The sequence below is a fragment of the Prescottella soli genome (genome assembly GCF_040024445.1).
GTDB lineage: Bacteria > Actinomycetota > Actinomycetes > Mycobacteriales > Mycobacteriaceae > Prescottella > Prescottella soli.
The window spans coordinates 3715058-3830400 of the sequence record NZ_CP157276.1 but is presented as its reverse complement, the minus strand read 5'-3'; the positions used below and the strand labels follow the sequence as shown (position 1 = coordinate 3830400).

General features: G+C 67.7%; 98 protein-coding genes, 1 tRNA gene and 2 pseudogenes (2 of these 101 running past the window's edge). 55 read left to right on the top strand and 46 right to left on the bottom strand.

Annotation, left to right across the window (positions count from 1 at the left end):
- Positions 1 to 9798, bottom strand: partial view of an amino acid adenylation domain-containing protein gene (locus ABI214_RS17790; RefSeq protein WP_431357153.1) — the 5' portion only. The gene continues 8922 nt to the left of window position 1, outside the view; 9798 of the gene's 18720 nt are visible here — the first part of the coding sequence; its start codon is at positions 9796 to 9798; its stop codon lies off the left edge, out of view.
- Between the two features lie 138 nt (positions 9799 to 9936).
- Between ABI214_RS17790 and ABI214_RS17785 the strand changes: the two genes are divergently transcribed.
- Entirely contained in the window at positions 9937 to 11775 is a 1839-nt protein-coding gene (locus ABI214_RS17785; protein ID WP_408587279.1) for a DUF4012 domain-containing protein, read from the top strand.
- 347 nt (positions 11776 to 12122) lie between these two features.
- Here ABI214_RS17785 and ABI214_RS17780 read toward each other — a convergent pair whose 3' ends face one another.
- From ABI214_RS17780 to dcd, 10 genes are all read right to left on the bottom strand, one after another.
- Positions 12123 to 12938, bottom strand: coding sequence for a polysaccharide pyruvyl transferase family protein (locus tag ABI214_RS17780; RefSeq protein WP_348603834.1), 816 nt, complete (start codon positions 12936 to 12938; stop codon positions 12123 to 12125).
- Between the two features lie 39 nt (positions 12939 to 12977).
- Complete coding sequence (locus tag ABI214_RS17775) at positions 12978 to 14153, bottom strand: O-antigen ligase family protein (RefSeq protein WP_348603833.1); 1176 nt, start codon at positions 14151 to 14153, stop codon at positions 12978 to 12980.
- Positions 14154 to 14352: 199 nt separating this feature from the next.
- On the bottom strand, positions 14353 to 15579 hold the full coding sequence (locus ABI214_RS17770; protein ID WP_348603832.1) for a glycosyltransferase: 1227 nt from the start codon (positions 15577 to 15579) through the stop codon (positions 14353 to 14355).
- Entirely contained in the window at positions 15576 to 16616 is a 1041-nt protein-coding gene (locus ABI214_RS17765; protein WP_348603831.1) for a polysaccharide pyruvyl transferase family protein, read from the bottom strand. Before ABI214_RS17765 ends, ABI214_RS17770 begins: the two co-directional genes overlap by 4 nt.
- Positions 16617 to 16665: 49 nt before the next feature.
- Positions 16666 to 18156 carry a lipopolysaccharide biosynthesis protein gene (locus ABI214_RS17760; RefSeq protein ID WP_348603830.1) on the bottom strand — a complete coding sequence of 497 codons (1491 nt, stop codon included), beginning with the start codon at positions 18154 to 18156 and terminating at the stop codon, positions 16666 to 16668.
- Positions 18157 to 18158: 2 nt separating this feature from the next.
- A complete protein-coding gene (locus tag ABI214_RS17755) occupies positions 18159 to 19217 on the bottom strand; it encodes a glycosyltransferase (RefSeq protein ID WP_348603829.1) in 1059 nt (352 codons plus the stop codon).
- Positions 19207 to 20220, bottom strand: a complete 1014-nt coding sequence (locus ABI214_RS17750; RefSeq protein ID WP_348603828.1) for a glycosyltransferase — start codon at positions 20218 to 20220, stop codon at positions 19207 to 19209. Before ABI214_RS17750 ends, ABI214_RS17755 begins: the two co-directional genes overlap by 11 nt.
- A gap of 43 nt (positions 20221 to 20263) precedes the next feature.
- Complete coding sequence (locus ABI214_RS17745; RefSeq protein WP_348603827.1) at positions 20264 to 21589, bottom strand: UDP-glucose dehydrogenase family protein; 1326 nt, start codon at positions 21587 to 21589, stop codon at positions 20264 to 20266.
- A gap of 108 nt (positions 21590 to 21697) precedes the next feature.
- A complete protein-coding gene (locus tag ABI214_RS17740; protein WP_348603826.1) occupies positions 21698 to 23248 on the bottom strand; it encodes a sugar transferase in 1551 nt (516 codons plus the stop codon).
- Positions 23249 to 23978: 730 nt separating this feature from the next.
- On the bottom strand, positions 23979 to 24566 hold the full coding sequence (gene dcd / locus ABI214_RS17735; protein ID WP_348603825.1) for a dCTP deaminase: 588 nt from the start codon (positions 24564 to 24566) through the stop codon (positions 23979 to 23981).
- Between the two features lie 139 nt (positions 24567 to 24705).
- On the opposite strand from dcd, the gene ABI214_RS17730 reads away from it, so the two are divergent.
- From ABI214_RS17730 to ABI214_RS17710, 6 genes and pseudogenes are all read left to right on the top strand, one after another.
- Positions 24706 to 24776 (top strand) — tRNA-Gly (locus ABI214_RS17730).
- Positions 24777 to 25109: 333 nt separating this feature from the next.
- The gene (locus ABI214_RS17725; RefSeq protein ID WP_348603824.1) at positions 25110 to 25592 is read left to right on the top strand and encodes a GNAT family N-acetyltransferase; all 483 of its coding nucleotides are present in this window, start codon (positions 25110 to 25112) and stop codon (positions 25590 to 25592) included.
- 70 nt (positions 25593 to 25662) lie between these two features.
- Positions 25663 to 25935: a hypothetical protein gene (locus ABI214_RS17720; RefSeq protein ID WP_348603823.1), complete on the top strand. Its 273-nt coding sequence runs from the start codon at positions 25663 to 25665 to the stop codon at positions 25933 to 25935.
- A gap of 366 nt (positions 25936 to 26301) precedes the next feature.
- A pseudogene (locus ABI214_RS25525) lies at positions 26302 to 26688 on the top strand (transposase); the annotation flags it as partial.
- Positions 26689 to 26757: 69 nt separating this feature from the next.
- Positions 26758 to 27993: an L-2-hydroxyglutarate oxidase gene (gene lhgO / locus ABI214_RS17715; protein ID WP_348611727.1), complete on the top strand. Its 1236-nt coding sequence runs from the start codon at positions 26758 to 26760 to the stop codon at positions 27991 to 27993.
- A gap of 519 nt (positions 27994 to 28512) precedes the next feature.
- Positions 28513 to 28965, top strand: a complete 453-nt coding sequence (locus tag ABI214_RS17710) for a hypothetical protein (RefSeq protein ID WP_348603822.1) — start codon at positions 28513 to 28515, stop codon at positions 28963 to 28965.
- A 1391-nt stretch (positions 28966 to 30356) separates the two neighbouring features.
- Here the strand turns inward: ABI214_RS17710 and imm45 are convergent.
- Together imm45 and ABI214_RS17705 are read right to left on the bottom strand one after the other, a co-directional pair.
- Complete coding sequence (gene imm45 / locus ABI214_RS25520; protein ID WP_431357164.1) at positions 30357 to 30614, bottom strand: Imm45 family immunity protein; 258 nt, start codon at positions 30612 to 30614, stop codon at positions 30357 to 30359.
- Positions 30615 to 30622: 8 nt separating this feature from the next.
- A complete protein-coding gene (locus tag ABI214_RS17705; protein WP_348603821.1) occupies positions 30623 to 30994 on the bottom strand; it encodes a DUF4259 domain-containing protein in 372 nt (123 codons plus the stop codon).
- Between the two features lie 1281 nt (positions 30995 to 32275).
- Between ABI214_RS17705 and ABI214_RS17700 the strand changes: the two genes are divergently transcribed.
- The gene (locus ABI214_RS17700) at positions 32276 to 33316 is read left to right on the top strand and encodes a serine hydrolase domain-containing protein (protein ID WP_348603820.1); all 1041 of its coding nucleotides are present in this window, start codon (positions 32276 to 32278) and stop codon (positions 33314 to 33316) included.
- Between the two features lie 368 nt (positions 33317 to 33684).
- On the opposite strand, the gene ABI214_RS17695 is transcribed toward ABI214_RS17700, so the two are convergent.
- On the bottom strand, positions 33685 to 34545 hold the full coding sequence (locus ABI214_RS17695; protein WP_348603819.1) for a haloalkane dehalogenase: 861 nt from the start codon (positions 34543 to 34545) through the stop codon (positions 33685 to 33687).
- 170 nt (positions 34546 to 34715) lie between these two features.
- Between ABI214_RS17695 and ABI214_RS17690 the strand changes: the two genes are divergently transcribed.
- From ABI214_RS17690 to ABI214_RS17680, 3 genes are all read left to right on the top strand, one after another.
- Positions 34716 to 35342 (top strand): TetR/AcrR family transcriptional regulator, encoded by a 627-nt coding sequence (locus ABI214_RS17690; protein WP_348603818.1) that lies wholly within the window; start codon positions 34716 to 34718, stop codon positions 35340 to 35342.
- Positions 35343 to 35707: 365 nt separating this feature from the next.
- A complete protein-coding gene (locus tag ABI214_RS17685; protein ID WP_348603817.1) occupies positions 35708 to 35959 on the top strand; it encodes a hypothetical protein in 252 nt (83 codons plus the stop codon).
- The gene (locus ABI214_RS17680; RefSeq protein ID WP_348603816.1) at positions 35956 to 36798 is read left to right on the top strand and encodes an alpha/beta fold hydrolase; all 843 of its coding nucleotides are present in this window, start codon (positions 35956 to 35958) and stop codon (positions 36796 to 36798) included. Before ABI214_RS17685 ends, ABI214_RS17680 begins: the two co-directional genes overlap by 4 nt.
- 213 nt (positions 36799 to 37011) lie before the next feature.
- Here ABI214_RS17680 and ABI214_RS17675 read toward each other — a convergent pair whose 3' ends face one another.
- Together ABI214_RS17675 and ABI214_RS17670 are read right to left on the bottom strand one after the other, a co-directional pair.
- On the bottom strand, positions 37012 to 37398 hold the full coding sequence (locus ABI214_RS17675) for an HsmA family protein (RefSeq protein WP_348603815.1): 387 nt from the start codon (positions 37396 to 37398) through the stop codon (positions 37012 to 37014).
- A 237-nt stretch (positions 37399 to 37635) separates the two neighbouring features.
- The gene (locus tag ABI214_RS17670) at positions 37636 to 38484 is read right to left on the bottom strand and encodes an EamA family transporter (protein WP_431357152.1); all 849 of its coding nucleotides are present in this window, start codon (positions 38482 to 38484) and stop codon (positions 37636 to 37638) included.
- Positions 38485 to 38611: 127 nt separating this feature from the next.
- On the opposite strand from ABI214_RS17670, the gene ABI214_RS17665 reads away from it, so the two are divergent.
- Complete coding sequence (locus ABI214_RS17665; RefSeq protein WP_348603814.1) at positions 38612 to 39496, top strand: LysR family transcriptional regulator; 885 nt, start codon at positions 38612 to 38614, stop codon at positions 39494 to 39496.
- A 99-nt stretch (positions 39497 to 39595) separates the two neighbouring features.
- Here ABI214_RS17665 and ABI214_RS17660 read toward each other — a convergent pair whose 3' ends face one another.
- Positions 39596 to 40042 carry a MarR family winged helix-turn-helix transcriptional regulator gene (locus ABI214_RS17660; RefSeq protein ID WP_348603813.1) on the bottom strand — a complete coding sequence of 149 codons (447 nt, stop codon included), beginning with the start codon at positions 40040 to 40042 and terminating at the stop codon, positions 39596 to 39598.
- 155 nt (positions 40043 to 40197) lie between these two features.
- On the opposite strand from ABI214_RS17660, the gene ABI214_RS17655 reads away from it, so the two are divergent.
- The 6 genes from ABI214_RS17655 (at position 40198) to ABI214_RS17630 (ending at position 46478) form a co-directional block, all read left to right on the top strand.
- Positions 40198 to 41223 carry a substrate-binding domain-containing protein gene (locus ABI214_RS17655; RefSeq protein WP_348611721.1) on the top strand — a complete coding sequence of 342 codons (1026 nt, stop codon included), beginning with the start codon at positions 40198 to 40200 and terminating at the stop codon, positions 41221 to 41223.
- An 82-nt stretch (positions 41224 to 41305) separates the two neighbouring features.
- Complete coding sequence (locus ABI214_RS17650) at positions 41306 to 41941, top strand: AmiS/UreI family transporter (protein ID WP_348603812.1); 636 nt, start codon at positions 41306 to 41308, stop codon at positions 41939 to 41941.
- 39 nt (positions 41942 to 41980) lie between these two features.
- Positions 41981 to 43018: an aliphatic amidase gene (locus ABI214_RS17645; RefSeq protein WP_348603811.1), complete on the top strand. Its 1038-nt coding sequence runs from the start codon at positions 41981 to 41983 to the stop codon at positions 43016 to 43018.
- Positions 43019 to 43032: 14 nt separating this feature from the next.
- Positions 43033 to 44085: an AAA family ATPase gene (locus ABI214_RS17640; RefSeq protein WP_348603810.1), complete on the top strand. Its 1053-nt coding sequence runs from the start codon at positions 43033 to 43035 to the stop codon at positions 44083 to 44085.
- Positions 44086 to 44512: 427 nt separating this feature from the next.
- Entirely contained in the window at positions 44513 to 45349 is an 837-nt protein-coding gene (locus ABI214_RS17635) for a glycoside hydrolase family 16 protein (protein WP_348603809.1), read from the top strand.
- Between the two features lie 322 nt (positions 45350 to 45671).
- On the top strand, positions 45672 to 46478 hold the full coding sequence (locus ABI214_RS17630; protein WP_348603808.1) for a CPBP family intramembrane glutamic endopeptidase: 807 nt from the start codon (positions 45672 to 45674) through the stop codon (positions 46476 to 46478).
- 88 nt (positions 46479 to 46566) lie between these two features.
- On the opposite strand, the gene ABI214_RS17625 is transcribed toward ABI214_RS17630, so the two are convergent.
- The 5 genes from ABI214_RS17625 to ABI214_RS17605 all read right to left on the bottom strand — a co-directional run bounded on the left by ABI214_RS17625 (position 46567) and on the right by ABI214_RS17605 (position 51053).
- A complete protein-coding gene (locus ABI214_RS17625) occupies positions 46567 to 48198 on the bottom strand; it encodes an ABC-F family ATP-binding cassette domain-containing protein (protein ID WP_348603807.1) in 1632 nt (543 codons plus the stop codon).
- 457 nt (positions 48199 to 48655) lie between these two features.
- Entirely contained in the window at positions 48656 to 49027 is a 372-nt protein-coding gene (locus tag ABI214_RS17620) for a DUF4259 domain-containing protein (RefSeq protein ID WP_348603806.1), read from the bottom strand.
- Positions 49028 to 49120: 93 nt separating this feature from the next.
- Positions 49121 to 49864 (bottom strand): SDR family oxidoreductase, encoded by a 744-nt coding sequence (locus tag ABI214_RS17615; protein ID WP_348603805.1) that lies wholly within the window; start codon positions 49862 to 49864, stop codon positions 49121 to 49123.
- 321 nt (positions 49865 to 50185) lie between these two features.
- The gene (locus ABI214_RS17610; protein ID WP_348603804.1) at positions 50186 to 50572 is read right to left on the bottom strand and encodes a hypothetical protein; all 387 of its coding nucleotides are present in this window, start codon (positions 50570 to 50572) and stop codon (positions 50186 to 50188) included.
- Between the two features lie 94 nt (positions 50573 to 50666).
- Positions 50667 to 51053: a hypothetical protein gene (locus ABI214_RS17605; RefSeq protein ID WP_348603803.1), complete on the bottom strand. Its 387-nt coding sequence runs from the start codon at positions 51051 to 51053 to the stop codon at positions 50667 to 50669.
- Positions 51054 to 51469: 416 nt separating this feature from the next.
- On the opposite strand from ABI214_RS17605, the gene ABI214_RS17600 reads away from it, so the two are divergent.
- Positions 51470 to 51994, top strand: a complete 525-nt coding sequence (locus ABI214_RS17600) for a DUF302 domain-containing protein (protein ID WP_348603802.1) — start codon at positions 51470 to 51472, stop codon at positions 51992 to 51994.
- A 10-nt stretch (positions 51995 to 52004) separates the two neighbouring features.
- On the opposite strand, the gene ABI214_RS17595 is transcribed toward ABI214_RS17600, so the two are convergent.
- Together ABI214_RS17595 and ABI214_RS17590 are read right to left on the bottom strand one after the other, a co-directional pair.
- Positions 52005 to 52625, bottom strand: coding sequence for a DUF1772 domain-containing protein (locus ABI214_RS17595; RefSeq protein ID WP_348603801.1), 621 nt, complete (start codon positions 52623 to 52625; stop codon positions 52005 to 52007).
- A 5-nt stretch (positions 52626 to 52630) separates the two neighbouring features.
- Positions 52631 to 53470 carry an NmrA family transcriptional regulator gene (locus ABI214_RS17590; RefSeq protein WP_348603800.1) on the bottom strand — a complete coding sequence of 280 codons (840 nt, stop codon included), beginning with the start codon at positions 53468 to 53470 and terminating at the stop codon, positions 52631 to 52633.
- 119 nt (positions 53471 to 53589) lie between these two features.
- On the opposite strand from ABI214_RS17590, the gene ABI214_RS17585 reads away from it, so the two are divergent.
- Entirely contained in the window at positions 53590 to 54501 is a 912-nt protein-coding gene (locus tag ABI214_RS17585) for a LysR family transcriptional regulator (protein ID WP_348603799.1), read from the top strand.
- A gap of 41 nt (positions 54502 to 54542) precedes the next feature.
- Here the strand turns inward: ABI214_RS17585 and ABI214_RS17580 are convergent, their stop codons facing one another.
- Positions 54543 to 54821: a hypothetical protein gene (locus ABI214_RS17580; RefSeq protein WP_348603798.1), complete on the bottom strand. Its 279-nt coding sequence runs from the start codon at positions 54819 to 54821 to the stop codon at positions 54543 to 54545.
- 213 nt (positions 54822 to 55034) lie between these two features.
- On the opposite strand from ABI214_RS17580, the gene ABI214_RS17575 reads away from it, so the two are divergent.
- A complete protein-coding gene (locus tag ABI214_RS17575) occupies positions 55035 to 57365 on the top strand; it encodes an arylsulfatase (RefSeq protein ID WP_348603797.1) in 2331 nt (776 codons plus the stop codon).
- A 63-nt stretch (positions 57366 to 57428) separates the two neighbouring features.
- Complete coding sequence (locus tag ABI214_RS17570) at positions 57429 to 57878, top strand: hypothetical protein (RefSeq protein ID WP_348603796.1); 450 nt, start codon at positions 57429 to 57431, stop codon at positions 57876 to 57878.
- Positions 57879 to 57938: 60 nt separating this feature from the next.
- On the opposite strand, the gene ABI214_RS17565 is transcribed toward ABI214_RS17570, so the two are convergent.
- From ABI214_RS17565 to ABI214_RS17555, 3 genes are all read right to left on the bottom strand, one after another.
- Positions 57939 to 59525 carry a flotillin family protein gene (locus ABI214_RS17565; RefSeq protein WP_348603795.1) on the bottom strand — a complete coding sequence of 529 codons (1587 nt, stop codon included), beginning with the start codon at positions 59523 to 59525 and terminating at the stop codon, positions 57939 to 57941.
- A 9-nt stretch (positions 59526 to 59534) separates the two neighbouring features.
- A complete protein-coding gene (locus tag ABI214_RS17560; protein WP_348603794.1) occupies positions 59535 to 60056 on the bottom strand; it encodes a hypothetical protein in 522 nt (173 codons plus the stop codon).
- 142 nt (positions 60057 to 60198) lie between these two features.
- Positions 60199 to 60597, bottom strand: a complete 399-nt coding sequence (locus tag ABI214_RS17555) for a DUF1801 domain-containing protein (protein WP_348603793.1) — start codon at positions 60595 to 60597, stop codon at positions 60199 to 60201.
- 194 nt (positions 60598 to 60791) lie between these two features.
- Here ABI214_RS17555 and ABI214_RS17550 point away from each other — a divergent pair, with 194 nt between their 5' ends.
- Positions 60792 to 61208, top strand: a complete 417-nt coding sequence (locus ABI214_RS17550; protein WP_348603792.1) for a DoxX family protein — start codon at positions 60792 to 60794, stop codon at positions 61206 to 61208.
- A 28-nt stretch (positions 61209 to 61236) separates the two neighbouring features.
- Here ABI214_RS17550 and ABI214_RS17545 read toward each other — a convergent pair whose 3' ends face one another.
- Entirely contained in the window at positions 61237 to 62493 is a 1257-nt protein-coding gene (locus ABI214_RS17545) for a S1 family peptidase (protein ID WP_348603791.1), read from the bottom strand.
- A gap of 333 nt (positions 62494 to 62826) precedes the next feature.
- Here ABI214_RS17545 and ABI214_RS17540 point away from each other — a divergent pair, with 333 nt between their 5' ends.
- The 3 genes from ABI214_RS17540 (at position 62827) to ABI214_RS17530 (ending at position 65195) form a co-directional block, all read left to right on the top strand.
- A complete protein-coding gene (locus ABI214_RS17540) occupies positions 62827 to 63132 on the top strand; it encodes a hypothetical protein (RefSeq protein WP_348603790.1) in 306 nt (101 codons plus the stop codon).
- A gap of 57 nt (positions 63133 to 63189) precedes the next feature.
- Positions 63190 to 63357 (top strand): hypothetical protein, encoded by a 168-nt coding sequence (locus ABI214_RS17535; RefSeq protein WP_348603789.1) that lies wholly within the window; start codon positions 63190 to 63192, stop codon positions 63355 to 63357.
- A gap of 431 nt (positions 63358 to 63788) precedes the next feature.
- Positions 63789 to 65195: a WS/DGAT/MGAT family O-acyltransferase gene (locus ABI214_RS17530; RefSeq protein ID WP_348603788.1), complete on the top strand. Its 1407-nt coding sequence runs from the start codon at positions 63789 to 63791 to the stop codon at positions 65193 to 65195.
- A 16-nt stretch (positions 65196 to 65211) separates the two neighbouring features.
- Here the strand turns inward: ABI214_RS17530 and ABI214_RS17525 are convergent, their stop codons facing one another.
- Both ABI214_RS17525 and ABI214_RS17520 read right to left on the bottom strand, forming a co-directional pair.
- The gene (locus ABI214_RS17525; RefSeq protein WP_348603787.1) at positions 65212 to 65436 is read right to left on the bottom strand and encodes a hypothetical protein; all 225 of its coding nucleotides are present in this window, start codon (positions 65434 to 65436) and stop codon (positions 65212 to 65214) included.
- 35 nt (positions 65437 to 65471) lie between these two features.
- The gene (locus ABI214_RS17520; RefSeq protein WP_348603786.1) at positions 65472 to 66227 is read right to left on the bottom strand and encodes an HNH endonuclease family protein; all 756 of its coding nucleotides are present in this window, start codon (positions 66225 to 66227) and stop codon (positions 65472 to 65474) included.
- Positions 66228 to 66403: 176 nt separating this feature from the next.
- Between ABI214_RS17520 and ABI214_RS17515 the strand changes: the two genes are divergently transcribed.
- Positions 66404 to 67348, top strand: coding sequence for an aldo/keto reductase (locus tag ABI214_RS17515; protein ID WP_348603785.1), 945 nt, complete (start codon positions 66404 to 66406; stop codon positions 67346 to 67348).
- 54 nt (positions 67349 to 67402) lie between these two features.
- Here ABI214_RS17515 and ABI214_RS17510 read toward each other — a convergent pair whose 3' ends face one another.
- A complete protein-coding gene (locus tag ABI214_RS17510) occupies positions 67403 to 68419 on the bottom strand; it encodes a beta-ketoacyl-ACP synthase III (RefSeq protein ID WP_348603783.1) in 1017 nt (338 codons plus the stop codon).
- A gap of 347 nt (positions 68420 to 68766) precedes the next feature.
- Here ABI214_RS17510 and ABI214_RS17505 point away from each other — a divergent pair, with 347 nt between their 5' ends.
- From ABI214_RS17505 to ABI214_RS17485, 5 genes are all read left to right on the top strand, one after another.
- Positions 68767 to 69897 (top strand): DUF4185 domain-containing protein, encoded by a 1131-nt coding sequence (locus ABI214_RS17505; RefSeq protein ID WP_348603782.1) that lies wholly within the window; start codon positions 68767 to 68769, stop codon positions 69895 to 69897.
- 47 nt (positions 69898 to 69944) lie between these two features.
- Positions 69945 to 71393 (top strand): hypothetical protein, encoded by a 1449-nt coding sequence (locus tag ABI214_RS17500; RefSeq protein WP_348603781.1) that lies wholly within the window; start codon positions 69945 to 69947, stop codon positions 71391 to 71393.
- Positions 71394 to 71449: 56 nt separating this feature from the next.
- Positions 71450 to 71884: a nuclear transport factor 2 family protein gene (locus ABI214_RS17495; protein WP_348603780.1), complete on the top strand. Its 435-nt coding sequence runs from the start codon at positions 71450 to 71452 to the stop codon at positions 71882 to 71884.
- A gap of 88 nt (positions 71885 to 71972) precedes the next feature.
- The gene (locus ABI214_RS17490; protein WP_348603779.1) at positions 71973 to 72590 is read left to right on the top strand and encodes a class I SAM-dependent methyltransferase; all 618 of its coding nucleotides are present in this window, start codon (positions 71973 to 71975) and stop codon (positions 72588 to 72590) included.
- A gap of 104 nt (positions 72591 to 72694) precedes the next feature.
- Complete coding sequence (locus tag ABI214_RS17485) at positions 72695 to 74530, top strand: acyl-CoA dehydrogenase (RefSeq protein ID WP_348603778.1); 1836 nt, start codon at positions 72695 to 72697, stop codon at positions 74528 to 74530.
- Positions 74531 to 74607: 77 nt separating this feature from the next.
- Here ABI214_RS17485 and ABI214_RS17480 read toward each other — a convergent pair whose 3' ends face one another.
- Positions 74608 to 76044, bottom strand: a complete 1437-nt coding sequence (locus tag ABI214_RS17480) for a PLP-dependent aminotransferase family protein (protein ID WP_348603777.1) — start codon at positions 76042 to 76044, stop codon at positions 74608 to 74610.
- Positions 76045 to 76124: 80 nt separating this feature from the next.
- Here ABI214_RS17480 and ABI214_RS17475 point away from each other — a divergent pair, with 80 nt between their 5' ends.
- The 3 genes from ABI214_RS17475 to ABI214_RS17465 all read left to right on the top strand — a co-directional run bounded on the left by ABI214_RS17475 (position 76125) and on the right by ABI214_RS17465 (position 79457).
- Positions 76125 to 76754: a pyridoxamine 5'-phosphate oxidase family protein gene (locus ABI214_RS17475; RefSeq protein WP_348603776.1), complete on the top strand. Its 630-nt coding sequence runs from the start codon at positions 76125 to 76127 to the stop codon at positions 76752 to 76754.
- A 115-nt stretch (positions 76755 to 76869) separates the two neighbouring features.
- Positions 76870 to 77562: a hypothetical protein gene (locus ABI214_RS17470; protein ID WP_348603775.1), complete on the top strand. Its 693-nt coding sequence runs from the start codon at positions 76870 to 76872 to the stop codon at positions 77560 to 77562.
- Positions 77563 to 77564: 2 nt separating this feature from the next.
- On the top strand, positions 77565 to 79457 hold the full coding sequence (locus ABI214_RS17465) for a YhgE/Pip domain-containing protein (RefSeq protein ID WP_348603774.1): 1893 nt from the start codon (positions 77565 to 77567) through the stop codon (positions 79455 to 79457).
- Between the two features lie 5 nt (positions 79458 to 79462).
- Here the strand turns inward: ABI214_RS17465 and ABI214_RS17460 are convergent, their stop codons facing one another.
- Both ABI214_RS17460 and ABI214_RS17455 read right to left on the bottom strand, forming a co-directional pair.
- A complete protein-coding gene (locus ABI214_RS17460) occupies positions 79463 to 81481 on the bottom strand; it encodes a VanW family protein (protein WP_348603773.1) in 2019 nt (672 codons plus the stop codon).
- A gap of 278 nt (positions 81482 to 81759) precedes the next feature.
- Entirely contained in the window at positions 81760 to 83097 is a 1338-nt protein-coding gene (locus ABI214_RS17455; protein ID WP_348603772.1) for an acetyl-CoA C-acetyltransferase, read from the bottom strand.
- Positions 83098 to 83267: 170 nt separating this feature from the next.
- Here ABI214_RS17455 and ABI214_RS17450 point away from each other — a divergent pair, with 170 nt between their 5' ends.
- Both ABI214_RS17450 and ABI214_RS17445 read left to right on the top strand, forming a co-directional pair.
- Positions 83268 to 84614 carry a 3-oxoacyl-ACP reductase gene (locus ABI214_RS17450; RefSeq protein WP_348603771.1) on the top strand — a complete coding sequence of 449 codons (1347 nt, stop codon included), beginning with the start codon at positions 83268 to 83270 and terminating at the stop codon, positions 84612 to 84614.
- Positions 84614 to 85486 carry a MaoC/PaaZ C-terminal domain-containing protein gene (locus ABI214_RS17445; RefSeq protein ID WP_348603770.1) on the top strand — a complete coding sequence of 291 codons (873 nt, stop codon included), beginning with the start codon at positions 84614 to 84616 and terminating at the stop codon, positions 85484 to 85486. Before ABI214_RS17450 ends, ABI214_RS17445 begins: the two co-directional genes overlap by 1 nt.
- 46 nt (positions 85487 to 85532) lie before the next feature.
- Here ABI214_RS17445 and ABI214_RS17440 read toward each other — a convergent pair whose 3' ends face one another.
- Both ABI214_RS17440 and ABI214_RS17435 read right to left on the bottom strand, forming a co-directional pair.
- The gene (locus tag ABI214_RS17440) at positions 85533 to 85859 is read right to left on the bottom strand and encodes a MerR family transcriptional regulator (RefSeq protein ID WP_348603769.1); all 327 of its coding nucleotides are present in this window, start codon (positions 85857 to 85859) and stop codon (positions 85533 to 85535) included.
- Between the two features lie 179 nt (positions 85860 to 86038).
- Complete coding sequence (locus ABI214_RS17435; RefSeq protein ID WP_348603768.1) at positions 86039 to 86413, bottom strand: hypothetical protein; 375 nt, start codon at positions 86411 to 86413, stop codon at positions 86039 to 86041.
- A gap of 414 nt (positions 86414 to 86827) precedes the next feature.
- Here ABI214_RS17435 and ABI214_RS17430 point away from each other — a divergent pair, with 414 nt between their 5' ends.
- Positions 86828 to 86971, top strand: coding sequence for a hypothetical protein (locus ABI214_RS17430; protein ID WP_348603767.1), 144 nt, complete (start codon positions 86828 to 86830; stop codon positions 86969 to 86971).
- A gap of 71 nt (positions 86972 to 87042) precedes the next feature.
- Complete coding sequence (locus ABI214_RS17425; protein WP_280759786.1) at positions 87043 to 87342, top strand: WhiB family transcriptional regulator; 300 nt, start codon at positions 87043 to 87045, stop codon at positions 87340 to 87342.
- A gap of 65 nt (positions 87343 to 87407) precedes the next feature.
- On the opposite strand, the gene ABI214_RS17420 is transcribed toward ABI214_RS17425, so the two are convergent.
- Together ABI214_RS17420 and ABI214_RS17415 are read right to left on the bottom strand one after the other, a co-directional pair.
- Entirely contained in the window at positions 87408 to 88004 is a 597-nt protein-coding gene (locus tag ABI214_RS17420) for a TetR/AcrR family transcriptional regulator (RefSeq protein ID WP_348603766.1), read from the bottom strand.
- 86 nt (positions 88005 to 88090) lie between these two features.
- Positions 88091 to 89272 carry a glycoside hydrolase family 3 N-terminal domain-containing protein gene (locus tag ABI214_RS17415; protein WP_348603765.1) on the bottom strand — a complete coding sequence of 394 codons (1182 nt, stop codon included), beginning with the start codon at positions 89270 to 89272 and terminating at the stop codon, positions 88091 to 88093.
- 130 nt (positions 89273 to 89402) lie between these two features.
- On the opposite strand from ABI214_RS17415, the gene ABI214_RS17410 reads away from it, so the two are divergent.
- From ABI214_RS17410 to ABI214_RS17395, 4 genes are all read left to right on the top strand, one after another.
- The gene (locus ABI214_RS17410) at positions 89403 to 89870 is read left to right on the top strand and encodes a universal stress protein (protein WP_280759783.1); all 468 of its coding nucleotides are present in this window, start codon (positions 89403 to 89405) and stop codon (positions 89868 to 89870) included.
- Between the two features lie 55 nt (positions 89871 to 89925).
- Positions 89926 to 91065: an isochorismate synthase gene (locus ABI214_RS17405; protein WP_348603764.1), complete on the top strand. Its 1140-nt coding sequence runs from the start codon at positions 89926 to 89928 to the stop codon at positions 91063 to 91065.
- A 41-nt stretch (positions 91066 to 91106) separates the two neighbouring features.
- On the top strand, positions 91107 to 91280 hold the full coding sequence (locus tag ABI214_RS17400; protein ID WP_348603763.1) for a DUF2613 domain-containing protein: 174 nt from the start codon (positions 91107 to 91109) through the stop codon (positions 91278 to 91280).
- Between the two features lie 88 nt (positions 91281 to 91368).
- Entirely contained in the window at positions 91369 to 95628 is a 4260-nt protein-coding gene (locus tag ABI214_RS17395; RefSeq protein WP_348611718.1) for an alpha-(1->3)-arabinofuranosyltransferase, read from the top strand.
- 20 nt (positions 95629 to 95648) lie between these two features.
- Here the strand turns inward: ABI214_RS17395 and ABI214_RS17390 are convergent.
- Positions 95649 to 96698, bottom strand: a pseudogene (locus tag ABI214_RS17390) (acyltransferase family protein); the annotation flags it as partial.
- 204 nt (positions 96699 to 96902) lie between these two features.
- Between ABI214_RS17390 and ABI214_RS17385 the strand changes: the two are divergent.
- Together ABI214_RS17385 and ABI214_RS17380 are read left to right on the top strand one after the other, a co-directional pair.
- A complete protein-coding gene (locus tag ABI214_RS17385; RefSeq protein WP_348603762.1) occupies positions 96903 to 98045 on the top strand; it encodes a DUF3068 domain-containing protein in 1143 nt (380 codons plus the stop codon).
- 109 nt (positions 98046 to 98154) lie between these two features.
- Positions 98155 to 98637: a hypothetical protein gene (locus tag ABI214_RS17380; protein ID WP_348603761.1), complete on the top strand. Its 483-nt coding sequence runs from the start codon at positions 98155 to 98157 to the stop codon at positions 98635 to 98637.
- On the opposite strand, the gene ABI214_RS17375 is transcribed toward ABI214_RS17380, so the two are convergent.
- The gene (locus ABI214_RS17375; protein ID WP_348603760.1) at positions 98634 to 99842 is read right to left on the bottom strand and encodes a polysaccharide biosynthesis protein; all 1209 of its coding nucleotides are present in this window, start codon (positions 99840 to 99842) and stop codon (positions 98634 to 98636) included. The genes ABI214_RS17380 and ABI214_RS17375 overlap by 4 nt on opposite strands.
- A gap of 32 nt (positions 99843 to 99874) precedes the next feature.
- Here ABI214_RS17375 and ABI214_RS17370 point away from each other — a divergent pair, with 32 nt between their 5' ends.
- On the top strand, positions 99875 to 101641 hold the full coding sequence (locus ABI214_RS17370; RefSeq protein WP_348603759.1) for a hypothetical protein: 1767 nt from the start codon (positions 99875 to 99877) through the stop codon (positions 101639 to 101641).
- Here the strand turns inward: ABI214_RS17370 and ABI214_RS17365 are convergent.
- Entirely contained in the window at positions 101558 to 102796 is a 1239-nt protein-coding gene (locus ABI214_RS17365) for a glycosyltransferase family 4 protein (RefSeq protein ID WP_348603758.1), read from the bottom strand. The genes ABI214_RS17370 and ABI214_RS17365 overlap by 84 nt on opposite strands.
- A gap of 161 nt (positions 102797 to 102957) precedes the next feature.
- Between ABI214_RS17365 and ABI214_RS17360 the strand changes: the two genes are divergently transcribed.
- Positions 102958 to 103713: a class I SAM-dependent methyltransferase gene (locus ABI214_RS17360; RefSeq protein ID WP_348611715.1), complete on the top strand. Its 756-nt coding sequence runs from the start codon at positions 102958 to 102960 to the stop codon at positions 103711 to 103713.
- Positions 103714 to 103731: 18 nt separating this feature from the next.
- On the opposite strand, the gene ABI214_RS17355 is transcribed toward ABI214_RS17360, so the two are convergent.
- Positions 103732 to 104490: an SDR family oxidoreductase gene (locus tag ABI214_RS17355; protein ID WP_348603757.1), complete on the bottom strand. Its 759-nt coding sequence runs from the start codon at positions 104488 to 104490 to the stop codon at positions 103732 to 103734.
- 149 nt (positions 104491 to 104639) lie between these two features.
- Here ABI214_RS17355 and ABI214_RS17350 point away from each other — a divergent pair, with 149 nt between their 5' ends.
- Both ABI214_RS17350 and ABI214_RS17345 read left to right on the top strand, forming a co-directional pair.
- Positions 104640 to 105566, top strand: a complete 927-nt coding sequence (locus ABI214_RS17350; protein WP_348603756.1) for an ROK family protein — start codon at positions 104640 to 104642, stop codon at positions 105564 to 105566.
- A 48-nt stretch (positions 105567 to 105614) separates the two neighbouring features.
- Positions 105615 to 107063, top strand: coding sequence for an aldehyde dehydrogenase (locus tag ABI214_RS17345; RefSeq protein WP_348603755.1), 1449 nt, complete (start codon positions 105615 to 105617; stop codon positions 107061 to 107063).
- A gap of 90 nt (positions 107064 to 107153) precedes the next feature.
- Here the strand turns inward: ABI214_RS17345 and ABI214_RS17340 are convergent, their stop codons facing one another.
- Positions 107154 to 108716: a helix-turn-helix transcriptional regulator gene (locus ABI214_RS17340; RefSeq protein WP_348603754.1), complete on the bottom strand. Its 1563-nt coding sequence runs from the start codon at positions 108714 to 108716 to the stop codon at positions 107154 to 107156.
- 136 nt (positions 108717 to 108852) lie between these two features.
- On the opposite strand from ABI214_RS17340, the gene ABI214_RS17335 reads away from it, so the two are divergent.
- From ABI214_RS17335 to ABI214_RS17315, 5 genes are all read left to right on the top strand, one after another.
- Positions 108853 to 109803, top strand: coding sequence for a cation diffusion facilitator family transporter (locus ABI214_RS17335; protein WP_348603753.1), 951 nt, complete (start codon positions 108853 to 108855; stop codon positions 109801 to 109803).
- 82 nt (positions 109804 to 109885) lie between these two features.
- On the top strand, positions 109886 to 111868 hold the full coding sequence (locus ABI214_RS17330) for an APC family permease (protein ID WP_408587284.1): 1983 nt from the start codon (positions 109886 to 109888) through the stop codon (positions 111866 to 111868).
- Between the two features lie 53 nt (positions 111869 to 111921).
- Complete coding sequence (locus tag ABI214_RS17325) at positions 111922 to 112419, top strand: MarR family winged helix-turn-helix transcriptional regulator (RefSeq protein WP_348603752.1); 498 nt, start codon at positions 111922 to 111924, stop codon at positions 112417 to 112419.
- 129 nt (positions 112420 to 112548) lie between these two features.
- Positions 112549 to 112878 carry a GNAT family N-acetyltransferase gene (locus ABI214_RS17320; RefSeq protein ID WP_348603751.1) on the top strand — a complete coding sequence of 110 codons (330 nt, stop codon included), beginning with the start codon at positions 112549 to 112551 and terminating at the stop codon, positions 112876 to 112878.
- On the top strand, positions 112875 to 113339 hold the full coding sequence (locus tag ABI214_RS17315) for a carboxymuconolactone decarboxylase family protein (protein WP_348603750.1): 465 nt from the start codon (positions 112875 to 112877) through the stop codon (positions 113337 to 113339). The genes ABI214_RS17320 and ABI214_RS17315 overlap by 4 nt, the downstream gene beginning before the upstream one ends.
- Positions 113340 to 113418: 79 nt before the next feature.
- Here the strand turns inward: ABI214_RS17315 and ABI214_RS17310 are convergent, their stop codons facing one another.
- Together ABI214_RS17310 and ABI214_RS17305 are read right to left on the bottom strand one after the other, a co-directional pair.
- A complete protein-coding gene (locus ABI214_RS17310) occupies positions 113419 to 114036 on the bottom strand; it encodes a hypothetical protein (protein WP_348603749.1) in 618 nt (205 codons plus the stop codon).
- Positions 114037 to 114165: 129 nt separating this feature from the next.
- Positions 114166 to 115020: an SDR family oxidoreductase gene (locus ABI214_RS17305; protein WP_348603748.1), complete on the bottom strand. Its 855-nt coding sequence runs from the start codon at positions 115018 to 115020 to the stop codon at positions 114166 to 114168.
- Between the two features lie 161 nt (positions 115021 to 115181).
- On the opposite strand from ABI214_RS17305, the gene ABI214_RS17300 reads away from it, so the two are divergent.
- Positions 115182 to 115343, top strand: the 5' portion of a protein-coding gene (locus tag ABI214_RS17300; protein ID WP_348603747.1) for a TetR/AcrR family transcriptional regulator. It continues 417 nt past the right edge of the window; only the first 162 of its 579 coding nucleotides appear in the window; the start codon lies at positions 115182 to 115184; the stop codon falls past the right edge of the window.

Below are 115343 nucleotides of genomic sequence, written 5' to 3'. Positions count from 1 at the left end.
CGCCTCGCGCCAGTGCACCAGGTCGCCGTCGGCCGTTTCGGCGCGCCAGCGCGCGTAGTCGATGTACTCGATCGCCGGGGGTGGCAGTTCTGCCGGCTCGGCGGATACCCGACAACCGTAGGCGTGCAGGAGATCTCGGAGCAGCGGCGTCAGCGACCACTCGTCGACCGCGATGTGGTGGACGACCAAGGCGAGGTGATGGCGGTCCGTCGCGGTCCGGTACAGGCGGGTCCGGATCGGAGGCTCCGAGTCCAGGCGCAACGGCACCGCCGCCAGCTGGCGGACGAACTCGTCGACCGCGTCCTCGGGTACGTCGACGATCTCCAGATCGAGCTCCGGGGTGTCGATGACGACCTGCGTCGGATCGTCACCCGGGTACACCGTCCGCAGCACTCGGTGCCGGGCCACCACGTCGTGCAGGGCGGCGTGGAGAGCTGTCACGTCCAAGGCCCCGTCGAACCTCAGGGCGAAGGCGAGATTCATTGCGGTCGAGTCGGGATCGAGCCGCTGCAGGAACCACAACCGGCGCTGGGCCGGGGAGAGCGGCCCCCGCGCGCTCGCCGGGATCGATGCGGTGGGCCCGGCGATCGGCGCCGGCGCCCCGGCGCGCTGTTCCAGGAGGCGTGCGAGTTCGTTCACGGACGGGTTCTCGAACACGTCGCGCACGTCGATCGGAACTCCGCTGACCGCGCGCAGCCGGCCGGCGAGCTGAGTGGCGAGCAGCGAGTTGCCGCCGATGTCGAAGAAGTCGTCGTCGGCTCCGACGCGATCGGTCGCGAGCAGATCCCGGCAGACGGCGACCACGAGGTCCTCGAGCGGATTCCGCGGCGACGTGGTCGAGACACCCTGTACCCGCATGGGTTCCGTGAGGGCTGCGACGTCGAGCTTTCCGTTGGGGGTCATCGGGAGCTCGGGTACGGGCACGACGGCCGTCGGCACCATGTAGTCCGGCAGCAATCGGCGCAGCGCCCGGATGACGGCACGTTCATCGACGTCCCCACGGGAGGTGACGAACGCGGTCAGGCCACCGTCGCGGACCAGGACGGCGGCATCGGTGACGGGTGCGATTCGACGCAAGGCGCCGCGTATCTCACCCGGCTCGACCCGATGTCCCCGGATCTGCAACTGTGCATCGGCCCGTCCGCGATACTCGAGACGGCCGTCATTGCGGATCCTCGCGAAATCACCGGTGCGGTAGCGAATCGTTCCGTCCGCCGCCGCGACGAACCGGGCGGCAGTGAGCCCGGGACGGTGCAGGTAACCACGCGCGACCTGCGCCCCGCCGAGGTAGATCTCACCGATCGCTCCCTGCGGGACCGGACGCAGATACTCGTCCAGCAGTTCGATCCCGATGCCCGGGAGTACGGCACCGATCACGCTGTGCTCGGGCGCATCCGGCCCCACGTCAGTCCACGTCGCGTGGACGGTCGACTCGGTGATGCCGAACATGTTGACAGCACGGACCTTCGGGTTCAGCTCGAGCCAGTCGCGGATCGGCTCCACGGCCAGCGGCTCACCACCGAAGATCAGCAGTCGCACCGACAAGTCGTCCGGGTCACCCGGAACCGCCGCCAGTTGAGTGAACGCCGTCGGGGTCTGGTTCACGACCGTGACCCCTTCACCAACCAGCAACTCCCGCAGCTCGTGCGGGCTGCGTGCGACCATCGGGTCGACGATCACCACACGACCGCCGGTAGCGAGTGGACCCCACACTTCCCAGACCGAGAAGTCGAACGCCGGCGAGTGGAACATCGTCCACACGTCGTCCGGGCCGAAGGCGAAGCCCGCGCTGGTGTTGGTCAGCAACGCGAGAGCCGCCGCATGCGGCACCGCAACGCCCTTGGGGGTTCCGGTCGAGCCGCTCGTGAAGATCACGTAGGCGACCTGATCCGATCGAATCGGCGCGTCGACGACGCCGACACGATCGCTGTCCCGGCAGGTACCGATCGATTCGATGCGCAGCGTGGGGAACTCGGTACCGACCGCTCCCTCGGTGAGCACGAGGCAGGGTCGAGACTCCGTCAGAATCTCGGCCAGTCGCTGGTGTGGTTGGGTGACGTCGAGCGGCAGATAGGCGGCGCCCATCCGGACCGCCGCCACCATGGCCGCAATCAGGTCCACCGATCGTGGCAACGCAAGTGCCACCAGATCCCCGCACCCGACACCGGCGTCCGTCATCGCCACCGCCAGAGCCCGCGATCGATCGTCGAGTTCGCGGTAGGTCACGCGGCGCGCGCCCCAGACGAGCGCCGTCGCCTCGGGGCACTCACGGGCGCGCTGAACGAACAGTTCCCCGAGCGAGGTCGCCGCCGTCGTGATCGCGCCTGCGCGGGCGTCGAGGACGCTCGCCGGCTCGAGATCGATCGCGCCGAGAATCGCATTCGGATCGTCGGCCACGACCTCGAGGATCCGCAGCAGCCACGACGCCCACCGAGTGACCGTCGAACGGTCGAACAGTCCGCGCGAGTATGTGAGCATGCCGTCGAGTCCGGCCGTCTCGCCCATCTCGGGCTCACGTTCTCGGAACGTCACCTCGAGGTCGAACCGGGACCGGCCGCTGTGCAGTTCGCGGGTCCGCGCTTCCAGGCCCGGGAGCGTGAACGTCGTGGGCACGAAGTTCTCGTAGGCGAGCATGACCTGGAACAGCGGATGATGCGCTCCGGAGCGCTCGGGCACGAGATTCGCGACGACCTCGTCGAACGGCAGCTCGGCGTGTGCGAAGGCGTGGATGTCGTTGTGTCGCACCCGGGCGAGCAGATCGACGAAGGACCGCCGGGGGTCGACATCGCAGCGCAATGCGACCGTCCCGACGAACATCCCGGCGAGTTCGTCGAGTGCCGGCTCGGTGCGGCCGGACACCGGCGTGCCGATCGTCACGTCGGATGACCCGGAGAGTTTGTGGAGCAACACCACGAGTGCGGCGTGCAGCACCATGAAGGTCGTCGCGTCGTACTCGCGCGCCACCTTGTCCAGTGCGGAGTGCAGCTCGACGGGGATCGCGAACTCGGTGGTGCCCGATGTGTCGTCGGCACCGCGGCGGCTTCGATCGGCCGGCAACGCAACCCGGGCCGGCGCGGGATCGAGCACGGACCGCCAGTAGGCGAGGTCGCTGTAGGCGCGGCTGCCGGGGACGGCCGGATCCCCGAGAGCGGCACGATGCCAGCGCGCGTAGTCGACGAACTGGACGTCGAGCGGAGTCCAAATCGGAGCCGCACCAGCGCGGCGGGCACGGTAGGCCTCCACGAAATCCCGGGTGAGGGGCACCGTCGACAGCCCGTCCAGGGCGATGTGGTGCGCGACCACGGCCAGCGTGTGCAGGTCCGGTCCCGATCGGTGGAGCGCGAGCCGGATCGGCGCCTCGTGTGCGAGATCGAACCCCACCGTCGCAAGCGCCGCGAGCGCCGCCTCCAGCCGGCCCGCATCGTCGCAGTCGACGATCGGCACCTCGGGTGGCGTCGACCGCACCACCTGCACCGGCGCCTCACCGTCCTCGACGAAGACGGTCCGGAGGATGGCGTGCCGTTCGGCCACGTCTTGCAGCGCCGCGACGCAGGCAGCGACATCCAAAGATCCCCGAAGTTCCACCGCGAACGCGATGTTGTCTCCGGCGGATCGATCGACACAGTTCAGCAGCCACATCCGCTGTTGCGCCGGCGAGAGTGGCACCGGGTCGTCGGACGCCACCGCGATGAGCGCCGGTCGACAGTCACGGTCACGCCCGTCGATCGCGCGTGCGAGCGCGTCCACCGTCGAATGCTCGAACACGTCCCGGACGTCGACTCGGGTACCGAGCGCGCTCTGGATGCGCGACACCAGTTTCGTTGCCAGCAGCGAGTTTCCGCCGAGCGCGAAGAAGTCCGAGTCGCGCCCGATCGTGTCCAGCGAGAGCACGTCCGCGACGAGTCGCCCCACGATCTCTTCGATGTGGGTACGGAAAGCGGCACCCGTGACCGGGCCACCGCTCCAATTGGGCAAGGCCGATCGGTCGATCTTGCCGCCGACAGTCAGTGGGAGGTGGTCGAGCGCGTGGACCACGGCCGGAACCATGTGGCGCGGCAACCGTTCCGCCACATACCCTCGCAGGAAATCGGTTTCGAATCGGTCCGGTCCGTACACGTACGCGACCAATACGTCGTCCTGGACGGCAGCGATCGCGGTGTGCACCGCCGGGTGAGAGGCGAGCGCACCCTCGATCTCCCCCAATTCCACACGGATCCCACGGATCTGCACCTGGTTGTCTGCACGCCCGACGAACTCGTACTGCCCGTCGGGCCGGCGCCGCACGAGATCACCGGTCCGGTACATCCGCCCCGGACCGAGGATCGACGCGACGAAGCGCGCTGCCGTCAGCCCCGGCGCACCGAGGTATCCCCGGGCCAGGCCGGGACCCGCGAGATACAGCTCGCCGACCGTCCCCTCCGGAACCGGGCGGAGGCCGCCGTCCAGCACAACCGCCGACATGCCGTCCACGAGTCTGCCGATCGGCACGGTCCGATCCGCCGAGACCGGTTCGCTGATCATCGCCACGACCGACGCCTCGGTGGGCCCATAGAGATTCAACAGCGTTCGTCCCGCCGCCCACCGTGCGGCGATCTCGGTGGACCAGGCCTCACCGCCGAGACCGACCACACGCAGATCGTCCAGATCGTCCGGCGCAAACTGGGCGGGAATCGCCGGCGTCGAGAACCAGTGCGTGATCCGCCCTTCCCGAAGGAGGTCGGAAAGCTCTGCTCCGCCGTACATCTCCGGGGGAAGCACGACCATCGTGGCGCCGGTCCCGAGCCCGAGCAGGTACTCGAGGATCGAGGCGTCGAACGCCGGTGAGGCGCTCACCAGGATCCGCGCATCGGGCCCGACATCGAAGGCCCGGCGCACGGCAGCGGCCAGCGCGGCGAGCCCACGATGGGTGACGACGACGCCCTTCGGCGCGCCCGTGGACCCGGACGTGTAGATCACGTACGCCGGGCTGTCCGGATGGACCGACCACACGGGCGGGGCCGGAACTGTCTCTTCCGCAACGGGATCGACTCGAATTGCTCCGGTAGGAAGATCGGTGTCCGCCGCGGCGACGACGTAGCGTGCGCCGACGTCGGCGATGATCGCGGCGATCCGGGCTGCCGGCTGCGACGGGTCGAGCGGAACGAATGCGGCACCGACCCGGGCAATCGCGGCCGACGCGACGATCGACTGGACCGACCGTGGGAGGAGCACGGCGACGAACTCGTCCGGAACGACGCCCAGGAGGGAGAGCCTGGCGGCCAGCGCGGCGACAGCCGGAGCGATGTCGACGGCAGTGCCGGCAGCGTCCTCGATCCACATCGGGCCCGCGAGGATCCCGGACAGGGTTGCGACCACCGGCGCTGTCGGTCCGTGGTCGACCGTTCCGAGGCCGAGGATGTCGGCGAGGGTTGCGGTGGGTTCGGCGACCGCGCGGGCGAGTCCGTCGCAGACCAGGGATGCCCACGATCGCACGGTGTCCTCGAACAGGACCCCCTCGTCGAATCGGAACTCGAGCCCGATCTCCCCACGGTCACTCTCCCGCGCCACGATCTCGAGATCGAACCGGGCGTCGCGGGTCCGCAACTCCCGCGCCCGGACTCGGAGGCCGGGTAGATCGATCCGGGGGTCGGTGAAGCCCTCGAACGAGAACATCACCTGTATCGGAATCCGCCCGCCGATGGCGTCGGCGACCTCGTCGAACGGGGTGTCGCTGTGCGCGAAGGCCTCGACGTCGGCGGTGCGGACGGCGGCCACCAGATCGGTGAAGGACCCGTCGAGGTCGACCGGTGCGCGGAGCGCGATCGTTCCGACGAACATTCCGACCAGTGGATCGAGGTCCGGATGACGGCGGCCCGCGTCGACGGTGCCGACGACCGTGTCGCCGGATCCCGTCACGGCGGATGTGACGGCCGCGACCACCGCGTGCAGGACCATGAACGCGGTGACGCCGTGCGCACTCGCGAGTCGGCGAACGGCTGCGGACAGATCCCCGTCGAGCGAGCGGACGACACGGCCGACGCCGCCCGACGCGTCGAATCGCACTCGATCCAGCGGGAGCCGCGGCACCTCCTCGACACCGTCGAGTGCCGTGCGCCAGTACTCGACATCGCGGTCCCGCACGCCCGAGTCCAGCACTGTGGAGTGCCACCGCGCATAGTCCTCGTAGCGGATCCGAAGCGGCGCCCAGGACGAGGATGTTCCCGCGTGCCGCGCCGAGTACGCGTCGGCGAGTCCCGACACGAGCGGGGCGAAGGACAGGCCGTCGAGTGCGATGTGATGGGCCACGACCACGAGCTCGTGCCGATCGTCGGCGAGTCGATGGATGCGGAATCGGATCGGCACCTCGGTGTCGAGCGCGAACGGGCGGGACGCGAACTCCTCCGCCAGGCGCTGCGATTCCTCGGCAGTCGCACACTCGACGACCCGAAATGATGCGATCGCCTCGGACGCGGGAAGTACGTGCTGATGGACTCCGTCGATGGACGGTGCCAGGACGCTGCGGAGCGTGCCGTGACGTTCGACGATGTCGCCGAGCGCCGCGTGCAGCGCGCCGACGGACAGATCACCATCGAGCTCGATCACGAAGGGCACGTGATAGGCCGTGCTCTCCGGATCCGACTGTGCGTGAAGCCACAGCCGCCGCTGCGCCGGGGCGAGCAGAGCCGGACCCTCGGCGGACCGTTCCAGGGCGGGCAGCTCGGACCGCCCCACCGCGAGCGCGGCCAGACGTGCGACGGTCCGGTGCTCGAAGACGTCCTTGACCGTGATCCTGCGCCCGGTGGCCGCGGAGACGTGCGCAGCGAGCTGCGACGCTGCGAGTGAATCGCCGCCGAGTGCGAAGAAGTCTGCGGACGCAGATACCTCGTGTGTGCCCAACAACCGAGCGACGGTGTCGGCGATGAGGGTCTCGAGCTGTCCGTGCACGGGGCGTCCGGGAACGTCGTCCCCTCGGGCAATCTCGATCGCCGACAGGGCGGAGCGGTCGATCTTTCCGCCGGGGGTGAGCAGAAATGTCTCGAGCACCACGATGCGATCCGGCACCATATGACGGGGCAGCCGCTCGACGGCCCACCGCCACAGCGTCTCCCGGTCGACACCTGTTCCCGTGACGAACGCGACGATCCGACCGCCACTGAGGATCGCCGCCGCGACGGCGACCTCCGGGTGCTCGGCGAGGACGGTCTCGATGTCCCCCAACTCGATTCGGACTCCCCGCACCTGCACCTGGTTGTCGATGCGGCCGACGAACTCGAGTTGACCGTCGAGGCGCCGGCGCACAAGGTCGCCGGTACGGTACATCCGGCCCGGACCGAACACCGACGCGACGAACCGTTCGGCGGTGGAGCCCGGGTCGCCTCCGTACCCGCGCGCGAGCGACGGTCCACCGACATAGAGTTCGCCGACGGCTCCCTTCGGGACGATCCGCAGTCGGCCGTCCAGGACCGCGAGCGTCGTGCCGTCGACGGGCCTTCCGATGGGCACCGACCGTTCACCCTCGAGCGTCCGAGCCTCGATCGGATCACTCACCGCTGCAAGGACGGTCGTCTCCGTCGGACCGTAGGCGTTGAGCATGGTCCGCCCGGGCATCCAGCGTTGCGCGACGGCGACGGGGAGCACTTCGCCCCCCGCGTCGAGCACGCGCAGGGAGGGAAGTTCCACGGCCGGCGTAGCAGCGAGCACGGCCGGCGCAGACACGACGTGGGTGACCGCCTCGACCCGCAGCAGGCGGGCCAACGCATCGCCACCGATCTCGTTCTCGTGCGCGACGATCAGCGTCGCGCCCGCGTCGGCCGCGAGCAGGATCTCCTGGATCGACGCGTCGAACGCCGGCGACGACATGTGCAGCACCCGCTCGGCCGAGGCGGCGGCATAGCGGGCGCGCAGCGTCGAGACGAGGCCGGCGACACCACGGTGGGTCACGACCACGGGCTTGGGTCGACCGGTCGAGCCCGACGTGTGGATCACCCAGGCCGCATTGTCAGGACGAAGCGGGCGCGGGCGGTCCGCATCATCGATCGGGGTGGATTCCCAACCGTCGGTGACGAGATCGACTCGTTCCGTCCCACTGGGTAGTTCGACCTCGCGTCCGGCAATCACCAACGTGAGGCCGACGAGGTGTTGGGCCAGCCTGCGCGGCGGAAGATCCGGGTCGACCGGTACGAAGGCGGCACCGGTCTTGGCCACGGCCCACATCGCGAGAACCGAGTCGACCGACCGCGGGAGCACCACCCCGACACCGACTTCGGGGCCGGCCCCGTGGGCAATCAGTTTGCGTGCGATCGCGGACGAGCGCGCATCCAATTCGGTGTAGGTGATCTCGACCTCACCGGAGCGCACCGCGACTCCCCCACTGGCCACCCTTCGAGTGAGGGCGTCCGGGAGGAGCAGCGCGCCGGATGCGATCGTCGTCGACGATCGAACGATGTCGTCCGGGCGATCCAGATCGACGTCGCCTACACGCCGGCGCATGTCGGACACGAAATCGGAGAGGAAGTCGAGGAACCGCCGATGGTGTCGCCCCAGCGACTCCTCCGAGTACCGCGACGGATTGGCTTCGAAGTCGACGCGTGTCGCCCCGTCTTCGCCCGCCGGATAGATCGTCACCGACAGGTCGTCGATCGGTCCAGTCGACAGGATGTGCAACTCCGCATCGACGTCACCGAACGACCAGCGGAGCGGGAACTGCATGATGTTGACGACCGGACCGAAGACGCCGCCGACACCGGACTGAATCTCGCCGACTTCGAGACCGCGAAGCATCTCGTCGTAACGGAACCGCTGATGCCGCAAGGCTCCGGTGAGTTCCACCTGGACATCACGGATCAGGTCACCGACGGATTGTTCGTGGGCAATCCGGAGTCGGATCGGCACGACGTTCGACACCGATCCGGCGGAGCGGCGCAGCACCGCTGTCGTCCGGGCGGAGACCGGCAGACTCAACGAAACCTCGTCGACTCCTGTGTACCGAGCCAGGTACACGGCGAAGGCCGCCAGGATCGCGGGCACCTCGGGCAGGGACGAGTCGGCGAGCGACTCGGTCGTAGCGTCCGAGAGTGCATCGAGCGAGCGGAGCGCCGGCGATGCGACGGGGCCGACACGGTCCCCGAGGGACACCCCGCGGGGGAGCCTTGCCGTCTTGCCGAGCCAGTACGCACGGTCCTTGTCCGCTCGCGCACTCGTCTCGTACGCCTCGACGATCCGGCCGATCTCCTCGATCGATGCCGTGCGATTCGGCGGAGGTTCCTTGCCCGCCACCGCAGCCCGGTAGAGCTCCGCTATGCGGGCGGTCAGGACCTGCGCCGCGTAGCCGTCCATCACAACGTGGTGCGCGAAGCAGTGAAGGAAATGATGGTCGTCGGAGAGGCGGATCAACGTCATCTCCGCCAGTCGATCGGAGAACGGGTCGATCGGTCGGGAAGTACGCTGCGTCATCCAATCGATCGCAGCCGACGTCGGATCGTCAGCGCCGCTGAGGTCAAGGAAATGCGGAGCATCGTCGATGTCCGGGACTTCCGACTGATGGGGCTCACCGGCGATATCCACGAGAATCGTGGTCCCCGAGCCGATATCGCGCGCCGCGCGATCGCACGCCGAGAGCATCAGCTCGGCGTCGAGAGGACCTTGGAGATCCAGATACTGGGCGACCGTCAGGGCAATATCGGGAGCCAATTGCTGCGCGAACAGGAGCGCTCGCTGCGCACGCGAAAGGGGGAACGGACGCAATCCGCACCCCCTTGCCTTCGACAGGTGTCCCGACAACTCCGAGTGAAGCTGACCCTGAGGTCCACTGGAGCCCACCCGAACCAACCTGCATGGAACGGGCAGGAATAACTTACTGTGCGACTGAACGATTCACCAGTTGAACGCTCGACCAATCAAGATTCGCGTTAGCCTGCCAGAACACGACGACAGAAGGGGGTCTCCGGCGTGGAGCAGATCGAAACGGAACCGGCGTCGCCCACCGGCGAGGACGAATCGACGCCAGTTCGCCGCACCCGCCGCCGCAGAAGCTCACAACCTGCAGCTCAGCGCCGGAAGCGGCGACGCCGCATCACAATAGGGGTTGCCGCCGCATCGACGGCCGCCGTGGCCTGGGCCTGCTACACCGCCTACGAAGCCGCTCAGGTCAAGTTGAATCTTGAACGAGCAGCAAACCATTCGCTGCAAGCGAAAGACTCACTACTGGCGGGTAACTCGGATGCCGCGGCGCTCGCGGCAAGTGACGCCGACCGCTATGCCGACCGCGCCCGCGAGAAGACCGACTCACTCAACTGGCGTTTCGCTGCCACACTCCCTGGTGTAGGCGATCCGTTCCGCACGACCCGCCAGATCGCGACCGTCGTCCACGGGCTCACGTCCGAGGTCCTCCCCTCGGCCGTGAGAACGGGATCCGCGATCGCACCCGACCAGTTGATCCTGGACGGCGCGCGGATCAACCTGCAGGCCCTGCGGGACGCAGCCCCGACGATCGCGGACACCGCCTCCGCGGCACAGGCATTGGCAACGCGGGCTGCCGCAGTGGACGGTTCGTTCCTCGGCCCCGTCGATGATGCACGCATACAGCTCGAGCAGCAGACGTCGGAGCTGTCGGGGATGCTCGGCAACATATCGACCGCCGCTGAGATCGCGCCGGCAATGCTCGGCGCGGACGGACCCCGGACCTACTTCATCGGGTTCCAGACCAACGCGGAGGCACGCGGAACCGGGGGGTTGCTCGGCGGTTTCGGTGAACTGCGTGCCGTCGACGGGGCCGTTCGCGTGGACGAGCTCGCCAGCAACAGGGAACTGAGACTGACTGGGCTCGACCCGATCGATCTCGGTCCCGATTTCGACAAGCACTACGGACAGAGCCGGCCGACAACCGATTTCCGCAACAGCAACGTCAGTTCACACTTCCCCTACGCAGCACAGATCTGGCGGTCGATGTGGAATCAGGAATCGGGCACACCAGTGGACGGGGTCATCGCGACCGACCCCGTCGCGCTGAGCTACGTGCTGAAGGTGGTCGGCCCGGTCACGATGCCGGACGGCGAGAAGATCACCGCAGACAACGTCGTCGAACTCACCGAGTCGACGGCCTACTCCCGCTTCGGAACCGACAACGCCGCCCGCAAGCACTATCTCCAGACCGTCGCTGCCAAGGTGGTCGAGAAGATGACAGGCAAGATCTCCCACCCGCAGGCGCTGCTGGAGGCGCTCGGCAAGGCTGCCGGCGAGGGCCGGATCGCGGTCTGGAGCTCGCGGCCCGACGAGCAGTCCGTCCTGGCCGGCACCCCGCTGGGACACACCGTTCCGGACGATGACGCCCCGTACGCCGGGGTCGTGGTGAACAACCTCGGTGGCAACAAGCTCGACTACTACCTGCGCCGCGAGATCGAGTACACGGCCGACTCATGTGCGGGAGACACCCGCGCCACCACCGTGAAGGTGCGTCTGACCAACACCCTTCCGCCCGGTGACTACACCAACTACGTTGCCGGAATGTTCGACAACCCGATGGGCGCCCCTGTCGGGACCAACCTCACCAATCTGTCACTCATCTCGACGCGCGCCGCGAAACTCGACAAGGTCACCGTCGACGGGAAGCCCGGCTTCGCGTTCACAGGGGCCGAACTCGGGCACCCCGTCTTCGATCTCCAGCTCCCGATCCCGCAGGGCAAGACCGTCGAGGTCGTCTACCAACTCACCGAACCCACGTCGTCGGGCGATCCGGTGGTGCCGATCCAGCCACTGGTGGATGAGCCCGCCGTAACGGTCGACGTCCCTGTGTGCTGAGCCTCACGAGCAATCGGCCCGAGCGAGGGGGAACTCGCTCGGGCCGATCGTTTCGTTGGGCTGTCAGCCGACCAGTATCGATTCACTGACCGACTCGCAAGCCCTTTCGGTGGCGACTCTCCCTGGGCGCCACCGGGCTTCGTTCTCGCGGTACCACCCGAGCGTTGCTTCCCGTCCCGAGCGGAAGTCCTCGTGCCATCCGAGCGAGGAGTGGCCCTCGAAACCGTTGAGACAGTGCGCGAGCTTCAAACCGTGGTAGTCGCTTTCGATGTGCCGACGCAGTTTCGCGAGCCGGACAGGATCTTCGATCGCCGGGACCGCGACCCCTCAGCGGACCTGGCAAGGTCTTACCAGAGATTCCGATTCGGTTCTGTCAACGACCACAGATCCCATGGAAAGGCCCGTACGAGTTCGTCGGGCGACCACCCCGGCAACTCCTCCCCTCCCATCGCGAGTGCCTCATCGACATCGGAGGCCATCTTGAAGCTCGCTCGCCCGGTGCCGCGGTAATAGTCCTCGTACTTGAACGGCGGCTCGTGGGCCGACCGGATCAACCGGCTACCGATCCCGAACGAATCCGCGAGCACCACAGCATGCAGCGAGCTTCCGACAACGAAGTCGCTCGTCGCGATCCTCGCGATCGTCTGCGATAGCGGACTGCACGGATGCCAGAAGCCCGGATGATCCTTGTATCGATCGACGTCGTGCAGGTTCGGGATAACAGTGAGGGCTCTACGCTTCATCGTTCCGTCGAATGACTCGCGCGGCCAGAGCCACCCGACGAGCAGGCCAGGGTCCCCATAGACATCTGGGACGTCTATTCCTCTGTCTCTCAGGAACTGCGCGGTAAGTGGACCACGCACAGCTCGGACATCGAGGTTCGAGAACTCGTGTGGAAGCGCCGTACTCTTTCCGTTGACACCCGTACCCCACACGACGTCGCCATCTCGTGCCATGCGCATGATGGATCCGACCGCAACCAATCTGCCTTCGGAGGAGGCCTTTTCGTAGTCCAAACCTCTACGGCGAAGCATCTCACGAACGATCGGTGGACCCAGCAGGTCACCGAAGTTGTTGACCGGCGGATATTTCGGAAGCAGCCAACCCAGCGGACCGCGAATTCGCGGCTTCCGCGGGTTCCAGTGGACAATGTCGACGGCCACTAGCATTCCTTCCTGTGAGCCATTGTGTCTCGGTCTGATTCATCGATCACCCACACCGACATCCTCCGTATCGCGGGACAGAGCCGCGTCCAAAGCGAGTACGACTCCGAAGAGAACCCAGACGCCGATCGGTAGTCCCCGATTGGTGAACAGTGGGACGGTGAACGATGCCAGTAACGTCGAAACGAGAAGTCCCAACATGGGCAGCTTCCATCGACCGTTCTGCTTGGTGGAACCACGCGCGACCAGAATCAGAGCAGCCAACAGCGTGACGGCCAACAGGGCCGTCACGACAATCCCGGATGAAATCGCGCCGCCGAACCACTGGGATTCAGCCGATCCCCAGGCAAGCTGGCGCGGACGGTCCGCACTGTTGTAGACGTTGGTTCCCCATCCACTCCACGGGCGCTCACGAATCACCGGAATCGTTTGTTCGGTCCAGATCTTCCATCGGTAGGCGATCGTGTTCGGAACCCATGCGGGCACATATTCCGAGCGGTATGCAGTCTGCTGTTCGACCCGCTCCGACAAGTAGCTGCCGAATTGGAAGTACACGACACCAATCAGTCCCAACACGGCGGCTATGCGTCCCGCTCGGACTCCTACCACGACGAGCGTCATGATCACCACGGCGAGGGCCGTGAGAACGACGGTGATCGTCAGCGACGAGACTGCGCCGAAGACCGCGGCGACAAGCGAGATCATCACGACCGGAGGAGGACGAAGTCCTCGCCTCTTGCAGAGGAGCAGTGCGGTACAAGCGGCGGCGAGCGCGGTGCAGAAGTAGAAACCTGATCCCGTCCAGTGTCCGACCAACCCGGTGGCGCGGATCAAGCGCCCGTCCGCCAGCCGTGCCTCCAATCCCGGACCGGGCGCAACGCGGAGCACCGCCGCGGAGAAGGCCGGTGAACCGAGCTGGAGAACCGCCACGACAGCGGCGGGTACGGCCGGCAAAGCGAATCCGATCAGGAGCCTCCGGGCGGTCTCGACACTGCAGACTGCCGTACGCGCCGCGTAGAACCCGATCAGGAAGAACAGCGGGCTGAGCGCCGCGACCAGATCGAGGCGAAATCCCAGCTCGATCGAATTCGAGTACTCGACAAGGACATACGCGCACGCATACAGGACGACCGCGACGTCGAGCGAAGTGATCTTCACTCTCCGAAGGACCGTACCGGGCGTGGAGGCGAGTGCTAGAGCCAGAGCGCCGCACACGAGGATGTGCCACGGGCGAATCCCGAAGGCAGGGATGAACGACACGACACCCGGAACGGCCGCGGCGAGTCCGAGCAGCACACCCACCGTTGCTGCTACGCCCTGGGACGATCGATGACGCACAGAACCGTTCATCTCGGCCTCTTCGACCCGCGGCGGCGCACTGACAGTCAACTTGGACAGCCCCCTCGACCTGTGCTCACATGCCCGCTCGGCGGAGGACTCCTGCCGCCCTACTGCGCCAGGAGTGCGCGGCCAGCACCGCAGATCGACTGGCCTCGATCTCTTCTCCGGAGCGCGGAGGCTCCACGAGCATCGCCTGCAGTTGTTCCGAGAATTGCGTCGCGTCTTCGAACATCCGGACGTCTGCCCCGGAGGACGCGAGCGCGCGCGCATCATTCGAGTCCGTGCACAGAATGCTGAGTCCGAGCGCAGCGTACTCGTACAGCTTCAACGGGCTGTGGTACATCGAATCGCTCGACGACTTCTGATGGCTCGCGATCCCGATATCCCATCCGGCCATGAGCTCGAAGGCGTCCTCCTGCGCCATCCGCCCCCGCAGGCGCACAACATCTGTCAGGCCCTGCTCGTCGACCAGCGCGCGCAACGAAGCGAGCTCGGCTCCGTCGCCGATGACCTCGAAGGCAAGCGCGACATCACTCTTCCGTGAAACCTCGGCGACCTCCTCGATGATCCGATCGAGGCCGTGCCATTTCACGACTGACCCGACGAAGCCGGCCACCCGAACCGTATGGGGTTTCCGCTCGTAGCGAAGAAGCTGATCGGGTACACCGTTCGGAACGACCATGATCTTGTCCGGATCGAGCGAGGCGAACGCTACGAGTTCGTCCTTCAGCGGGGCACTGACGGCGACCACCAGGTCGGCTCGGCGAAGCACCCTGCGCTCGAGGTACGCAGCCAAGCGCTCGGACTTCAGGACATTGCGGTCGCGCGCAGTCTCACGCGAGAGGATTCCATTCGCCTCCACGACACGGAATGCACGGTTCTTCCAGAAATGAAAGCTCGACATAGACTGCAGAACGGCCAGTCGCTCGTAGATCATCGCCGGTTTCGGGGACGCCACCGATCGTACGAAGACGTTCAACCCGCACCACAGTGCGGCGACAAGGCGAACGACGTCCGCGAGCCAGACTCGCGCATTGCTGATGTCCACGTAGTCGGTCTGCTTGATCGAGGCGAACCGTCCCATGAAGGGGAAGGACGATGCCAGGAAGAGCTTCGACTGCACCCCGTTCTGATCCAGGCCGCGAAGGAAATTCACAATGTGTGTGCGCGGACCGGGCGTATCTGTGGAGCTGTCGAGAGAGATACGGAACCCACCCACCAGATAGTCCACCCGCTGGTTCGCCGGCACGTCATCCGACGCCGAATCTGTCCGAGCTCTGCATGCCACCGCTTCGTTCATTTCACACCCACAATCATGTCCATCGCGTCAACTCGGTCTCGTGCGAATCGGCTCGCTGCTTCCACGCTTCGCCGATCGTCGAGGATTCTCATGCCTTGTTGCGTAATCTCCGCGGAAGTCCAATCGGAGACGTCCCAGCTAACGGTCTCGAATCCCGCTGCGCGGAAGTGACGCCCGATCTTGCTGTCCTCGTGCTCCATAAGACCGAGCGGTATCGCGCCTTCGGTGAGCGCCATGATCAGGACATGCAGTCGGTCGCTGACCACCGCCTCAGACTCGCGATACACGTTTCGCAGCCGCTGTTCCTGCGCGTGATGTGATTCGCCGGTCCAGTCGACAACACTGCACTGCAACCGTTCTGAAATGGCGCGGGCCCTGAGCGAGTCTCGTCGAACCTGGACCACCACAATCGGCTCCAAGCCCTTCGCCTCGCTAATCTGCTCCATCGCGGCGAACCACTCGTCACTCGGCTCCGGGCTGTCGGATCGAAGCGACATCGCCAGCCAGCGCCGTGGAAGGTCCGCGGACTCGCTCAACTCCGAGCCCTCGTCGAAGGCCCAGTCCGGCGCCACCGTGCCCATGCCGAACCGATCGCGCGATTCGCTGTCGCGCCAGACATTTTCCTTGGAGAGCCACACCGTGACGAGGATCGGGAACTTCCACATCGATTCGTACTCGTGGACGCCTACACCCAGGCGGACGCAACGCCTACCCCGCAGATGGGAAACCAGCATCATCGGGATCAGGATGGCATGCATGATCCCCTGTCGCCTAGTACAACGGATCTCACCGGGATTGAACGCGAAGAGCCATTCCCTGCGCAGACTCGCGAGCAGCGCAACCATCACGAACTGGATGAAGTTCCTGTAGACGACATCGTCACGTCGGAGCGAAAGCCCTTCGACGAATCCGGGCGTCGCCCGACCGACGTAGACATGGCAGGCACGCCCCGTGTCCTGGACCGCTCGCAGCATCCGCCGACGGAGGATGACATCACCGATGTTGTCGTCCTGGCCTGCACACCAATAGAAGATCACTTCAGCACACCTCTCGTACGGTTCGAGACCAGGATCCGGATGACATAGTTCACGCGGGGCTCTGCCTTCTCGAACGAACGAGCGCCACAATGCCTCCCAGTGACCGGAGATCCGCACGGTAGCTCGGGACGGTCGCCGCCAGGATTCCGGCACACAGAACCATGGTCAACGCGCCGAGTCCGATATGGAGCAGTGCTGTACCGCCCATACGGTCGGTCACGAGGAACCCACACAGCGCGGAGACCGCGTAGACGAGCAGCGTTCTCGCGCCGTTGACGAACATGAGCTTCACAGGCGCATTCGAGATCCTGGAGATCCAGGCGAGTCCCAGAGGCCACGTCAACGCCACGCCCAGTGCGAACCCCGCCGCAACGCCGAGCACACCGAAGAAGGACCCGACGACCAACAGCGAAATGGACAGCACGCGTGCGACGATCGCGTACCGCAGCATTGACCGGGTCAGGCCTTTCGAAAGGAACACCCAGTATGTCGCGTAGCCTGCCCCCTGAAACGCTGCGCCGATAGCGATTAGCCGAAAGAGGTCGGCTGACTGCGTCCACCCGGCGCCGAGCAGAACCTCCACGAACGGCTCCGCCTGACTGGCCAGGAACAAGAAGCCGGCTACCACCACGGTCATGAGCGCGGTCTGGCCGCGAAGAATGAACCTGTCGTATCGGGGCCTGTCGTCTTGAAGCCTCGATAGAACTGGGATCGCAACGGTGGTGGCGGGAACATTGAGTTGGTTCAGGGGGCCGTTCACCACTTGAGTCGCGCGGTTGTAGTACCCGAGTGACGCGGCGCCGAACCTGTTACCGACGAGGACGGAGTCGATGTTCTTGCTCAGGTACTGCAACAGCTGTGTCCCCATCAGGTTCCACCCGAACGAAAGGAGCACGCGCATGTCCGCCGCCCGAGTCGGCAACCCGGGCAACCACCGGCAGAAGACCACCGTCAACAACAACGTGAGAAGCGACTGCGAAATCTGCTGCCAAACGATCGCCCAATATCCGAAGCCTGCTACAGCAAGCGTAATACCGACGAGCAGTCCGCCAGACTGCGCCGCCACGTCTGCGATAGCGAGCTTGCCGAACTTCATCTGCCGCGTCAGATGGGCACGGAACTGGGTGGAAAGGCCATTGATCAAGAACGTCACGGCCAGCAGTCTCGCGACCTCACCTACGCGTGGCTCGTCGTACAACGAGGAGATCAGCGGAGCACAACACAGCACCACGACTGCCAGGAAGGCCCCGATCGAGGTGTTGATCCAGAAGAGGTTGCTCCGCTGTCCGTTCGTCAGCGACTTCGCCTGAACCGCCGCCGACGACAAACCGAAGTCGCGGAGAACCTCACCGACACCGACGACAGCTGTGACCATCGCGACCAGGCCGAAGGACTCGGGATCCAGGAGTCGCGCCAGAATCGCAATTCCGCCGAACTGGATCCCGAACTTGGCAACCTGACCGACCATCGTCACCGCGGCGCCTCGTGCCGCGAGTGCCCCGAGCGGGGTGGCCGACTCGGATGTTGCTTGGACAGACACGGTCAAGCCGTCTCACGGGTGCGAGAGGGCGCCGCTGTAGCGAGCAAAGAAGCGTACAACTGATAGTGGCGTTCACCGATCCGATCCCAGTCCCGCTCAGAGAGATCCGGGCGTGCCGTCCGCACACGACTTGCGGCACGGTCGACGGCATCGGATATTGCCTCGGCAGTGATGGCCGACCCTTCGTAAAGATGAACCCAGTCTTCCCCGACTTCTTCCTGAAGCGCGCGATTCGCCTGGGTGGCAGGAACCAGCACAGGGCGGTCCATGGACAACGCGAGAATCGCCGCGCCCGAGTTGTGCATCTCTCGATAGGGAAGCACGACCAACGAAGCACTAGCGATCTCTGCAGCGAGTTCCGCGTCGGGAACGAACGCCAATTTGCATGTCACAGACGCGGATTGATCGCATGCGGCGAGAATGTCTGCGGCAAGCTTCTCATCCTGAGGCTTCCCGACGATTCGCAGCGTCAACGTTTCGGACCGGAGAGCCGAGAATGCCGGCAGCAGATCCTCTATTCCCTTGTAGGGGCGGATCAACCCGAAATAAAGGAGCCGAGTCGGATCAGATTCGATCGAGCACTGGTACTCCGGGCGATCCCGGTAGTGTCCGTGGAGAATCGTGCTGCTGTCCTTGCCTTCCGGCAGCTCCGTCGTCACATTGAGTCGGATGAAGTGGGTGGTCGCCCGGTCACACAGCTTCAGCAGGGACCGCTCGACGACACTTCCCTCCTCGTGGGGTGCGACATTGTGGACGGTCCGCACAATGGGTCGCCGACTCAGGCGGAGCCTACCGAGCAATGTCACGAACATTGTCTTCTTGACAGCTCCGGACACGCGATTCTTTCCGCGAATGAGGTTCTCCGGCCAGTGGATATGGAAGACGTCGTACCGACCGGTGAGCGCACGCTTCCACGACAGCGTTTCTACCTGCAGACTCTCGGGAGCGCTGTCGATCATGTGATCGACGTATCGGGTCGTTCCGTCGGGCTTTCCCAGCGAGTGCAACACAGTGATGCGAGGCCGCTCTTCAACTGATGTCATCTCGATCTCATTCTCCACGGAAGGTGTTGTGGCCGGCCGATGTACCGGAACGACGATGATCGTTGGCGCCGACGGCGAGTGCCTCGAAGGAGCAGGCTCGCTCGAAGGTCTCCCCGGAGGGAGCCTCCAAATCGAGCTCGAACGCCAACCCCCGCCTGACCATTTCGTCTGCGATCTGCCGTTGGTGGTCGTCTACGTGTTCGTCGAATCCGCTGCTGCGCACAGCAAGAACTGGCACGAGTCCGAGATCGAGCAGCTCGAGAATGCTCCCGACACCAGCATGTGTAACTGTTACGTCCGATTCGGCGGCAAGTCTCCGGAATTCGTCCTGAGAGACCTCGCGGAGGACCTTTCCGGGAAGATCGGCTCTGACCGTGCTCCCCAGCTGCCACACCACCTCGTCGCCCGGCTCGATCACCGAGAGCACGGCGTCGACGATGCGATCGAATCTGTACGGCTGAATCGTGCCGAGGGTGACGAACACTCTTCGAGAGCGCTTCGCCCGCGCCCGCGGCTCTGCAACCCAACCGTCGAGGATCGAGCCGGACCACTTCCAGGAGGACGAGGACCAGGCAGCATGCTGCGTGTAGGTCCGCACACGAGGAGTCGCCCTCAGTATCCGCCCGGTCAACGAAGGCCCGTCGACCCTCGAGATGCTCTCGACGTAGATCGCGTTGCAGCCATATGCGGCCGCTACAGGAAGAACCGAAACGGCGAGGGCAGCACCAGTACTGATACAAACGTCATACTTCTCGCGGCGAAGATGCCGAATCGCCCAGGACGACGCCTTGACGGCTCTTCTGAGGTCTCGCGGCGCGATGTAGTCGACGAAGTGACACCTCTGGCCCTGCAGTGCGCCACGGGTCTGAGGAGTGTCGAAGGTGACCCAATCGGACTGCTCGTCAGCTGACGTTGTGCGCGCGATTCTCGTGAGCTCGGTGAGGTGCCCGCCGGAAGACGCAACCCACAACACCCGCGCTCCGGAGGGAGCGAGGTCGTGAAAGGAGGGTTCTCGGCTCATCACGTGGCACCTACCATCGGCATCTCACGGCACATTGCAGCCCTCATCGGCCCATACCCCGGTAGGCCCACCCGGCGTCGCGCCACTCGTCCGGCCGCAAGCAGTTTCGGCCGTCGATGATGCTCTGCTGGCGCACCCGTGCAGCCAACCTGGCCGGCCGCATCTCACGGAACTCCTTCCACTCCGTGAGGACGAGCACGACGTCTGCCCCTTCGACCGCCTCGGCCACGCTGGTCGCGTATCCGAGGGTCGGGAAGAGCCGACGGGAGTTGTCCATCGCCTTGGGGTCGTACACAGTGACGGTCGCGCCCTGGAGCTGGATCTGCCCGGCGACGTTGAGGGCCGGCGAGTCACGCACGTCGTCCGATTCGGGCTTGAAGGCGGCACCGAGGACCGCGACCCGGGTACCGAGAAGCGTTCCCCCACAGGCTTCGCGAGCCATCTCGACCATGCGGGTGCGGCGGCGCATGTTGATTGCGTCCACCTCGCGCAGGAAAGTCAGCGCCTGATCCGCACCGAGTTCACCGGCCCGGGCCATGAAGGCACGGATGTCCTTCGGTAGGCAGCCGCCCCCGAATCCCACACCCGCGTTCAGGAACCGGCGACCGATCCGGGCGTCGTGACCGATGGCGTCCGCGAGCGTGGTGACATCGGCACCCGCCGCCTCACAGACCTCGGCCATCGCGTTGATGAACGAGATCTTCGTGGCCAGAAAGGCATTCGCAGAGGTCTTCACGAGCTCCGCGGTTGCGAGATCGGTGACCAGGAAGGGGATCTCCTCTTCCAGGAGGCGCGCGTAGACCTCCCGGGCCACCTCCTCGGCACGCCCGGGCCGATCGCGATCCACGCCGAGCACGAGCCGATCCGGGTGCAAAGTGTCCTGGACGGCGAAGCCCTCCCTCAGGAACTCCGGGTTCCAGGCGACCTCGACGTCGTCACCTGCGGGTGCGAGTGCCCTCGCCCGCGCCCCCAGCCGCTCGGCGGTACCCACCGGAACGGTCGACTTGCCGAAGATCACGGCCGGCCGCGTGAGAAGCGGTGCGAGCCGGTCGATCACCGCGTCGACGTACGTCAGGTCCGCGGCGAACTCGCCCTTCTTCTGGGGCGTGCCGACGCCGATGAAATGGATGTCCGCGAACTCCGCGGCCTCCTCGTAGGACGACGTGAAGCGGAGCCGGCCCGCGGCGATGTTGCGCTGGAGAACCTCGTCGAGGCCGGGTTCGTAGAACGGAACCTCACCGGCCGCGAGCTTGGCGAGCTTCGACTCGTCGACGTCCACGCCGAGAACCTGGTGGCCGAGCTCCGCCATGCACGCGGCGTGTGTCGCGCCCAGGTATCCGGTACCGAATACCGCAACGGATGAACTCATTTGATCTGCCTCATCTTCGAAACTCGGGGTCGACGAACTCCCGCACCGACGGGTGCAGGTTGTCATGCGTCGTATGGATCAGGTGGTCGACGTCGCGGTGTGCGACGGTCAGTACGCTCCGCTGCCGGCGGTGACGGCGCGGACGGTCTTGCCGACGATGAGGATGTCCTGCATCATCGACCAGTTCTCGACATATGAAAGATCGAGTCGCACAGTCTCATCCCACGAAAGGTCGCTGCGGCCGCTGACCTGCCAGAGCCCGGTGAGGCCCGGCTTGACGAGCATGCGGCGCCGGACGGTGCCGTCGTACGCCTCCACCTCGCGACGCAGCGGCGGGCGCGGTCCGACCACGCTCATTTCGCGGCGCAGGACGTTCACGAACTGCGGCAACTCGTCGAGGCTGTACTTGCGCAGGAACTTTCCGACCGGGGTGATGCGGGGATCGTCCTTCATCTTGAACAGGACGCCGGCGCCTTCGTTCTGGCCGAGCAGAGCGGAGACCTGCTTGTCGGCACCGTCGACCATGGTGCGGAACTTCAGCATCGGGAACGGCCTGCCGTTGATGCCGATTCGCTCCGACTTGTAGAGGATCGGGCCCTTGCTGGTCGTCTTGACGGCAATCGCAGCCACGAGCATCACCGGCGCCACCGCGACGAGGGCCGCGAGCGCGAAGCACGTGTCGAAGGCGGTCTTCCCGAAGCGCTTCGCGCCGTGGTAGCGCGGCTTCTCCACGTGGATCAGGGGGAATCCGGCGACGGGGCGCATCACGAGACGCGGGCCGGCGACGTCGACGACACCGGGTGCGACAACGAGATCGACATTGTGGGGTTCGAGATCCCATACAAGGCTGCGGATTCCGTCGTGCCCCAGGTGCTCGGTCGCGGTCACGACCACGGTGTCTGCGCCGCAGGCGCCGAGCGCACCGATCACGTCGTACTCGTTTCCGAGAACGGGGATCTCGCGTCCGTCGACCACGACGTGCTCGTCTTCGCGGTAGCCATATCCCGGCATGCAGACACCGACCACGCGATAGCCGGACGCCGCGTCCCGCTCGAAGTTGCGTGTCATCGTCAGCACCGACTGACGGCTCCCCACCACGAGTACTGAAGTGTGGCAGTCGCCCTTCGCACGTCGACTCGTGACGACCTTGCGCATCACCCACCGACCGCCGAGCAACCCGGCGAGTCCGAGCGGGAAGGCGATCGCGAGATATCCGCGCGCGATGTCTGCGCGGACGAGGAGGCTGAGAATCGCGATGAGCCCGAACAACTGGAACGTCGCGGAGACGATGCGGCGGTATTCCTCGGCACCGGCGCCGATGACACGCGTCGAACGCGTGCGGTGAATCGCCAGCATCGCGAGCCACAAGCCGGCCAGCGCGACCGACATCATGGTGTAACTCAACCCCGAGATGCCGGCAGCGACGGCCTCGGGCGTCGTGCCGAACCGGGCGACCTGCGCCGCCGCCACCGCGACACCCACGATGACGGAATCGACGATTCGCAGTCGGCTCACGTAGCAGTGCTGCCAGAGACTGCGCGAATTCTGTTGCAGAGAAGCTTCATTCACCAGACGAAGCGGGGATATACCCTCGTCCTCCGCCTCCGCACCTGTTTCCAGGTAACGCGAAGCCGTCACGCCTTCACCTCCATCGACCATTCACATGACATGACCCCCGACGGGTCGATCTTGCTGTCGAGCCCGGACGGCAGCGCTCGAAGAGCGAACCGCCGTCCGTGTCACCTACCCCTTCCCCCCGGCCCGGCGCCCGAAGGCGACGACACCGGCTGGGGTTCGCGTTCGCCCCGCGGGATCCTCCATCCCGCAAAGCTTTCGATCACCCCTGAGGTAGATGCGCTTCGGGCGTCGAATCGCGTGACGCCCTCCGCTGTACGGAATGGTTCTAGCACGGGCCAATGCCCGCCAAAAGTTGAAACGAACGGCCGAATGAGTTGGGCGTTCGTCCGATTCGACCGCGCCCGGATTTGGACGAACGTCCACAAAGATCCCCCCACGGGACCAAAGCCTCTACCTGAAAATAACGGGGAAAACGACCCTTTATCAACTATCGGGACGGTCGTACTACTCTCCGGTAACCGAATCGACCTGCGGAGACCACGCACGCCCAGCGGCGATCCCATCGCAATATCAGCGCCCACAGGCCACCGGACCGCCGGTCGTCGCCCCGCCGACCGGCGCGGAAGGGGCGAATGCCGCAACCTGAATCGATGCACAAGATCAGACAGCGATCGCAAACAGCACGACCTGTCAATGTGATGCAAAACACAGCTCGGGGCGTCGCGGAACGGTTCGCGTTCCCGCGAGCTGGGAGTATGTGAATCTTCAACCAGCCGACCGGCAGCGGTCGCCGTCGGCGGTCAGAATTCGGTCAGCGGGCCTGGGCGCTGGGGTGCGTCGCGAAGTTGAGGTAGGCCCGCGACGGCGTCGGACCGCGCTGCCCCTGGTACTTCGAACCGACCGCGGAGCTGCCGTACGGGTTCTCCGCCGCGCTCGTGAGTCGCAGGAGGCACAGCTGGCCGATCTTCATGCCCGGCCACAGCGTGATGGGCAGGTTCGCGACGTTCGAGAGCTCCAGCGTGATGTGACCGCTGAACCCCGGATCGATGAAGCCCGCGGTCGAGTGCGTCAGAAGCCCGAGACGACCGAGGCTCGACTTGCCCTCGAGCCGGCCCGCCAGGTCGTCGGGCAGGCTGCACACCTCGAGCGTCGACCCGAGGACGAACTCCCCCGGATGGAGCACGAACGGCTCGCCGGGCGCCGGCTCGACCAACGACGTCAGCTCGTCCTGGCGGAGCGCCGGGTCGATGTGGGTGTACTTGGTGTTGTCGAAGACCCGGAACAAACTGTCGAGTCGAACGTCCACGCTGGACGGCTGCACCATCTCGGACTCGAACGGGTCGATGCCCAGTCGCCCGGAAGAAATCTCGGCACGGATGTCACGATCTGAGAGCAGCACAGCAAAAGGCTACCGGTGTGGCGATTGTGACCGGCGTCGACCTCGGCGATCATCAGACGCGACACGGATTCCAGTCGGCCTCGGACACACGGTCAACGGCTTCTGCTACAGTTGCCGCTTGCAGGGCGAAGCTCCGCATGCCGATGTAGTTCAATGGTAGAACATCAGCTTCCCAAGCTGAATACGCGGGTTCGATTCCCGTCATCGGCTCTCTCTCTCCTTTCTTGACACTTCAGGGTGTCCACCGATCAGATGCCGTTGAGTTCACCTATCGGTGCGTTGCTCGCACGAATCTCGTTTTCTTGGCACTCTGCGGTGATACGACGCAAACCATTGTTTGGTTCCGTGCGGAAACGGCATGCGGGTTCTGGGTTGGTCCTCGTCGCGGATCGTGACGGTCTTGCAGCACGCGCACGGATCGTCGGCCCGTCGGCGGTTGCACTGCACGGTCGGGTGTTCGTAGCCCAGCCTCATCGATCGTGGGCAGTCCCCCGGTTGAATCCACCCTGGTCCATCCTCGGTGGGGCGAGGAAAATAGGGACGATGGTCGACATCTATGAGGTACCCGCAGGAGAGCCACGCCTGACGTCATTCCTCCAGGCGCAGCACACCGCCCAGATCGCCCGGCGCGGCGAATTGGTCGACGCACGCGACCGCCCGGCCCTGATCGCATTGACCGACGACGAGACGGTCGGGGTGCTGATATACGACATCGACGGCACGAACTGCGAAATCGTGAACATGCGCGCATCCGACCAATGGGGCGGCGTCGGCACCGCACTCATCGAACGCATCGCCCAAGTCGCCCGTGCACAAGGCTGTTCGCGGCTGTGGTTGGTCACGACAAACGACAACCTCGACTCGATGCAGTTCTACCAGCGGCGCGGCTTCCGCCTGTCGGCCGTTCGATGCGGCGCAGTGGACGAGGCGAGACGGACGCTGAAGCCGGACATCCCCGACGTGGGCTACTACAAGATCCAGCTTCGGGATGAAATCGAGTTCGAGCGCGACCTCGAGCCCGCGTAGGCGAGCCCGCCCCAAAAGTACCCCTCACGCTGAATCCGAATCAGGGACCAGCCGAGCTGGAACGAGGGCAATGGCTGGCGAAGTCAGCGAGATGATCCGCCGCCGCTACCTCGACACTGACGACGAGCCGGCCGAGGAGTACAGCGTCGGCCAACTCCATCTGAAAATGCTTGCCGCTAACCGGGATTATGACGTTTACCTGGCTAATCTTCGCTGCAGATCGACAGCGGCCGGCGCAGGCGTCCCGGCAACCCGTCCTACATTCAGTCCGGGAAAGGTGGCCTATACCGGACTCGAGCGCACCCGGACTTACAAAGTCTGGAACTCTTCCAGACTTCCGTGATCTGGAGACCTCCTTAAGCGTGATTACCGACCGGTAGACCTATCCAATCCGCATGCAGCCCACCACGCTCCGCCATTGGTGAACATCCCTCTTCTTCTCTTCTCTCTCTCCTCTCTCTTCTCTTCTCTTCTCTTCTCTCTCTACTGCTCTCCACGGGCACAGGGCCCAAGCCGGCAATCCAATCGCGCTGGCACGCTGTGGCTGTCGTCTACCAGGGCAGGTTCGATAAAGGGACCCACACCCGAAACAGGCGCAGAGGCCGTCCTGCACCGCGCGAACACGATCGGCAGCGCTCACCACCGGCCGCGACCTCAATGGCAGCCCGGCCCGGATCGCGACCGATGGCGGTGACGTCTACGCCGGGTCGTCGAAGGCATCGTCTACCGATCCCGCGCCCGAATCACGTGGCGTCAACTGTCCGCGAAATTCGCCCCGTGGCAGACGATCCGGCAGCGGCAACGCCGCTACTCCAGTGACGGGACCTGGGACGCGATCCTGGCCGCACTCCGGCCCATGCCGATGCGGACGTCCCCGTCGGCTGGATGGTATCGGTGGACTCGACGATCTGCTTGGCCCACCGGCACGGCACCAACCTCTCGCGGGGCAAAGGGGGCCTGTCGAATTGCACGAATCCGCTCGTTGAACCCAGCAACCACGCACTGGGCGGTTCCCACGGAAGCGAGTCAGGCGCGGCGTTCACTGCCGAGCGGCGAAATCGCCCGATCCATGTGGTGCATGCAACATGCAACATAGTGTTGTGACGCACATCTCGCGAGTGGGTAGCGAGTGAGCTTCATTCAGCTCGATGCAAAGGGAGCCTTTATGAGCAAGATTCGAGCCGCGGTCGTCGGTGGCGGCATTGTTGGACTCGCGGTGGCCCGTGAGCTGCTCTCCAAGCTTCCGGGAGCTGACGTCATCGTTTTCGAGAAGGAATCGGCCGTCGGCACCCATCAGACCGGCCACAACAGCGGCGTCGTGCATGCCGGGTTGTATTACGAGCCGGGAAGCCTCAAGGCCCGACTCTGCCGGCGGGGAGTGGGGCTGCTCGAGAAGCTTGCCGCGGACAAGGGCGTCACGTACGAGGAGTGCGGCAAGATCGTCGTCGCGCAGAACGCCAATGAACTCGACCGCCTGCGCGCGATCTATGAACGGGCGCAGGCCAACGGCGTCCCCGACGTCCGCTTGGTCGGCGCCAACGAGATCTCCGACATCGAGCCGCATGCGCGCGGCGTCGCGGCGCTGCATTCACCACACACCGCCATCGTCGACTACGTCGGGATCGGCAACGCTCTTGCGGAAGACATCGTGACTGCGGGCGGCACCGTGCTTCTGGGCCACGAGGTCGCCGCCATCGCGACTGGCGATGCCACGTCGGCGAACGCCGGAAACCGACGAGTGTCTGTCACGACCGCCGCCGGCGTAGAGACCTTCGATCTCGTCATCACCTGTGCCGGACTGCAATCCGACCGGGTCGCGCACGGCGCCGGAGACTCCGCATTCCCGAAGATCGTTCCTTTCTTCGGCGACTACTTCCTGCTCTCACCGGAGAAGTCGTCTCTGGTCAAGGGCTTGATCTACCCCGTGCCCGACCCGAAGTACCCCTTCCTCGGAGTGCACCTCACCAAACGCTTCGACGGAGCGATCATGCTTGGGCCGAACGCATTCCTGTCACTTGGGAGGGAGGCGTACCGGCCCCGCGACTACTCCCTGCGTGACATCGCGGATGCGATCGGATTTGGTGGATTCTGGCGCTTCGCGTCCCAGAATCTGCCCGCTGCGGCGCGTGAGTCGCGCACGGTCGTGAGCACCCGGTCGTTCGTGAAGGAGGCGCGCAAGTACGTCCCCGCCATCACGATGGCCGATGTACATCGCGGGCCTCGGGGAATCCGCGCGCAAGCCATGAACAGTGACGGCACTCTCGAAGACGATTTCGTCATCTCGGGCAAGAATCGGTTGATTCACGTGCGCAATGCGCCTTCACCGGGAGCGACGTCCTCGCTGGCGATCGCCGAGTACGTCGTCCGCGAATCGCTCAGTCGGGCGGGCTTGCTGCCATGAGGACCGCCGGGCAACTGCCCGGCTCCGTGACCGGGCGGACCCGGTTCCACCGGAGGTATCCACCGGCCTACCTGTGGATAAATTCCGGTATGGAGCCGGTGGAACTCGCACAGACGCCGACCGACCCTACCGACCAGTCAGCCAAGCGAGTCCACGTATGCCCCAACTCGGCACGTCATTGGTGAACACCCCTTCGCTCGCTCGTCTCCCTCTTTCACGCTGCCATCCATGCACGCAGTCAACCTCCTCTCCCAGTCACAGAACACCACCTCTCGCCACGTCGCGTACCCGTGCGCACCTCCGGCCGAGTTCCAGCAGCGATGACCCGACGATGACCCGTGATTGGTGCTGTCGGTCGACCGACCACCTTGATAGATTGCCCCCATGATTCGAAATGCCCGGTTTGTTTCTGTGGCGCTTCTTCTCGCCGCAGCAGTCAGTGCCTGCGGTTCCGACGACACCGACAAAGCGGCCCAGGACGCCAAGGCCGAAGGGACCGCAGTCGCCCAGGACAACGCAGTGAGCGCCTCGGGAGCGCACGCGCTGACGCGATTCACGAGCTGCAGCGACGTTGCCCCTGCGGTCGCACCGTACATCGCTGGGCTGCAGGAGAGTCCGTCGAACGCGGTCGACGAGTACGGTGTGCTGTGCAACTGGGAGATCCCCGACGGCGCCACGGATCTGAGCGAGATCCGTGTCGTCGAGGTCCTCATCGAGCCCGGGACCGGAGAGGTCTCGGCAGTGCGGGACCTCGAGGCCGGCAAGCTCGTCGTCCTTCCGGACGCCGAACTCGAAAAGGCCGGTGGCGTCGCCTACACCCTCCCGGTGACGACGGCCGTCGCCGGGGTGATCGTCACGACGGTCGAGACTCCCGATGTCAAGGTAACGATCACCGGTGGGCAGTGGGATGACATGCCGTCTCTGGACGGTCCGGCCGCCGTGTCGGCCGCCAAAGAACTGATCGGGGCCTAGCCGCACCCCGCACCCGCCCACTTCCGGGGCACTCCGGCCGCGGAGCTCTCGCCAGCGCACGGCCGCCACCCGATGGCAGTTAGACCCTCGGTGCCGCCCGCGCCCCACCGTCCCTTTCGCGGGTTCGGTGGGGCGCGACGAATCGGTTTACAGAAGGGAAGGAGTGACATGTCCGATCACATCAGTGTGATCGGGGGGGACTTGATGCTGACACTAGGAATGGGCTTCTCCGCGTGCGAGCCCGCAATGAAGACCCTTAGCCAAGCTTCCAATGTGCCATGGCTGAGTTCCGCAGCATTGACTTGGTCACCCATTTGACTCGTCGTACACCCCGCCCCGGGCGACAGGTATCAGCGTCATCAAGACAGGAAGCCACCGACAGTGCGCTGATCTCGATTTCGAGCGCCCCTAAGTCCCGACGCGATCGATCGATCGAAACGAGACCCGATAGGCGCTCAACGACGACGGAGGGACGCCAGAACCGTGGTTCAGGAAACGTCTTTCGCGATTCACCAGACGATTTCGGATGGGACCGAAGTGGATCTACACGCGCTTGGCAATATCTGCCTCGTACTGCTCCACGATCCGAGGAACTCGCCCCCGCATCTCCCGCATAGACGCACGGGAACCCGGCTCACCCAGTCCCAGCAAGGACAGCATGGCGTAGGTCATGACCATCGGGCACTATCAGCTGGGAATCCGTCTTCTCGAGGAACACCATTGTCATCGTAGCTGAACCTAATATAGTCATTCAGAGATCGAGCTCCGCGGTTCTGTCATAGCGACGTTCGAATCTCGAGGACCTGGTGCAACTTCAGCCCAGGCGAACCATCTACAACAGGGAGTATGTCAATGGGTTCATCGAACGAGCAGCTCGCCCAGATCAACTACTTCGCGGGCATCGGAGCCGTCGTTCTTGCCATCGTCGCGATTGGCGCGGGACTCACGTCTGCGTCCTAGCCCGGACTGAAGCGAAGGGAGAGGGTCATCGCGTCCCTCTCCCTTCGTCATATGCTGTACATCCGAGATAGCAGCGCCCTCATCGCTTCATTTCCTATAGATACCGCTTTCATCGCAGCTGAACCTGCGGGTCCTCTTGAATGGAGCAACCCCAAAGATAGGGGTGGATCTCGATGCCGCATCTTCACTATTCAAGCGCACTCGCCCTCACGGACCCGGTAACCGAGACATCGACGTAGGCAGTTAAGCTCGCATTAGCGACGAAACATCAAGCCTCACAGGGATATTCAAACCACCGCCGCTACTCTGTCGGTCTCGGATGGTGTTGGAGCACACCTCCACCGTCAGCACGAGCGTACCGGCGCGCGGATCTCTTCCAGAGTCCCACTCCCCAGGCAACAGGACTCGTGCTGCGAAGTGAGGTCGAGGCTTCAGTTCCGCTCAGAGTGCGCGGGGTCGAGGTCCTCGTCGGCGTCCCAGGGGCGGACAGCGATCCGATGGAGCGGCCAGTGTGGATTCACCCAGGTGGCCCAGTTCCGCCTGAGCCAACGGATATCGATGAGCCCAGCCCCTTCTCGGGGCCTGCACTCGCGCGGGAGCATTTGGAAGACCAGTCCGGCCTTGTAGCCTCCGACCACCCACAGCTCGCAGCCGCGTTCGGCGAGGCGCTGCTGCGGTGGGCTGGAGATGATTGCCGCTAGTCCTCGTCGCCCTCGTCGCCCTCACCGTCGAGGCGGGCCTCGAGTTCCGCGATCTCTACGCGAACGGCCTCGATGACCTCGGGGTCGTCTTCCCAGAGCTCACGGAACTCCGACTCCGGTTCGATCATCTCAGTGAGCAGCTCGACCCCCCGTTCGAGGTGACCATCTAGGCGCTCGAGATCGCCGGGCCACACCGTGCTGCGCCCGAGCACAGCGAGCAGGTAGCACGCGGCCCGCACCCGATCGTAATCGTCGTCGTGTTCGAGGGCATCGCCGATGCGCGCATCGATGTCGATGCCACCGAAGACGTCTCCGAACCAGTCGGCCGCCGCATCGTTGTGCCACGGCGCGCTTCCCCATGCTCCCACGCGTTTCGCCCTTCGTCTCGCCCGGCGGATCCGGCCCGTGTGTCGCATCCTATTGCTTCTTGTGCACGGGCCCAGTCTGGCCGCGTAATCGGTTGGCATCCCGCCGTCGCCGAACTCCACGCCCTCGCGCTCGAGCCGCTTCCGAGCTGCGTGGTGCACCACCCCGCGGCGGCGCGGATCGGCTCGAGCAGCCCGATCACTGTGCTCCGCGTGGCGTTCGGATGCTCGGCGACCGCGATCCGCACGCTCCAGAACCGGTCGGCGGCGAAGCGCTCGAACAACGCCGCGCTCGCGTCGGGGTTCAGCGCCGCTCTGCCGCGAGATCACTCACACATACAGGAGACTCGCCCTAGCCCGCCACGGGCTTGTTCGTCGGTGCTGACGCGCACATAGCCGAGCATGTTCTGTCGTTCGACTTCTTATTACCTCTGCCTCCCTTAATGATTGGGGGTAATGCAAAGCCAATGCCTTACGCCCCAACCATACCGCCACACCGCAGACCTAAGAACGACTAATACTGTTGAGTCACTTGACCATTCGCACGACTTACCGCCGGGCCAGCGGTACGGGCGGCGGACTGGTGACGCGAAGCTGCTCGAGAGAGTCTTCCATCGCCATGAGCCGCGTCGCCTTGAATCCTCGTCGAACGACATCACCCACGAACTGCCCGATCCCCCCACTGCTGCGCCGGCTAGCGCGGGGCGCATAGCTTGATGATCTCCCCCGGTGTCCGCGGCGCCATCGCCTCGCTACCGCGAGTCGTCGCCACTGCGACGAACCGACCTGCGGTGCAAGCAAATACGGGGGCCACCCGAGAACGCCTTGCCGATCACGGTTCCTGCGGCCGAGAAGATCTCCGCGACAACACAAGCAGGCAACGCTCAAGCCCCCCGTCGATCGCAGGCGCGGCACCATCAACCTCGGCGCCCCCACAACGACGCCGGCAAAGCTGCCGCCGGATCACGGCCAGCACGGTGGGGACCACGAACGGCCGCGATCCCGCACCGGCAGCAACGTCGTTCAGACGCTGCACCCACCGGACCCGTTCCAGAAACTCGAGGTCCTCCCCCGGAAGGGGCCCGGCAGCCATCTGTGTGCGATTTCGTGTCCGTCTCTTCGCTCGCCCCGCCTCTCGCAGAGAACGTGCCGTCCCGGGTGGGTGACCTTCCTCACCCAGTGTGGGCAAAGGGCAGTCGGCCACACTCCAGTGTGCGAAGGTGTCGGCTCGGGCTTTCGCACACGACTTCCGGGGGGAATGCAGAAATGCGCCGATCGATCTTGATGACCACCGCGGCGTGCGTGGTCGCGCTGACGGTGGGCGCGGCGCCCGCCGCGGCCGCGCTCGCACCGTTCACCGGCGCAGGGGATGCAAGCCTCGCGGAAGCAGCCCGACCGATCCTGGAGCGGACACCGCAGGATGCGGCCAGCGTCGCCTACATCGACTCGTCAGGTGTCCGGTATGCGCACTTCGGTGCCGCGGACGACTCCGAGTACGAAATCGGCTCCATCACCAAAACATTCACCGCGGGGCTCTTCGCCGATGCGGTCTCGCGCGGCGAGGTCCGCGAAGATACCAAAGTCGGCGAACTCCTCCCCGTCGCAGGCACCCCTGTCGCGGACGTCACGCTGATCGAGCTCGCAAGCCACCGCTCCGGCCTGCCTCAGTTCGCGCTCACGCCGGACATGGCGGTCGGCGGGATCGCGTGGCAGCTGGAGGGGAAGAACCCATTCACCTTCGACCGGGAAGCTCTTCTCAATCAGGCGAGGTGGTCGCCTCTCATCGGCCGCGGCCTCGTCGTCTCCTACTCCACGCTCGGATATGCACTGCTCGGCCAGGCTGTCGCGGCGGCCGCCCACACCGACTACGCGACGCTGTTGCGCGAACGGATGCTCGATAGGCTCGGTTTGTCGCACACCTGGCTGCCACTTACCTCCGCCGACCTTCCCACTGACGTCAGCACCGGCGTCAATGCCCAGGGTCGGCCTCAGGCCCCCTGGCCGCTCGACGCCTACGCACCGGCCGGCGGGCTGCGCTCCACTCTTCCGGACATGGCCCGCTACACATCAGCTCTCCTGGCCGAGACCGCGCCGGGCTCGAGTGCGATGACCCCTCGATGGGACAAGATCGGCGGCACTCGCGGAGGCATGACGTGGACAATCCTCAACCGCGGCGGACGCGAGTACACAATGCACGCTGGCGAGACCGGCGGCTTCCTAGGTGTCATCGTGATGGACCGCGCGCAGCACCGCGCAGTCGTCATCCAGACCAATCGGCTTGGCGACATCGAGAATAAGGGAATCGACCTGCTCGACGCGCTCTGATTCACCAGCGATCCTGAAGCTGGGCCGAAGTGCGTTTAGGACAGCCCTCGGTTTCATTGACACGGCACCGATCACCCACACCGGAAACTGGACCCTGCAGTTGGCAGTCTCGCCAACCTAGAACTCGTCCGGATTGTGTGATCAGGAGCCCCGCCATGGGTGATCACCGACTGATAACACTATCCAATCCACATGCAGCCCAGCTCGCTCCGCCTTTGGTGAACACCTCTCCCTGTCTCTCTCCACACTTCCACGCTGTCTCCATCTCATCTCTCATCTCTCACCTCTCTTCTCACGGTTCTCTCTCAGCCAGCCGCCATCCAGCCATCATGAGCCACCCAAGCGCACGCATTCGCCCTCCGCGCTGTTCACTGGAACCGATTGGCGATTGCCGAGATGATCTCGTCGGGCTCGTGTTCCTGGATGAAGTGCCGCGCACGGGGTAGCTCGACAACCTCGAAATCGGAAAATGCGGCATGTATCCGCGGGATGCACGCTTTCGGACGGAAGATCATGTCCCGCATCCCCCACACTGCCAGCGTCGGCTTGTGTCTCAGCAGGGCGGGTACGTCTCGGGCGAGACGGTCCAACAGCGGGCGTGCGTCGCGAATTTCCTTGGGCATGAACGTGAGCCCAGTTCGCGCTTCCTCTGTGGGTTGCACCATGCGGTAGTGGTCGGCCTCCGCCTCGGTGAGCGTGCGGCCCAGCTCCCCGAGCAGGAATCGCTCCACAAGCAGATTCTGGCCGAGTATGCGTCGTTGCATGGGGCGGCTGCTCATGATCACACTGAATGCCCGATTGACCAGTGGCTCGATCGGCCAGAACACCGTGTTGCCCAGCACGACCCCTCTGACTCGATCTGCCCGCGCAGTTGCCGCGCTCAGCCCGATAGGGCCGCCCCAGTCGTGCCCCATCACGACGAAGCCGTCCAGTTGCAGATGGTCGATCAGTTCACCCAGGACCGTCGCGTGCTCAGCGATCCTGTAGTCGAAATTCTCCGGCCGTTCGGACAGTCCGAAGCCCAGATGATCCACGGCGATGCACCGATACTGGTCGCGCAGGCCCTTCACGATGTGGCGGTATAGGAAACTCCACGTCGGCGAGCCGTGACAGAACAGAATCGGCGGTCCGGATCCCTCATCGATGTAGTGCACCCGACCGACGGACGAGTCGAACCATCGCGACTCGAACGGATACAGGGTCTTATCGGGAACGAAATCGATCATCATTGGGCGCCCTCCTCGTCCGGACCATCTCTTCACGTCGCTCGACAGGGCCAGCGCGCGCTCAGTGACTAAACCCCGGCCACCGAATCCCCCTGCGCAGCAACCCCCACCGCGAGGTTGCGCTACAGGTGTAGCACAACCTCAACAATACGCTACACCTGTAGCATGTGGTTGTGCCTGCACGAGCAACCGGCGCCAATGAACGCCGAGGACTGGTCGCAAACAGCGCCATCCGCATCATTTCCCGCGACGGACTTCGCGCGCTCACACACCGAGCCGTCGACCAAGAAGCCGGGATCCCGCAGGGGTCGACCTCCCACCTTGCAAGAACCCGGCTCGCGCTACTCGAACTTGTAGTCGACACGCTCGCCGAACGCGCGATAGTTGACGCCAAGCACGCTGCAGATGCCCTGAGCGCAACGCCTCAGAGCGAACACCAGCTGAGCATCACCGAGCTTGCTGGTGTGATCGGCGCACTCATCGAGAGACTCTCGGACCGTCGCGACGACATGAAAGCCCGCTACGCACTCATCCTCGAAACCGATGACGTTCCCCTGCTTCAGGGGAAGCTGACTACACAGTCCGAAGTCCATGCGATTACCAGAGAGGTGACCTCGTCACTCCTCACCAGCGCGGGTCTTCCCAATTCAGACGAGCGGATCGAGGAGCTGATCTCGCTCACGGACTCCTTGGTGTTCACGCGGACGGTCATCCACGGAACCACCCCCCTGGAATCCATCCTCACTGCCTACCTGCGAGGTGTCGTCCCACCTCCGAAGACCTCTACCGGAAAATCGTGAGACCCGACCCCATATTGGGTCGACATTCGTCGTGTGGTCCGGGGCCTCCGAAAAGTGTGATCACCGACCGGGCACATCGCGAATCAATCTGCCTCAGCAGGCAAACCGCGATACGTGAACACCCCCACGCTCTCTCTTGCTGCTGCAACGTGGACGCATGGACGTGACCAACGTTCACCCGGCCACCCCGAACACCAAAGAAGCCATGTGCTTTCACCTGTACATATGCGCCGCTGAGGTGGTCGCGGGCGATCGTCCTGTGTACATCCGACGTGCCGCCTCGCGCGTCGTGCTATCGAGTTGCATCCGCCATACGCTTCATGCGTCAGCGATGAGTTTGGGCGGCGGATCGGGTCTGCCTTGGTATGACTCGAATTGTTGCCGACATCTCGGTCTCTCTGGACGGCTTCGTCACCGGGCCCGATCCCAGCCCGGACAACGGTCTGGGCACCGGCGGCGAGGCCCTGTACACGTGGGTGCTTTCCGACTGTTCCGACGACCGCCGGATCATGCGCGAGGGGACCACCCGCTCGGGCGTCGTCGTCCTCGGCCGCGACCTCCAGCTCGACATCGACCGTGACGCAACTGACCTACGACTTCTTCGGGTGATCCGATGACCACTATCAACGCCAATGGGATCGCCTTGGGCATCGAGTCGTTCGGTGACGACGACGCGCCACTCGTTCTGCTCGCGGGCGGAACGACGATGCTCTCCTGGCCAGACGCGCTGTGCGAGCGCCTCGTCGCCGGCGGGCGCCGTGTGGTGCGCTACGACCTGCGCGATAGCGGGGAGTCCACGACGACGGATCCGGAGGCGCCCGCCTACACCTTGCGCAGCCTCGCCGGCGACGCCGCTGCCCTTGCTGACGCGCTGAGCTGCGGGCCTGCACACCTCGCGGGAATCGGCGTCGGCGGGATGGTCGCCCAGGTGGCCATGCTCGACCATCCGGGCGCCTTCTCGGCGCTCACCCTGATCGGCACCCGCCCGGTTGCCCCTGGCCAGCCCGACGATGACCTCCCCGACCATGACCAGGCGACGATGAGCCGACTGTTCGCGCGCCCGATGCCTGATTGGAGCGACCGCGAGGCGGTCGCGGAGTTCGCCGCCGCGGGCGCGGAGATCCTCGGCGACGACCCCGTCGCCGCGCGCGCAACAGCTGCGCGCATCTGGGACCGCACGCCCGGCACCGCACCCCTGGTCCAGATGGCCAACCAGATTGGCATGGTGTTCTCCAGGCTCGACTGCAAACCCCGCTGGCGCGAGCGCCTGCCCGAGATCGAGGTTCCCACGCTCGTCGTCCACGGCCGCCGCAACCGGTTCTTCCCCGTCGGCAACGGCCAGGCGATCGCGCGCGAGATCCCCGGGGCACGGCTGCTCGTCCTCGAAGAGGCCGCCACTGCGATCCCCGATGCGGCGGTCGGCGAGGTCACCGCGGCGATGCTCACGCTCGGATAGAGGACGGTGGGTGCCGTGCGGGTCCGGCTTCCACACAGCACATTGCCGCTAAGGTGCCCACAGCAGCGTCGACGTCCGCGAGTAGCTCGCACATCGCTCAGGACGGCAGCGGCTCGACCCTCCCCAACCGGTTTCGCGCGCGCGGAGAATGTCGTCGTTGCACTCCTCCCACCCACCATCCATTCACGCCTCAGGCGCCCACCGGGTTCAGTGCTAGCCGCTCATAGCGCCGATGGCGCCCGTGAAGTAGGGCACCAGCCAGATCGTCCACACGACCAGGCTGAACTGGTGGAACTTCGCCTTCTCGGAGGGCCGATCCCTGAGCAGAACGACGACGGCCCACACCAGGTGAATCGCCATGAGCACGATCGCCACGGCTCCAGTGACGATCATGATCTTGTTGAAGGTGGATGTAGCGGTTTCCGATGACTCGCCGGAGATTTGGCTCATCAGGAAGGTGCCGGTGGCGTCGCAGACCAGGCCGAGCGCGAAGGCGCCGGCATGCCACCACTTCAGGGTCTTCTGGATGCGCTCCGACCACACACCGATGGAGTAAAAGGCCAGGGCAAGAGTGATGACGATGATCGCGGTGGCCAGCATGTCTCGACACTAGCCTGGGCTTGTTGCCGATCCGCGACGCCTCCCCGCCATCGGCTCATAAGGAGCAAATCGAAGGCGTTCCCCTGCTCTTCTCCTCCCTCGGTCTTCGATCGCTTGACCGCTCCCGCTCTTCCCAACTTCACAGCATCTGCCCGCTGCTCCAGCCGACGACCACCCCCACAGATCTGGACCGACCCGGTTGCGGTGACGTGTCGTGTCGGCACGAGATGTGCGCGCCTACGTCGCCCGCCGCTTCTCCGATCCGGGCGAGAGCAGCGCAGGCGCTCTGGCGCCGCCACGTTGTGCGCCGATCCCTGCGGCCACGACGAAGCCGATGCCGAGGAGAGCCATCGGGTTCGGGATCTGTTGTAGCGCCACCAGTCCGATGAGCGCCGCAAGTGCAGGTTCGAGGCTCATCAGTGTGCCGAATGTCCCCGCATCGAGGCGGCGTAGCGCAAGCAGCTCCAGCGAATAGGGCACCACCGGGAGTAGCACCGCAAGACCGAGACCGAGGAAAACCAGCTGCGGCGTGAGGCGCTCGAAGACGCCTGGCGCGGCCACCAGCGTCGTGACAACCCCGGCGACCGGCATCGAGATCGACAGGCCGGCAAGTCCGTCCGCCTCGTCACCGACCTTCTGCGTCAGCAAGATGTATGCCGCCCAACACACGGCGGCGCCGAGCGCGAACCCTGCACCCGTCGGATCGACCTCGCCGCTCCAGGGCTGCGTCAGCAGCACGACGCCGGCGCCGCCGACCAACGCCCACAGACGGCCGACTCCGCGGGTTCGGGCCACCGCGATTCCCAGGGGACCGAGAAACTCCAACGCACTCGCGGTACCGAGAGGGATTCGCGATGCCGCGGCCATGAACAGGACCGTCATACCGGCGGTGACGACGCCCAACGCAGCGGCTAAACGAAAGGCGCGGCGAGTGAACTGCGCTGGACGTGGTCGAACGATCGCGACAAGTAGAAAGCCGGCCCAAACGAGCCGCAGCCAGGCCGCACCAGTTGCGCCCACCTGGTCGATGAGCGCAACCGAGGCCGCGAGACCCAGCTGCACGCACAGCATCGCAGAGACTGCCATCCCAGCTCCGGCCCGCGATGCACTGCGGGCCTCGATCGTTGTCATCACGCCAGTGAAGCGAACTAATCCGTCAGAATCCACGCGAGGATAATGGACAAATCGTTCAAGAATCCTGAACAATAGTGGCATGGACCTGCACCGACTCCGCATCCTTCTCGAACTGTCCCGGTGGGGTTCGATGCGTGAGGTCGCTCACGAACTCGGGATGACGACTTCGTCTGTCTCCCAACATATTGCGGAGCTCTCCCGAAAGATCGGCACACCGCTGACAGAACCCGACGGCCGCCGGGTGCGCCTGACGCCGGCCGGCCGGCGCCTCGCCGAGCACGCGGTGACGATCTTGGCCGCCGTCGATGCCGCGATACTCGATCTCGACGTTGACGCGACGCCGGCCGGTACGGTGCGGGTAGCGGGCTTCGCGTCCGCCATTCGACGCTCGCTGTTGCCGACCATTGCTCGCCTCGACACAGCTGAATCGGCCCTGACGGTCATGATCGCCGAACACGAACCGTTCGAAGCTCTCGAACTGCTTGCCCGCGACGATGTCGACATCGCGCTCACGTACGACTACAACCTCGCGCCGGCGGTACTTCGCAGCGACTTCACCGCGACCTCGCTCTGGACGATGGAATGGGGCCTCGGCACGCCTGCGACCCTGCGCCCCGGTCGACTGTCCTCCTACGCAGACAGCAACTGGATCGTCAACTCGCGCAACACTGCAGACGAAGAGGTACTGCGCATCCTCGCCTCCATGGCCGGCTTCACACCTCGGATTACCCACCACATCGACAGTCTCGAACTCATCGACGATCTCATTGCCGCCGGCCACGGCGTCGGTTTACTGCCCCTCGAGCGCACCCGTCAGCACCCGGAGGTACAGGTTAAGAGCGTCGACGATCTCGAGGTGATCATGCGAACCTACGCCGTCGTTCGCCGCGGTCGCGAGCATTGGCCACCGCTGCGGCGCGTACTCGATGAACTGAGTTTGCACAAAGACCCGCCGCCAGCTTGAGGAGGTTCCCCACGGCGGGCTGCGCGGTCCGCGCTCAACCTGTCCCAGGTAGGCCCAACGAACGCCGCACGGGCATCAGCGGACCGCTCTCGCTGCCCGTCAGGCGTCGAGGCGACCTGCGAGCGAGTTCGCCAGGTTGCCGACCAGGTCGGCGGATCCGGAGCCTGGAAGGTCGGCGAGCCATGCATGCTCGGCGTCGCGAACGGTCGCCGACAGACGCGAGTGCAACTGGCAACCTCGCGCACTGGGATGCACGCGCACCTTGCGACGGTCGTCGGCGTCGACCTCGCGGTAGACGGCGGCGATCGACACCAGGCGATCGACGACCCGGGTCAGCGTCGGGGCCGGTATCCGCGTGTGATCGCGCAGTTCCGCCATGGTCGCGCCGGGGCACTCGGCCAGTGTGTCGAGCACCAGGTAGTGGTCGACGTTCAGGTTGTCGGCGGCGAGGGCGTCGTCCGCCGCCTGGGCCGCGACCCTCGCCGTGCGGAGGAGCGCGACGGTCACCGAGACGTCGTCCACCGCGATGGCACCCTTGTCCGACACGACCCACCCCCGAGCTGTTGCGCAGTTCACACTCCGCGGGCAATACTTTCAAATGAAATGATAGCCCACGCGCAGTACACCACCCACGACGCAGCAGAGACGTCGACGTGAGCGTCGTGCTCGACCGCGCACGCGCCGCACAGTGGCGAGTGGCGATGGTGGTGCCCCTCCAGGGACCCGCGGGCCTGTTCGGGCCGTCGTGCGAGGCGATCGGCGAACTGGCCGCGCACGACATCAACAACGCCGGCGGCATCCTCGGTCGCGAGGCCGTCATCCACGTCGTGGACGGTGGCGATCACCCCGAGGTGATCGCGGCGGAGGTGAACCGCCTGGTCTCCGCGGGCGCGATCGACGCGGTCAGCGGATGGCACATCTCGTCGGTCCGCCATGCGCTCGCACCGGTCGTAGCCGGCCGCATCCCGTACTCCTACACCTCGTTGTACGAGGGCGGCGAGACGCGGAGTGGCATCTACTGCTGCGGGGAGACTCCGCGTCAGCAGATCGCTCCCGCATTGAAGTGGTTGCGCGACAACGTCGGTGCCCGCCGATGGATCGTCGTCGGCGACGACTACGTGTGGCCGCACGGGTCGTTGGGCGCCGTCCGCGCATACGCCCGCGAACTCGATCTGCGGATCGTGGGCGAGTCGTTCGTCGACCTGGGCCGCGGCAACATGAATCGCGTCGTCGACTCGGTCGCGGCATCGGACTGCGACGGAGTCCTGATGCTCCTGGTCGGACAGGACGCCGTCGACTTCAACCGAGCCTTCGCGCGACGCGGACTGGACGAGCGCATCCTCCGGTTCAGCCCGCTCATGGAGGAGAACATGCTCCTGGCGAGCGGCCCCCGTGCGACCCGAAACCTGTTCGTGGCGGCCGCATACTTCCGCTCGCTCGTCGACGCCGACGCCCTGGACCTCGTCGGCCGCTACGTGGCTCTGCACGGAGCGACCGCGCCGCCGCTCAACAACGCCGCGGAGTCCTGCTACGAGGGCATCCAGACCCTCGCGCACCTCATTCATCGCGCGGGCACCACATCGCCGGACGCACTCGACATCGCCTTCGATGGGGTCGCCTACGACGGGCCACGCGGAACCGTCGAGTTCCGAAACCGGGTGGCACGGCAGCGAATTCATCTCGCCGTGGCGAACGGACTCGACTTCGAGGTCGTCGCCACACTCTGATCACTCCCCCTCTTGACACTGTGTCGCCCGTCACTTACTTTCATTTGAAATCATTCCATTTGAAAGCGATTCGAGGTCTCCGATGGGCAGTGTCGGTCTGCTCTACGTAGGTGCGGTCCTGTTCGTGAACGGGCTGATGCTGCTGGGTGCGGTGCCGCCGAAGTCGGCCGCGATCCTGAACCTGTTCGTCGGCGCGCTCCAGTGCACGATTCCGACGGCGATGCTGATCCAGGCCGACGGGGACGCCGGGGCGATCCTGGCCGCGTCCGGTCTCTACCTGTTCGGCTTCACGTACCTGTATGTCGGGATCGGCAACCTCGCGGACCTCGATCCGCGTGGTCTCGGCTGGTTCTCGGCCTTCGTCGCCGCCGCCGCGGTCGTCTACGGCCTGCTGTCGTTCACCGTCGTCCACGACCCGGTGTTCGGCGTCATCTGGCTCGCCTGGGCCGGCCTGTGGACCCTGTTCTTCCTGGTCCTTGGCACCAGTCGGGAGGACCTCACCCGATTCACCGGATGGACGGCACTGCTGCTCAGCCAGCCCACCTGCACCCTGCCCGCCTTCCTCGCCCTCACCGGCAATCTCCCCACTTCCCCCGGAGTCGCCGCGATCTGGGCGGCCGGCCTGGCAGTGCTCGTCGTGTTCGCCGCGGCGCTGGGCCGACCGACTGCCAGGCACCGGGCGTCCCTCGATCCCCAACTCAGCTCCACCTCCCACTAGCTCGGCCCTACAACGAAATCCACGAGAGGAACGAAGCACATGCGACACGGAGACATCTCCTCGAGCAACGACACCGTCGGAGTCGCGGTCGTCAACTACAAGATGCCTCGCCTGCACGACAAGGCGGGCGTCCTCGAGAACGCGCACCGGATCGCCGACATGATGATCGGCATGAAGAAGGGCCTGCCCGGACTCGATCTGGTCGTGTTCCCCGAGTACTCCACGCAGGGGATCATGTACGACGAACAAGAGATGTACGACACGGCCGCAACGATTCCCGGCGACGAGACCGCCATCTTTTCGGCCGCCTGCCGCGAGGCCGACACGTGGGGCGTCTTCTCGATCACCGGCGAACAGCACGAGGACCACCCGAACAAGCCGCCCTACAACACCCTGATCCTCGTGAACAACAGGGGCGAGATCGTGCAGAAGTACCGGAAGATCCTGCCGTGGTGCCCGATCGAGGGCTGGTACCCGGGCGACACCACGCACGTCACCGAGGGCCCGAAGGGACTGAAGATCTCGCTCATCGTGTGCGACGACGGCAACTACCCCGAGATCTGGCGGGACTGCGCGATGAAGGGTGCCGAACTGATCGTCCGCTGCCAGGGGTACATGTACCCGGCGAAGGAGCAGCAGATCGTCATGTCGAAGGCGATGGCATGGGCGAACAACTGCTACGTCGCTGTGGCGAATGCCGCCGGATTCGACGGTGTCTACTCGTATTTCGGACACTCGGCGATCATCGGCTTCGACGGACGCACCCTCGGCGAGACCGGTGAGGAGGAGTACGGGATCCAGTACGCCCAGCTGTCGGTCTCCACCATCCGCGACGCCCGCGAGAACGACCAGTCGCAGAACCACCTGTTCAAGCTGCTGCACCGCGGCTACTCGGGAATCCACGCCGCCGGCGACGGCGACAAGGGCGTGGCCGACTGCCCGTTCGAGTTCTACAAGCTCTGGGTCACCGACGCCGAGAAGGCCCAGGAGCGGGTCGAGTCGTTCACGAGAGACACTGTGGGCGTGGCCGATTGCCGGGTCGGGTCTCTTCCCGTCGAACAGACCTCTGAGGCCTGACGAGGAGGTTCGCCGTGCCCTATCTCACGGACATGTTTCACGACCAGAACCAGACCCGACCGGACCCGACAGAACCACCGGCACCGCGCCCCGTCGGCGCGTTCGATCCGACCGCACTCACCGATCGACTGAATGCACGGATCGTGGGACAGCGCAACGCGGTCGATGCGGTCGTACGTGCGGTGTCGTTGGCCTCCGTGGGTGCGAACGACCCGACCCGACCGCTTGCGAACGTCCTGCTCGCCGGGCCGACCGGTGTCGGCAAGACCGAACTGGTTCGGCAGGTCGCCGCCGAACTGCGGTCCGGCCCGGACGACATGTGCCGCATCGACATGAACGCGCTCGCGCAGGAACACTATGCGGCGTCCTTCTCCGGCGCTCCCCCGGGCTATGCCGGCAGCAAGGAGTCGTTCACGCTGTTCGACCGTGGTGCCGTCGAGGGCGACCCCTACACCCCCGGCATCGTCCTGTTCGACGAGGTGGAGAAGGCCGACACGACCGTCCTGCGGGCGCTACTGCAGATCCTCGACCACGGCGAACTGCGATTGGCCAACGGGCAACAGACGATCTCGTTCCGCAACAGCTACGTGTTCCTGACGTCGAATCTCGGTTCGGCCGAACTGGCGGCACGACTCCGGACTCCGTGGGCTCGGCTGGCCCACCGGCCCGGTCGGGCCGAGCGACGATGGGGCGGCGAGACTGTCGTGCGGCGCGCGATCGAGCGGTTCTTCGATCCAGAGTTCTTCAATCGTTTGGACGAAACCGTTGTGATGAACGGGTTCGACGATCGGACCGCACGTGAAGTGACCGGGCTCGAGATCGACGTCGTCACCCGCCGGCTGGCTCGTCGGTCCGTCAGCGTCGACGTCGGCCTCGACGTCGTCGCGCTCCTCTGTGCACAGGGTTTCGACCCGGCCTACGGGGCCCGCGGGCTCCGGCGCACCGTCCGCGCGGTGCTGACCGATCCGATCTCGGCGGCGGTGCTCGAGCACCGCCCGATGGGGACCGAGCCCCTCGCACTGACCACGCGCGTGGTCAACGGCCGAGTTCGAGTCACCTGTATGTGATGGATGACCTGCTGCGGCAGGTATTGGCCACCACACGTGATCGGCAACAGACCGCGGCCCGGTCCTATCCGCTGAGCCGGATGGGACCGGGTCTCGGGAGCGGAAAGAGCCACACGATCGGTAGTTTCAGATTGCGGGATGATCGAATGGACTTGCCAGCAGGTAGATAGGACCGCTCAGATTGCGGTGTGATTGGCGACGCCCTTCGGGGGTGATTGCCAGCCGGCAAGTTCGCCAATCGTTCAACAGCACCAACGGGATTCGCATAGGTGAACCTCTCCGCCAACGCAGGCCCCCGTAAAAGGCGTTTCACCGCCGAGATCTGGGCCCTTGTCGTACTACATGAGCGTTCGTATTGCCGGTCCGGGTGGTAGGTTCGGCCGCCATGGGCAGAAGGACCCTTGGTGACGCAATTTCTCGTCGGCGCGTGCTCAGCCTGCTCGGGGTCGCAACCGGCGCCGCCGTGCTGGGCCCTGTCGCGGGAGTGCTGGCGTTCGGAACGGGTGCCGCACCCGATCTGGTGGATCCCACCACTCCCGCCGATGCGCAGCCGTTGGGCGGCGTCGGTCGTGGCGCGCTGGTTTTCAGTGATGAGTTCAACGGTTCAGTCGTGGATGCCGCCAAATGGACCGTCCGTGACGAAGAACGCACCGAGCCGTCGCGGACCGACGGGTTCCGCTGGTGGTACAAGCCGTCCACGGTTCGTGTCGCCGAGGGCAATCTCGCGATCGACATCGCAGCGCTTGGCCACGGCGTCTATGCCGGTGGCCGTATCGACAGCCATGGGAAGTTCGATTTCACGTACGGCACGATCGAATTCCGCATCCGATTCCCGCCGACCCAGGGGCATCTGTCCGCAGCCTGGCTGCAGGCGTCGCGCGGACTGGCGGACGGTGCTCGCAATGCGGCGCGGGGTGCGGAGATCGACCTGATCGAAAGCAACTTTGCCGGCGACGAATACACCGCCACGATCCACTACGGCGGCTACGGCGCAGGACACATCAAGTCCGCACAGCGTGTGAACGCTCCCGGATTGCACAGTGGCTATCACACGATCGGCCTGAGCTGGTCCCCCTCGACGCTCGAATTCCGTTACGACGGAAAGCCGGTCCGCACGGTAACGGATCCGGCGTTGATCAGCACGGTCGCCGAGTTCCCCATCCTGTCGCAGGAGATCCTGCAGTGGGCGCAAGGATCGATCGCCGACGCGCCACTCGATCGGGCGTCGACCCTGTACGTCGACTACGTCCGCGTCTGGCAGTGATCTTCGACATGCGAACTCGTCGAGAACTGCTCGCTGCCCCCGAAACAGCCGCTACCGCTGATCGGTACCGGCGAACCGATGTCTTCGGCACGGCAGGACCGTCAAGGAGCCCGACGGCGTCGATGTCGCCGCCGTGCGCCACTGACTGGACGAGATTGCTCGCGACACCCTCGTCGACACTTGGCCGGGGCGGAGCCAGAGGATTGCCACGCTCGGACACGGTGGTGCCGCGGAACTCCGGGCGGGATGCCCCCTGGGTACGAGGGACGGTTGATACCGTGGGTTGATGTGCGCCCGGCGGCGCCGCGCGAGGCTCTTCTGCATGACTTCGCAACCGCCCCGGATGTGGGCGCCGACAACGGTGTACGTGCTCGTGGCCTTTCTGGTCGGCGGCATCCTCGTCGCCATGCAGTCCGCGACGGGCCCCGATCCGGACCTGCTCGAACTGGTGCAGTTCGCACCCGCGATCGCGGTGGCGGTGGTCCTGTTGGCCTGGCGAGGCCGCTGGGTTGCACCGCTGGAGGTGAGCCTGTGGCGGCCCGACGCCGCTCTGGCAGCCGTGGCCGCCGGATCGGTGCTGGTGGTCTTGGGCTTGCCCGTTGTGGTGTTGGTCGCGCTCGGCGGCAGCGTCAGCCTCTCCGCTGTGCATGCCGGGTCGGCGCCGATCGGACTGCTCGTCCTCGCGCAGTGTGTCGGCGCCTGCGGCGAAGAGGTCGGATGGCGCGGATTCCTGCAGCCTTACCTGCGGAGCAGGTACTCCGTTCTGGTCACCGGTGTGCTGGTCGGGGCCGTCTGGGGAGTGTGGCACGTACAGATCTTCACGGCCGGGGTCGCGTATGCGGCCGGCTTCCTGCTGTCGACGATTGCCATGTCGGTGCTACTGGCGGTCCTCCTGGATCCTTTCCGCAACGGGACCCTGCTCATCGCCACCCTGTTCCATGCCGTCGTCAACCTGGGGCTGATGGCATTCGGCGATACCGGCGGCCGAGAGCCGCTGCTCTGGACGTTGATGGCGGTCGGCGCGGCATGCTGCGCGGCGGCGATCACGGCGGTCCGGAAGGTCAGCAGTCCCGCAGTCGCGGCGGACCGGGAACGGCCTACGGACACCTGCGCCGGTCAGCACTGGTAGGCACCCCGCTCCCCCGACCGCCACCGCCCGGGTGTGGAGTCGTGCCCGTCGTCGGCGGAAACGACTCCACACCCCGATTCGGCAAGGGTCAGGCGAGCTGGATCAGCTCCCGGTACTCCTGCGACCAGTGGTCCTCGGTGCCGTCGGGCAGCAGGATGACCCGCTCCGGATCGAGGGCCTCGGCTGCGCCGGGGTCGTGGGTGACCAGGACGACGGCGCCGGTGTAGCTGCGCAGCGCGTCGAGCACCTGCTCCCGGGATACCGGGTCCAGGTTGTTGGTCGGCTCGTCGAGCAACAGCACGTTGGCCGCCGAGGACACCAGGCCGGCCAACGCCAGACGGGTCTTCTCACCACCCGACAGCGTCCCGGCGGGCTGCTCGAGCTGCGGTCCGGTGAACATGAACGCGCCGAGCAGTCCGCGTAGGTCCTGCTCCCCCGCATCCGGGGCGGCGTGCCGGACGTTCTCCCACACAGTCGCCTCGTCGTCGAGGGTGTCGTGCTCCTGCGCGAAGTATCCGACCTTGAGCCCGTGCCCGGGGACCAGCTCGCCGAGGTCCGGCTTCTCCACGCCCGCAAGCAGTTTCAGCAGCGTGGTCTTACCGGTGCCGTTGAGTCCGAGGATCACGACCCGGCTGCCGCGGTCGATCGCGAGATCGACGCCGGCGAAGATCTCCAGCGATCCGTACACCTTGGTCAGGTTCTTCGCCACCAGCGGCGTCTTGCCGCACGGTGCCGGCTCGGGGAACCGGATGTGCGCGACCTTGTCGTCCACCCGAACGTCGTCGAGGTCGGCGATCAGCTTGTCGGCCCGCTTCGCCATGTTCTGCGCCGCGGTCGCCTTCGTCGCCTTGGCACCGAGCTTCGCGGCCTGCACCCGCAGGGCGCCGGCCTTCTTCTCGGCGTTCGCACGCTCGCGGCGTCGACGCGCCTCGTCGGTCGCGCGCGCGTCGAGATACTTCTTCCACTCCATGTTGTAGACGTCGGCCTCGCCCCGCACGGCGTCGAGGAACCACACCTTGTTCACGACGTCGCCCAGCAAGTCCGCGTCGTGACTGATCACGATCAGCCCACCCTCGTGGTTCTGCAGGAAGCCGCGCAGCCAGCTGATGGAGTCGGCGTCGAGGTGGTTGGTCGGCTCGTCGAGCAACAACGTGGTGTTCGACTTGCCGCCGGAACCGTCCGAGGCGGCGAACAGGATCCGGGCCAGTTCCACGCGACGACGCTGACCGCCGGACAACGTGCGCAGCGGCTGGGCGAGGATGCGGTCCGGCAGGCCCAGGCTGTGGCAGATCCGGGCGGCCTCGGATTCCGCAACGTACCCGCCGAGCGCCGAGAACCGCTCCTCGAGCGAGCCGTACTTGCGGACCGCCTTGTCCAGTTGGGGGCCGTCGACCAGCTCCGCCATCAGCGTCTGCTGCTGCTCCATCTCTCGCAGGATGGAGTCGAGACCGCGGGCTGAGAGCACCCGGTCCCTGGCCAGGACGTTGAGATCGCCCTCCTTGGGGTCCTGCGGGAGGTAGCCGAGCGCGCCGGTGCGGACGACCGCGCCGGCGTATGGTTCGCCCTCGCCGGCGAGGATGCGCAGCGTGGTGGTCTTTCCGGCACCGTTGCGCCCGACGAGGCCGATGCGGTCGCCAGCCTGCACGCGCAGGGCGGGGCCGGGTGCGGTGAGGAGGCTCCGGGTACCGGCGCGTACTTCGAGGTCTGTGGTGGTGATCAAGTCAGTTCCCTGGATGTGTGCAGTCGAGACCGAATCCGATGGGCGCGAGGCTCGATGGCGAAGGCTGCGACGTGCGTCGCCGCTACCCGTCGGGTTCCTCACGACGGGCGGGACGAGGTAGCTCGCATCGGTGGATCGGTCCGGACGCGCGGAATGGGTGCGCAGCGAAGAAACCGTGCGCCGGGATGGACCCGAATGACCCGGTAATGCGGGTGGTGTGCAGCCGAATCTGCTCGGCTAGCGGAGGGTGCTCATCCGTGACGGCGTCAGCGACTGCGTCTCTGCACCCAGATCAAGCCAACGCGGAGCCGCTCACGGCTCTTCTTGGCTGGTGCGATGCGCATGGCGGGACACTATTCCGTCGTGACGGTCCGGATGTCAATTCGACTCGGTCACGTCGTCAGAGACGACGAGGGTGTCGCCGCGTGCGAGGGCCGGCGGGAGCCGGCCCGGGTCCTCATTCCTCGCGCCTCGCCAGCTCAGCCAGTTGGTCGAAGGTCCGCACGAGGACCTCGCGGCGCCGCACCTTGTAGTCCGGCTCAGGCTCGAGCCCGTCGATCGCCCCGTCCCAGACAGCCAGGAACCGGTCCTTCCAGCCGGCGATGGTCCCCGGGTCCGGCAGGGTGACCCCGACATAGTGCTGCTGCGCGATCAGGTGGAGCAACTCCAGGTTGCACGGCACCGCGACGCCCCAGTACTCGTCCGGCTCGATCTCGACCGGGTCGCCGGACATCGCCTTGGCGACCTCGTCGACGAGCCGGCCGGTCAGGTCCGAGAGATGATCGGCGGCGGTGTCGTCGGCGAAGTTGTCGCTGCCCCAGGTCCCCATGATGTCCGCACCCTCCAGTCTCCGATTCGGCGACATTGAACCAGACGGCACCGACGTTCCGCCGATCGACGACCTGGCCGGAGCGCGGATCTCCTACTGACCGGCCAACCACTCCGACAGCCGAATCTGCGCGAGCTGCGCGCCGCTTCCGGGTAGCAAACTGTCACGCTCCAGCACCGCACCGAAGTACGGCGCCTGCGGATCGGTGATGACCTCGCGGGGATCCGAGCGGGCCGTCAGCACCTCGCCGATCCACTGGTCCATCCCGAGAACCTCGGGGCCTGCGACCTCGACGGTGCCGTTCATGGGCGCCCCGGCCGCGGTCGTTCCGACGGCCGCCGCAACCTCCTCGGCAGCCAACGGCTGGACCTTGGCATCGGACAACCGCACCTTGCCGTCCGTTGTCGCGGAATCGGCAATGCCTCCGGCGAATTCGAAGAACTGCGTGGCGTGCACCAGCGAGTACGGCAGGCTCGAGCCCTTGATCAGTTCCTCCTGCGCCGCCTTCGCCCGCATGTACCCCGACTCGGGTATCCGATCACAACCAACCACCGACAAGGCGACGTAATGACCGACACCGGCCTCGGCGGCAGCGTTGAGCAGGTTCCCGGTGGAAGTCCGGAAGAAGTTCATCACATCGTCGTCGGCGAACGACGGCGAATTGGATACATCGACCACCACGCCCGCTCCCCGCAATATCTCATTCATTCCCTCGCCGGTGAGCGTGTTCACTCCTGTGCTCCGCGAGGCCGGAACCGCTTGATGACCAAGTTCATTCAGAAGAGCAACGACCTTCGAGCCGATCAGTCCGGTTCCGCCGATGACGACGATCTTCATGTCCATACCTTTCGTCCGAGATTAACTCGGGGCCAACACGATTCCCCGGCACCGAGGACAAGTCGCCGATTTCGTGACATGACCGGGACGCCCGGCGGGCCGCACAGGAGGCGTGTCATCCGAATCCGGACTGATTACCAGCTTGGCGGCGCGAAAATGTCCGGTCGTGTCGACGGAGCACTCGCTGCAAACGAATGCAGGCTCCGTCCCCTGCGGGCCGGGCGCAATCGGTCGGGCATCACGGTCCTCGGTGTCGTCAAGGCTACCGAAGGCAACGAATCGGCGTGCGCGTGTGCGGAAATCCGATGACGCTTGCACTCCCTACGGTGTGCCTTCCCAATGCTTGGCGAGGGGTGTGCCGGCAAACCTTTCGAGCATCACGCGGGACAACAACAGCACGGCGCTCCGCGGACGGTGGTTCACCACGAGGCGCTGGGCCTTTCCGGCCGCGTTGAACGTGACCAGGACGATGACGTAGAGAGGCACACCGCGGACCGCCGAGGTGTAGTCCTCGAGGAAGCCGTTCTCGCCGCACGGGCCGGCGTAGTGAAAGTCCTGGAATTCATATATCTCGCGGGCGGCGACCACCACTTCGTGGACGGCCTCTGCGCCCGCGATGGCACCGTCCCACGCCGCACCTTCCCCCGTGACGTCGTCGGCCAGATTGTCCAGCCACGCCGGGTAGTAGGGCTTCCCCATGTACGTCATGCGACGTCTCCACTCGCAACTGGCAGCGAACCCCCTTGCGACACCGACCATTCCTGCAGCGGTACGTATGCCATCAGGTCTGGTGTCGCGCCGCTCACGGTGTGCCTTCCCAGAATCGTGCGTACGGGGTACCGGTGAACTTCTCGAGCATCGAACGGGAGAACTGCAGCATCGCGCTGCGCGGCCGGTGGTTCACCACGACACGGTGCGTCTGCCCGGCGGTGTTGAAGGTGACCAGAACGACAACATACGTGGACGTCCCGTGGACCGAGCTGGTGTAGTCCTCGAGGAAGCTGCTCTCGCCGCAGGGTCCGGCGTAGTTGAACTCCTGGTGCTCATAGAGTTCGCGGGCCGTGACCAAGATGGCACGGACGTCTTCGGCACCGATCGCGGTGCCGTCCATCGCCGCGGCCTCCAGGGTGACGTCGTCGGCCAGGTTGTCGAGCCACACCGGGTAGTAGGGCTTGCCCATGTACGTCATACGGCGCCTCCGCGAAATCCGGCAGCGAGGTGGAATCCGGCGGCGAAACGAGCCGCCGGTGAGCACGAATTACGCTCTCCGACCGTGAAAGAAAGCCTACCCACCACTTCGAACTGCGGGCAATCCACGAAATCACGATGAGACCGTCGGCAAGTACGCTTGGAAACGTATGCGGGTGTCGATGGTCCGCCGGTGGTAGCGGTCGGCGAGGCCCAGCCCGCGCGTGCGGATTGTGTCGTGGTCGTCGAATTGACCCGCATGGTTGGAGGTGCCGCCAGGGCAACGGAATATGCTCCGGCCGACACTGCAGTCGGCCCGAATCGGACAGCCTGCTCATCGCTCGCACGCCCAGGGCCCGAATCCATGAGATGCGGTCGCGTGGTTGGCCCGTGATCGCCGATGTCAAGGAGGGCGGCATGTCGTCCGCTGATTCTCGAGAAATCCCGTTCGAGGGCGTTCGGGTCCGGTTCGACAGCGATCGCCCCTACGAAGAGTCGGTTGCCGCGTTGCTCGCCGATGTCGGCGAAAAACCCGTAGTGATAGAGGATCTCCCGTCGGCAACCTTCCAGGATTGGGAATCGTTCGCCGCGGAGGTCACCCGACATCTCGGTCCGAGCGACTTCATGCTGATGGACCTGATCGATCACGGAGGATGGATCAAGATCGCCGGCATCGACCGCAAGGCGCTGCGTGCCATCGTCGGCAACCCACTGATCGCGATCACGATGATTCGTCACGACCTGACAGCGGGACTGTTCGCACCTGTCGAGCTTCTGCTCCTGGAGGAGGAGGGCGGCCGAAGCAGCCTGACCTACGTCAAGCCGTCCTCACTCATGGTCATCACCGAGAACCCCCCACTGCGGGCGGCCGCGCAGGCCCTCGACGCCAAGCTCGCCGCCCTGGCCGCGAAAGTCACTGCGAGTCAGGCCGCCGGCAGTTGAGGGTTCACGCTTACCGGCGGGACGTGCCCCAGCTCCGGGCCTCGGACTGGCCCCGCGTCCAGTCCTGCTGCGCCTCAGCCTTCTGGACGACGTGGGCAGTCGCGGAGGGGTCGGTGCCCAACGCAGATGTCGGCGTCGCGGCTGCGCGTCCGTGCAGCACGAGCGCCCAGGCGAGGGCAGCGAAGGCCACGGTGGTGACGAGCGCACGCACGATGTTCCACGTCACCCACTTCGATTCGAAGTGCGCGCGCACGGCAGAGGGATCCGTCAGGTGTTCGCCGGCGCGGGCGAGCTCGTCGTTGAGGGGCACGTTGACGGTGCCGGTGATCACGAACATCACCAGATAGAGCACGAGTGCGGCGACGATCCAGGGCAGCACGCCGCTCCCGGATCGCACGTGCGAGAGCAGTGCCGCCACGGTGAGCAGCAGCCCACCGACAAAGCAGAACATGAACCAGCCGTTGAGGATTGCGACGTTGATCTTCTGCATCGCCTCGACGAAGGTGTGGTCGTCGGAACGGCCGAGGCCCGGCATCACCGCGTACGCGAAGCCTGCGAACAGTCCGGCCACGAGCCCGGTGGTGAGACACGCACCGAACAGCGAGATCACTTGGAGAAGTTTGACGTTCATGACGGTCACCCCACGTTCCAGATGCCGGTGGCGGCGGTGCGTGCGGCGAAGTCGGTGAAGTCGACCGGAGTTCGGCCCAGTGCACGCTGGACGCCGTCACCCGGTGTCGCGTTGCGGCCGTCCAGGACGGTGGTGAACAGATACATCAGCAGTTCGATCACGTCGTCCGGAACCTGTTCGGCAGCGAGGGCGGCCGCGTAGTCGGCGGCGGGCACCTGGACGTAGTCGATGTCGCGGCCCGCGGCGTCACCGATGGCCGCGACAGCCTCGGCGAAGGTGAGCGCCCGGGGGCCGGTCAGTTCGTAGACCTCGCCGACGTGACCCGGCTGGGTGAGTGCCGCGACCGCGACGTCGGCGATGTCGTCCGCGTCGACGAACGGCTCGGGCACGTCGCCGGCCGGGAGGAACACCCGGCCGCCGAGGACCGGGCCCAAGAGGTAGCTCTCACTGAAGTTCTGGCTGAACCAGCTCGAGCGCAGAATCGTCGCATCGGCGCCCGAATCCGTCAGCGCCTTCTCGCAGGTGCGGGCCTCGATCTCGCCTCGGCCGGAGAGCAGTACCAGGCGCCGCGCCCCACGATCCACGGCCAGTTCGGCGAAGCAGGCGATCGCCTCGGCCGCACCGGGTGCAGCGAGGTCGGGGTAGTAGGAAACATAGACAGCTGTCATGCCGTCGAGCGCGGGCTCCCAGGTCTGCGGGTCCTCCCAATCGAACGGAACGCCACCCGCGCGTGTCCCGATGCGCACGGGCAGGTCCAGCCCGGTCAGTCGTTGCGCAACGCGGCGACCCGTCTTTCCGGTTCCGCCGAGGACGAGTGTCGGCGAAGTCCGTCTGAACTCGGTCATTTCGTTCTCCCTGCTGGTCGAGGTTTGTCGTCCCTCCACGATCGGCCGGGCCCGCCGTGTGAACAACGGCAGTTCACGCAAGGATCGTTAACCTGTGGGTAGACGAACGGGGGCTCTGCATGGAGCGGCGTGACATCGAGATATTCCTGACGCTGGCCGAAGAGTTGCATTTCGGCCGCACCGCCGAGCGGTTGCACGTGTCCACGGCGCGGGTCAGTCAGACCGTCAAAGCACTCGAGCGCCGCATCGGCACCGCGCTGTTCGAGCGGACCAGCCGCCGGGTGGTACTGACCCCGATCGGCCGACGGCTCGAGGAGGATCTGCGGCCGGCCGATCAGCAGATCCGCGAGGGAATCGCCCGGGCGATCGCGTCCGGGCGAGGACTCGACGGCGTGCTGCGGGTGGGTTTCGTCGGCACCGCGATCGGCCAGCTCGTACTCGACGTCGCGAACGTCTTCCACGCCCGCCACCCCGGCTGCCGCGTGCAGATCCGCGAGAGCCACTACAGCGACGGCGTCGGGCTGCTGGTGGCCGACGAGATCGACGTCCTCGTCGCCGCAGCCGACATCGCGAACGTCCGCGACCTGGACCAGAGCCCGGTGCTGCTGCGCGAGCCGTCCGTCCTCGCCGTCTCCGCTCGAGACCCGCTCGCGCGTCGCGAATCGGTGACCCTCGACGACCTGGCTCGGGCAAAGGTGTTGCGCCCCCGCGGCTTCCCGGACGAGGTGGACGAGGCCGCGGTCCCGCGGACGACGCCGAGCGGCGCGGTGATCGAGCGTGGCCCCGACTTCGGCACGGTGCAAGAGATGCTGGCCCTCGTCGGCGCGGGCCAGGGCGTGTTCCCGGTGCCCACCCACGCCGGTCGGTACGACTCGCGACCGGACGTGGTCTACGTGCCCATCCGGGACGGGCTTCCCTTCGAATGGCGGTTGATCTGGCGAACCGCCGGCACCACGAACCGGATCCGCGCCTTCTCCGAGGCCGCCCAGCAGTACCTCGCCGCCGCGGGTAACCCGCTGCTGGAGAAGTGATCCGGGTTCACCCATCCGGTTCGGTTGCCGCCCGCCCGCAATCAGCGCCGCCGCGCGCCGGCCATGACCCGCTCGGTCAGCTCCGGCCATGGCGGGCGCCGGAGAACGGCAAGGGAGCCGATCACCGCCGCCGCAAAACCTGTACATACGCCGATCAACGCGTGCCGGCTGGCGTCGACCGCCGGTGTCCACGTTGTACCGTCCGCTCTGATTGTGTAGATGCCGATCGGACGCTCAGGCCGTTGGTCCCAGCCCTTTCGCGACACGGTGACGATCGTGATGTCGTCGCTCGCCTGGTAGGGCTCGCCGAATACCAGCATTCGACCCCTCCTCATCGGGGCCAACAGTCTAGTGCCCGGCCGCTGCACTCGTGCCCGAAACGGAACCGCCGCCAGCGAGTACCGCCTCCCGGATCGCCAACGTAAGGCGACCTCGGCAATTTCCCGGTGCGACTCGGCGTATCGGAGTACCTTCGCGTTGGGCCATGCCGAGATCCGTTGAGAGACACGGGATCGCCAATGGAGGGAGCTGGGATGACGGGCAACCGAATCGGAGCCGAGCAGATTCCGGGTGGCGAGACTCTCCCGTTCCCACCGACACCGTCGGGGAGCATCGCGGGCCGCACCATGCAGGAGTCGGTGTACAATCCGCGCCCGACGGCCAGGCACCTACCGGACGATGCACCGAACATCCTCGTCGTCCTCATCGACGACGCCGGACCCGGCCTGCCGAGCGGATTCGGCGGTGAGGTGAACACCCCGACACTCGACCGGATGCTCGGTGAGGGGATCAGCTACAACCGCTTCCACACCACCGCTATGTGCTCGCCGACCCGCGCCGCGCTGCTGACCGGCCGCAACCATCACCGGGTCGGCAACGGGCAGATCGCCGAGCTTGCCAACGACTGGGACGGATACTCGGGGCATATCCCCAAGTCCAGCGCCACCGGCGCCGAGGTGCTGCGCCACTACGGCTACACCACCGCCGCCTTCGGCAAGTGGCACAACACCCCGGCTGAGGAGACCACCGCCGCCGGCCCGTTCGACAACTGGCCCACCGGTGTCGGTTTCGACTACTTCTACGGGTTTCTCGCGGGCGAGGCCTCCCAGTACGAGCCGAATCTGGTGCGCAACACCACCGTCGTCCTGCCGCCGAAGACCCCCGAGGAGGGCTACCACCTCAGCGAGGACCTCGCCGACGACGCGATCGGCTGGCTTCGCCGGCACAAGGCGCTCGACGCCGATCGGCCGTTCTTCATGTACTGGGCCAGCGGCTGTCTGCATGGGCCGCACCACATCATGAAGGAGTGGGCGGACCGCTATGCCGGCAAGTTCGACGACGGCTGGGACGCCTACCGTGAGCGAGTCTTCGCGCGGGCCAAGGAGAAGGGGTGGATCCCGCCGGAGGCGGAACTGACCGACCGCGACCCCACGATGACGGCGTGGGACGACATCCCGGACGACGAGAAGCCGTTCCAGCGGCGACTGATGGAGGTCGCCGCAGGCTTCGCCGAACACTGCGACGTCCAGGTCGGGCGGCTGTTCGACGAACTCGATCAGCTCGGCTACCGCGACAACACCCTCGTCCTCTACATCTGGGGGGACAACGGCTCGTCGGGTGAGGGCCAGAACGGCACCATCAGTGAACTCCTCGCCCAGAACGGCATTCCCACCACCACGGCCCAGCACATCGCAGCACTCGAGGAGCTCGGCGGGCTCGACGTGCTCGGCTCCCCGAAGACCGACAACATGTACCACGCCGGCTGGGCATGGGCGGGTAGCACGCCGTACAAGGGCATGAAGCTACTCGCCTCCCACCTCGGCGGCACCCGCAACCCCATGGTCGCCCGGTGGCCCGCGAAGATCACCCCGGATTCGACCCCGCGCACCCAGTTTCTCCACTGCAACGACCTGGTGCCGACCTTCTACGACCTGATCGGCATCACCCCACCGCGGACCGTGAACGGGATCCCGCAGGACCCGATCGACGGCGCCAGCTTCGCCCCCACCCTGGTCGACCGGGATGCGGAGGCAGGCAAGCGCACTCAGTACTTCGAGATCATGGGTAGCCGCGCGATCTACCACGACGGCTGGATGGCATCGGCGTTCGGCCCGCGCGCACCGTGGTTGCCGGGAGTACCCGGCGGCATCCGCGACTGGAGCCCCGACGACGACACCTGGGAGCTCTACCACCTCGACGAGGACTGGACCCAGAATCGGGATCTCGCCGAGCAGCATCCCGAGAAGCTCGCCCAACTACGGGAGATGTTCGCGATCGAGGCGGCCAAGAACAAAGTCCTGCCCGTCGGCGGCGGCCTCTGGGTGGCGGCCATCCATCCCGAGCAACGCATCTCCACCCCCTACACGAGTTGGGAGTTCACAGGCGACGTCGTCCGGATGCCCGAGTTCTGTGCGCCCGCACTGGGAAACAAGAACAACCGGGTCACCATCGAGCTGACGGTCCCCGACGCGGCGAGCGGGGTGCTCTACGCCCTCGGCGCCAACGGCGGCGGTCTGACCTGCTTCATGGACGACGGGTATCTTTGTTACGAGTACAACCTGTTCATCCTGATGAGGACCAAGATGCGTTCTGCCGCAACAATATCTCGGGGGAACCACACCATCGAGGTGCTCACCGAATACGCCGAGGCTCGCCCCGGCGGCCCATTGAACGTGACCATGAGCGTCGACGGTCAACCGGTGAGCAAGACGACCGTGCCGGTCAGCGCGCCACTGCTGTTCACCGCCAACGACTGCCTCGACATCGGAACCTGCCTCGGCTCCCCCGTCTCCCTGGACTACTACGACCGCGCTCCGTTCCCGTTCAACGGATCCGTCGACAAGGTGACGGTCGAGTACACCTGATCCACTCGTTCATGTACTCGACTTCGACCTGTGTGCGCCGGAAACTCGCGAGAGCCCCGTACGGTGAATCCCATGGCGTCCGAATCAGCGGCTGCACGTGAACTGATCGACGACTTCGCGCAGCGGAGCGCGGATGGGCGCTTCGCCGCACTGCGGTCGTTGATCCCCGGGGCGGGCGACGGACCTCGGCTGGCCCCGTTCCTGCTCGCGGTCGCCAGCGACGCTTCGGAAGACGATCTGGTGAGGATCGAAGCAGTGAGGGTCTTCGAAATCCTTCGGATCGATGACGATTCACTCGCCGAGAAGTGCCGCCACACGTTGATCCACCTGGCCCGGACGGACGACGATTGGGATATCCGCAACGCGGCCGGATGCGCGGTGTTCGACCTGCCTGGCGCCGAGCTCGAACTCGACACGATGCGCGCTGTGATCGCAGCCGAGGAGGAGAGCTTTGTGCGCGAGAACGTCGCAGCCGCCCTCGAGGGGTTCCTCCGGCGCCGCGCCTCTGCCTAGTTCCACGTCGACGCGCCGAGCGGTTGGTGGGCCTGCCCCATGGACGGGCCCACCAGTCGATCAGTCCGCGATGTCGGCGGCGCTGCCGTTCCGTACGGCCGACCCGACCGGGATCTGGGGCTCGGCGGTCGCCGCGCCGGTACTCGGCGTCGGCCGGCCGATCGAGTTGAGGATTCCGGTGATGTCGACGCCGGAGTTCTCGAGGGTCTCGATGACGCCCGCGATGACGGTCGGGCTGATCCCGAGGATGGATCCGATCGAGCTGGTCACGCCGTCACTCCCCCCGCCGACGATCGAGATCCGATCGATGTCGCCCACCGGCTTGGCGGCCGCTTCGGTAGCGGCGACAAGCGCGTGGAGGACGTCGGGGGCGAGCAGGAGCTGCGCGGCCGCCGGGGTGTACGCGTTGAGCGCCTCGGCGACCTTCCGCTTTCCGTCTGCCTCTGCCTCGAGTCGGGCACGCAGGCCGTCGGCTTCAGCTTCCTGCTCCGCGCGGAGTGCATCGGCAGCGACCTTCCGGCCGTCGGCTTCGGCGGCCAGGCGCGCCTTGAGGCCGTCTGCCTCAGCCTGCTGCTCCGCGCGCACCGCACCCGCAGCGAGCGTTCGGGCCTCGGCCTGCGCGGCACCGATCCGCCTCGCAGCCTCAGAGTCCGCCTCGGCCTTGAGGATCGAGGACTCACGCTGACCCTCGGCGCGTGCGATCGCCGCCCGACGCTCCGCCTCCGCCGGCGCGATCACGTCGGCTTCGAGAGCTGCCTGCGCCTGTTCGGCGCGCCGCCGCTCGACCTCGATACCGGCTTCGACGCGGGCCGCCTCGGCCTGCTGACGGGCGATGACGACGTCCTTCTCCGCCTTCGCCTGAGCAAGCGGGCCGGCCTGGTCCGCTTCCGCGTTCTCCGCTTCGGTCTGCGCGCGCAGGCGGGCCAGTTCGACGTCGCGGGCCTGGTTGGCGGCCGCGATGGCGGTGTCGGCCTCGGCCTGCGCGATCGAACCCTCCTGCCGTGCCTTGGCCGACTGGATCTGCGCGTCCCGCTCGGCGTTCGCGGTACCGATGGCGGCGTCGCGCTTGACCTCGGCGATGCGGCGCTGACCGAGCGACTCGAGGTAACCGTTGTGGTCGCTGATCCCGGCGATCTTGAGAACGTCGACCTCCATGCCGATCCGAGCGAGGTCTCCGCCGGCCTCGTCGACGACACTGCGCGCGAGCGTTTCTCGGTTCGAGTTGAGGTCCTCGACCGTCATGGTCGCGGTGATGCCACGCAGCGATCCGGAGAGGATCTCGTTGATCTGTCGGCGGAGCTCGTCGAGATCGGAGGTGAGGAACCGTTGGACCGCCGTCTGCACCGCCTCGTCGGCGGAGCCGATGCGGACCAGACCGACGGCCTCGACGTTGACCGGGACACCGTCGTTCGAGAGCGCATTCTGGAGGTTGATGCTCACGTTGAACGGCTCGAGCGACATGATGTCGACTCGTTCGATGCCGGGGATCTTGAAGCGAGCGCCACCACGGACCACCTTCGGCTTGCCGCGGCCGGTGAACACCGCGACCTCGTTGGGCGGGACCTTGATGTAGTTCCGCACGTACAGGGTCGGTAGTCCGATGAAGATCACGAGGGCCACCACGACGGCGGCCACGACTAGAGCCATGAGCCTTCCTCAGTTCGTTTCGGGCAGTGCATTATTCGTCGTCGACGAGTCGGGGATCGAGACGACGTGGAGATGTTCGTCGTCGAATGCGTCGCTGATGTAGACGCGAGTTCCGGTGGGCAGCACGGCCGGTTCGGTGGTGACCGCCCGGGAACGAACCCTGTTCCCGTCAGGATCGACGAAGGCGATCTCGCCCCAGCCGTCCGGGCTGATCGGGATGGTGACCGTGCCGGTCAGGCCGAGGTAGGCGAGTCGGCTGATCTGCGAATTCGCCTGCTGCCGGAGCAGGTACGGCAACAACAGCCCGCGGGTCAGGACAACCAGGACCGTGGCGGCCGAGACGGCCGCCACGCCCGCCACCCAGACATCGCCACCGAGCGCGGTGACCGCGCCGCCACCGGCCCCGAATCCGAGCAGCGCGGTGGCCAGGGTCGTCAGGCTCAGGAACGGCAGCCCGTCCGAGCCCGCCTCACCGACATCGGCGCCGGCCTCACCGACGATGAGCGCCCCCACGATGCCCACCAAACCCATTGCAAGACAGACAATATAAGCCGTAGCCACGAACCCTCCCCAGTTCCACGCTCCGGACGACCATAACTGATCGGCTGGGCCCGACTACCGGCGGCCTGTCTCGATCATCGGTGCGCTGAACGAGCGGAGGGTCGGCGGGTGTTCAGCTGCGCGAGGTATTGAGTGCGACCGCGGCTCGCACGAGCGCCGTGAACGCCGGCTCGTCGATCTCGTCGCCCTCGTGGAAATCGATGGCCCGCCTGGTGTTGCCCTCGAGGCTGGAGTTGAAGAGGCCCGCGGGATCGTCCAACGACGCGCCCTTCGCGAAGGTCACCTTCACGGCATTCTTGTACGTCTCACCGGTGCAGATCATTCCGGCGTGATACCAGACCGGAACCCCTCTCCACTTCCACTCCTCGGTGACGTCGGGTTCGGCCTGCTTGACGAGACCCCGGATCCGGGCGAGCATCTCGCCCCGCCAATCGCCCAACTCCCTGATCCGCTCGTCGATCAGCCGAGACGGAGAGTCCCCTTCGTTCGAGCCGCTCTCGTTCTTCGTCATGGGTGTCAGTCGCTCTCTTCATGGGTTGTCGGCGCTCGCCCGTGACTCGAGTATGTCCGCCGGCCCCTTGATTGCACCGCAAATCGAATCGTGTCGCGATCGCCCGACTCCGGTTTGCGATGCGCGCCGAAAGCGGACCGAGGCCCTGACCAGCTGCACTATCGTGAAAGTCAACCGCTACTCGGAGGTGGACGATGGACGTCGTCATCCTGATCGGTCGCATCCTGTTCTCCGCGCTGTTCCTCTTCTCCGGCGTGGGCCATCTGACGCAGTCGAAGTCGATGGCGCAGTACGCCGAGGGCAAGGGCGTTCCGGCCGCCCAGCTCGCCGTTCTGGCATCGGGCGTGCTGGTCGTCGTGGGCGGACTCAGCGTGCTTCTGGGCGTGTGGGCCGATCTCGGCTCGTTGCTGATCGTCGCCTTCCTGGTGCCGACGGCGGCGATCATGCACGGGTTCTGGTCGGAGTCCGATCCGTCCACCCGGCAGATGGAGATGATCCAGTTCAACAAGGACCTGGCGTTGGCCGGCGCGGCGTTGATGCTGTTCGCGTTCTTCGCCCACACCCGTGATCTGGGGCTGACCATCACCGGGCCGCTGTTCACGCTCAACTGACCGCGGCCGCGCCGACCGGGACGGCCGGCTACGACCCGGTCGAGCCGAGGCTGCCGAACGGGTTCGAGCTGCCGGGTGCCGGCTCGGGCGTCTCGCACATCCCGGTCGGATTCGCGGCGGTTCGGACGGCGATACCGGAACCTGCCGCACACGACGATCCGTTCACCTGGGCGAGGATGTCCCGCACCGGAATACCGAAGCTGAGCACACCACCGGCGGCGACCGCCTGCGTGCAGCCCGCGGCATCGGCCACCGTGGACCCACTGGTGATGCCCAGCGCGCGCGTGCCGGTGATGATCGCACCGCCGCTGTCGCCGGCGAGGGTGCACGCGTCGTGGGTGAAGCCGTGCACGCTCCACGACTCCCCACTGTTCCCGAACAGATCGGTGGTGTAGGCGGCGGCCTGTACCGTCCCGCACGTGTAGCCGGACCTCTGTCCGGACTTGCACACCGGCGCGCCCGCCACCGGGACTGCGGTGCCGGTGATCGTGAGTACGTCGCCGTCGGCACCGCGGACCGTGGGTTTGCCCAGACCACCGGCCGCCGCTTCCGGCGTCAGCCGGATCACCGAGTAGTCGAGTCCTCCGCCCGCGCTTCCGATACCGGACCTCGCGAATTCGCCGACCCGGGGACTGTTCGGGATGTCGGTTCGGTTGGGCGCGTACACCGCTGCGGCGTTCGCCGTTCCGGCGGTTGCCCGGCTCGGATCGCAGTGTCCCGCGCTGAGCGCCAGCGGGGTACCGGCGCTGTCCGCGGCGGTGAACCCGAACGAGCACACCATGAAGGACCGTGCGGTTGCGATCGGCTCGACAGTGGTGATGTACGCGTCACCACCGATCGGGTCGGTGCCTGACGCGACCTCGAACCGGGGCACCGACATCGGCGTATTCGACCGCCGATTCGGTTGGACCGGCGTCCCTTCCGGGGCGTCGATCGGAGAGGGGACGAACTCGGCGCGGTAGCCGGCCGCAACGACCCGCGCCGCGGCCTCGGGTGACGTGACCGCCACGGTCGGCACGCCGTCCAGGTCGAGTCGCGCACCACCGAAGGCGCCGGGGTCGACTCGGCGCAGGTCGCTGGCGTATCCGGCCACCTGCTGCGCCGCGTCCGCCCGCTCCAGGTATTCCTGCGGGGTCAGATGCAGATCACGCTGGATGGCCGCGACGAGGCCGGCGGGGAGTCGGTCCGCCGACGGTGCCGCCTGCCCGGTACCGGGCAACGACAACGCGGCCAGCGCAACTGCGGTACCGACGGTCGCGGCGCAGCGCGCCGACTTCTTGCGCATATCTTTCCCCTGAAGGGTGTCGTCCTTTTCGTCACCGCACCCGTGTGGGTGACTCGCCGCAGCCGAGCGGCAGAAGCAAAACATATGTCAAACGGACCGGTCCGAACCCCGGTTCCCCACGATCCGTCCACCGCAACGACGCCCTCGAAACTGTCAACGCGGCGGTTCGCAACCCGGCACACTTGACCGGTGCAGTGCTGTCGAAGCGAGCGGGCGCGCACTCGGCGCTCTACCATTCGATAGCCCCGCGATCGGCGAGGCCCACTCCAGGCGAGCACGCACACGATGCTCGAACCGGTACTGCACTGCCAAAAGTCGCAAGCAAGGAGTCTCATGAACCACGAACTCGGAGATCAGGCGGCCACCTCGACCGTCAGGGGCGACGTAGTGTTCATCGGCAGCTCCGCCGCCCTGGACGAGGCCCGCGAGCTGGCCCGCGAGCTCGGCTACGGCCGCCGCGACGTGGCCGAGGGACAACTCGACTACGCGGTGGTCGACGACGACGTCCTCGACGGGATCTGCACCGCCGCCGAAGCCGGCCTGCTGGTTCAGGTCCGCGCTCTCGAGGTGCCGGTACTGACCGTGCACGACGCCCGCACCCGTTTCCGCACCGCCCCGGAGTCCCTCTCGCTCACGTGAGGTTCCTCTCAGCTCACCCATGGTCTTTTCACAGGTTGCGGTGCTAGAAAAATAAACATGTCTTGGTTGTGGATCGCGCTGGGGGCGTGGATCATCGTCGCCCTCGGAGCGGCGGTGCTGATCGGTCGCAGTATTCGGCGCGCCGACCGCGAAGAGCTCGGATCCACACTCGACTGGAATCCGGCGGGGCTCGAGTCCCAGGACGCCCCCCACCCGCGCGACTGACGCCCACGCAGCACCCGCCTTCCGGACGCTTCGACCCACAATCCCGCCACCCCTCGCGATGACACCGCCGCCCAGGCCGGTCATCCGCGGCCGGGGCACAGCGCAGATCGACGCAAAGTAGAACGCGGACAATCCGTTCCCGCGGTCGTCCGGCGTGTTCACCCGGAACGACCACGGTCCCGCGCATCTCTCCGAGACCGAATTTCCGTCGATTCCGCGCGGGAGAACACCCGCTTTGTCCGAAGACGACGGCGGGCAACCGGACGAATCCACCGACACTTCCGACAAACACCCAAAAATGCCCATCTACCTGAACGTTTGACAGGTAGCGCGGTCGCTGTCAATAACGTACAACTGACAACACATTCCGTGATCGACACCACATCCCCAGCCCGATTCTCCGGGCCTACAACGACCGAAGGGCGAACTGTATGCCGCTCCCCATGTCACCGGCCGATTCCGTTTTCCTCCACGGTGAGTCTCGGGAGCATCCCATGCACGTCGGCGGACTCGTCCTGCTGCAGCCACCGGACGGCGCCGATGCCCACGACGTCCGCGAGATGCTCGACACGGCGATCGCCCGCAACCAGGTCACTCCGCTGCTCGGGAAGCGCCCTCGGCGATCGATTTCGTCACTCGGACAGTGGAGTTGGGAAACCGACACCCAGTTCGACATCGGACACCACATCCGGCACGACGCCCTCGCCCAGCCCGGCGGGATGCGCGAGTTGTCCGCGCTGGTGTCTCGACTGCACAGCACGCTGCTGGACCGCAACCGCCCCCTCTGGGAGATGCACCTCATCGAGGGCCTCTCCAACGGTCGCTACGCGGTCTACACCAAGATCCACCACAGTGTCGCCGACGGCGTCAGCGCGATGCGCCTGCTGCGCCGCTCGCTGAGCATCGACTCCGAGAAGCGGGACATGCCGGCCCCATGGGAACCCCGGGGCCACACCGAGCGTCCCGCCGTCGACAGTGGATTGCTCGACCTGCCCCTGTCCGCCGTGCGCACCGCTGTCGACGTCGTGGGGGAAGCCACCGGGCTGGTCCCCGCGGTGACCGATTCGGTACTGCGCGCCCTCCGGAACCAGGGTGGGCCTGTGTCGTTCGCAGCCCCGCACTCGGTCTTCAACGTGCCGATCACCGGAGCCCGCCAATTCGCCGCCCGCAGTTGGTCACTCGACCGGTTGCGCATGGTCGCCAAGTACGCCGACGCCACGATCAACGACGTCGTGCTGGCGATGTGCTCCGGTGCTCTGCGCAGCTACCTCGCGGAGGACGGAGCCCTCCCCGACCGTTCGCTGGTCGCGATGGTGCCCGTGTCGCTGCGCGGCGAACGGGACCAGCCGCAGCAGATCGGGACCTCGGGCGACCAGAGCGGCAACCGGATCGGCACCCTCATGTGCAATCTCGGGACCGACCTCACCGACCCCGCCGAGCGACTCGGCCGGATCCACACGTCCATGGCCGAGGGCAAAGCCGCACTGAGCAGCATGAGCACCGCGCAGATCCTAGCGACGGCCGCGCTCGGATCCGCGCCGCTGGCGCTCGACATGCTGCTGGGACACCACGGACCGGTGCGACCGCCCTACAACCTCGTCATCTCCAACGTCCCGGGGCCGAATGTCCCGTTGTACTGGAACGGCGCGCGGCTCGAGGCGCTCTACCCGCTCTCGCTCCCGCTCGACGGCCAGGCCCTCAACATCACCTGCACCAGTACCGACGACGCGATCGCGTTCGGCCTCACCGGTTGCCGTCGCGCGATGCCGCAGCTGGGGCGGATCCTCGGCGGTCTCGACGCCGAACTGGACGCCCTCGAGACCGCCGTCGGGATCTGAGCCGGGCAACCGCCCGTCACGCCTCGAAGGGGATCACGTTGCCGGCCGCGTCGCGGGCCCCGATGTCGGCCTCGATCGCCTCGGCCAGGTCGGTGACCGTCGCCCACGTACGGGGTGGTTCGTCGTCGAGGTTGCCTATCGTCAACCAGGACTCGGTGTCGCGATAGCGGACCAGACCTCGGCCCTCGGCGTCGAGCGTGACGTCGAGGGCTCCGGACACCGTCCCTTCCTCTTCGGTCATGACGGCGGCCTGCACGGGGATCGCGACGATGTCGTTTATCCGGCCCCTCCTTGACGGACACAGTCGTCGACGGCGGTCCGCAGGGCGGCCTGCTCGGCGGAGTCGACAGCTAGGCCGTACTTTACCTTCACCTGGAGGTATCGATCGACGTACGTGCACCGGAACTTCCCGGGCGGCAGGTAGTTCGCCGCGTCCTGGTCACCCTTCGACCGATTGGCCGACGGATCCGCCGCCACGAGATTGACTGCGTCGTTGGCGATGTTGCGGCGGGTGGCCTCGTCCAGTTTGGAGGCCCCCGAGCGCCACGCCTCCGCCAGGGGGACGATGTGCTCCGCGTCGACCTCCGACGAGGCCGTCATCCACTTGTACGGCTTCAACTCGCCGGTCTTCCGGTCGATGAAGCCGTACTCGTCCTGCCAGCCGCCGCCGGAACCGACTGTCAGCGCACATGTTTTCGGATCCAGTTGCACGGGGCCGACCGCGTCGCGCAGCATCATCACGTCGCGCGTCGTGCACCGGCTGTACTGCGCGAACTCGGCACCGAATCCGTGTTCGGGTGTGTTCTGATCCCAGTGCGGGAACTGCTCACGGCTGTAGCCCGTCATCGGCAGTTCGGGTGCGACCGTCACCTGCGCGAGCAGGCCGGTGAGTTCACCCGCAGGAATCGTGTGCGGGGTGGAGCCGGAATCCTGCCCACCGTCGGTCCCCAGCCACTCGTCGACGAGGACGTAACCGATCGCCATGAGCACGGCGATACATACCGACCCGAACACGGCCAGAACTCGACGCATCGAACCCTCATCTCTCGCACATACGTTCGCAGCGAGCGAATACTATCCGGTCCGAAAAATCACCCTTCGGTGGGTTACCACACACCGGAATTCGGCCTCGCGGGCTCCACCACCCGGACGTACAGTCCGAATCGGGCAGATCGTCCGACCGCCCGAGTGTCAGCGTCAGGAGTTCGATGTCCCCCACCATGCAGTACGTCACCCTCCCCGGGACCGACCTCGTCGTGTCGACGGTGTCCCTCGGCTGCAACAACTTCGGTTCGCGGATCGACGAGGCGGAGTCCCGCGCCGTGGTCGACGCCGCATTCGAGCAGGGGATCACCTTCTTCGACACGGCCGACGTCTACTCCGCCGGGGAGTCGGAGAAGATCCTCGGCGCTGCACTCGACGGCCGCCGCGACCAGGCCGTCGTGGCAACGAAGTTCGGCGCACCCATGGGCGAGACCGACAAAGGTTCGTCGCCCGACTACGTCCGGCGCGCGTGCGATGCCAGCCTGCGCCGGCTGGGCGTCGACCACATCGACCTCTACTACCAGCACATGCCCGACCCGACCGTCCCGATCGAGGACACACTCGGCGCGCTTCACGAACTGGTGCAGGCCGGCAAGGTGCGGCACATCGCATGCTCCAACAGTTCGGCGCAGCAGATCGATCGGGCGGTCGAAACCGCGAGCGAGCGCGGGTTGCCACGCTTCGTGGCCGCGCAGATCGAGTGGAACCTCCTCGAGCGCAAGGTCGAAGCCGCGATCGTGCCGACCTGCGAACAGCGGGACCTCGCGGTGATCCCCTACTACCCGCTGGCCGCGGGCCTGCTCACCGGCAAGTACCGCCGGGGCAGCGACTTCCCCAAGGGCTCGCGCTTCGACAAGTCCGAGTACTTCGCGGCCACCGCCACCGACGACGCCCTCACCCGCGTCGAGGAACTGCTGACGCTCGCGAGCAAGCTCGACCGTCAGCTGTCCGAACTGGCGGTCGCGTGGCTCGACGCCAAGCCCCACGTCGCCTCCGTCCTGATCGGCTCGGCCACGCCCGCGCAGGTCGCCCGCAACACCACGCACCTGCGCCGCCCCCTCGACGAGGACGAACTGGCGATGATCGACGACTTCCTCGCCGGGCGCTGACGAAGAAACGGTGGGCCCGCACGAGCGGGCCCACCGTTTCGATCGAGAAGTTGGTCAGTCCTGCGCGAGCGGCGGCAGCGTGACGACCTGGCCGGCGTACGACAGGCCGGCACCGAAGCCGACCAGCAGCGCCAGCTCGCCCGGCTTCGCCTTGCCCGTGCGGATCACTTCCTCCATCGCCAGCGGAATCGAGGCCGCGGACGTGTTACCGGTCTCGGCGATGTCATCGGACACCGGAACGGTCTCGGGCAGCTTGATCTGGCGGGCGATGACCTCGTTGATGCGGCCGTTCGCCTGGTGCGGGATGAACGCACCCAGATCCTCGAGCGCGACACCGGCCCGCTCGGCGGCCTTCAACGCGATCTTGCCCACCTCGAAGGCGGCCCAGCGGAAGACCGTCGTGCCCTCCATCCTGATCCACGGACGCTGCGACGGGTCCTTCGTGTACGTGAGCCAGTCCGGCTCCTGGCGGATCGCGTCGGCCTGGGAGCCGTCCGAGCCCCACACGACCGGACCGATGCCCGGCGTCTCGCTCGGGCCGACGACGACCGCGCCGGCGCCGTCACCGAAGATGAACCGCACGGTGCGGTCCGTCGGCTCGGTGCTGTCGGTCATCCGCTCGACGCCGACGACGAGCACGTAGTCCTCCGTGCCGACGCGGACCATGTCCGAGGCGACGGACAGCGCGTAGCAGAAGCCCGCGCAGCCGGCCGTCAGGTCGAACGCGGCCGATCCGCCCGTGCCGAGCGCCTCGGCGACGAGCGAGGCGCACTGCGGCGTCTGGGCCGGGTAGGTGGACGTCGCGATGACGACGGCGCCGATCTGCTCGCCCTTGATGCCGCTCGCCTCGAGTGCCTTGCGGCCCGACGCGATGGCCATCGCCAGCACGGACTCGTCGTCGTTGGCGAAACGGCGGTTCTTGATGCCCGACCGCGTCTGGATCCACTCGTCGGTGGAGTCGATCGTCTGGCAGATCTCGTCGTTGCTCACGACCCGCTCCGGGCGGTAAACCCCCAACCCGAGGATGGCGGCCTGCCTGACCTCGGTGGAGTTCGAGATCTGCGCAACCATGTTTAGTCTCCTCTACAGCCAATATCCGGGAGCTCGCACGGCCCCCTCCCACCTCGACACGGTACTTCGCGAAGCGGACCTGCACTATCACTCGGGTATACCGATCTCCACCGCGCACGACGCCGTTCGCCGCGCCGGATCGGGCAGGACACCCGAGACATTTCACCCCCAACACCTCTCCCATTCCGATCCGGACAATTCCAGAAATGGCGGCAGCGCCATTGCATCAATGCCCGGATCCCCGTCGTCGAAATCAATCCTCCTGCTAGCGTGTAACGCGCTTACACGAATGATCAACCGGCTCAAATCTGGACATAAGACCAGGTAGATACCGATATCCACCACAGATGGAGACATCCGTGAGGCTGAACCGACCACACGCCGCAATCGCGTCTCTGATATGCGCGTCGGCGTCCTTCCTTGCGTTTTCCACCCCCGCAGGCGCCGATCCGAATTCGGTCAATCCGATTCCTGTGCTCAATGGCACGAACGGATTACCGGCCCTGCACGGACGCAGCCAAGTGGTCGCCCAGGCAACCGGGCTCCTGAGCGCGAACCGCACGCAGGACACCAACGTGCTCGGCACCGACCTGGGCATCATGTGGGACAACGGCAGCGGGCAGGTCCTCACGGCGTTCGGCGACACCGCGGGGCTCGGCATCCCGAATCTGCTGGCCGGCAGCCTCTGGTCGTGGCGCAGCAATGTCCTCTTCCGCAGCTCCGACCACAACCTCGCCGACGGCATGACCTTCGACAGCACGCCGCGCGACATCGTCGGCCAGTCGAAGGAACTCATGCCCAGCCCCAAGATCCCGTTCGTCGAGATCAGCCGCATCCCGACCGCGGGCGTCGCGGTCGACGGCGTGCAGTACATGAGCATGATGTCCGTCAAGGACTGGGGCGAGCCGGGCAGGTGGGACACCAACTACTCGGGCCTGGCGTTCTCGACCGACGACGGCGAGAACTGGATCGAGGCCACGGAGACCCGTCGCCCTCCGGACGGCGGTAACCGCAATTTCCAGATGGGCGCCTTCCTCCAGGCCGACGGATTCGTCTATCAGTACGGCACCCCCGCCGGGCGCGGTGGACTGGTCTACGTCGCGCGCGTGCCGAAGCAGAAGATCCGCGACCTCGGGGCGTACGAGTACTGGGACGGCGGGAAGTGGGTGCCGAAGAATCCCGACGTCGCGGCGCCGATCGTCTTCGGCGGCGTCGGCGAGATCTCGGTGCAGTACAACGACTTCCTGGGCCAGTACCTCATGCTGACGACCGACAACCGCAACTCCGTCGTCATGCGGCGCGCGCCCACGCCCACGGGGCCGTGGAGCGAACCCGAAGTGCTCATCGACGGCAACGAACTCCCCACGATGTACGGCGCGTACATGCACCCGTGGTCGTCCGGCCCCGACCTCTACTTCCTCACCACGGTGCACACCAACTACAACGTGCTACTGATGCACACGACGCTGCAGCGCTGACCCGACAGATCGGGCAAACCGGTCGGTTCGGTGGGTATGGTCGGCAGATGAGCAGCGATCCCACCTGGCACGATCTCCGTGGCCGCAACTTCGGTTCGGCCGGGCGGTCCATCGCCGGCACCATGCGAGCTACGGTCGGCGACACCACGTACGTCGAACGCTTCTGGCACGCGCCGCCGGGGCTCTGGCGGACGGAACGCGACGGGACGCCTCGAATCATCGAAGGCCCCGCTCGACGGTTCCACCGCACGCCGGACGGCGACATGGAACTGCAGCCCGACAACTCGCACACGATGTGGGGCGGCGGGCATCCGTCGCAGCTCACCGAGGCGTTTCGCATGTGGGAGATCGGTCAACACCACGAACCGCTGGTGGAACCTGAGGGTCCACCGTGCGACGTGTCGGTGGGCGGCCGCGACGGATGGCAAGTTCGGATCAGGGACCGGCGTATGGGGGCCACGGCCGACGTGACATTCGACGAGAAGACCGGCGTGGTGATTGCGTTGGAGCTTCTGGACGGCTCGATGCGGTTGGAACTACTCGACTTCGAGCTCGATGCGCAGGTCCCGGACGAGACGTTCACGTGGACGGGGCCGTACACCGAGCGCCCCGATGAGTGGCGCCTCCGGCAGGAGAAGCTGCAGCGGATGACGGACCTCGGGCTTCCCACACCGACTTACTGGCCCACGGGTTTTCGGGTCGAGTTGTCCAGCGGCGACCCGGATACGGGAACGGTCACGATGAACCTCGCCGTGGACGGCGGTGCGCAACTGACGCGCTGGCCGGCCGGGACGAAGTCGCCGCAGGAACTCGACTACGGCGGCTACCCGCACGAAGTCCGCTGGCAGGACCGCGGCTGGAAGTGGTGCCTGCGCAGCGGGATCCAACTGACGGACGACGAACTCGGCCGGTTCAAGGAGTCCATTCCGCACCAGGAACCGCCGGCCCCCGTCGAGGCACGTCCCGGCTCGGACCCGACCGGCGGACGGGGTGCACTCGTCGTCTTCAGCGACCGGATCAACGTCGCGTACGGCCAGTTCTATATCGCCGAACCCGGAGCGTTCGGCGAGGACATGGGGAACGGGTTCGCCGGGCAACGAAATGGCCTGTGCGGAACCGCCGAACCGGGCGTCGCGTGGTTCGTGACCGGCCTGCACACCGGCACCGTCGCGCTGACCGTCCAGGTCATGTCCGGCGCCCCCGATGAGGTCGGCGACTGGGAGGAAGCGGTCGAGGCGCCACTGACCGTCCGCCGCTCGGACGGTCTGGAACTGCAGGAGTGGGGCGGCGACATCGTGGGCGACGCCCTCCCACTCTCCCCCGGCACGTACCGCGTCCGATACTGCGCCACGGGCATGGACACCGGACACGACATGGACACCGGCGAGGGACCCGACCGATACCTCGTCACGATCTGGCCGGCCACACCCGAACCCGACGCGGTTGTCCGGCAGACATCGCAGAATGCCGCGTACTGGCACGGAGCCTGGAACTGACGACACGGAGCCGCTAGCGTCCCAAGCAAACGATTGGTTCATAGCGAGGAGACGACATGGAGCAGCAGACGAGCACCGACCCGCGCGGCGAGATTCAGGACCTGTTGGCCCGCATCGCACAGCTCGCCGACGACGGCACCGTCGAGGAATACCTCGAACACTTCACGGCCGACGCGATCTGGGAGTCGCAGCCGAACCCCGTGACCGGAATGGCCGCCCAGCTGCGCCAGGGCATCGCGCTGATCGAGGAGGGCGTGCGCGAGCGCCGCGCCGGCGGCGTCCAGGGTCCGGGCACGTCGAGCCGGCACGTCATCACGACCGTCTCCGTGTCGCTGGACTCGGAGTCGGAGGCGTCGTCGACGGCGTACTGGCTGTTCTTCCGCGACACCACCACCGAACCGCGACTGGCCGGCGTCGGCCGCTACGACGACACCCATCGTTGGGAGGACGGGCGCTGGAAGCTGGCGCACCGCCGGATCACCGTCGGCTGAGCCGACAATCCAACCCCGCCGCAAACGTGAGCTGAACAGCGGCGAGCACACCGGGCGCAGGATGTCGCCCGGCTATACCGTCGTGTCCATGGACGCACAGGACTGGGACGACCGGTATTCGCAGACCGACATGGTGTGGGGCACGCCGCCGAATCCGGTGGTGGTCGAGTTCGCGACGTCACTCCCCCCGGGCCGGGCGCTGGACCTCGCGTGCGGCGAGGGCCGCCACGCGCTGTGGCTCGCGACCCGCGGGTGGCGGACCACCGGGGTGGACTTCTCCTCGGTCGCGATCGAGAAGGCCCGGCGGGTCGCGACGCAGGCACCCCGATCGGTGCGCGAGCGCCTCGACTACGTGGTCGACGACATCACGGCGCCCGACGCCCTGACCGATCCGTCGGGCTATGACCTGGTTCTCATGATCTTCGTTCACCTCGAACGAACACAGCGCCGCGAACTTGTGAGCCGCATCATCGACGCGCTCGAACCCGAGGGAATCCTCATGATCCTCGGGCACGACACGATCAACCTCACCGAGGGCATCGGCGGCCCGCCGGACCCCGAAATCCTTTACACCCCCGAAGATTTGAAGGACGATCTGGACGGACGCCTCGACGTGACGGTGGCCGAAAGACGCTACCGGGACGTCGAAGGCGGCACCGCGATCGACGCACTCCTGGTCGCTCGCAGACCTGCCCTTGGCAGCTAACTTAATCGCGGGTAACATCGGCTAAGTTACCGACGAGTAGCTACTTGGGCGGTACTCGACGGAAAGACAGACCGCACCACGCAGTGCCACTTCAGGGAGAAAACATGGGCCACTACAAGAGCAATGTCCGAGACCTCGAGTTCAACCTCTTCGAGGTCCTGGGTCTGGACAAGCCGCTGAGTGAGGGCGTGTGGGGGGACCTCGACGCCGACACCGTCAAGGACATGCTGTCCGAGGTCGCGCGTCTGGCCGAGGGCCCGCTCGGTGAGGCCTTTGCCGACGCCGACCGCAACCCGCCCGTCTTCGACCCCGAGAAGCACGAGGCGACCCTGCCGGAGTCCTTCAAGAAGTCGTTCAAGGCGATGTGGGACGCCGAGTGGTACCGGATGGGCCTGAGCGAGGAGATCGGCGGCGTGCCGGTGCCCCGCACCATCGTGTGGGCCATCGCCGAGATGCTGCTGGGTGCGCAGCCCGCCGCCTTCATGTACCAGGCCGGACCCTCGTTCGCGAACGTGCTCTTCAACAACGGCACCGACGAGCAGAAGCAGTGGGCCGCAACCTGCGTCGAGCGCGGCTGGGGCGCCACGATGGTGTTGACGGAGCCGGATGCCGGTTCCGATGTCGGCGCCGGCCGCACCAAGGCCGTCAAGCAGGACGACGGCACGTGGCACATCGAGGGCGTGAAGCGCTTCATCACCTCCGCCACCTCGGACGACCTGTTCGAGAACATCTTCCACCTGGTCCTCGCCCGCCCCGAGGGCGCCGGCCCGGGCACCAAGGGCCTGTCGCTGTTCTTCGTCCCGAAGTTCCACTTCGACTTCGAGAAGAACGAGTTGGGCGAGCGCAACGGTGCTTTCGTCACCAACGTCGAGCACAAGATGGGCCTCAAGGCGTCCGCGACGTGTGAGCTCACCTTCGGTGGCCACGGCGTCCCGGCCGTCGGCTGGCTGGTCGGCGACGTCCACAACGGCATCGCGCAGATGTTCGACGTCATCGAGCACGCCCGCATGATGGTGGGCACCAAGGCCATCTCGACGCTGTCGACCGGCTACCTCAACGCGCTCGACTACGCCAAGCAGCGCGTCCAGGGCGCCGACCTGACGCAGATGACGGACAAGTCCGCGCCGCGCGTCACCATCACCCACCACCCCGACGTCCGTCGCAGCCTGGCGATGCAGAAGGCGTACGCCGAGGGCATGCGCAGCGTGTACCTGTACACCGCCGCACACCAGGATCCGGAGATGGCTCAGCTGGTGTCGGGCGCCGACCCTCAGCTGGCGGACCGCGTCAACGACCTGCTGCTGCCGATCGTCAAGGGCGTCGGCTCGGAGCGGGCCTACCAGTACCTGACGGAGAGCCTGCAGACCCTGGGCGGTTCGGGCTTCCTGCAGGACTACCCGATCGAGCAGTACATCCGCGACTCGAAGATCGACTCGCTGTACGAGGGCACCACTGCCATCCAGGCGCAGGACTTCTTCTTCCGCAAGATCGCCCGCGACCGCGGCGTCGCGCTGGCCCACGTGGCCGGCGAGGTCAAGAAGTTCATCGACAGCGAGGACGGCGACGGTCGCCTCAAGGCCGAGCGCGCGCTGCTCGCGACCGCCCTCGAGGACGTCCAGTCGATGGCCGCGGTCCTCACCGGACACCTCATGGGTGCGCAGGAGCAGCCCACCGAGCTGTACAAGGTGGGTCTCGGTTCGGTGCGCTTCCTGATGTCGGTCGGCGACCTGCTCATCGGCTGGCGGCTGCTGCAGCAGTCCGGGATCGCACTGAAGGCGCTCGACGCGGGTGCCTCGGACAAGGACAAGCCGTTCTACGAGGGCAAGGTCGCGACGGCATCGTTCTTCGCGAAGAACGTGCTGCCCGAGCTGACCGCGACCCGCACCATCCTGTCGCACCTCGACAACGACATCATGGAGCTGGACGAGGCGGCGTTCTGATCCGCTGAATCACGAAAGCGCCCGGCCGGGAACGTCGTTCCCGGCCGGGCGCTTTGCTGTCTGTGACGTTTCGGGTTTCACCCGAAGTGCCGTCGCAGGGCGTCGGCGACGACGGCCGCCACCTCGTCCGCCCGAGTTTCCGGGAGGCACGCGTATCCGCACACCAGTCCACGGGGGCCGTCGGGGCCGGCGACGAACGAGGACAGCGGCGGTACCGTGACGCCGCGGCGGCGCAGGGCAGCGGATATCGCACTGTCATCGGTGCCGTCGGGAAGCCGGACCACCAGATGCAGGCCCGCCTCGACGCCAGCCAACCCGACACCCGCGCAGTGCCGCCGGAGCGCGTCGACCAGCGCGGAACGGCGGGCGGAATAGGTGCGCGACGCCTTGGCCAGGTGGCGGGTCAGGGCGCCCGACTCGATGAACCGCGCCAACGCGAGAGCCGTTACCGCGCAGGCACTCTCACCACTGAACGCGAGCGCCTGGGCCACCGGATCCCGGAGATGTCGCGGCGGCAGCAGCCAGGCCAGCCGCAACGACGGCGTGACGACCTTGGATGCCGTGCCGATGTAGGCCACGCAATCACGCCCACCGTCCACGCTGCGCAGCGCCGGCAGCGCGGACACGTCGTACCGGAACTCGCCGTCGTAGTCGTCCTCGATCAGCAGGCCCCCCGATTCGACGGCCCACGCGACGAGGCCGGCCCGGCGGGACACGGGCAGCCGCGCACCGAGCGGATACTGGTGCGCCGGAGTGCAATACACGCCCGCGTCGGTCTCCCGCAGCGCTGCCGGGTCGAGTCCGTCCACGTCGACCGCGACGGGGCGGGGGCGGACTCCGGCCAGCTGGAGCACGCGCCGCGCCTCGACATAGCCGGGCTCCTCGAACGCGACGTCACGTCCGACGAGTCCCGCCGCCGCGGTGAGGGCGCGCAGGGCGGACGCCACACCCGGCACGATGACCAGTTCGTCCGGCTCCGTGACGATGCCGCGGGTGCGGCGCAGGTGTCCGGCCAGGGCGAGCCGAAGCTCCGCGTGCGCCTCGGGTCCCGACGAGGCGGGTACCGGTACCGCTGCGGCCGCGCGCCAGGCGCGGCGCCAGTCCGTGGTGGAGATCAGGGCCGTATCGGGATGGCCCGGGGTGAGATCCCACGTCCACGTCGGCGGCCTCTGCCCGGACGCGTGTGGCACCGCGGTGACCGCGGCGGTCGGCCGGACGTGCGAGGCGGCGCCCGCGGCTGCCGCGGAGTCCGCGCCGGCGGCGATCCGAGTGCCGGACCCGGGTCGCGCGACGACGTAGCCGGCGGCGCCGAGCTCGTCGTACGCCTCGACCACGGAGGTTCTGGCCACCCCGAGGTCCGCGGCCAGCATGCGCGTCGACGGGAGCGCATCGCCGGGACCCAACCGACCCACTCGGATCTGTTCGACGACGGCCTCCGCGATGCGGTGCCGCAGTGGCGACTCGCCCACAGGCAGCCGCAGGGTCAGGTTCAGTTCGGGGGAATGGCGGGCCACGCCGGCCAGAATAGTGGTCTACCAGTTGGAGGCCTTTCCGGACCTACTCGACAGTCCGGAAATCGCGGACGATTCCGTGCATGGACCGCATCCGGAGATACCCCGACCTTGCCCGCAGCCGTCGACTCGAACTCGACGCGGTGCTCGACGCCGCTGCCGTCGGCACCCTCGCCACGGTGGTGGACGGATTGCCCTGGGTCGTGCCGATGCTCTACGCCCGCCTCGGCGACGAGATCGTGTTGCACGGATCGACGGGTGCCGGCGCCCTGCGGCACGTCGCCGCCGGCGCGCCGGCCGCCTTCTCGGTCACGATGCTCGACGGGATCGTCGTGGCCGACACCCTTTTCGACTCCACGGCCAACTACCGCTCGGCCGTCGTACGGGGGAATCTCGGCGAGTTCGGCAGGGGCGAGGCGGTGCACGCCCTCGATCTGATGTCCGATTCGCTCATTCCCGGCCGCAGCTCGGAGGTGCGCACCCACACGAAGAAGGAACTCGCGGCGACCCTCGCGATGACCCTGCCCATCGAGCCCGGATGCTGGACAGTCAAGGTGCGCGACGCGCCGCCACCCGAACCGTCGGAGCAGTCCGGTGGATGGGCCGGCGTGGTCCCGCTGCGAACGGTCCCCGGCGAGCCGATACCCGCACCCTGGGTGCGCGAGGACATTCCCCAGCCCGAGTCCGTGCGGAGACTCGTGTGCGGGCGATGAGGGGGCGGACGTCCAGATTCCGGCGGTGAGCCCGGCGCGGATCGCCCGGTTGTGTTTGGCTTGACAATGTCGATCCCTGCCACGGAACCGAGGTTGGTGAGCCGCTGTGACCAGCATGGACGAGCAAATCGGGCGCTCCGGACACCCCGACCCACCGCCGGCCGTCGTCGCGAAGGGACTGACCCGCGGCGGCTCGCTGGGGCCGGTATTCGGACCGGTGAATCTGCGCATCCCGTTCGGGGGTCTGGCGGTGGTCCAGGGATTCGCCGGATCGGGGCGCACGTCGCTGCTGCTGACGCTGGGCGGACGGATGAGACCGTCGTCGGGGCAGCTGAGCGTGCTGGGACGGACCAAACCGGCGGCGATCCGCGCCGTGTCCGCGATCGCCGGGTTCGCGGGAATCGACACCATCTCCGAGTCGGTCACCGTGCGCGACCTCATCACGGAACAGATCCGGTGGGACGCAACGTGGTACCTGTTGATTCGCCGGGCCGGGCAGCGTGAACTCGAGCAGGTGTGCGCCCCCGTGTTCGGGGACCGGCCGCTGCCGAAACTCACCGACTACGTCAGCGATCTGGGCGAACTCGACAACCTCCTGCTGCGGATCGCCGTCGCGAACACGCAGGTGCCGCCGCTGCTGCTGATCGACGACCTCGAACAGGTTCGGGAGGAACACGATCGGGCGCTGCTCGTCGAACACCTGTCGTTGCTCGGGGCGCGGCAGACGGTGATCGCGTCCGCGGTCAATCCGCTGCCACCGAATTCGCCCGCCCACGAATTCCATTCGCTGCCCGAAGCCGAGGTGTAGTCATGCTCGCTGGGATGTCGCTCGGTACCGAACTCAAGCGATTCTCGCGCGGGCTGATGCCGCGCGTCGCGCTGGTGACCATCGTGCTGATGCCGCTGCTGTACGGCGCGCTGTACCTGTGGGCGTTCTGGGATCCGTTCGCGGCGACGGGCAAGATCCCGGTGGCCCTCGTCAACAGCGATCAGGGCACCGTCGTGGACGGCAAGCCGCTCGACGCCGGCGATCAGGTGGCGCAGGGGCTGAAGGATTCGGGGGGCCTCGACTTCCACGAGGTCACCGCGTACGAGGCGTCGACCGGCGTCGCGTCCGGACGGTACTACTTCTCCGTGACGCTGCCCGGCGACTTCAGCCGGTCCGTGGCCTCCCCCACCGGACCCGACCCGCAGAAGGCGCGAATCGTCTTCACCTACAACGACGCCAACAACTACCTCGGCACCGTCATCGGGCAGAACGCCGCGCAGCAGATCCTCAATATCGTCGGTGCGCAGATCGGCGAGCAGACGGTGAACCAGGTGCTGGTCGGGCTCGGCGCCGCCGGGGACGGGCTGCGCAGGGCCGCCGACGGCGCTGGACAACTCGCGACGGGCGCGCAGGCCGTCGATGCAGGGGCGCAACAACTCGCGGGCGGATCCCGCACTCTCGCCGACGGCCTGACCACCGCGCACACCGGGTCGACGGCGCTCGCGGACGGCACCACCCAGCTCTCCGGGGGTATCGATGCCGCCGCCGGTGGTGCGTCGGCACTCGCCGGTGGAATGGATCAACTCTCGGGTGCGACGGTCGCGCTCGGCGACGGCGCCGGACAGCTCAGCGCCGGTGTGAACCAGCTCGTCGACCGGGTGGCGGGAACGCTCGGACCCGCGCTCGACGCCGCGACCCTCGCCCAGCTGGGCCAGCTGCGGGACGGCGCCCAGCAGCTCGCGTTCCAGCTCGGCGACCCGTCGAGCCCCTACCGGTCCGGGATGGCGCAGGCCGCGGCCGGTTCCGGACAGCTGCGCGACGGGCTGTCCCAGCTGCAGTCCGGCGGACAGCAGGCCGCGTCCGGCGCCCACGCCCTCGACGACGGCCTGGCCCAGTTGTCCGGTGGCGGTGAGACCCTCGCGCAGGGCACGAGTCAACTGGCGGCCGGCACCACCCAGCTGAAGAACGGCTCCGGGGAACTCGCGTCGCAGCTGAAGCAGGGCAGCGAGCAGGTACCGAAGTGGGATCCGCAGCAGCGCACCGTCGTCGCGCAGACCGTGTCCGCGCCCGTAGCGCTGGACCAGCACCACGAGAACCCCGCCAAGACGTTCGGCACCGGATTCGCCCCGTTCTTCCTGCCGCTGGCGCTGTTCGTCGGCGGCATCATCACGTGGATGCTGTTGCGGCCCATCCAGAACAGGCCGATCTCGACGGAACTCGGCGCGCTGCGGGTGGTGCTCGCGTCGTACTGGCCGGCGGCGCTGATCGCGGTCGCGCAGGTGCTGGTGATGTACGTCGTGGTGCACTTCGGCGTCGGGCTGGTGCCGGTCTACGTGTTCGTCACCATCGCGTTCCTGGGCCTCGTCGCCCTCACCTACATGGCTCTGATCCAGGCCTTCAACGCGATCTTCGGACCCGCCGTCGGACGCGTCGTCACGCTCGCCTTCCTGATGCTGCAACTGGTGTCCGCCGGCGGCATCTACCCCGTGGAGACCACGGCGAAACCGTTCCAGATCCTGCACCCGTTCGACCCGATGACCTATGCCGTCAACGGGTTACGACAGCTCACCGTCGGCGGTATCGACTCCCGGCTGTGGGTGTCGATCGCGGTCCTGCTCGGGCTGCTGCTGGCGTCGCTGGCCGCGAGCGCGCTGTCGGTGCGGCGCGATCGGACGTGGACGCTGATGCGACTGCACCCGCCGATCGAGGTGTGAGCGGGTCAGCGTCCCCCACCCGCGGGCGCCGACGTCGCGTTCGACGGCGCCGAAGAGGGCTCGTTCGACACGCACTTCACGATCGGCACCGGGTCGTACTTCACCGTGCGGGTGTGCCGCGAGACCTCGCCGCCGGAGTTCGCATCGGTGATGATCCGCGTGTCGCTGACCGTGAATCCCGGTGCGCCGCCGGACGCCACGCAGTGCGGGCCGGCCGGCAGCGTGATCGTGTCCGGTGAGGTCTGGTTGGTCCGGTTGCCCGTCACCGACTGCACGTCGACGGTCTTGGTGCCCCAGATGCGGACGGTGATGTTCGAACTGGTGCCGATCGTCTGGATCATGACACCGGTCTTGGAGGGGTTGCGGAACTTCAGGTCGATCGCGCCTTCGAACACCGTCGCCTCGCGCGCCGCCGGGTAGCGCGAGATGTAGTAGCTGTGCTCGGTGTGGTCGACGTCCTCCATGCCCGCGAAGTACGTGGCGTTGTAGAGGGTGGTCGCGAGCTGGCTGATGCCGCCGCCGACGGCCTTGTCGGGGCGCCCGTTGTTGATGATGCCCGAGTCGACATAGCCCTGCGCCGAGCCGCGAGGACCGGTCTGGGCATCGAACGAGAACGTCTCTCCCGGCTTGACGATGGCGCCGTTGATGGCGCTCGCCGCGAGCCGGATGTTCACGCCCGACGCGTATTCGAAGCCGCCGGTAGTGAATTCGCCGATCACCTCGCGGATGCCGAGCGCGTTGGCGCCCTCGGTGGTGAGCGCGGGCTGGGCGGGTTCGTAGATCGCCGGGGTGGTGCGCTGGCCGGGCGCGGCCAGCAGCGCCGGCAGGGGCTCGAGCGTCTTGGGCCACTGGACCATGTCGCCCATCACCGACGGAACCACCTGCGGCGAACCGCCCGACAGGGTGATCTGCGCGTCCTTGGGCTTGATCTCGGTGCTCGCCAGCTGCGGCGCCAGGACAGCGGTCGCGGCCTCGGCGTTGTACTGCGGCGACAGTCCGCCGGCGCCGTCGGGCACGAACGTCAGCACCTTGCCGACCTGGTCGCGGGGCAGCATCGCGACCGCCCCGTCCTTGCCGGTCACCACGACGTCGGTGGCCACGGCAGGGGTCGCGACGTCGCGGACCGCGGTATCGACACCGGCCTGCGTGACCGTGACGTCGACCGTGTCCACCGGCAGGTCGACGGTGGTGCCGAACGCCCACTCGCCGACGAACGTGTTCTTGGCGGCGTCCACCTCCAGGCTCTGCCCCGGCAGCGGCGCCACCGGGACCACCCGGGCACCCTCGAACAGGACGTTGCCCTCACGCGGCGCGCGATCGGTCTCCTGCTGGACCCCGCCCATCGCCGACGTCAGCGCGGCGTCGTCGACGGTGGACACCACGCCGATCTCGTGGTCGGCGAACAGCGAGGCCAGCCTGGTGAACGGGTTGATCGGTTGCTCGCCCGCCCGGTCGACGGTGGCCGCCCAGTCGACGCCGACACCGGCCTGGGCCGGCACGAGCTCGCTGTCGGTGCTGCCGGCACGCACCGGCACCGGACGGTCGACCCGCGGCCCGAGCGCGGCACGCAGCGTCTCCTCCGCCGCGGCCGAGCTCTGACCGCCGATGTCCACCCCGGCAACGGTGACGCCGCGCGGCACCCGATCGGCCGAAACCACCCAGTCCACCGCGTACGCGATCGCGCCGACCGCGGCGACGCCGCCGGCCACGGCGGCGTACTTCACCCATCGACGCGGCGGAGCGGCGTCGGCCTGCTCCGGCGCGGGCGGCTGCTCCGCTTCGGGTTCCGGCTCGGGCGTGGGATCCGGCGCCGAATCCTGCTCGGGATCCGGCATCGTCGGGAACACCTCGGTGGGAGCTTCGGAGGCGGCGTCGGCCCCGGAAGGAACCGAAGGAACCGAGGCAACCGGCGGAACCGCTGGATCCGACGGGACCACCGGCATGATCTCGGTCGGATTCTCGTCCGGTTCCGGACCATTCATGCGGTTTTCCTGGTCCTTGGCGCCGTCGCGCTCGTCGCTCATGAAGTGGGCTCCTGCCGAATCGACACCGTGCGGGGCCGTTGCGTTGCGTATTCGTTCCCGTTCAGCGTAGACGGGACGCTGGAAACGACCACTCGGGATTCCCGCCCGCGGCACCACACGCACCGCCACAGCCGACCCGGAAACGTAGAGCGGCCCCGTGTAGTTGCCAGGTCGGGGGTCAGGCAACAACACGGGGCCGACTGGAATATCGCCCCTACGCGAGAGGCGTTACATCACTGATCCGGCAGACGTCCGGATCCGTCCGTTCCGCCGCGGCCTCAGACCTCGACGATCGCGGTGACGCCCTGGCCGCCGGCCGCGCAGATCGAGATCAGACCGCGGCCCGAGCCCTTCTCTGCCAGCATCTTCGCGAGCGAGGCGACGATCCGGCCGCCGGTGGCCGCGAAGGGGTGACCGGCCGCGAGGGACGAGCCGTTGACGTTGAGCTTGGATCGGTCGATCGAGCCGAGCGCGCCGTCCAGACCCAGACGCTCCTTGCAGTACTCGTCGGACTCGAACGCCTGCAGCGTCGCGAGGACGACCGACGCGAACGCCTCGTGGATCTCGTAGAAGTCGAAATCCTGCAGAGTCAGACCGTTGCGGGCCAGCAGCCGCGGGATCGCATACGTCGGGGCCATCAGCAGGCCGTCGCCGCCGTGGACGTAGTCGACGGCCGCGGTCTCCGAGTCCACCAGGTGCGCCAGCACCGGCAGATTGCGCTCGGCCGCCCACTCGTCGGTGGACAGCAGCACCGCGGACGCGCCGTCGGTGAGCGGGGTCGAGTTGCCCGCAGTCATCGTCGCGTCGCCGAGCTTGGTGCCGAACACCGGCTTGAGCTTCGCGAGCTTCTCGACCGTGGAATCGGGACGCAGGTTGTCGTCGCGGGTCAGGCCCAGGAACGGGGTGACCAGGTCGTCGAAGAAGCCGCGGTCGTAGGCGGCGGCCATGTTGCGGTGGCTCGCGGCGGCCAGCTCGTCCTGGTCCTCGCGGCGGACGCCGAACTCCTTCGCGGTGATCGCCGCGTGGTCGCCCATCGACAGCCCGGTCCGCGGCTCCCCGTTGCGCGGGATCTCGATGCCGAGCATCGACGGCCGCACCTGGCCGAGCAGCTTGACGCGGTCCGCGGCGGAGCGGGCCCGGTTCATCGACAGCAGGAACTCGCGCAGCTCGTCGTTGACGCCGATCGGGGCGTCGGACGTGGTGTCGACGCCGCCGCCGACACCCGCGTCGATGCGACCGGACGCGATGGCGTCCCCGACCGCGACGATCGACTGCAAGCCGGTGCCGCACGCCTGCTGCAGGTCGAACGCCGGGGTGTAGGGGCTCAGCGCGCTGCCGAGCACGCACTCGCGCATGAGGTTGAAGTCGCGGCTGTGCTTGAGCACCGCGCCGCCGGCCACCATTCCGAGCCGCTCGCCCTGCAGGCCGAAGCGGCTCACCAGCCCGTCGAGCGTCGCGGTGAACATGTCCTGGTTGGACGCGCGCGCGTAGGCCCGGTCCGAGCGTGCGAACGGAATGCGGTTGCCGCCGACGATGGCGACGGGGCGAAGCTGCCGACCGCCGGACTTGGGTGCGGGTGCCGGCTTCTGGCTGCGGTTACTGGCTCTGCTTGTCACGTCGGTCTCCAGGAGAAGGGGCGGGTATGCGATCAGCTACTGCACTCGACAGGGTCGTTCACACTCGACATTGAACTTACTCCAGAGTAAGTTCAATGTCGATACCGCACCTGGTGTAGCGGGTGCCCGATCAGCGACAGTGCAAGACAACACGACAAGGAAGGTGGACCGTGGCAGCCAGCAAGGGCGCTCCCGACCTCTACTCCCAGTTCCTCTCGTCCGCGCCGGGCGCATTCATCGCCAAGCAGGCCGGGCTGCCCCAGCCCGAGAAGCTGCGCCGCTACAAGGCCGGCGAACCGCCGCTCGCCGGCCCGATCCTCATCGGCGGCAAGGGCCGGCTCGTCGAACCCGTCCGTGAGCTGCTGTCGGACTACCCGGCCGCGCAGCCGCACGACGACCGCTACGGCGCACTCGTGTTCGACGCGACCGGCATCGGCCAGGTCACCGAGCTGGTGCAGCTGTTCGAGTTCTTCCAGCCCGTCATCCGCAACCTCGCCTCGTGCGCCCGCGTCGTCGTGCTCGGCACCACGCCCGAGCTGACGTCCGGCGTCGACGAGCAGATCGCCCAGCGCGCGCTCGAGGGCTTCACCCGCAGCGTCGGCAAGGAGATCAAGCGCGGCTCCACCGCCCAGCTGGTCTACGTCTCTCCCGACGCCGCGCCGGGTCTGTCCGGGCTCGAGTCGACGCTGCGCTTCCTGCTGTCGGCGAAGTCCGCGTTCGTCGACGCGCAGGTCATCCGCGTCGGCGCCGACGACTCCGTCGCCCCCGCCAGCTGGGACCGCCCGCTCGAAGGCAAGGTCGCCGTCGTCACCGGCGCCGCCCGCGGCATCGGTGCCACCATCGCCGAGGTGCTCTCCCGCGACGGCGCGCACGTCGTGTGCGCCGACATCCCGGCCGCCGGCCAGGCGCTGTCCGAGACCGCGAACAAGGTCGGCGGCACGTCGCTGGCCCTCGACGTCACCGCGGCCGACGCGGCCGACAAGCTTGCCGAGCACCTCACCGAGCGCCACGGCGGCGTCGACATCATCGTCCACAACGCCGGCATCACCCGCGACAAGACCCTCGCCAACATGGACGAGGCCCGCTGGAACAGCGTCCTGGGCGTCAATCTCCTTGCCCCGCAGAAGATCACCGAGGCACTCGTCGCCAAGGGCGTGCTGCGCGAGGGCGGCCGCGTGATCGACGTGTCGTCCATCGCCGGCATCGCCGGCAACCGCGGCCAGACCAACTACGGCACCTCGAAGGCCGGCGTCATCGGCCTGGTCCAGGCCACCGCGCCGGTCCTGGCGGAGAAGAAGATCACCATCAACGCCGTCGCGCCGGGCTTCATCGAGACCGCGATGACCGCGGCCATCCCGTTCGCGACCCGCGAGGCCGGACGCCGTATGAGCTCGCTGCTGCAGGGCGGCCAGACCGTGGACGTCGCCGAGCTGGTGTCGTACTTCGCGAGCCCGGCATCCAACGCCGTGACCGGGCAGATCGTCCGGGTGTGCGGCCAGTCGCTGCTGGGGGCGTGATGACCGGCCGCAAGGGCACGCTCGTGCAGCTGCGCGAGCAGCCCGGCACCCTCGACAACTACGCCCGCGCGGCGTTCGGCGCGTTGCCGTTCGCGAAGCCGGCCGGCCGCCGGAGTCTCCCGAAGGAGACGCTCGCGCTGTCGGGCCTGCGCGTCGACCACGACAACCTGGCCGCGTACGCGAAGGTGTGCGGGCTGCGGTTCGGCGACACGCTGCCGGTCACGTACCCGTTCACGCTGGTGTTCCCGACCGTGATGCGGCTGCTCACCTCGCGCGAGTTTCCGTTCCCGGCAATCGGTTCGGTGCACACCGACAACGTGATCGAGCAGCTGCGCCCGATCTCGGTGAGCGAGCCGCTGGACCTGAGGGTCCGCGCCGAGAACCTGCGTCCGCACACCAAGGGCACGCAGGTGGACTTCGTCAGCGAGGTCTCGGTGGGCCGTGAGCTCGTGTGGCGTCAGGTCAGCTCGTTCCTCAAGATGCACCCGACGGGCGCACCGAAGGAACCCAAGGCCGAGTACCGGGAAGAGGTGCCGCCCCCGCCCACCCGCACCCTGCGGGTGGACCAGAAGGCCATCAGCCGGTACGCGGCGGTGTCCGGCGACCGCAACCCGATCCACGTCTCGTCGCTCGGCGCCAAGGCATTCGGGTTCCCGGGGACGATCGCGCACGGCATGTGGAGCGCCGCGGCCGCGCTCGCACCGCTCGAGGGACGCCTGTCCGGTTCGGTCACCTACAGCGTGCGGTTCGGCAAGCCGATCGTCCTGCCGGCGACGGTGAACCTGTACGCCGACCAGACCCCGGACGGGTGGGATCTGGCGCTGAAGCATCCGAAGAAGGGCTACCCGCACCTCACCGCGACGGTGCGGTAGTCCGCGTCGGGGCGCGGCGGGCGGATCCGCCCGCCGCGCCCCCGCGTCATCTCTCGCGCGCCGCCAATTCCTGTCGCAGACGCGCATTCTCGGCTTCGAGTTCCGATTTGGCCGCCTCGAGCTCGAGGATCTGCCGGATCCCGGTGAGATTGACACCGGCCTCCACCAGCTCGGACACCCGCGACAGCCGGTAGAGGTCCTCCTCGCTGTAGCGCCGCGTGCCGCCGCCGGTGCGCGACGGCGTGATCAGGCCACGGCGCTCGTACAGCCGCAGGGTCTGCGGACCTATCCCGGTCAGCTCGGAGGTGACCGAGATTCCGTAGACTCCGCGGGTGGAGCGGGGCGGAGACTGTTGCGTCATCGTGGCCTTCATATCGCGTCGAGTTCGGTCGCGTGGGGATACGCGCAGACCGCTCGCCCCCACCCGCCGCCGTCACCAGCGGCTTCTCGCGAGCGTCTGCCGATGCCTCACCGTATCACCGACACCACATCGAATGTGTGTCGGCAGACGAAGATTCCCTGAGTACCCGCCGTTCGGCGGAGGACCGTTCGTCAGACGTCGCCCGGCGAACTCAGTTCGCCCAGTTTCATATCCGCGTCGATCCAGTTCCCGGTACGCCCGAGTTCGGCCATCGCGAGATCGAACGCGTCGACGAGCCACTCCTGCTCGACCGTGACGAGTAACTCGGGATCCGCGCCGGCGGAGTCCTGATAGAAGCGCACCATCCAGCGCGAACCGGCGGTCGTATCGCCCGACAGTCCCTCGACGACGTGATCCGTCGCCAGCAGGTAGCGGTTGTATTCGAAGTCCACACGGATCGCGTAGCCGGCACCCGTGTTCACCACGTTCGCGGGGCGGTGCGTCGCCGTGGCGAGCACCGTCAGGGCGTCCGCGTAGTTGTCGGCGTGTTCGCGGGTACGTGGCACTGCAGGTCACCTCTGTCCGGGTAGCCGCCGCAGGTGTTGCGGCGGCGGGACCACGGGACGCCGATCCCGCGCACGGGTTCGACGCCATCGCATTCCCATCGCAGACGTTACGCGGCGAACACCCCGACACGGACCGATCGGGCACTCGCCGATCATCCCCTCTCACCAGCAGCGGAGATGAAGTTCGGCAGGTAAGCGAATTTATCTGCTTCCGCGGATATAGATTTTGTTGTACGGTGCAGTGGTCAAAACTTCCCGATGCAAGAGAAGAAGAGTGAGACGGAGGAGTCAGGCCCGCCTGCATGGCGAGGGTCCGGACCACTCCACCCCACCGGTCTTCCGAGCTCGAGCGGTGAACCGAGAGGTTTCACCGACTGCGGGTGGGCCGTATCAGAGAAGAAAGGATGACCACACGTGAGTGCGCAACTTGCGGCCGACACCGGCCGCGGCGCGGCGACATGGTCGCTCAGCACCGAGGAACTCAAACACAGGCTCGACCGGATGTACGCCGGCATATCGGACACCCGATCAGCCGATCCCGAAACCAGCGCCGTCTGACGCGTCGGCGCGAGCGCCCCGCAGGGCGCCCCGACGCGGATCGACCCACGGACATTCACGAGGAGCATTCGATGACCGAGATCCGACCGACCCTCGCACCCCTGGCCGACACCTGGGAATGGCAGCAGCAGGGCAACTGCCAGGGCATGGACGAATCCACCTTCTTTCCCCCGACCGGGGAACGCGGCAACGCCCGGATGATGCGCGAACGGCGCGCCAAGGCGATCTGCGCGTCGTGCCCGGTCCGGACCACCTGCCTCGAGCACTCCCTCGCCGTGCCGGAACCGTTCGGCGTGTGGGGCGGCATCGGCGAGTCCGAGCGCGCAACCATGCTGCGCGGCCGCCGCGTCCGACAGCGTCGCGCAGCCTGACCGAACACCGAGGGCCCGGACGTCTTCCGTCCGGGCCCTCGGTGTTCGCTACGTCTTCTTGCCGGCTACTTCTTCTTGCCGCCGGCCAAGCCCCGCCACGCGAGCTTGTCGAGCAGTTCGACGGCCGCGTCGACGTCGATCTCGCCGCCGGCCACCCGGTCCGCGACGGCCTCGCCGGCGCCCACCAGCGCGACCGCCATGATCGAGAAGTCCGTGCCCGGCTCCGGCTCCTTGGTGCTCGACTCGAGCAGCTTGGCGGTCAGCTCGATCAACCGGTCACGGCTGCTGCCGACCTGCGACGCGAACGCCTGCTGACCGATCGCCTGCCGGTACAGCACCATCCACGAACTGCGGTTGTGGTCGACGAAACCGAGGAACCCGGTGAGCGCCGCACGCAACTGATCACGCGGCGGCAGATTGGGGTCGCCCGCGGGCGAGATGGCCTCGACGAACCGCAGCCCCTCACGGTGGATGCACGCGGCGAACAGCTCGTCCTTGGAGCCGTAGTACAGGTACAGCATCGGCTTGGAGATGTTCGCCTTCGCCGCGATAGCATCCATCGAGGCGTCGTGGAACCCGTTGTCGGAGAAGACCTCGACGGCGGCGTCGAGCATCTGCTGTTCGCGCACGGCCCTGGGCAGCCGCTTGGTGCCACCAGCCATAATTCCTCCAACCACGGGTAAGACTCGCTATCTTACTCGAAGGTAAGAAGATCAGCGTTCGATCACCATTGTGACCCAGCTCCTGCTCAGCAGGTCACAGCCCCCTTCGCGCGCGCCACCGTCAGGACCGACTGGTCGATCTGCGACTTCGACAGTCGGCCCGACGCGACCGCCTGTTCCAGGTGGTCGAGGACGCGCGGGACGTCGTTCGTGGTGAGCCACAGCGCCACCGTCGCCCCGGACGCGAGCGCCTGCTCGACCGCCTGCGCGATGTCGAACCGGTCGGTGATCGCCTTCATCCCGCTCAGGTCGTCGGTGAAGATCGGACCCGTGAACGGCGGGGCGCCGTAGCCGGTGCCCTCCCGCAGCAACGAGACGGCCTGCGGGCTCAGGCTCGCCGGCAGGTTGTCCGTCGTCAGCCCCGGGACGTTCAGATGTCCGAGCATCACCCCGACACCGGTGTCCACCAGCTCCCGGTACGGCACCAGGTCGGTCGTCTGCAGCTGGTCCAGCGGCGGCGTGGTGACGGCACCGGTGTGCGAGTCGCCCGACGCCGAGCCGTGGCCCGGGAAGTGCTTGAGCACCGGCAGGATTCCGGCGTCGCGCATGCCGCGTGCGTACGCGTCCGCGTAGGTCGTCACCACCTGCGGGTCGTTGGAGAACGACCGGTCGCCGATCACCGCGTCGTCGGGCTGGTTGCTCACGTCGACATCCGGCGCGAAGTTGACGGTGATCCCGAGCCGGTACAGCTCGCGTCCCCGCTCGAGTGCCATCTGGTAGGTCTGCTCCGGCGTCATGGTCTGCGCGACCACCCGGGCCGAGGGGTCCGGGCCGTACATCCCGGCGATGCGCGAGACCCGACCACCCTCCTCGTCGATCGTCACCATCAGCGGCACCGAACTGGCCTCGGTGACCTCGGCGACGCCACCGTCGGCGAGCATCGAGGCGTCGGTCCAGCTGCCGATGAAGATGCCACCGATCTGCTCCGACTCGACGACGTGCAGCGCGTCCGCGGTGCCGGTGACCCCGACCGTGAGCAGCTGCGCGAGCTTCTGCCGCTGGGTGAGCGAGTCGAGGAAGGCGGGCCCGCACACCGCCGAGCCGAACGGCGACGGCGCCTTGGGCGCACTCGACGTCTTCGACACCGGCTGTGACGTCGAGGGCGACGACGGGGACTCGGTCGGGGCGGTGTCGGTGCCGGTCCCGGACGAACACCCGACGGCCAGCCCGGCGCACAACGCGACGGCCAACGCATGTCGAATTCGCATATATCCGACCGTAGTCGACATCCGTTCGAGCCATTTCCCGAGCCGAGCGGTGCAGGTAATGGCAAGGTAATCTCAAGAACGGAAGCCGAAGACCGCCCCAGCCGGTCGACCCGGATTTCAGGAGGTCACAGTGCCTGCAGATCTCATGCTCATCGCCTACGACGGCTCCGACAACGCCAAGCGCGCGATCGAATACGCCGGCCGGTTCCTCGCCGCGAATCGCGCGGTGGTGGCCACCGCGTGGGAACCGATGGTCCGGCAAGCCGCCCGGATGTCCGGGCTGTCCGGCGTGATGCAGCCCGAATGGGTTCCCGACGAGGCGTCCGAGGACATCGCGCTGACCGACGCGAAGACGATCAACGACGAGGGCCTGGACCTGGCCCTGGCCGCGGGGCTCAACGCCGAGGGCCGGTGCTGCGAGTCCGCCACCGCGATCTGGGCGACCATCGTCGAGTGCGCGGACGAGTTGAACGCCGACATCATCGTCACCGGCACCCGCGGCACCACCGGGCTGCGGTCGCTGCTGCAGTCCAGCGTCGCCGACCACGTGCTGCGGCACAGCCACCGCCCGGTGCTGATCGTCCCGCCGGGCAAGTAGCGGCCCGAACCTCGAGGCGGCCATCCGCGGTGCCCCGACTATCGTCGGCAGCACCATGGACGGCTTCCTGCTCTCGCGCCCTGATCGCACTCTTCGCACCACCGGGACACGGGATCGATTCGACAGCGCGACCGCGGCGAGGGACGCGCTCGCGGCCGGACGCACCGGGCTGATCGTCGGCGCGCTGCCGTTCGATCCGGCCGCCGCGGCCGCGCTCACCGCACCCGAGACCGTGTCGTGGACGCCCGGCCCGTGGCGCCCGGCCGCGGTCACCGCACTGCCGCACGTTCGGGTCGAGCGCGAGATCCCCAGCACCGCAGAACATGTCGTGCGGGTGCGCGGACTCGTCGACCGCCTCGAGCACGGCGAGCTCGACAAGGTGGTCGCCGCGCGCGCGGTGCGACTGGTCGCCGACGCCCCGATCTCCCCCGAGGCGCTGGCCGCGCGCATGGTCCTGCGGCACGAGGCCGCCAACGGGTTCGCCGTCGACCTGACCGCCGCCGGCGACGGCTACGTCGGGCACACCCTCGTCGGCGCCAGCCCGGAGATCCTGCTCAGCCGACGCGGCACGACCGTCACGTGTCGTCCGCTCGCCGGATCGGCGCCGCGCCACACCGACCCGGACGCCGACCGCGCGGAGGGCGACCAGCTGCTCGCGTCGGCGAAGAACCTCGCCGAGCACGCGTTCGTCGTCGAGTGGATCCGCGACATCCTGGCGCCGCTGTGCACCGACCTGGACGTGCCGTCGACGCCGCAGCTGACCCGGACCGGCGAGCTGTGGCACCTGGCCACTCCCATCCGGGGCGAACTGCGCGACGCGACGCTCGGGTCGCTCGACCTCGCGACCCGGGTGCACCCGACACCGGCCGTCTGCGGCACCCCGACCGACCGCGCGCTCGACACGATCCGCGAGATCGAGGGCGACCGCCGCTTCTACGGCGGCGCGGTCGGCTGGTGCGACGCGGCCGGCGACGGCGACTGGGTGGTCGCGATCCGGTGCGCCGAGATCGACGCCGACGGCACCACCGCGCTCGCGTGGGCCGGTGGCGGAATCGTGGCGGCATCCGACCCCGCCGCCGAACTGGACGAGACGACCACGAAACTCGGCACGCTGCTCGGGGCACTCGGCGTGGACTCGCCCGCCGGCGCCGCGGCAGGTGATACCTTGACCCGGATATCGCGTACGCACGGGTAAGTACCCCGCGTACCCGGCAGCTCGACCATGGGAGATCCGAGATGGCGAAGTTCCTTGTCCCCGGCATTGCCAGCGCCGCGATCGGTGCAGTCGTCGGCGCGGGCGCGGTGCTCGGCGTCACGGCGGCGGCTCAGGACAACACGCTTCCCAACATCGACCGCTCCGGCAACGCCAACTCCTCGATCCTGAACCAGGTTGAATACGGCAGCCGCTGAGCCCCCTCGGATCGCGCGTCCACGCACCTCCCCCTCGTCCGGCGGACCCGCCGGTGAGGGGCCTTCAGTCGAACCCTCGACCGAACCACTGACCCGGCGCTGGCTGATCGGCGCCGGGTTCGTTGCGTTGGTCCTGTGCCTGCTGCAGTCGCCGGGCCTGATCGTCGCCGACACCAAGTACGACCTGACCCAGAACCCGATCGGGTTCCTCTCCCGCGCCGCCCACCAGTGGAGCAGCGTCGCGCCGCTCGGCCAGGTCCAGAACCAGGCCTACGGCTACTTCTTCCCGCACGGTGCGTTCTTCGCGTTCGGCGAGTTGCTGCACGTCCCGCCGTGGATCACCCAGCGCGTGTGGTGGGCGCTGCTGATCGTCGCCGGATTCTGGGGCGTCATCCGCGTCGCCGAGGCGCTCGGCATCGGCAGCCGCAGCTCCCGGATCGTCGCGGCCGTCGCGTTCGCGCTGTCGCCGCGCGTGCTCACCACGATCGGCTCGATCTCGTCCGAGTCGCTGCCGATGATGCTGGCGCCGTGGGTGCTGCTGCCGGTGATCCTCGCGACGTCCCCGACCTGGCGCGGCAATCGCAGCCTCGGCCGGCTCGCGGCGCAGTCGGCGCTGGCCGTCGCGCTCATGGGCGCCGTCAACGCCGTCGCCACCGGCGCCGCCTGCCTGGTCGCGGGACTGTGGTGGATGGCCCACCGCCCCAACCGGCGCTGGTGGGTGTTCACCGCGTGGTGGATCCCGTGCCTGCTGCTGGCGACGCTGTGGTGGATCGTCCCGCTGCTGCTGCTCGGCCGGGTGAGCCCGCCGTTCCTCGACTACATCGAGTCGTCCGGCGTCACGACCCAGTGGACGTCGCTGACCGAGGTGCTGCGCGGCACCGACAGCTGGACGCCGTTCGTCTCGCCCGAGCGGGTCGCGGGCACGGTGCTGGTCACGCAGCCCGTCGCCGTCGTGGCCACCGGACTGATCGCCGCCGCCGGGCTGGCCGGGCTGTGCATGCGGCGGATGCCCGCGAAGGGGCGGCTGACCCTGATCCTGCTGGTCGGCATCGCCGGGCTCGGCGCCGGCTACGTCGGCGAACTCGGCTCCCCGATCGCCGAGCAGGTCCGGGCGTTCCTCGACGGCACCGGCGCCCCGCTGCGCAACGTCCACAAGCTCGAGCCGCTGGTCCGGCTGCCGCTCGTCCTCGGCCTGGCACACCTGCTCGCGAAGGTGCCGCTGCCCGGCTCGGTGCCGCTGCGGCGCTGGCGCAGTGCCTTCGCACACCCCGAGCGCGAACCGATGGTCGCGGTCACGTCGCTGCTGCTGGTCGCGCTCACCCTCACGACGTCGCTCGCCTGGTCCGGCCGGCTCGCCCCGCGCGGCGCGTACGACGAGGTCCCGCAGTACTGGCACGACACCGCGCAGTGGCTGGCCGACAACGCCGCCGGGTCGGGCGACGGCGCGGACGCCGAACGCGCGCTGGTGGTGCCCGGCGCCCCGTTCGGCGCCCAGGTGTGGGGACTGACGCGCGACGAGCCGCTGCAGGCCCTCGCCTCGACCCCGTGGGCGGTCCGCGACGCCGTGCCCCTGGTCCCGCCCGGCGCGATCCGCGCGCTCGACTCGGTGCAGCGCCTCATCGCCGACGGCCGCCCGTCGGCGGGGCTCGCCGACACGCTGCTCGGGCAGGGCATCCGCTACGTCGTCGTGCGCAACGACCTCGACCCCGACACGTCGCGGTCGGCGCGCCCGATCCTGGTGCACCAGACTGTCGACGGCTCGCCCGGGTTCTCCAAGGTCGCGCAGTTCGGCGAGGACATCGCGCCCCCGGCCGCCGAGAACGTGGTCGTGGACGGCGACCTGCGCCCCGCCTACCCGGCGATCGAGATCTACCGGGTGACCTCGCCGAGCGGTCCGACGCCGCCCGCCGGGCCGTACACCGTGGACCTGGGTGCGGTGCCCGTCGTGCAGGGCGGACCCGAGTCGCTGCAACGGCTCGCCGAGAACGGCACGGTCACCGGCCCCGCGCTGCTCGCCACCGACGCGCGCCGGGCCGGGATCGACGTCGGCCCGGTCACCGTCACCGACACCCCCACCGACCGCGAGACCGACTTCGGCCAGGTCGACAACCACAGCTCCGCGCTGCGCAGCCCCGACGACCCGCGCCGCACCTACAACGCGGTCCCCGACTACCCGGTGCCGGACGCGCAGCTGGTCGAGGGCGAGTGGTCCGGCGCCTCGATCACCGTGTCCAGTTCGGCGTCGGACGCCACCCAGCTGGGCGGGACCGCGCCGGGCAGCGGCCCGGCCGCGACCGTCGACGGCGATCCCGCGACGGCGTGGCTCAGCAACGGTCTCGAGACCGCGCGCGGGCAGTGGCTGCGCGTGGACCTGGACACCCCCGTCACCCGCGGGATGCTGCACCTGACGACCAGCCCCGCCGCGTTCGGCCCGCCCGTGAAGTGGCTGCGCATCGAGACGCCGAACGGCTCGACGTCGGTGCGGATCGACAAGCCGGGCGAGCCGGTCGACGTGTCGCTGCCGTCGGGCACCACGCCGTGGCTGCGGATCCTCGCGACCTACACCGAGGACGGTTCACCGGGATTCCAGTTCGGGATCAGCGAGCTGTCGATCGACGACTACTCGTCGGGCAGCCGTGTGCCCGTGCCGATCGTGCACCGCACCGTCCTGCCCGCGACGCCCGAGGGCGCGCAGGTGCGCGGCTGGGATCTGGGCCAGGAGCTGCCCGGACGGTCGGGGTGCGCCGACGGCCCGGACCGCGTGCACTGCAGCAGCGCGCTGATCCTGCCGCCCGAGGAGCCGGGGGCCTTCACCCGCACCCTGTCGGTGCCCGACGCGACGGCCGTCACCCCGAAGCTGACACTGCGGCCCCGCCCCGGCGCGGCGCTCGACGCCCTCGTCGCCGACCCGGCTGCGGTCACGGCGAGCGGCGGGTCGGACGGCGTCGAGCTGCGGGGCACCGCCGGCGCCGCCGTCGACGGGGACGTCGCGACGTCGTGGACAGCGCCCGCGGAGACCGCGCAGGGCAAGGGCGGCATGCCGACCCTGACGATCAAGCTCCCACACCCGACCCTGGTCACCGGCCTGCACTTGACCCCGAGCCCCGGCAACCTGCCCGCCGCGCCGACACGTGTCGCCGTCAACCTCGGCAACGGCCCGCAGACCCGTGACCTCGACGACTCCGACGACGCGGCCCGCGCACCGCAGACGATCTCCCTCGAGCCGCACGTCACCGACACCATCGTGCTGTCGCTGGTGAAGTGGACCGACGTCCTCGACCGGACCGGGCTCGGCTTCCTGCAGCTGCAGCCCGCGGGCCTGTCGGAGGTCGTCGTGCTCGGGGCCGACGGCAAGCCCGTGCCCGGCACCGCGACCGGGCCCTCCGAGCGCACCGTGACGCTCGGGTGCGACGCCGGACCCACCATCGTGATCGGCGGGACGCCGGTGCGGATGTCGATCACCGCGACCACCCGGCAGTTGGCGTCGGGGCAGCCGGTGACCGCGACCCCGTGCACACCAGACCCCGTCCCGCTTCCCGCCGGCCGTCAGGACGTCGTCGTCGCGCCCGGCGCGGCGTTCACCGTCGACGGCCTGCAGCTGAACGCGACGCCCGCGCCCGCGGCCGCCTCCCCCACCTCGCCGGCCGTCGGCCGCTGGACCGAGAACCTCCGGGAACTCGACGTCACCGCATCCGCCACCGACCGGCTGCTGGTGGTGCCCGAGAGCACCAACGTCGGCTGGGTCGCGACGGCGCCGGACGGCACCGAACTGCGGCCCGTCGTGGTCGGCGGCTGGCAGCAGGGCTGGATCGTGCCCGCCGACACGGCCGGCACCGTCACCCTCACGTTCCCGTCGGATCGCTGGTACCGCGCCGGGCTCGCGTTCGGTCTGCTGCTGTTGATTCCGCTGGCGCTGCTGGCGCTGGTGTCACGGCGGCGCACTCCCGAACTCGGGCCGGCGCCGCGCCCGTGGCGGAGCGTCGTGGCCGCGGCCGTCGGGGTGACGGCCGTCGCGACGGTGGTCGCGGGACCGGTCGGCACGCTGGTCACGGTGCTCGTCGCGGCCGGTGCGCTGGGCCTGTCATGGTGGCGCGGACCGGCGTTCGCCGCCCGCTTCCTCGTCGGCACCGCCGGTGTCTCCGTCGCGATCGCGTCGGTGCTGCTGTCGACCGGTCCGTGGCGGGCCGTCGGCGGCTACGTCGGGCACTCGTTCCTGATTCAGCTGTTCGCGCTGCTCGGCGTCGTCTGCGTCGGGGTCGCGGCGCTGCCGCTGTCGCGCTCGCCGATGTGGCGGCGCTTCTCCCAGCGCTTGACGGCACGCCGGGCGGGTTCCTCGACGAGCGCGTAGCTGGCCGACGCCACCGCGATGCTCAGCACCGACGTGACGGCGAGGACGAACCAGAAGTTGCCGTTGAACGGGGCGATGCCGAACATCGGGAACACGATCGTCAGCACCGCCAGATGCCAGATGAACAGGCCGTAGGACCACCGTCCCACCGCGAGCGCGATGGGGCTCGCCAGAATGCGGTGCCGATGTCCGGCCAGCACCAGCGGCGCGAGCAGCGCGAAGCTCATCACCGCACCGAGCGCAATCTTGGTCGCGTACTGCCACGGCGCCGCCCGCACCAGCCCCTCCGGGCCGGCCAGCCACGTCGTCGACAGCGCGAACGCCACCACCGCGATCGCCGCCATCCACACCCGGTGCTCGGCGAGGCGGTGCACCCACGTCCCGCCGACCATCGCGAGCTCGGCCAGCAGCATGCCCGCCGCGAACCACGGGATGTAACCAGGCAGCCAGTTGTCGTGGTGGATACCGTCGGGCGCGGGCACCGGCAGGAACGCCCACGTCAGGCTCACCAGCGCCAGTCCCAGCAGCGCCGGGACCCGGAACCGGGCCGCCGAACCACGCAGACGCACCAGTGCCAGCGCGAGGATCGGCATCAGCAGGTAGAACGCCACCTCCACCGACAGCGACCACATCTGCGTCAGCCCCTCGGTGAGGGTCAACGGGACGAAGACCTGCACCAACGCCAGGTTCGCGGCCCACACCTTCCACCCGCCCGCGGCCGCGGGCAGGAACGCCAGCACCAGCACCACCACCACCCAGTAGGCGGGCAGGATGCGGGCGGCGCGGTTGAGCCAGTACCTGCCGATCGTCGGCGGCGCGCCCAGACCGCGGGCCGCCGCCGCGTGCGGGCGCCACAACAGGAAGCCCGACAGCGCGAAGAACACCGCCACCGCGAGGTCGAATCGACCCCAGACACGCCCGATCACCGGATCCCCGGTGGCGCCGGTCTGGAACGCCACGTGCGTCACCAGCACACCGAACGCCGCGAATCCGCGCATCCCCTCGAGTGCCGGTACGAACGCCCGGGGATTACCGACGGGAGCCGCCGTGGCGAGGTGTGAGCTGTTCATCGCCGTCAAGTGTGCCCGGGTCGTTGTGGAACCGAAAGAGCGACGTGAGCGATCGCTAACCCACGTGCTGCCGCAAATGGGACAGCACGACTGTTAGTGTCTGGGCTCACGTGGTGTCACGAATGTGGGCACCGTGCGACCCGTGCAGCGGGCACGCTGCCGGTGGGGGTATCTCAATTCAAGAACATTGAGTTAGGAGACAGCATGGCCGAGCGCTCAGGCCCGAGCCGGATACTTGCGTGCGTCCTGGTAGGCCTCGGGACCTTCCTGCTGGCCGTCGCGGTCATCATTCCCGCGTACACCGTGGACAAGCTGAAGAAGACCCCCCTCGACCTCGAGGTCACCACGGTCGCCACCGGCAACGGCGACGTTCTGGATTCGAAGGCCCTGCTCGCAGGCAAGGCCCAGGTCAACACGAACGTGCCGATCGTCGCCCAGCGCTATGTCATCACCGAGCAGCCGTCCGACGCCGATGTCGTCTCCATCCAGGCCGGCCAGACGCTGATCCGCACCGACAAGCAGGGCGAAACGGGCCTGCTCACGGCGACGGTCGACCGGGTGACCGCGGACCGCGTCAGCTCGATGCCGGTGGAGCCGCCGGTCGGCACCATCCAGACGTCGTCGACGTCGCCGGCCGAAGAGGTCTCGCACACCGGCCTGCAGTACAAGTGGCCGTTCGATGCAGAGAAGAAGAGCTACCCCTACTTCGACCTGAACGCCCGCAAGAGCCAGGACATCAATTTCGTTGAGGAAACCGAAATCAACGGAATGAAGGTCTACCACTACAACCAGGTCATCGAGCCGGTCGATCTCTCGAAGGTCGTGGCGGATCCGACCAACAAGCTGACGCTGCCGGCCAAGACGTGGGGCGTTCCCGGCGACGACCAGCCGGTGACCATGACCCGCTGGTACCAGAACGAGCGCGACGTGTGGGTCGACCCGATCACCGGCGTCGTCATCAATGGCCAGGAGAAGCTGTACCAGTACTACGCCCGCGACAAGGCCAAGCCCGAGGTCACCGTCCTCAAGGTCACGCTGCCGTTCGACGAGAACACCATCGAGTACCAGATCGGCCAGGCCAAGGACGGCCAGGACAAGCTCTCGCTGTTCGGTCGCACCCTGCCGATCGTGGCCGGCATCCTCGGCGTGATCTCGCTGATCGGCGGCATCTTCCTCGGCATCCGCGGCGGTCGCGGTAAGAAGGGCGCCACGGAAGGCGGCCCCGAGAACCCGCCCAACGGGTCGGGTCAGGCCGAGGACCACGACTGGACGTCGGACAAGACCGAGGAGTTCCCCACGGTCAACCTGGACCAGGGCGGCTTCACCGAACCGCCGCGCCAGCAGTAGTCGGCGCTCCCTGACAACGGCAGAACCCCCGCACGGACCTTCGTGCGGGGGTTCTGCCGTTCCGGGCTAGTTGTCCCGGTTCCTGGAACGTCCGTGCGACGCTGGGCACATGCACAGTGTCCGGGGGTGGACGTACGGGGTGGCAGCGGCCCCGTTGCTGCTGTTCGCCGTCTCACTGGTGACCGTCGAGGCCCTCGAGCCTTCTCGCAACCTCCTCACCGACGTCGCGGCCAACTGGATACTCCTCCTGGCGTTCGGTTCGGTGGTGCTCGTGCCCGCGATGCTGCTCGCTGCGATTGGCGGGTACCTCGTTGCGCGAACCCCGCACCGACCACGATTCGGGCGCATCGTCGCGACCGTCGGGCTCGTCGCGCTGGCGGCGCCCGGACTGCTCGGCGTCGCCGATGTTGTGATCGCGATGCTCACCGGTCGTCCGGAGTATCCCGACGACGGCACCTCGTGGGCTCATCGGCTGTCGACTGCCGGCGAGATCCTCTTCGGCGCGCCGTTCGTGCTGATCAGTGCGGCGAGCGTGTTCGCGATCCGGGTGGTCTGGTCGCCGACGCCGATGAGGGTGACCGCGTCGTCCTAGCTCGTGGGGACGTCGGCGACGCGGGCGCCGCGCACCGCGAGCAGCGAGGCCGTCGCGGCGGTCACGGTCGCCACACAGGCCGCGACGGTGATGAACTCGCGGACGGTGTCGGCCACAGTGAAGAACAACGCGACCTCGACGGCGAGACCGACCCACGCGACGATCGCGAGGTGGGTGCGCTCGCCGGCGATCGCCGACAGCAGCGCGCCCTGCAGCACCGCGAGCGCCGCACCATTCCACGCGAACATCCACAGGATGCTCTGGACCGGCGCGTAGTCCTGGCCGAACAGGATCGGTGCGAGCGGGGCCGCGACGGCGGCACCGACGACCAGGACCGCGCCGAGCGCGGTCAGCACACCGAGCGCGGATCGGACGGCCCCTGCGGACTGCTCCGGGTTCGCCATCTTGGGGTAGAGCACGACGCCGATGGCCTGCGGCAGCCAGAACGCGGCCTTGGTCGCGACCGCGCCGGCCGCGTACAGCCCGGCGTCGTGCGAGTCGAGCACCATGCGGGCGATCACGAGGTCCATCGACGTCAACGCGATCAGCGCGAGCTGCACCTGCGACGCCCGCAGCACCGTCGCGACGCCGATGCTCGCCGCGTCGCCCTCGCCGTCGGCGAACGCGCGCCGGCCCGCGATCAGCCGTGCGGCGAACGCCATGACTCCGGTGCCGGCGGCGCCGGCGAGCAGGGTGGGCCCGGGGCCGCCGCCGACCGCCAGCACCGCGACCGCGGGGGCGACCTTCGCGATCCCCGCACCGGCCAGCACGACGCTCAGTTCCGCGAATCTCCCGGCGCCCTGCAGCAGGCCCTGTTCGGTCGCGAGGAGCACCAGCAGGGGCGCCGCGACGAGCGCCGACGCCGTCGCGGCGAGACTCGTGTCGAGCGCCCACGACATGATCGGGACGAGCACCAGCGCGATCACGCCGACGATCGCCGCGCAGCGGTAGCCGAGCGCCCGTAGCGCCGCGGCCGGCTTGCCGTGGACCACTTCCCGGGCCACGACGGTCTGCAGGGCCAGCGCCGGCACCGCCAGCACGAGTTGCGCGGCGAGCAGGCTCGCGAACTCGCCGTACCCGGCGGGGCCGAGCCACCGCAGGGCGGGCAGCGCGAGGAGGTAGGCCGCGACGTTCGCCGTCATCGATCCGACGGTCACCATCGTCATCCCGGCAACGGTGGAGCCGGACAGGGATTGGCGTGGCATTCGCCCATGATCGCACCAGTACAGTGCCCGTCATGACGGCACGGCGCACGACACTGACGCGGGCGGTGCCGATCCTGTACAGCCTGGCGCTGGCCGCGCTGGTCCTGGGACCGTTGCTCGGCCCCGGCTATCTCCTGATTCGCGACGCCGTGAGCACGCCGCGCTCGTACCCCACCGATTCGGCGTTGGGGCTGACGGACGCCGCGGCCCGCGCCGTCCCGCAGGACTGGCTGGTCGCGGTGCTCAGTTCCGTCGTCGACGGCGGGCTGGTGGTGAAGGCCATCCTGCTCGCGGCGCTGTGGCTGGCCGGGTGGGGCGCGGCGCGCATGGTCGCGGTGCTCTTACCGGGCGCCGGGCTCGGGCCGCAGCTGGTGGCGTCGACGGTGATGGTCTGGAACCCGTACGTGGGCGAGCGGCTGCTGCAAGGCCACTGGAGTCTGCTCGCCGGGTACGCGGCGCTGCCGTGGATCGTGTGCGCGGCCGTCGCGATCCGGCGCGGACGCCCGGGCGGCTGGTGGGCGCTGACGCTGTGCCTGGCGGCCGCCGCTCTGACGCCGACGGGAGCGCTGCTGGCCGTCGCCGTCGCACTGGCCGTCCTCGCCGGGCCGGGCGGACGCGGCGCCGTCGTGCCGCGACTGCTGCGGACGATGTTGCTGTTCCTGGCCGTGTCGGCGCCGTGGCTGACCGCGACCGCGCTGTCCGGCGGCGGCGGGACGTCGGATCCCGCGGGCGTGGCGGCGTTCGCGGCCCGTGCCGAGCCCGGCCTCGGGACGATCGGCAGTCTCGCGGGGCTCGGCGGAATCTGGAACGGCACCGCAGTTCCGGGATCGCGGACGTCGCTGTGGGCGGTCGCGGGGACGGTCCTGCTGCTCGCGGTGGTCGCCTGCGGCGTGCCCGCGCTGTGGCGGCGACGACGCCATCCGGTGATCGCCGCGCTCGCGGTGCTCGCCGCGGCGGCGGTGCTGCTCCCCGCGCTGGGAGCCACCGGGTGGGGTCTGGCGGTCGGCGAGTGGGCCGTCGTGCACGTGCCGGGCGCCGGACTGCTGCGCGACACCCAGAAGTGGGTGGCACTCGCGGCCCCGCTGTACGCGCTCGCGGCCGCGGCCGGGGTGCGCGCGCTGTCCGCACGCGTCTCGTTGCCCGGTGCGGTCCCGGTCGGGGCCGTCGCGGTGATCGTTCTGGGACTGCCCGATCTGGTGTGGGGCGTCGGCGGCGCGCTGACGCCGGTGCGGTACCCGGCGGCGTGGCAGCAAGTGGTCGACAATCTGGACGCGTCGAAGGAGGCGGGCGACGTGGCCGTGCTGCCCGCCGGCATGTTCCGCAAGTTCCCCTACAGCGGTGACGCCCCCGTCCTCGACCCGGCACCGCGGATGCTGCCGGTGGACGTGTTGCAGACGGGTCGGCTCGTCGTCGGACAGGCGTCGACCGTCGCGGGCGAGGGGGCGCGCGCGACGCGCGTCGAGAACCTACTGCTGTCCGGCGCCGCACCGAAGGATCTCACTGCCGAACACGTGCGGTGGGTCCTCGTCGAACGCACCACGCCGGGGCCGCTCGGGGAGTCGCAGCGCACCCTCGACCAGCTCGAGGAGGTGTTCTCGGACGACGAACTGGCACTGTACCGGGTCCCGGGGAGCATCCCCCCGGATCCCCGAGAAGGTCGAGGCGAAGCCCTCACGGCGCACCTGCTGTGGGCGGCGCTGCTGGTGGGCGGCGGGCTAGGCGTCCTGCAGACCCGGCGCCGTCACCGTCGGGGCTTCGGCGCCGGCGATGAGCCCCGACACGTGCCGTCCCGTGGCTGACGACGCGAGCACCGCGTGCACTCCGGCCGCGGTCTGCTCCCACGAGAACTCGAGGGCCCGCAGCCGCGCCTTGCGGCCGAGGTCGGCGCGCAGTTCGGCGTCGAGCAGCAGCGATTCGACGGCACTCGCCAGCGCGGGAACCGCGGCCGCCCGATCCGCGGCGGCGTCGTCGGAGTCGCCGCCGACGAGCAGTCCGGTGACGCCGTCGATGATCGAGTCGGTGAGCCCCTTGGAGCTGCGGTAGCCGACGGTGGGGACCCCGTGCTGCGCGGCCTCGATCACCGCGAGCCCCCAGCCCTCCTTGCGCGACGGCATCACGTGCACCCACGACCGTGCGAGCAGTTCGTGCTTGCGGTCCTCGGGGACGTGCCCGTGGAAGGTGACGGCGTCGCCGATGCCGAGTTCGTCGGCGCGCTCGCGCAGGTTCTGCTCCCACCAGCCGCCGCCGATGACGTCGAGGTGCAGGGTCGGGGTGGTCCGGCGCAGCTGCGCGACCGCGGCCAGGGCGTCCTCGATCTGCTTGTGCGGCACCAGCCGCGACAGCACGCACACGCTCGGATGCGCCGTGCGGGTGTGGCTGCCGCCGGGCTCGATACCGTCCGGGATGGCGTCGGCGCCGTTGCGTACCACCGCGATTCGATCGCGTTCGACGCCCAGATCGGTGAGTTCGTCGGCGGATGGCAACGACACCGTCAGGTACTGGCTGTCGCGGTGCACGCGCGGGGAGAGCCACGACTCGATCCACCAGCCGACGCGCCCCATGAGCCGACCGGCGACGGGCCACTGCTCGCGGTGACAGTGGTGGACCAGGACGGTGACCGGCGCACCGGCGACGGTGCGGGAGAAGAAGGGGATGCCGTTCTGGGTGTCGATGACGGCGTCGGGTCGCAGTCCGGCGAGCGGGCCGAGACCGAGGCGTCCGGCGACGATCGCGCCGAGGGCCCGCGGATACACCGTCAGCCGACCGCCGCCCCGGCTGATCCGGACGCCGTCGACGATCTCCTCGCGCGGGGCTCCGGGATAGCCGGCGGTACGGAGGGTGACCTTGATGCCGCGCCGGGCGAGACCCGCACCGACCTCCTCGAGGTACCGCTCGCTGCCACCGCCCTGGGGATGCCCGGTGTCGCGCCAGCACAGCAGGAGAACCTCTCGCACGTGCGTGCCCCCTCACTGGCTCGGCTCGGACGGTCGCCTGCGACACACCTTATCGGCTGGACGCGGCGCGCCCTACCGTCAAGTAGCGGAACCCGGCGAACAGGAGCGCGGTATGTCCGATCGCTAAGGTTCCTCCCGTGACCCGCGCCCGATCACCACGCGTGACCCGCCATTTCGCCCGCCGCGCGACCCTGAAGCGGTCGGTCGGGTTGCTGAGCGACTTCCGGTACGAGCAGACCGACCCGGACCTCTTCTACGGCGCGCTCGCCCGCGACTCGGTCGAGCTGATCGGCGACCTCCACCGCGGGCTCACCGAGCGGGACCTGACCGGGACGACCGTCCTCGACGTCGGTGGCGGCCCCGGCTACTTCGCCGACGCCTTCGGCCGGGCGGGCGCCCGGTACGTCCCCGTCGAACCGGATCCGTCGGAGATGCACGCGGCCGGGCTCGCCGTCGGCGACTCGATCCGCGGGTCCGGCCTGGCGCTGCCGATCCGCTCCGACGCGGTGGACGTGTGCTTCTCGTCGAACGTCGCCGAACACGTCGCGCAGCCGTGGGTGATGGCTGAGGAGATGCTGCGGGTGACGAAGCCCGGCGGGCTGATGGTGTTGTCGTACACGCTGTGGTGGGGGCCGTTCGGCGGGCACGAGACCGGGCCGTGGCACTACCTCGGCGGCGAGTACGCGGCCCGCCGGTACCGCCGCACGCAGGGCAAGGAACCGAAGAACCGCTTCGGCGTCTCGCTCTTCGACATCGGCGCGAAGGACGGCCTGCGGTGGGCGAAGTCGCAGACCGCCGGCGACGTGCTGGCCGCCTTCCCGCGCTACCACCCGCGCTGGGCGTGGTGGATGGTCCGGCTCCCGGTGCTGCGCGAGCTGCTGGTGAGCAACCTGGTGCTCGTGATCCGCAAGCGCTGAGATCCGGGCTCGGCGGCGTCAGAACACGAACTGCTGCCCGCCGTCGATGTCGAACGTCCCGCCGGTCAGCGCGGTGTTGGTCATGATGTGGACGGCGAGGGCGGCGACATCGGCGGGGCCCACGACGCGACCGATCGGGAGTTTCGCCCGCAGTTCGTTCCTGCGCTCCTCGAGTCGATCGCCGAGCAGCGACGCCGACAACGGGGTGTCGACGAAACCCGCCGCGATCAGGTTGGCGCGAACCGGCGCGAGCTCGAGGGCGAGCGCCGCCGTGAACGGAGGCAACGCTGCGGTGGCGGCCGACACGATCCCGAGGCCGTGGCCGACCCGCCGTCCTCCCGTCCCGCCCATGAAGATCAGCGTGCCCCCGGGCCGCATCTTGCCGGCGGCATTGCGCGCGACCTCGAGGTCCAGCACCACGTGCCCGCTGATCGCCTCACGCACCTCGGCCGCGTCCATCTCGAGCATCGGCCCGTAACGCGGGCCGCCGGCGGTGACCATCACGTGGTCGATCGGGTCCGGAAGGTCCTGGAAGAACCGTTCCAGGGCAGTGGTGTCGTTGGCGTCGAAGGTCGCCGTCTGTCGGGCGCCGAGTTCCGACGCCGCGCGCGCGAGCCGGTCGTTGCTGCGCCCGGTGAGGACGACGTCGGCGCCCTCGGCGCGGGCGCGCCGGGCCGTCTCGAGCCCGATACCGGCGCTGCCGCCGATCACGACAACGGTCTGGCCGGACAGGTCCGGTTCGCGCCGGATGGACGCAGAAGTGGTTGCGCCGCTCATGTTTTCCCTCCGATCGGTGGAACTGGCGGATAAAAGCCCCTCTAGCAGTCGTTACCCCGACGGGAGGGTGTTCACTCATCGGTCGCTCCTAAGTGCCGCCCACCCTGATCCGCACGGATGGCACGGCCGACGGAACTAACCTCGATTGCATGACCGCACTCGCGCTCGATCTCGGGGGTACCAAGATGGCGGCGGCGCTCGTGGGCGCGGACGGCCGCCCGCTGGTCCCGCTCACCATGCCGACGCCGCCTGCCGACGTGTGGGACGCGTGCGCGGCGCTGCTGGAGAAGGCCGCCGACGGCGCACCGGTGACGGCGGTCGGGATCGCGGCGGCCGGCCCCGTGGACGTCACCGCGGGCACCGTCGCGCCGGTCAATATCGGCGAGTGGCGCGGCGGCTTCCCGATCGTGGACGCCGTGCGCAGCCTGTTCCCGTCGGCGACGGTCCGCCTCGCCCTCGACGGGGCGGCGGCCGCCTACGCCGAGCACCGCCTGGGTGCGGGCCGCGGAACCCCCGACCTGCTGGGGGTCGTGGTGTCGACCGGGGTCGGTGGCGGGGTGATCCGCGGCGGCGTCATCGACGGTGGGCGCACGGGGAACGCGGGCCACATCGGGCACATGGTGGTCCCGGGCGGCGACGAGCGCTGCGGGTGCGGCGCCGTCGGCTGTCTCGAGACCGTCGCGAGCGGTCCCGCGGCGCTGCGCTGGGCCCGCGCCGACGGGTGGATCGGGGCGACGGCCGCTGATCTGGCCGTCGACGCCGGCCTCGGCGAGCCGGTCGCCACCGCAGCCCTCGAGCGGGCCGGGACCGCGCTCGGGCAGGTTTTCGCGTCGGCGGCGGCCCTGCTCGACGTCGACCTGGTGGTGGTGGGCGGCGGTTTCGCGCAGGCGGGGCCCGCGCTGTGGGAGCCGATGACCGCGGCGGCGGCGCGTCACGCCCGGCTGTCGTTCGTGCGCGACCTGCGAGTGGTGCCCGCCGAACTCGGCGTCCTGGGCACGCTGACCGGCGCCGGACTCCTCGCGAACAACCTGGCTCTGACCGGTGATCGAGACTTGCCCTATTCCAACTCGCTGTAACGTGTTCTAGTGTGACCCGGGGCACTCCACAAGAGCGAGGATGAATTGATGACCGACTACGACAAACTCTTCATCGGCGGCCGTTGGGTCGCGCCGGCGACCGACCAGCGGCTGGAGGTGTTCTCCCCCGCGACCGAGGAGCGCGTCGGTAGCGTTCCTGTCGCCGCACCGGCCGACATCGACGCCGCCGTCGCCGCGGCGCGTGCCGCCCTCGAGTCCGGCCCGTGGGCCGAGACCACCCCCGCGCAGCGCGGCGAGATCCTCGCCAAGGTCGCCAAGCTCATCGAGGAACGCAGCGCCGAGCTGGTCTCCACCATCTCCGACGAGATGGGCGCCCCGGCGTCGGGCGTCGAGACGATGCAGAAGATCATGTCGCTGGCGGTCCTGAACTTCTATGCGGGCCTCGCGAACGAGTTCCAGTGGGAGGACGTCCGCACCGGCGCGTTCGGCCAGACCACCGTCTACCGCGAGCCGGTCGGTGTCGTCGGCGCCGTCATCGCGTGGAACGTCCCGCTGTTCCTCGCCGTGAACAAGCTGGCCCCGGCGCTGCTCGCCGGCTGCACCGTGGTCCTCAAGCCGGCACCGGAGACCCCCCTCAACGCGAACATGCTCGCCGAGATCTTCACCGAGGCCGGCCTGCCCGAGGGCGTGCTGTCGATCGTGCCGGGCGGCGCCGAGACCGGCGAGTACCTCGTCTCGCACCCCGACCTCGACAAGGTCACCTTCACCGGCAGCACCGCCGTCGGCCGCAAGATCGGCGCCATCGCCGCCGAGCAGCTCAAGCGCTGCTCGCTCGAACTCGGCGGCAAGTCCGCCGCGATCCTGCTCGAGGACATGGACGTCCAGGCCACCATGCCGATGCTGGTGATGTCGGGTCTCATGAACTCCGGTCAGGCGTGCGTCGGCCAGACCCGCATTCTCGCGCCGCGCTCGCGCTACGACGAGATCCTCGAGGCCATGGTGCAGTTCGCCGGGTTCATGCCGGTCGGCATGCCGGACGATCCGGCCGCCCAGCTCGGCCCGCTGATCACCGAGAAGCAGCGCGACAAGGTCCTCGGCTATATCGAGAAGGGCAAGGCGGAGGGCGCCCGCGTCGTCCTCGGCGGCGGAACCCCGGCCGGCCTGGAGAAGGGCTGGTTCGTCGAGCCGACCATCTTCGCCGACGTCGACAACTCGATGACGATCGCCCGCGAGGAGATCTTCGGTCCCGTCCTGTCGGTGATCCCCTACGACACCGTCGACGAGGCCATCAAGATCGCCAACGACTCGGACTACGGCCTGGCCGGATCGGTGTACACCACCGATATCGAGAAGGGCGTCGAGATCGCCAAGCAGATCCGCACCGGCACCTACGCCATCAACTGGTACGCGTTCGATCCGGGCGCGCCGTTCGGCGGCTACAAGAACTCCGGCATCGGCCGCGAGAGCGGCCCGGAGGGTCTCGAGGCGTACCTCGAGCTCAAGTCCGTCCTGATGCCCCCCGGCTACACCGGCTAGGCATCACTGTTCTCCGCCAGGCGCGGCACTCGATCGAATCGAGGGCCGCGCCTGACGCGTTCGTGCAGGTCTTCGCGCGGCCGAGACCGGTCACAGCAACCGCAGCACCGCCGCCACCCGCACCGCCTCGTCGCGCGAATGCACGTCGAGCTTGCGGAACAGCGAACGCACCTGCGACTTCACCGTGTTCTGCGAGACGAACAGATCGGCCGCGATCCCCTGCAGTGGCAGCCCGTTCGCCAGTGCCGCCAGCACCACCTGTTCACGATTCGTCAGGTCCACCAACGCGACAGTGTCGGGGAACACGGCCGCACCGTCGGCGTACCCGGACTCGGCCCACCCCCGCGGGAACGGCGCTCCGGCGGCGGCGAGTTCCTTCGCAACCGCCGGCGGCAACAGAGCGAACGGCCGCAGCGCCCCGTTCGTCCGGGCCTGCACCATCGCGCGGCGGCAAGCCTCGACCGCGGCCGACTCCGAACCGAGACGAATGGAGGCGGCAGCCTGCACGAGGAGCGCGTCGACCAGTGCTCGCTGGTCGTCGCCTCCGGCCGCGGCTGTGATCCGGACCGACGTGGTGAGCGCCGCCGCCTCACTCCCGGTCAACAGTTCGAGCCTTGCCTGCGATACCGCCACCAACGGGTGGGCATCCGAACGACCGTTCAGCGCGGTTCGTGCGTTGTTGCCTCGACCGAGAGCACAGTGCAGGTCGATCGACACCGACCGCAGGAGGGCATCCGCATCCGATCCCGGTGTGCACCAGCGCGCATTGACCGCGGCCAGCTGCTCCACACGATCGATCGCCTCCTGCGCGTACCCCGACAGCAGCCCGTACTGGGCGCGCGCAAACAGCGCATAGGCCCACAGTTCCTCGTTGTCACCGAGCTCGCCGAGCGTGTCCGATGCTTCTCTCGCGGCCGGGAGATCGAGTTCTTCGAGCGCGATCAGCATGCGCGCCACCAGCCCCGACACCCGAACTCTCGGTTCGAGCGCCGCGGCACCCGGATCCGTCTGTTCCCAGAGCGTGAGCCACTTGCGGGCGGCGGGGAGATCGCCGGACAGCGCATGGCTCATCGCGAGGCTTCCTGCCGCGTTGCGGACCACGAAATCGATTCCGACGGCCCGCGCGCCGGCGTATGCCAGCCTCAGGAGGGTGATCGCGTCCTGGTGACGCCCCGCGAGCTGACACGTGATCGCCCACTGCAGACGCAGGATGGGCACCGCGGCAGCGACGACGTCCGGTTGCGCGCTCACCGCACTCGACGCGACGCGTTCGACGCGGTGAGTCAACTCCGCTGCCTGCGTGAACATTCCGGAGAATCTCAGCAAGCATGCCTGCACCGTGCCGATGACGAGTACGTCGGCGGCCCTCGCCGAACCGCCCAGATCCATCAGTTCGTCGACCCTGGCCGGCAGCGGGCCGGGAAACCGAGCACTGGCGCCCCACCCGACGATCAACTCACGACCGGCTCTGAGCACCGGCTTCGCTTCGATCACCGACTCCGGGAAGGCGACCAGTGCGTCGCGCACCTTGTCGATGTGATTCCCGACCAGGAACGCCCAGCTGTCCTCGAGAACCGCCGCCGCGGAGTTCCAGTCCTCGTTCGCCAGCGCGGTGCGGAGTTCGGCCAAGCTCTTCGTTGCGGGGCGACTCATCGGTTCAGGCTCCTCCGTACGGTAACGCGCCGACTTCCCGCACGAATTGTCGCGAGCGACCACTCGTTAGTCAAAGAAATGGTAAAGACGCCGTTTCTCGGTCGCAGTACGACGCGCCCACGCCTAGCCTGAGGCGATGGCGACGTCCCCCGAGGAAACCGGCGGCGAGAGCACCCTCACCGTCGTCGTGGCGTTCGTGGCGAATGCCCTGATCGCGCTTGCGAAGTCGGTGGCGGCGGTGATCACCGGGTCGGCGTCGATGGTCGCCGAGGCCACCCACTCGTGGGCCGACACCGGCAACGAGATCCTGCTGCTGGTCGCCGACCGCCGCGCCCGCAAGGCACCCGACCGCGACCATCCGCTCGGGTTCGGCCGCGAGGCGTACATCTGGTCGCTGTTCGCGGCACTCGGCCTGTTCGCGGTCGGGGCGGGCGTCTCGATCACGCACGGCATCCAGGAACTGGTGCACGCGCAACCCGCCGGCGACTTCGGTGTCGCGTACACGGTGCTCGGTATCGCGTTCGTCCTCGAGACGATCTCGTTCCGGCAGGCTTTCAAGCAGCTGCGCGGCGAGGCGAACGCCGCCCACCGCGACGTCCTCGAGCACGCGCTGCTGACCTCGGATCCGACGGTGCGGGCCGTGTTCGCCGAGGACGCGGCGGCCCTGATCGGCCTGGTCATCGCATTCGCCGGGGTGCTGGCCCACCAGATCACCGGGTCACCGGTGCCCGATGCGATCGGTTCCATCGCGGTCGGCGTCCTACTCGGGGTCATCGCGCTCGTGCTGCTCGACCGCAATCGCCGCTTCCTCGTCGGTGAGCCCGGAACCTCGGAACTGCGGTCGCAGGCGATCGCGAAGCTCCTCGGGTACGACGAGGTCGAGCGGGTCACGTACCTGCGCATGGAGTTCCTCGGGCCGCACCAGATGTATCTGGTGGCGAGCGTCGACCTGGTCGGCGACGAGGCCGAGTCCCGTGTGGCGCACCGGCTGCGCGATCTCGAGGATCGGATCACCGGCGAAACCGCCGCGGTCCGGAAAGCGGTGCTGACGCTGTCGACATCGGAGGAGTCGAGCCTGACCGCGTGATTCGGCTGCCGGTCCGGGCGACGGCGAGTAGAACTGGAGGGAGCGTCCGCCGACACGCGCTGGAGCATCCGTGGACCCTCCCATCAGTTCCGCCTCTCGGGATGTCGCGAGCAGCGACAGGTTCCAGGCTCCCCTGCCCGAAAGACTGGGCTACCGGATCAAGTGCCGACTCCTCGGGCCGCCGCTGACGTCCGCGCGCCTGCACCAGGAGCGGCTGTCGAAGACGACCGCGCTGGGTGTGCTCTCGCCCGACTGCATCTCGTCGTCCGCGTACGGCCCGGAGCAGGTGCTCATCGAACTGCTTCCGTACGCCGCACTCGCCGCGTTCACCCTGCTGCTGCCGATCACCGGTGTCATCCTCGTCATCCTGCTCCTGCTCACGCTGTCCTACCGGCAGGTCGTGATGCTCTACACGCGCGCCGGCGGCTCGTACGTGGTGGCGCGGGACAACTTCGGCCCCAGGGTCGCCCAGATCGCGGCCGTCGCGCTGCTGATCGACTACGTCGTGACGGTCGCGGTGCAGTCGGCGGCCGGCACCGTCGCGGTGGTGTCGGCGGTCCCGGCCCTCGGCCCGTACAGTCTCGAGATCACCATCGGCGCGGTGCTGCTGCTCGCGTACGGGAACCTGCGCGGGCTCAAGGAGGCCGGGCGAGCGTTCGCGTTCCCGATGTACTTCTTCGCCGGATCGATCGGGGTCGTCATCGTCGTCGGCGTCGTCCAGGCCCTGCTCGGCCATCTCGACCGGATCGACCCGACCACCCTCGACGGCACCGTCACGATCTCCCACGGTGACGGCCTGGTGATGGGCGCGACGGTGCTGGTGATCCTGCGCGCGTTCGCGAACGGCGGCACCTCGCTCACCGGGCTCGAGGCGATCAGCAACGGGGTCAGCGCGTTCGAGAAACCCGAGGGCCCCAACGCCCGGCGTGCGCTGGTGATCATGGCGTCCGTCCTGGCGTTCCTCGTCAGCGGCGTCTCTCTACTCGCCTACCTGACCCATGCGACGCCGTACGCGGCCGGCTACCCGTCGGTGATCAGTCAGGAGGCCCGGATCGTGTTCGGGTCCGGCGCTGTCGGCAACGTCCTGTTCGTCATCGTCCAGACTGCGACCGCGCTGATCCTGTTCACCGGCGCCAACACCAGCTTCAACGGCTTCCCGTTCCTGGCGAGCTTCGTCGCCGACGACGCCTTCCTGCCCCGCCAGCTACGACGCCGCGGCCACCGCCTGGTGTTCTCCAACGCGATCATCACGCTCACCGCGATCGCAGTCGTCCTGCTCGTCGCCACCGATGCGAAGGTCAACTCCCTGGTGCCTTTCTACGCGATCGGCGTGTTCACCGGATTCACCATGGCCGGCCTCGGCATGGCCCGACACCACCAGAAGGCCCGCGGTCGGCACTGGCGCCGCAACGTGGCGCTCAATCTGGCCGCCGGGATCACGTCGGCGATCGTGGTGGCGATCTTCGCGATCGCGAAGTTCACCGAGGGCGCGTGGGTGGTGGTGCTCGTGTTCCCGACGCTCGTGTTCGTGCTGATCCGGCTCAATCGCGAGTACCGCGACGAGGCCGCCGAACTGCGCGAACTCGGCGACGCCGAAGCCGACGCGGAGGCCGTGTACTCGCACCACATCGTCATCGTGATGGTCGACGCGTACGACCTCGCAACCATCGAGGCACTGCGCTACGGGCGCAGCCTGCGGCCGAGCCAGCTGCGGGCCGTGCACTTCATTCTCGACAGCGCCCACGCCGCCGCCCTCAAACGCGACTGGGAGGCCAGCGACCTCGAGGTCCGGCTCGAACTCATCGAGGTCCCGGACCGGAGGATCGGTCATGCGACGCTGGAGATGATCGCCCGCGCCAGTGCGCCGCGCACCGAGATCAGTGTCCTGCTCCCCCGCCGCATCTACGGCTCCGCCCTGGGCCGGATCCTGCACGACCGCACCGCCGACCACATCGCCAGGACCATCAGCGACGTCCCGCACGCCGTCGCCATCATCGTCCCGTTCGACGCGTCGAGTCGCCGAGGCGTCCTGCGCGGCGCGCCGCCGCCACCTCCGCCGGCCTAGGGATGACGGCGCATGTAGTTGCCCTGTCAACTATGTCGGTTAGCCTGGACGGCATGACCGACACGCCATGGCTCTCCGACGACGAACACCGCCTGTGGCGGGCATACCTCGATGCCACCCGCCTGCTGCTACAGGAGCTCGATCGGCAGCTCGTAAGCGATGCGGCCCTCCCTTTCGGCGACTACGAGATCCTGGTGCTGCTGTCGGAGGCGCCGGAGAAGCGGTTGCGGATGAGCGAACTCGCCGACGCGAGCACCGTCAGTCGCAGCGGCATCACCCGGGCCGTCGCCCGCCTCGCGAAGGCCGGCCAGGTCCGCCGCGTGGAGTGCGAATCCGACAAGCGTGGCGCCTGGGCGGAACTGACGGACGACGGCGCTGCCCGGCTCGCTCAAGCAGGTCCCGGACATGTCGCGGCAGTCCGCGCGAACATGCTCGACCTGCTCAGCCCGCGAGACATCATGGTGATGACCCACAGGTTCAGCGAAATGCGGCAGCACCTGCTCGACGAGCGCGGCGACCGAGCCCACTCAGCCTCCGAGACCCTCGCGTAGCGCGTGATCGAGATGCCCGACGGCGTCCGACGACCGCCTTGCCGATCGGGAATCCGCTTATCTAGTTGCATAATCAACTATCGTGCTACGGTGAGCGCCAGCCATCGAATCCACACTCGGAGGACACGCATGAGCACCGTTGCCGACCCCCGGCTCGCGAACATCACCGTCGCCCACGCCCCCGCCCAGTTCCGCTACGAGATCCGGGACGGCGACGCGGTCATCGGCTTCACCCGCTACCGCAGACCCGACGGCACCCAGCGGCGGGTTTTCGTCCACACCGAAGTCGATCCCGCGTACGGCGGCCTGGGACTGGCCCGCCGACTCGTCGAGTTCGCCCTCGACGACGTCGCCGCCACGGGCGAGCGCATCGTCCCGCTGTGCCCCTACGTCGCCAAGTATCTGCATACGCACCATCAGCACGACGACATCGTCGATTGGCCGGAGGGACAGCAGTGACCACCATCGACCGGATCGCCATCGACAAGCAGACCCGACCGGTCTATCGCGCCCAGGTAGGCGTCGCCGTCGCCGTCCGCGACGCCGTCGCGCAGGCCGGGCTCGACCGAAAGCTCGTCGAACTGGTCAACATTCGCGTCTCGCAGATCAACGGCTGCGCATACTGCTTGGACGTGCACACCCGCGACGCACTCGCCGGTGGAGAGTCCCCGCAGCGCATCGCCGTCCTGCCGGCGTGGCGGGACGCCGACCTGTTCAGCGCGCCGGAGCGCGCCGCCCTGACTCTCGCCGAGTCGGTGACGAACCTGCCATCCCCCGCCGAGCAGGACCGCGACTATGCCGAGGCCCGCGAGCACCTGACCGACGATCAGCTCTCCGCGATCGTGTGGGTTGCCATCGCGATGAACGCGTTCAACCGCATCTCCATCGTCAGCCGTCACCACGTGCGCCCCGAAACCTGATTCAGCCTCGGCGAAAGCAGCACGCCGGGCGCCTTCCCGGGCCGGTCACGCATGGGAAGGCGCCCGCGTGAGCCTCGCTCTAGCTCCCGCCGCTGCCGGATCCGGTGCTCGATCCGAGCAGCGGAAGCAGGCTCGCACTGCCGACTCCGGCCTCGAGTGCGGTGCTACCGAAGGACAGGACCGGGGAGACGCTGCCGAGACCACCCGGCACGATCACGGGCATCATCGAGACCCCGACGTTGCTCGGGTCCAGGACCGAGTTCCACCCGCCGCACGCGCCCAGGTAGATGTAGACACCGTTGTCGACCTGGAAAGTCTTTGAGCCGGTGTTCGGTCCGGGGAAGAGCAGGCTGTTGCTCGCCGACGGGCCGAGCCGCAATCCCGGGGACAACATGATCTGGATGAGCTTGGCGTAGTCCTTGGCGTTGTACGCGACGAAGGCCTCGAGGCCCTTCGCCCCGTCGAGCAACGCTGAGGTGCAGGTGGACTCGCCCAACAGGCCCACCGCCTTCTTGGGGTTGGTCAACGTGAGTTCGAGGTTCTTGCCGCCGAAGCCGCCCTGCTCGGCGTTCAGCGTCGGGCCGTCGTATCGATCGGCCGCCGCCGCCGTTCCGGTCCCGGTGAGCGCGAGGCCCACGACCATCGTCGTCGACGCAATCAGCCCCGCGGCAACCCTTTTCGCCTTCCGTAACTTCACGCTTTCCTCCGTGTCCGATGTGACGTGTGACGCCCGACCCTCTCCACGACCGAGCGCGAACAAGATCGGAAGACTCATCGTCGCATGCCGCGGCCACCACGCGGGTCTCGTTGCGCGCGACCGATCGCGTCACCGGTTGCCGGGATACCGCAGGAAGCGCCAGGCGTAGCGAGCCAGGCGGGTGACCGGGACCGACCTCGGCCACGAGTCGGGGCGGAAGTACGCGTCCGATCCACCGTCGACGAAAACGACGCTGCCGCAGAGGAAGTCCGCCGAATCGGAGAGCATGAACACCACCCAGTCCCCGAGCTGGCCCGCGTCGCCGAAACCACCGACCGGCACCGGGAACCGCCGAACGGTCTTGGCCTCCAGCGGCGTCGCGAGCTGCTTCTCGAGCAGCGGCGTCATGATCGCACCCGGCGCGAGGACGTTGAGCCGGATCCCGGCACCGGCCCAGTCCGTCGTCGTCGCGTGGCGGCGAGCCCATCGGGTGACCGCGATCTTCGATCCGGCGTACATGATCGGCGCGGCGCCCTTCCCGAACAATCGCACCGACCGCACCGCCTTGTCCACGTCGCCGGACAGCAAGGCCCCGACCGTGCGCCTCGGAACCGCCGGCGTGGTGGTCGTCGAATTACTGCCGAACACCACTACTTTGGCTCGACCGGACGCAGCCAGCGCGGCGCGCCATCCGTCGAGCAGCTCGACGACACCCAGGTAGTTCACCGCACCGATCACGGGCAGCCGCTCGGCGCCGGGAGTCGGGCCGACGCCGGCGGCGAGCACCGCACCGTCGAGCCTTCCTCCGGCCTGCGCCAGTACTTCCCGCACGGCATGCCCGCGCCCCTCCGCCGTGGACAGGTCGGCGACCACCTCCGCCGCCTGGACGTCGACGCCGATGACGGTGTGCCCCGCCGCCGTCAGCTTCTCCACGACCGCGCGACCCATGCCCGACGCCGAACCGGTGACCGCATAGACACCCATGAACACCCTCCCGTGACGACCGGCGGGCGCAGAGGACCTTCCCCGGCGAGCCCGTCGATAAATTTGACACGCTACGCCATAAATGTTGTGATCCGCGGATGAACGGCGAACCACTCTCGCCCCCTTCTCCATCGGGCCGCCGGGGACGCGGCCGGCCCAGCGTGCTCGACGCCGAATCCGTGGCCGAGGCCGCGCTGCGGCTGTGGTCCGAGCGGGGGTACGCCGCGACCGGCTGGCACGAGCTGTCGGAGGCGACGGGGATCAGCACGCGAACACTGATCCGTCACTTCTCCTCGAAGGCCGCGATCGCCTGGGTCGGCGTG

Coding starts and splice junctions, on each gene's coding strand:
- ABI214_RS17770 (WP_348603832.1), bottom strand. CDS start 15,579: ATGAACGAAGCGGTGGCATGCAGAGCTCGGACAGATTCGGCGTCGGAT.
- ABI214_RS17750 (WP_348603828.1), bottom strand. CDS start 20,220: ATGAGCCGAGAACCCTCCTTTCACGACCTCGCTCCCTCCGGAGCGCGG.
- ABI214_RS17745 (WP_348603827.1), bottom strand. CDS start 21,589: ATGAGTTCATCCGTTGCGGTATTCGGTACCGGATACCTGGGCGCGACA.
- ABI214_RS17740 (WP_348603826.1), bottom strand. CDS start 23,248: ATGGTCGATGGAGGTGAAGGCGTGACGGCTTCGCGTTACCTGGAAACA.
- ABI214_RS17725 (WP_348603824.1), top strand. CDS start 25,110: ATGGTCGACATCTATGAGGTACCCGCAGGAGAGCCACGCCTGACGTCA.
- ABI214_RS17720 (WP_348603823.1), top strand. CDS start 25,663: ATGGCTGGCGAAGTCAGCGAGATGATCCGCCGCCGCTACCTCGACACT.
- lhgO (WP_348611727.1), top strand. CDS start 26,758: ATGAGCAAGATTCGAGCCGCGGTCGTCGGTGGCGGCATTGTTGGACTC.
- ABI214_RS17700 (WP_348603820.1), top strand. CDS start 32,276: ATGACCACCGCGGCGTGCGTGGTCGCGCTGACGGTGGGCGCGGCGCCC.
- ABI214_RS17695 (WP_348603819.1), bottom strand. CDS start 34,545: ATGATGATCGATTTCGTTCCCGATAAGACCCTGTATCCGTTCGAGTCG.
- ABI214_RS17685 (WP_348603817.1), top strand. CDS start 35,708: ATGACTCGAATTGTTGCCGACATCTCGGTCTCTCTGGACGGCTTCGTC.
- ABI214_RS17680 (WP_348603816.1), top strand. CDS start 35,956: ATGACCACTATCAACGCCAATGGGATCGCCTTGGGCATCGAGTCGTTC.
- ABI214_RS17675 (WP_348603815.1), bottom strand. CDS start 37,398: ATGCTGGCCACCGCGATCATCGTCATCACTCTTGCCCTGGCCTTTTAC.
- ABI214_RS17670 (WP_431357152.1), bottom strand. CDS start 38,484: ATGGCAGTCTCTGCGATGCTGTGCGTGCAGCTGGGTCTCGCGGCCTCG.
- ABI214_RS17665 (WP_348603814.1), top strand. CDS start 38,612: ATGGACCTGCACCGACTCCGCATCCTTCTCGAACTGTCCCGGTGGGGT.
- ABI214_RS17655 (WP_348611721.1), top strand. CDS start 40,198: ATGGTGGTGCCCCTCCAGGGACCCGCGGGCCTGTTCGGGCCGTCGTGC.
- ABI214_RS17650 (WP_348603812.1), top strand. CDS start 41,306: ATGGGCAGTGTCGGTCTGCTCTACGTAGGTGCGGTCCTGTTCGTGAAC.
- ABI214_RS17645 (WP_348603811.1), top strand. CDS start 41,981: ATGCGACACGGAGACATCTCCTCGAGCAACGACACCGTCGGAGTCGCG.
- ABI214_RS17630 (WP_348603808.1), top strand. CDS start 45,672: ATGACTTCGCAACCGCCCCGGATGTGGGCGCCGACAACGGTGTACGTG.
- ABI214_RS17620 (WP_348603806.1), bottom strand. CDS start 49,027: ATGGGGACCTGGGGCAGCGACAACTTCGCCGACGACACCGCCGCCGAT.
- ABI214_RS17615 (WP_348603805.1), bottom strand. CDS start 49,864: ATGAAGATCGTCGTCATCGGCGGAACCGGACTGATCGGCTCGAAGGTC.
- ABI214_RS17610 (WP_348603804.1), bottom strand. CDS start 50,572: ATGACGTACATGGGGAAGCCCTACTACCCGGCGTGGCTGGACAATCTG.
- ABI214_RS17605 (WP_348603803.1), bottom strand. CDS start 51,053: ATGACGTACATGGGCAAGCCCTACTACCCGGTGTGGCTCGACAACCTG.
- ABI214_RS17600 (WP_348603802.1), top strand. CDS start 51,470: ATGTCGTCCGCTGATTCTCGAGAAATCCCGTTCGAGGGCGTTCGGGTC.
- ABI214_RS17595 (WP_348603801.1), bottom strand. CDS start 52,625: ATGAACGTCAAACTTCTCCAAGTGATCTCGCTGTTCGGTGCGTGTCTC.
- ABI214_RS17590 (WP_348603800.1), bottom strand. CDS start 53,470: ATGACCGAGTTCAGACGGACTTCGCCGACACTCGTCCTCGGCGGAACC.
- ABI214_RS17585 (WP_348603799.1), top strand. CDS start 53,590: ATGGAGCGGCGTGACATCGAGATATTCCTGACGCTGGCCGAAGAGTTG.
- ABI214_RS17580 (WP_348603798.1), bottom strand. CDS start 54,821: ATGCTGGTATTCGGCGAGCCCTACCAGGCGAGCGACGACATCACGATC.
- ABI214_RS17575 (WP_348603797.1), top strand. CDS start 55,035: ATGACGGGCAACCGAATCGGAGCCGAGCAGATTCCGGGTGGCGAGACT.
- ABI214_RS17565 (WP_348603795.1), bottom strand. CDS start 59,525: ATGGCTCTAGTCGTGGCCGCCGTCGTGGTGGCCCTCGTGATCTTCATC.
- ABI214_RS17560 (WP_348603794.1), bottom strand. CDS start 60,056: ATGGGTTTGGTGGGCATCGTGGGGGCGCTCATCGTCGGTGAGGCCGGC.
- ABI214_RS17555 (WP_348603793.1), bottom strand. CDS start 60,597: ATGACGAAGAACGAGAGCGGCTCGAACGAAGGGGACTCTCCGTCTCGG.
- ABI214_RS17550 (WP_348603792.1), top strand. CDS start 60,792: ATGGACGTCGTCATCCTGATCGGTCGCATCCTGTTCTCCGCGCTGTTC.
- ABI214_RS17545 (WP_348603791.1), bottom strand. CDS start 62,493: ATGCGCAAGAAGTCGGCGCGCTGCGCCGCGACCGTCGGTACCGCAGTT.
- ABI214_RS17540 (WP_348603790.1), top strand. CDS start 62,827: ATGAACCACGAACTCGGAGATCAGGCGGCCACCTCGACCGTCAGGGGC.
- ABI214_RS17535 (WP_348603789.1), top strand. CDS start 63,190: ATGTCTTGGTTGTGGATCGCGCTGGGGGCGTGGATCATCGTCGCCCTC.
- ABI214_RS17530 (WP_348603788.1), top strand. CDS start 63,789: ATGCCGCTCCCCATGTCACCGGCCGATTCCGTTTTCCTCCACGGTGAG.
- ABI214_RS17525 (WP_348603787.1), bottom strand. CDS start 65,436: ATGACCGAAGAGGAAGGGACGGTGTCCGGAGCCCTCGACGTCACGCTC.
- ABI214_RS17520 (WP_348603786.1), bottom strand. CDS start 66,227: ATGCGTCGAGTTCTGGCCGTGTTCGGGTCGGTATGTATCGCCGTGCTC.
- ABI214_RS17515 (WP_348603785.1), top strand. CDS start 66,404: ATGTCCCCCACCATGCAGTACGTCACCCTCCCCGGGACCGACCTCGTC.
- ABI214_RS17510 (WP_348603783.1), bottom strand. CDS start 68,419: ATGGTTGCGCAGATCTCGAACTCCACCGAGGTCAGGCAGGCCGCCATC.
- ABI214_RS17505 (WP_348603782.1), top strand. CDS start 68,767: ATGGAGACATCCGTGAGGCTGAACCGACCACACGCCGCAATCGCGTCT.
- ABI214_RS17500 (WP_348603781.1), top strand. CDS start 69,945: ATGAGCAGCGATCCCACCTGGCACGATCTCCGTGGCCGCAACTTCGGT.
- ABI214_RS17495 (WP_348603780.1), top strand. CDS start 71,450: ATGGAGCAGCAGACGAGCACCGACCCGCGCGGCGAGATTCAGGACCTG.
- ABI214_RS17490 (WP_348603779.1), top strand. CDS start 71,973: ATGGACGCACAGGACTGGGACGACCGGTATTCGCAGACCGACATGGTG.
- ABI214_RS17485 (WP_348603778.1), top strand. CDS start 72,695: ATGGGCCACTACAAGAGCAATGTCCGAGACCTCGAGTTCAACCTCTTC.
- ABI214_RS17475 (WP_348603776.1), top strand. CDS start 76,125: ATGGACCGCATCCGGAGATACCCCGACCTTGCCCGCAGCCGTCGACTC.
- ABI214_RS17470 (WP_348603775.1), top strand. CDS start 76,870: ATGGACGAGCAAATCGGGCGCTCCGGACACCCCGACCCACCGCCGGCC.
- ABI214_RS17465 (WP_348603774.1), top strand. CDS start 77,565: ATGCTCGCTGGGATGTCGCTCGGTACCGAACTCAAGCGATTCTCGCGC.
- ABI214_RS17460 (WP_348603773.1), bottom strand. CDS start 81,481: ATGAGCGACGAGCGCGACGGCGCCAAGGACCAGGAAAACCGCATGAAT.
- ABI214_RS17445 (WP_348603770.1), top strand. CDS start 84,614: ATGACCGGCCGCAAGGGCACGCTCGTGCAGCTGCGCGAGCAGCCCGGC.
- ABI214_RS17440 (WP_348603769.1), bottom strand. CDS start 85,859: ATGAAGGCCACGATGACGCAACAGTCTCCGCCCCGCTCCACCCGCGGA.
- ABI214_RS17425 (WP_280759786.1), top strand. CDS start 87,043: ATGACCGAGATCCGACCGACCCTCGCACCCCTGGCCGACACCTGGGAA.
- ABI214_RS17420 (WP_348603766.1), bottom strand. CDS start 88,004: ATGGCTGGTGGCACCAAGCGGCTGCCCAGGGCCGTGCGCGAACAGCAG.
- ABI214_RS17415 (WP_348603765.1), bottom strand. CDS start 89,272: ATGCGAATTCGACATGCGTTGGCCGTCGCGTTGTGCGCCGGGCTGGCC.
- ABI214_RS17405 (WP_348603764.1), top strand. CDS start 89,926: ATGGACGGCTTCCTGCTCTCGCGCCCTGATCGCACTCTTCGCACCACC.
- ABI214_RS17400 (WP_348603763.1), top strand. CDS start 91,107: ATGGCGAAGTTCCTTGTCCCCGGCATTGCCAGCGCCGCGATCGGTGCA.
- ABI214_RS17385 (WP_348603762.1), top strand. CDS start 96,903: ATGGCCGAGCGCTCAGGCCCGAGCCGGATACTTGCGTGCGTCCTGGTA.
- ABI214_RS17380 (WP_348603761.1), top strand. CDS start 98,155: ATGCACAGTGTCCGGGGGTGGACGTACGGGGTGGCAGCGGCCCCGTTG.
- ABI214_RS17375 (WP_348603760.1), bottom strand. CDS start 99,842: ATGCCACGCCAATCCCTGTCCGGCTCCACCGTTGCCGGGATGACGATG.
- ABI214_RS17370 (WP_348603759.1), top strand. CDS start 99,875: ATGACGGCACGGCGCACGACACTGACGCGGGCGGTGCCGATCCTGTAC.
- ABI214_RS17355 (WP_348603757.1), bottom strand. CDS start 104,490: ATGAGCGGCGCAACCACTTCTGCGTCCATCCGGCGCGAACCGGACCTG.
- ABI214_RS17350 (WP_348603756.1), top strand. CDS start 104,640: ATGACCGCACTCGCGCTCGATCTCGGGGGTACCAAGATGGCGGCGGCG.
- ABI214_RS17345 (WP_348603755.1), top strand. CDS start 105,615: ATGACCGACTACGACAAACTCTTCATCGGCGGCCGTTGGGTCGCGCCG.
- ABI214_RS17340 (WP_348603754.1), bottom strand. CDS start 108,716: ATGAGTCGCCCCGCAACGAAGAGCTTGGCCGAACTCCGCACCGCGCTG.
- ABI214_RS17335 (WP_348603753.1), top strand. CDS start 108,853: ATGGCGACGTCCCCCGAGGAAACCGGCGGCGAGAGCACCCTCACCGTC.
- ABI214_RS17325 (WP_348603752.1), top strand. CDS start 111,922: ATGACCGACACGCCATGGCTCTCCGACGACGAACACCGCCTGTGGCGG.
- ABI214_RS17320 (WP_348603751.1), top strand. CDS start 112,549: ATGAGCACCGTTGCCGACCCCCGGCTCGCGAACATCACCGTCGCCCAC.
- ABI214_RS17305 (WP_348603748.1), bottom strand. CDS start 115,020: ATGGGTGTCTATGCGGTCACCGGTTCGGCGTCGGGCATGGGTCGCGCG.